The sequence below is a fragment of the Methylobacterium fujisawaense genome (genome assembly GCF_039619325.1).
GTDB classification, from domain to species: Bacteria; Pseudomonadota; Alphaproteobacteria; order Rhizobiales; family Beijerinckiaceae; genus Methylobacterium; species Methylobacterium fujisawaense.
In genome coordinates this window covers 5,594,970-5,706,839 of sequence record NZ_CP155000.1, presented here as the reverse complement: position 1 = coordinate 5,706,839, position 111,870 = coordinate 5,594,970, and the positions used below count along the sequence as shown (strand labels likewise).

Here is a 111,870-nt window from a genome sequence, read left to right as displayed (position 1 = left end):
GAGCCCGCCCCCGGGGCGATTTTCCAGCTGCAGGCGCCCGTTATGGGCCTCGACGATCGCCTGCACGATCGACAGGCCGAGTCCGAAGCCGCTCGCCTCGTTGAGGTTGCGGGCGCGGTCGCCGCGCACGAAGGGCTGGAGCATGGCCTCCCGCTCCGCCTCGGGAATCCCGGGGCCCGAATCCAGGATGCAGACCCGGACGCCGCGCTCGGACGCTTCCATCTGGACTTCGGCGCGGCCGCCGTACTTCACGGCGTTGTCCACGAGGTTGGTCACCGCCCGCTGGAGTTCCTCGGGCCTTCCCTGGACTAGGACGTGCCGGCTGCGGCTGACGCTGACCGGGGATCCGAAATCCGAGAAGTCGTCGCAGACCGTCTGGACCACCGATGCGAGGTCCACGAGGCTGTGGCTGTTCGCATCCCGGATCTGGCCGTCGCGCACGAAGGAGAGCGCCGCCTCGACGAGGCCGTTCATCTGGTCGAGGTCGCGCAGGGTGGAGGCGCGGGCGTGCTCGTCCTCGATGAACTCGGCGCGCAGGCGGAGCCGGGTGATCGGCGTGCGCAGGTCGTGGCTGATCGCCGCCAGCATCTGCGTCCGGTCGTCGATCAGGCGGCGCACCCGCGACCGCATCCGATCCAGCGCCCGGGATACGGCGAGCACCTCGCGCGGGCCCGCCTCCGGCAGCGCCACGTGGTCGTCGCGGGCGCCGAACGCCTCGGCGGCACCGGCGAGCCGCTTCAGCGGCGCCGTGAGGGCCCGGGTGGCCCAGACGCAGAGCAGCGCCAGGGTCAGCGCCAGGAAGACGACGGTGAAGATCAGCGCACCCTGGCGGGGCCCCCGGAGGGGATCGTTCGGCAGCGTCGCCTGGAGCCGCGCGCCCGCCGGCGTGACGATGCCGATATGCAGCCGCGCGTCCGACCGCTCCCCGTCCGGATCGGCCGCGGAGAGGTCGGTGATCGTCACCGGCCGGCCGGCGCCGTTGCGCAGCCGCCGGATCACCGGCAGGTCGGGCGGCGACGTCGCCCCCGGCAATACGGTGCCGTCCCAGGGCTCGACATGGATCAGCGGCAGGCTGCGACCGCTTGCGAGCAGGGCCGGCCGCGCCGCCGGGTCGGCGGCGTCCAGCAGTCTCACCAGCACTCCGAGGCGGCTCGCGGCCACACCCGGCAGCGTGTCGGGGTTCTGCGATTCGTGCAGAATCAGGAATGCCGCGGTGGCGACCACATGGGCGACCGCGATGCCGGCGACCACGAGCAGCGCGATCTGGCCCGCGATGGTCTTCGGACGCAACCGCGCGCGAAGACGGCGCAGACCGCTCATGACCGCGTGACCTCCGGCGTGAACAGATAGCCGCCCGACCGGATCGTGCGGATGAATTCCGGATTGCGGGTGTCGCGCTCGATCTTCTGACGGATCCGGGAGATCAGCACGTCGATGCTGCGTTCGAATGGGCCGGCGGAGCGGCCCTGCGTGAGGTCGAGGAGCTGGTCCCGCGACAGAACCCGGCCGGGCCGGAGGCAAAGGGCGTGCAGGAGATCGAACTCCGCCCCGGTGATCGAGATGCGGGCGCCCTCGGGGGACAGAACCTGGCGCAGGGACACGTCGAGCGTCCAGCCCGAGAAATGCAGCCGCCGCCGCTCGTCCGCGTCGGGGGCCTCGGCCGCGACCCGCCGCAGGATCGCGCGGATGCGGGCGAGCAGCTCCCGCGGGTTGAACGGCTTGGCGAGGTAATCGTCGGCGCCGAGCTCCAGGCCGAGGATCCGGTCCACCTCCTCGGATTTCGCCGTCAGGATCAGGATCGGGATCTGCGACGTGCCGCGCAGACGCTTGCACAGGCTCAGTCCGTCCTCGCCGGGAAGCATCAGGTCGAGGACGATCAGGTCGATCCGCGCTTCCGCAAGGACCCGGTCCATCTCGGCCCCGTCACCCGCCAGCGTGACCCGGCAATCGTTGCCGCGCAGGTAGCGCGCGATCAGGGCCGAGATCTCTCGATCGTCCTCGACCACGAGGATGTGGGGTGTTGCGGGTGCGTTCATCGCGAAGGAATCGGTCAGCGGTTCGGCCTGCATCATCAGGCTATTATGGCCCGATCCGCCGATTATTCGAAGGTGGGCGACGGAACCAATTTGTAAGCGCGTGTTTCCCGCACGGGCCTCAACTGAGTTGCCACATGGCGTCAAACCATACGGGGGTAACGATGACCGGATCCGAGGATCGGAAGGACCTGATCGCGCCGCAGCCGCCGGAACTCGCCTCGCCCTGGCGGACCGAGGCCCGGGCGGCGCTTCAGGCCGAGGCCCGCGCCTTTGCGCGCGACACGGTGCTGCCGATGGCCGACACGCTCGACCGGCAGAAGGCCGAGATGCCGCGGACGCTCATCAACGCCATGGCCGAGAAGGGCTGGTTCGGCATCACGATCTCCGCGGAGCACGGCGGCCTGGGCCTCGGCGTGTTCGAGTACTGCCTCGTCTCGGAGGAACTGGCGCGGGCGTGGCTCTCGGTGGGCAGCATCCTGGCGCGCGGCCAGGGCCTGGGCACCCAGACCCTCGACGCGGAGCGCCGGGGGGAGCTGCTTCGCCGCTCGGCCCGGGGACAATGGATCGGCTCGATCTCCCTGTCGGAGCCCAATGCCGGCTCCGACCTCGCCGGCGTGCAGACCCGGGCGGTGCGGGACGGCGATCTCTGGCGGCTCACCGGCACCAAGCGCTGGGCCGGCTTCGCCAAGGGCGCCGATTTCATCGAGGTCCTCGCGCGCACCCGCGACCCGGAGCCCGGGGAATCGCGCTCCGCCGGCCTGGAGCCGTTTCTGGTGCTCAAGGAACGCGACAGCTTCCCGCCCGGCGTGACCGGGAGGGTGATCGACAAGATCGGCTACCACGGCTTCCAGACCTTCGAACTGACCCTCGAGGACGTGTGCGTGCCCGAGAGCGACCGGCTCACCGGACTCTACGGCGACCAGGGAGCGGACGCGGATTCCGGCGGCTTCGCCGCGGTGCAGCGCGGCCTCAACATCGCCCGGGTCCACACGGCGGCCCGGGCCGTCGGCGTCGCGCGGGCGGCGGTCGAGGATTGCCAGAGCTATCTGCAGGAGCGGGTCCAGTTCGGCCACCCGATCGGCGATTTCCAGGCGCTGCGCTTCGCCCTTGCCGACATGGCGGCCGAGGTCGCGCAGGCGCGGGCCTTCTGGCATCAGGTCGCCCACCTCCTCGACCAGGGCGAGGCCGCCGAGAGCGAATCGGCGATGGTGAAGCTCCTGGCCACCGAGATGGCGGTGCGGGTCACCAACCAGGCGATGCAGCTGCATGGCGGCAACGGCTACACCACCGAGCGCCGGGTCGAGCGCTACTGGCGCGACGCGCGGCTGACCACGATCTTCGAGGGCACGAGCGAGATCCAGCGCCGGATCATCAGCGACCGGATGCTGCCCCGGCCGGCGGCCTGATCGCTCGTGCGGCGAATCGTCGAGCGGGACTCCCCGCCCGGCGCACTCCGGCTACCTCAGGACTCTGTACTGCCCGGCGGACCGGGTGCCGCCAGCCGGAAGCCCTGTGTCGAAGCCCATCAGCGATTACGCCCTCATCGGTGACACCCATTCCTGCGCGCTGATCGCCCGCGACGGATCGATCGACTGGCTGTGCTGGCCACGTCACGATTCGCCGGCCCTGTTCGTGAAGCTCCTCGACGACGACACGGGTGGCTCGTGCAGCGTCGCCTTCGACGGGCCGACCGAGGCCGCGCGCCGCTACCTGCCCGACACCAACATCCTGGAGACGACGTTCACGACGGCGACCGGCCGGGGGCGCCTCGTCGACCTGATGCCGGTCAACCCGCCGAGCCCGGAGCCCGACGAGGGCCCGGACGGCGAGAGCGAGAGCCGGCTGATCCGGCTGCTCACCTGCGAGCAGGGCCGGGTGACGGGCGCGTTCCGGGTGCGGCCGACCTTCGATTATGCGCGACGCCCCTGTACGCCCCTGATGGCGGGCGGGTCCGTCCTGTTCGAGGCCGGAGACTGGCGTCTGCGCGTCAACGCGCAGCCCTGTCCCACCCTCGACGGGGATGCCGCCGAAGTGCGGTTCAGCCTGTCGGCGGGAGAAACCGCCTATCTGGTCCTGACCCATGGCGAGGATCAGGACGAGGCCTGCATCGAGGATTACGCCGGCGCCCGACGCCGTCTGGAGACCACCGCCGATTACTGGAGTCGCTGGTGCGCCCGCAGCACCTATCGCGGCGCCTACCGGGAGGCGGTGATGCGGTCCGCCCTGTGCCTGAAGCTGCTCACCTACTCGCCCTCGGGCGGGATCGTGGCAGCGGCCACCGCCGGTCTGCCCGAGGCGGTGCCGGGCAACCGCAACTACGACTACCGGTTCACCTGGATGCGGGACGCCGCCTTCACGGTCACCGCCTTCGTGATGCTGGGCTACGTCCGCGAGGCGTCCGAATTCCTGCGCTTCCTGCGCGAGCGCGACGGCACCTACGGGCGGGAGACCCGGCTGATGTACGGCATCGCCGACGGCATGCCGCCGGAGGAGGAGCTGAGCCATCTCGCGGGCTGGAACGGCGTGCGGCCGGTGGTGATCGGCAACGTCGCCGAGGCTCAGGATCAGCACGACATCTACGGCGAGCTGCTCCGGGCGCTGTGCATCTTCCTTGAGGCGGTGGACTACGACCCGCCCGAGAAGGTCAACGACCGCCTGCCGGAGGTGCTGCACAACCTCACCGCCCGCGCCATCCGTCACCGCCACGATGCGGATCACGGCATCTGGGAGCTGCGGACCGGGCCGCGCCAGCAGGTCCACACCAAGGCGATGATCTGGGTGGCCCTGAGGGACGCCGCCCGGATCGCCCGCAACATCGCGGGCGTGGCCGCGGAGACGATTGCCGAATGGGAGCGAATCGCTGCCGAGATCCGGGCGGAGTATCTCGAACAGGGCTGGAACGCGGAGAAGCAGGCCTATGTCGGCGCCTACGGCTCGCATCATCTCGATGCCGCAGTGTTGCGCGCGGCCCTGTTCGGCGCCCTCGATCCGACGGAGCCGCGCATGCGGGCGACCCTCGCGGCGGTCGAGCGGGAACTCGGTGTCGGCGACCTGATCTATCGCTACCGCATGGAGGACGGCCTGGAGGGGGACGAGGGCACCTTCACGGCCTGCGCCTTCTGGCGGGTCGGCTGTCTCGCTCTCGGCGGACGGGCGGCCGAGGCCAAGGCCGCTTTCGAGCGGCTGATCGCCCGGGCCAACGATGTCGGGCTGCTCGCGGAGGAGATCGATCCGGCCACAGGTGCGCAGCGCGGGAACATGCCGCAGGGCTTCTCCCACATGGCCCTGATCAACGCGGCGCTGCGGCTCGAGAGCAGCATCGCGCGCTTCGACGCCGACGATGGTGCCGATGCCATGGCCTCGGCGGCGGAATAGGGATCCGGATCTGCGATTGCACCCACCCGTCGGGCGGGAGCTTCGTCTCGACTTCCGCGTACGCGCGCGGATCGCGCTGGCGCCCTTCAGCCTGACGCCGCCGCGGACACGCCTCGCAATACAGCCTCTCCCCGCCCTCCGGAGAGAGATGATGTCACGCGAAGGCATCCCGCGGTGGATCGCGGCGGTTCGTCACGCGATGGACACCGGCCGCATCGGCCGGCAGAGCAGTCCTAGCCAGAACCACAGCCGGATCAGCAGGTCTCCAATGGCGCCCCTGATCGGGCTGCCTCCGAGCCCAGCGCACGGTCCCCTCGAACTTCGGGACATCTGGGCCGTTCCTGTGCCGCAGCACGCAGCACGGACACTTGTATGACCCGCACCACCATGGCCTTCGCCGGCGTCCTGAGCATCGTTCTGGCCGGCCCTGCCGTTGCCCAGGTGGTCACAGGAGGCGCCGGGAACACCGGTGTCGCCCCACCCGCGACGGTCGGCGGCGTCCCCCCCGGCACCCGGGATCTGGGCCCCAGCCCGATCACACGGGGGAACGAAGCCAATCCCAGCAACTCCTCGGTGCCGGGCACGACGCCAGATGTGAACATCGGCGGCACGCCCACCAGCGGGCCGCCCGGCACCGGGGGGACATCCGGCGGCCCATCGCTCGGTCGATAGCGGTGGGTGCTATCCCCACTGCTGACCAGCAGATCTGTGAGGTGAAGGTGGGCGAGGCGTGGACGCCGGTTAGCCTCGCGGAGGCACGCGGATTGTACACGATGACCCCGAAGCGATGCCCGGCCTGCCATGGCCAAGTGATCGTCGCCGGGAGCTACACCGGTACCGGTCGTTTGAAGCTACAGCACCGCCGCGCGCATACCGGCTGCCCCCTGAGGCCTCAGGGCTATGTTGGGACGCCGTCACCGCACCCCCAGGCGCTGACCTGACGGCCAAGCCTCGGCCGTTCGCGCCTGTCACGGCCTAAACCGGCCTTCCGGGGCAAGGGGCGAACCGGGACCATCCGGGCTCGGCGCCGCAATTCAGCCGGTCCTCGGTGTGTCGAAAAGAGACGTCTCGCTTTCCGAGATGGCCGGGCCGATGTCCGCGCTCGTGAGCCCGTGGGCTGACGCATGGCCAATCGCGCCGGCTGGCTTGGCTCCGGGGTCATGGTACCGGGTCGGGGATGCCGTAAATGGGTACGGCCTCTCTCGGACCGGGACCACCACATGATCCGTCGTCTGTTCATCGCGCTCGCGGCGTCCAGCCTTCTCGCCGTGCCTGCCCTCGGACTCGATACCTCCAAGTCTCCGTCCGGTGTCTTCAAGAACCTGGAGATCGGCGCTCAGCGTCTGAACGGTACGCAATCTCTTGCCGTCGACCCGATCGATAATCCGGCCGGGATCAATCAATCTTCATCCTACGGGGAGGCATATTCAGCCTTCGAGAACAAAATGGAAATGATGCACCTTTGGAACTGTTACGCCACTAAAGGAGGCACGCATACACATCCGCCCGATAGCTACTTCGTGAGCAAGGTGTGCGGCACTTTCGCGATGAAGCAGCGCGTCGGCTCCGGTCCGGCCTATGCCTTCAATACCATCCTCGGTATTGACCCAGGCGTTGGCGCTCATGACAGCATTGGCCTGGAGGTCGACGTCAACAACAACAATATGGATTATGGAGTGCGCGGGCCAGGTGGCGAGAGCGGTGCAGTCGGTGCGGGGATCTACCTCTCGGGCAATGGTTCGAAAGCGCTCGGCTCGGGCCTGCTGATCAACATGGCGCAGGGTCAGTTCAAGCTTCGCCGCGGCATCAGCATATATAACGGCACCGTAGCGACGAACACCTACGAAGATCTGACGAACTCCGGTGGATCCGGCATTTATCTCGGTGGCACAAAAATTTTTGGCATCGATATGGGCGCGATGATCGCGCGATCCGCTGCGCTGCATTTTGCCAGCGCTCACTCCATAGCGTGGCGCAACAATGCCAACACAGCCGATCTTAACCTGGTCGGAAAAGACACCTCGGATCAGTTGATGCTCGGATATGGCAAGACGACCCGGATACAGGCTGCGGCCGATACCAACCTGCTGATGCGGGGGCCCGTGAGCCTTGCCGGTGGCTCTTCGATCACGTCGGCCAATGACGCGAACAGCGCTCTCAAGCAGCTGGAACTCGTGGCTTCAACTGTGCAAATTAGCTCGCCTTTGACGACCGCCGGGGCCGTCACCGCACCGGCATACAACACATCGACCGCGGCCGGTGTTTCATGCGCAGCCGGAACGGTCAGCCTCTCCACGCTCGTCGTGACGAACGGCATCATCACGCACTGCTAGATCGGGCCCCTCCCCGCCCTCCTCGCCAACCTGCCGCGGTCGACATGGCGGCGGCTTCCGAATGGCTGACCGCTCGTCGTCCTTCGCCGCCAGGAAGCCCGATTGTTCGGCCCGGCAAACTGCTCTCGGCGATCGCCGCGGTGCTGCACGTGATCCTGAAGAGGGTAGCCGATGGCGTCGTGCCAAAGGGCTAGGGGAACGGGTCGGGCTGATCGATGGCGGTCGCGATCCGGATCGCCGGGCCGATCCGCGTCACCAAGTCCGACCCGAAGGCCGTCATCCAGATCATGTCAAACCACACGTGCGACGCGCTTCACGTCGCTGCCCGGACGCAGAGCCTCGGGGCTGAAGATCCGGATCCATCCCGGCGGGCCCCTGGTGGGATGGGCATCGGCTTCTTGGTCGCCGGATGGGCCGTGGATGAGCAGCGACCGCCGCTTGGCCGACATTCGGTCGCCGATGCCCGCGCCCTGGCTTCAGCCGCAGGGCCGATCGTCGTTCCTGGAAGAGAATTAGCGGGCCCCGAGGCCGAAGCCTCGGGTTCTGTTGCTAGGCGTGCCCACGCCCCGGAAGATTACGCCGCGAGGCGCATCTCCATGCCGACGTTGTCGTTGGCATTTAGAGTTTTGGTCAGGTGCTCGGAACGAGGGTTGCCCGCGCCGAACCGGTCGAGTCCTTACCGAAAGCCGCATCTTACCCTGCCGAGGCAGGGCAGAACTCGCGATCCCTTTACCGTCCAGTCGAACCTGTTTCGCCCCCAGCAGAAGCACCCTGGCAGCGCGCTGTCCGCAACGCCGGACGCTCGCCCTCACCCCCGTGCGGTATCCGGGGCAGGATGCTTCTGGTGGAGGCGCCGGGTACCGCCCCCGGGTCCTGAAACGTTATTATGAACCGGTCATCAACCTCGCGGACACCTTACGCAGAAAGCGGCGCTCAGGTCTACTGGCCCACCGCCTGCACTGGCCGGACGGCTCTGCCCTGACGTCTCAGTCCCCAGGGACCGCAGTGATGGGGGCGCTCAAGACGCTCCAGCAGTGGCTCACGGCGCTGAAATCCGCGCGACCGATGCGTCGGGGCGGTCCGCCGCCGGTTTCGCCGATCGAAGCGGGCTCTGCCTCGGCAGCGAGTGGGTGATCGCGCTCAGCCACGTCCTGATCCTGGTCCTGACCCAGCCGGACCTGCGCTGGCTGGTCGAGAAGCTACGCCCCTGGCTCGGCCCAGCACCGCGGATCTGATCGAAATTTTTGTGTCGGCCCGCGCGTAGACTGGGCTTCACCATTTCCCCAGCGAGACCAATCCCAGACCAGCCGGCAATGCTGTGACGGGTTTTGCGCTTCCGCGTTAAGGCGTCTCGGCGACCGGGAACGTGCTCTGTATCGGCCACCTGAGTTTGACGCTCCCAACGGTTGCTTCGTCTCGCGAGATCAGCCTGTACTCTGGAACTGTCTGAGGCCACACCGCTGGGTCTGCTGAGCGTCGAAGCCCGTCAATTAAGAATGCGTGCAGCCTTCGTCCGGAAGCGTGATCGTTAAATTCGATATAAAAGTCGGTATTCAATCCTGCTCGACCAATCAGTTGCTTGAGGAGATCGACCGTCTTTACGATCTCTGTTGCGATATTGCTCATCCTAGCCTCCGCTAGGTTCTCCTACCGCAACCTCAGGTTAGTGTCCATGAGCCGGGGTGAGGGAAATGACATATCACCGGTCGCGTTGCCCTGTGGGCACATCATTTGATGCTATTGCCAAGGCTTCCGGGGCTGAATGTCAGGTATCGAACAGGTGGCCTGGCTTGGCTTGCCGCCCGCTTGATCTGATTGCCCTGAGCCCCGCCGGCGCCGCTGCGCGGGGCTTGTTCCTCACTCGCTATGCGGGTGCGATACCGGCGAACGAATTCGTATTGCGCCGTGTGCTGGGTAGCCGGAGAAAGGTCAGCCCCGCCGCGCTACCCGTTGATCGCCCATCGCCCAGCGCATCCCCGGAGGCATTCGTCGAAACAGCTTTCGCTATCAGACAGTTCAAACTGCCTGTCGCGGAAGGAGCACATCTGCGGAGAAAGTGGCTTCTTGAACATCAGCGCGGCCGTTTCTGTTATGACGGCCCCTCGACTGTGCAGGCCTGTGATTGTCACGCTGATGGCAAGCACCCGCACTCGTGAGATCGCGACCGCTGGGGCTGATCCGGCGAAGTTGGGGATGCATCGATGTCGGGCGGTCAGGGCGGCAATGGCGCAGATCTGATTAGCGGCACCGGCGGTCAGCCCGGGATAGACAACGTCACAAACGGCACCGGTGCAGCGGGCGGTAACGGCGGTTCATCGGTTGCAGGCTCAGGCGGTGGAGCTGGCGGCGCGTCAGGGCAAACCGGTGGTGCGGGCGGTAAAGGCGGCGCGGCCGCTGGTGGGACGATCGCCAATACCACCGGAACTGGCGGGGGGGCGGCCACCAACCCGGTGCCGGGCACGCTGATTGGGCAGCGTGGGGGAGATGGTCTTGCGGGCCCGACAGCTGGCGATGGCGGCGGCGGCGGCGGCGGCGGCGGCGTAGGAGTTTACGCCGGCTCCACCATTTTTAGCGCGGGTGGCAATTACAGAGGCGGCGACGGCGGAAGCGGTGGAGCTGGCAATACCACTGGTGGAGGCGGCGGCGGCGGCGCGGGTGGCTATGGTTTCGTCATCGCTGCCGGCGCAAATTTTTCAACTGGCGGCCCACGAACCGGCGGCTCTGGTGGGGCCGGCGGTGCCGCTGGCGGGCCCGGGGCTATCGGCGGAGCCGGAGGCAACGGTGGTGTCGGCCTCTTCACGACCGGGAGTACGGTCCGCAACAGCAGCACCATCACGGGTGGCACTGGCGGATTAGGCGGCGCAGCAAACGGCGGGACAGTCGGAACTGCCGGTCAAGGTGGCGCCGGCGTTTCTGGTGCAAACCTCACCATCACCAACACGGGCACGATCTCAGGCGGCTTCAACGGCGGTACGACCGCCCGCGCCAATGCCATCGACTTTACCGGAGGTGACAATCGCCTGACTCCGAGCAATGGCACGCTCAACGGAGGCATTGGCGTTACCGGAACGCTGCGCATTATTGGCACGAACACCATCTTCGCGAACGCCATCGGCAACTCGTCCGGCGGCTCCGGTTCGCTCATCAAGGATGGCGGCGGCAGCCTCACGCTTGGGGGCGCAAACACTTTCACAGGCTCGACCACGATCGCGATCAACAATACGCTCGCGTTAACGGGTAACGGTTCGATCGCGAATTCAAGCGGAGTCGCAAACGCGGGCACCTTCGACATCTCAGCCACGACTGCGGGTGCCTCGATAACCACCCTCTTAGGTGCTGGCAGCACGACGCTGGGTGCGCAGGCCCTGACCCTCACCAACGGTTCGACCAGCTATAGCGGAACGATCTCTGGTCCTGGCCGCATAGCGGTCACCGGCGGCACACAGACGCTGACCGGGACCAGTTCCTATTCCGGCGGCACGACGATCGGCTCGAATGGCAGCGCGGTGTCGAGCGCGCTGCAGCTCGGCGGCGCGGGGTCGGCCGGGACTGGGACGATCACCTTCGGTTCGATGTCAGGCCCCGCCACCGCCCGCCTCGGGCTTGATGTGACTGCTCAGCCGGCCAATGGTGGCACCTTCAGCAACACGATCGCCAATTTCGGCACGGGCAACGAAATTGTGCTCGCCGGCCTGACCAATTCGAGCGTCAGCTACAACAGCGCGAACAGCAACTTCACCATCACCGGCACGCGCTCCGGCGGCGGGCAGGTGAGCGAGAACTTCGTGCTGTCCGCTCCACGCACGACCAGCTTCACCACTGTGTCGGATGGCCAAGGCGGCACCATCGTACGTGCCGCTCCGGCTACAAATCCGACCAATCCCACCAACCCGACCAACCCAACTCAGCCTACAAACTCTTTAACCCCCTCGAACCCCGCCCCCCCTTCGCAGCCGGTCAATCCCGCGCCCTGCTACGTCACAGGCACGCGTATCCGCGTCCTCCGTGGGAGGCTGATCGTGGATGTGCCCGTGGAGCACCTGTGCGTCGGTGATCTCGCCATCACCGCGAGCGGCAGGCCCCGCCCAATCCGTTGGATCGGCGCACGCCGCTATCCCGATCTGACCGTCCCGCAAGCCGACCGTCCCGTGCGCATCCGGGCAGGCGCCTTGGCGGACGGCATGCCCGCTCGCGACCTGCTGGTCTCTCCGGATCACTGCCTGTGGCTGGACGGGCTGTTGGTGGCTGCGGGACATCTGGTCAACGGCTCAAGCATCACGCGAGGCGAGGTCGTGGCGGATCTCACCTACTGGCATGTCGAATTGGACTCGCACGACCTTCTGCTCGCGGAGAACACTCCGGCGGAGAGCTTTCTGGCTGCACCTGGCGTGCGCAGAGGCTTCGATGGCGTGCAGGTCTTCGACGTCGGCACGAGGCCCGTGCCCTATGCTCCGCGCATCGAACTCGGCTCCGAGTTGGCCGCGCTGCGCGGGCGCTTGGCCCTTCGCGCTGTCTTGTCGGACGGCGCCGCCGAGCTGGGACCGGTGCGAGCGTGGCTGGATCGATGCGTGATTGCGCGCGATGGCCTTCTGCACGTCGGCGGCTGGGTGCGCGACGAGGCGCATCCCGACACCCCGGTGTGCCTGGACGTGCTGATAGACGGCGCCGTCGTGGCATTCGCCGTGGCGGCCGAGTGTCGCTCGGACCTTGCCGCGGCGGGCGTCGGTCATGGGCGATACGGCTTCGATCTGGGTGTCGACCTGCGCCTTGCGCCCCATGTGGATCATGTCGTCGCAGTGCGCCGCTCGGCCGACGGTCTGCTGGTGTGCGCTAAGCGGGTGGATTCGGAAGGGGCGTGGACCGCACTGTTGGCAGCGTAGGGACGGCTCCTGAGCCGGCTCGGCTCACACGCTGGTAAGATCCGACGCTCCCCCGCCCGATGGGCAGATCAAGGCGGGACCGAGCGAACGATGAGCGGACCGGCAACCGTCCCGCTGTGCCGCGGCGACCATGTCAGGTCTTTCGCCTTCCGTCGTCTCCTGGCGTCATCAGATCGAGCACGCCTCACCGTACAACCACCCGACCGCATGCCGATCGACGGTGGAAGACCGATGCGAGAGCCGTTGTTTTAACGCGATCTCCTGCGCTGAACTGGCATTTACTCCCGCTTGGAACGCTCTCGAATCGCGTCGGACCTTGTTCAGGACTCCGATTTTCAGAATGCAATAAGCTCTTCTACATAGCCACGCCGCATCCAGTAAGGATACCTGCTATACGAAGATCCAGGGTCGGCCCTGTGAAGCTCTCGCAGCGGGATAGGGTTGAACTCATGATTGATCGAAAGAAGAAAACTCGCCCGCTCGCGTGCAAATTTCCAATATTTACTTACTGTAGGTTGATCCAATTCCGTAAAAGAATCAACATTAAGAATTAAATCATAATCTTCGGTTAGCGTTGTCAGGCTCTCCGGCGGTAGTATTTTGATTTGATCAGGAGATTTTTCCTCACCTACAAATGCAACGGCGTTCGCTCCGACGGTGCGTCCAACAAAATAACCTTGCGCCGCATTGGTGAGCGGGATGTCGATGATCGTATAATCTTTCAAGCCGAAGAAGCGATGTGCGTAGTAGGCCGTGCGACCGAGGCCGGCGCCGATCTCGAGGACGCGTGCGTTCGGGCGGCCCTTCACGATCTGGGCTACGCGCCAAGCTTGGTAGATCGCCTGAAGCGCGCGAAAGCCGACCACGCCTCGGCGCGTCTCAAATCCAATCTCTCCCGGATACGGGTTCGGGAAATCGATATCGGCATCGATGTTCGCGGCTATGCCGTCGAGGACCACATCAGGATCGGCCGGCTCGCCGTGCACGGCATAGTGCACGCCCGGAGCCGTTTCCGGATAGAGCACGCGCATTGCTCCAACCGCCTCGGCGAGGCTGATCAGCGCACCGTGCAGCCACAGGGCGTAAGAGAGCCGCCAGTCACCTTCAGCATTGAGGTTCCGGAAAACGAGCTCATGCGGCTCCACCTCGCCTTCAGGCGCCTTGCAGACCGCGTCGAAGCCCCAGAAATGAGCGTTCTGATCTGGCCGGCGTAGGATCTGGGCCCAAACAGCAGGATCAGAGCTGGACAATCCAATATGGATATCGCGCTTTACGCCGTCGTTGAACGCCGTCCAGAAAGAACCTGTGCCTGGATGAGCGGCCGCAGCGGACGTATAGGCTCGGGCAACGCGCGCGATCAGCTCGGTGTCATCCGCGGGTGCGCTCGAACCGCTCTCGACCAGGGGCAACGGGGACGAGATCGGGGGGCGTGGAAGGGCCCAAACGAGGTTGCCAAGCGAGGGTAAACCATTCTCGTTCGACAAGGCCGTCTCCGCATTTGAACGTTGACCCAGTGCAAGCCTCGGCCGCCCGTGGCGTTTCGACCACGATACACGTTTAGGCAAGCTCTTAAGGACCGTCGTTGGCGAATCTGGGGCCTGGCGATGCGAGCGTTCGCGGCGAAGGGAGCGCTTGACGCTGCCTGCGGCGCGCGGGGAGGTCTCTGACGACGCACGCACCCGCCGGTTCCCGCCGAGGATCGGCTACTCTCGTCCCCTGACCGGGTTAGGCATCCGCACGACCACTTTTGAAATTGAAATCTCGGAGTACCCCCGCTTGGGCCGCGTGCCGTCCTGGAGAGTATAGACCCGAGCCTCCGCAGCGCCGGCGTTGTTAGCGGGTGAGCCTCTTTTCGTTTGCCCTGCGGAAAACAGAGAACGCGCGCAAAGCCTCAAGAAACCTGCCGCGGGGCGGACCAATCGGTTCGGAGGCCATTGCAGAAAGAGATTGCAGCGGACAGAATCTTACTCGATCGCCCGGCTTGCCATGCGCGAAATCGTACTGTCTGGAAGCGGGTAGTCCGTTAGATCTTGGTGGGCGCACTAGGGTTCGAACCTAGGACCCGCTGATTAAGAGTCAGCTGCTCTACCAACTGAGCTATGCGCCCGATCGCGTCTGCGACCGCCCGGTGGCCACCAAGTCCGTCCGGGGTGACGGGCTGATACCAACGCGGCCGGGGGGTGTCCACCCCCCGCCGCAGCTTTTTCTCATTCCGCCGCCGCATGCTGTGCATGCACGCGCACCGAATGGGCCGAGAGCTTGTTCAGCGCCGAGAGATACGCCTTCGCGGAGGCGACCAGCGTGTCGGGATCGGCACCGCGGGCCGTGACGCTGCGCTCGCCGTCCCGCAGGCGCACCGAGACCTCCGCCTGGGCATCCGTGCCGCCGGTCACGGCATGGACCTGATAGAGTTCCAGCTGCGCCTGATGCGGGACCAGCGCCGAGATCGCGTTGAAGACCGCATCCACCGGCCCGTTGCCGTCCGCCTCCTCGATCCGCGTGCCGGCCTCGTCGGCGATGCGCAAGGTCGCGCGCTGCGGCCCGCGGGTGCCGGCGATCACCGACAGGGAGACCAGCCGGATGCGGTCGTGGGCCGTGGCGAGGTTCTCGTCGACCAGCGCCTCGATATCCTCGTCGTAGACGTTCTTCTTGCGGTCGGCCAAAGCCTTGAACCGGTCGAAGGCGTCCTGGAACTGGTTGTCCGACAGGTGCAGGCCGAGATCCTCCAGCTTGGAGCGGAACGCCGCCCGGCCCGAGTGCTTGCCCATCACCAGGGAGGTCTTGGTCAGCCCCACCGAGGCCGGCGTCATGATCTCGTAAGTCTCGGCGTTCTTGAGCATGCCGTCCTGGTGGATGCCGCTCTCGTGGGCGAAGGCGTTGCGGCCGACGATCGCCTTGTTGAACTGCACCGGGAAGTTCGTGGCGTGGCTCACGAGCTTCGAGGCGCGGGTCAGCATGGTCGATTCGACCCCCGTCTCGTAGGGCAGCACGTCCGCGCGGGTGCGCAGGGCCATCACGATCTCTTCCAGCGCCGCGTTGCCGGCCCGCTCCCCGATGCCGTTGATCGTGCATTCGACCTGCCGGGCGCCCCCCTCGATGCCCGCCAGGGAGTTGGCGATCGCGAGACCCAGGTCGTTGTGGCAATGGACCGAGAACACCGCCTTGTCGGCGTTCGGCACGCGCTCACGCACATTCGCGAACATGTCGCGGTACTCGGAGGGCGTGGCGTAGCCCACCGTGTCGGGGAGATTGATCGTCGTGGCGCCGGCCTTGATCGCCGCCTCGACGCAGCGGCACAGATAGTCGAGGGGCGTGCGCGTCGCGTCCATGGCCGACCATTCCACGTCCTCCACGAGGTCGCGGGCCTGGGCCACGGTCTTCAGGATGATCTCGACGACCTCGTCCTGGCTCTTGCGCATCTGGTGCGCGAGGTGGATCGGCGAGGTCGACACGAAGGTGTGGATCCGCGCCCGCTGGGCATGGCGCACCGCCTCGCCGGCTCGGGCGATGTCGGCGGGAATCGCGCGGGCCAGCCCCGCGATGGTGGCGCGCTTGGTCCGCCGGGCGATCTCCGACACGGCCTCGAAATCGCCGTTCGACGCGATGGGAAAGCCGGCCTCGATGATGTCGACGCCCATCGTATCGAGCAACTCGGCCACCGCGAGCTTCTCGTCGAAGGTCATGGTGGCGCCGGGGCATTGCTCGCCGTCGCGCAGCGTGGTGTCGAAGATCACGATGCGGTCGCGGGCGGAGGTGGTGTTCGTCGTGGTCATGGCATTACCCTGTCGCGGGCCGCCCGGCTCGAGATGGCGCGGCGCGGCGTGGTGCCCTCGCGGGCGGATTCGCGAATGGAAGAACTCCCCTGAAGGCCCAGGCGCGCGCCCGGACGGCCCTCAGGGGCGGGTAAGCAGAAGCGGAAGAGCAAGCCCGGCGCGGCGCGCGCGCGACCGCGGCGCCGTCATGGCGGCGCGGGCGATCTCGGGCGCTGAGCCGGCTCTGGCCAAGGCTCGTCTCTCCTGTCGGCGACCCACGCGGGATGGTCTCACGGCGCGGTGCAGCCCGTAGGTATCTCCGGAACGGCCGGAACACAAGCGAGCGCCGCGCACCCGGTGGATCAGGAGGCGCAGGCACAATCCGGAACCCGTACGGCCGGCGGATCCGCGAGAACCGCCGCCGCCAGATCGTCGTAGAACAGCATCTGTCCGGCGGCCCAGTCCTCGAATTCCGCCAGCACTGTCGGATCGAAAAAGCTCAGGCGGCTGTCGGCGATCCGGATCCATCCGGCCGCCTCCGCCTCGGCGAGCAGGTTGCCGACATGCGCCCGGGACACGTCCAGCCGCTCGGCGAGGCCGCGCAGGCTGAGTGGCGCGGCCGGCGGCGCCCCGGGAATCGTGGCGGCGTAGTGGGCGCCGACGAGGGCGGCGAGCAACGGGTAGCCGCAATCCCGGCCGGCGAAATGCAGCACCCGGGGGAACGGCGCGATGAGCGTCCCGTGCCGCAGCACATGGGCCGCCGACCGGCGGACGAGTTCCCCGAGCCGGCCGGGCCCGTCGAGTCCTGCCGCGCGGCCCGGATCGCGACCCGCGACGGCGTCCATGGCGACGACGAACAGGCGCCCGGACCGGCCGATCTCGGTCACCAGGGCCGGCGAGGCCTGCAGGCATTTCACGCGTGCATCATCCGGATCCGCCACCGCCGTGACGAACCGCCCGGCCTTCAGGGTCGACACGAAACCGGCCGTCTGCCGGTGGCTCAGTCCGACCATCGCCTGGAGCGCCGTCAGGGTCGGACGGGGGCCGCCATGGTGGCGCCACGCGTAGTCGTTGTGGATCAGCATGAACGAGACCACGTAGCGCCCGATCTGATTGAGCAGCTTGTGACTCGGCCAAACAATCTGCGACGGCTCGATCATCCCCTGGCAGTAACCGGCGACCGCCCGACTGAAATCGCGCTCAGACCGAAGCAGAGCGATCCGGTCCCGAAAATGATCGTCCAACATCCGCGCCTCGCAGCAGCCGGATCCATGCCTTCGGGATGCCCGGCGCAGCCGCTTCGGTCCAGTATTTCCTGCAAAGTTTGGACTCGGCGGGGAAGATCCGCAGGGGATACGATCCGGAGTGCTCGGCCCGCTGCTGCCGGGACGAGCGGCTCGCCGGGCTCGGCCGGCAAGGACGACGAAGGGGACCGCCAAGCGTGTGCGATCTGCATCGACCCTCCCTCTCACGGCGACTCTCACGGCGCGGCCTGTTGACGGCCGTCGCCGTCGGCACCCTGGCCGGCGCGTCCGCACCGCCATTTCGCGCCGAAGCGGCCTCCGACGGGGCTCGGTCGAAGGCCATCACGCCCGAGGAGGCTCTGGCTCGGCTGCTCGACGGCAACGGCCGCTACGCGGCCAACGCGCCCGCCAACAGGGATTTTTCGGCCGGTCGCGCGGCGCGGGCCGCGGCTCAGCATCCGATCGCCTGCATCGTCGGCTGCGCCGATGCCCGGGTCGCCCCGGACTTCATCTTCGACCAGGGACCGGGCGACCTGTTCGTCGTCCGCGTCGCCGGCAACTTCGTCAACACCGACGGCCTCGCCAGCCTCGAATACGGCGTGTCCGTCCTGGGCGCCCCGTTGATCCTGGTCCTCGGCCATTCCGAATGCGGGGCCGTGAAGGCGACGATCGACGTCTTGCGGACCAAGGCGGTGCTTCCCGGCCATCTCCCGGTGCTGGTCGACGCGATTCGGCCCGCGGTCGATCTGGCCGCGAAGGCGCGGGCGCAGGATCCCCTCGCCGAGGCCATCGCCCAGAACGTCCGGCACACCGTCGGACGGCTGGAGCAATCCGGGCCGATCATCGCGGAGGCCGTCGCCGCCCAGCGGGTGAAGGTCGTGGGCGGCTTCTACGACATCGCCACCGGCAAGGTCGCGCTCCTCTGAGAGGACGGACGCGCATCGACGATCGGGCCGGCGCCTTGCCAATGACGGGCCGGCCTCGATAAAGCCCGCCGGCACGTCGAGACCAACCCGCGAGACCGTCATGGCCAGCTACAAGCTCCTGCTCCTCCCCGGCGACGGGATCGGTCCGGAGGTGGCGGCCGGCATGCAGGTCGTGCTCGAGGCCCTCAAGGAGACCGGTCTCGCGACCTTCGAGACCGAGACCGACCTCGTCGGCGGCTGCGCGCTGGATGTCCATGGCAGCCCGCTCGCCGACGCGACCCTGCAGCGCGCCAAGGATGCGGACGCGATCCTGCTCGGCGCGGTCGGTGGGCCGAAATGGGCCGGCGTCGCCTACGAGAACCGCCCGGAGGCCGGCCTGCTGCGCCTGCGCAAGGAACTCGACCTCTTCGCCAACCTCCGTCCGGCGATCTGCTACCCGGCCCTGGCCGAAGCCTCGGCCCTGAAGAGGGAACTGGTCGAGGGCCTCGACATCATGATCGTCCGGGAGCTCACCGGCGGCGTCTATTTCGGCGAGCCGAAGGAGATCACCGTGCTGGAGGACGGCTCCAAGCGGGCTGTGGATACCCAGGTCTACACCACGGCCGAGATCGAGCGGATCGCCCATGTGGCCTTCGACCTCGCGGGCAAGCGCTCGGGACGGGTCGCCTCCGCCGAGAAGCACAACGTGATGAAGTCCGGCGTCCTTTGGAAGGAGGTCGTCACCAAGGTCCATGCGGAGCACTATGCCGACCTCCAGCTGGAGCACATCCTGGCCGACAACTGCGCCATGCAGCTGGTGCGCCGGCCGAAGCAGTTCGACGTGCTGGTGACCGACAACCTGTTCGGCGACGTGCTCTCCGACATCGCCGCCATGCTCACCGGCTCCCTCGGCATGCTGCCCTCCGCCTCGCTCGGTGCGGTCGATGCGGGCGGCCTGCGGCGCGCGCTGTACGAGCCGGTCCACGGCTCGGCCCCGGACATCGCCGGCCAGGACAAGGCGAACCCGATCGCCATGATCGGCTCGCTCGCCATGTGCCTGCGCTATTCCTTCGGCCTCGGCGACGCCGCCGACGCCCTCGACGGCGCCATCACCGACGCCCTGTCGGGCGGTGCGCGCACGGCCGACATCGCCGGCGAGGGCACGAACCCGATAGGCACCCGGGCCATGGCGGCGGCGGTGGCGGACGCGCTCCGCGCGCGCGTCGGCTGAGACAGGACTTCGGCGCGTCTCAGCATCGGGGTCGGTCCCCAGCCGCGTGTTTCGACGCATGGCGGCCGGGCCCGACCTTCGCTATGACGCGCCCATCGAGGAATGGGAGCGTCATGAAGGCCGGAAACGGGGCGTCTGAGCGCGCGAGCGCGGATTTCGGCTTCGAGCGCGTGGCGCTCGACGAGAAGCAGGGGCGCGTCGACAGCGTCTTCCACTCGGTCGCCCGCCGCTACGACATCATGAACGACCTGATGTCGGCGGGCCTGCACCGGGCCTGGAAGGCGCAGCTCGTCTCGATGCTGCGGCCCTCCCAGAACCGGGCCTTCGCGCATCTCGATGTCGCCGGCGGCACCGGCGACGTGGCCTTCCGGGTCCTGGCCGCGGGCGGCCCCCGCACCCGGGTCACGGTTCTCGACATCAACGAGTCGATGCTGCGCGTCGGCGCGGAGCGGGCCCGGGAGCGCAAGCTCGACGAGGCCGGCGACCGGATCGCGTTCGTGACCGGGAACGCCGAGGCTTTGCCCCTGCCGGACGCGACCTTCGACGCCTACACGATCGCCTTCGGCATCCGGAACGTGCCGCGGATCGAGACGGCGCTCGCCGAGGCGCGGCGGGTGCTGAAGCCCGGCGGGCGCTTCCTCTGCCTGGAATTCTCCGCCGTCGACATCCCGCTGCTCGACCGGATCTACGACGCCTATTCCTTCAACGTGATCCCGCGCATCGGCGCCCGGGTCGCCGGGGACGCGGAATCCTATCGCTACCTCGTGGAATCGATCCGGAAGTTTCCGACGCGCGGCGCCTTCGCGGGCATGATCGAGCGTGCCGGCTTCCGGCACGTCACCGACCGGCCGCTCACGGGCGGGATCGTGGCGATCCATTCGGGCTGGAAGGTCTCTTGACCGCCGCCGTGCGCGACGGGAGCCAGCACCGGTGATCAGCGCCGCCATCAACCTGTTCCGCGGCGCGCGGGTCGGCTTCGTGCTGGCCCGCGAGGGCGCCCTCGCCTTCGCCGATCCCGCGGAGCTGCCGCCGCATCTGCGGCTCGCCCTGCGGCTCGGCCGCACCCTCGAGCGGCCGGGTCTCGACGACGGCGCCGCGCGGCTCTCGGCGGCCATGACCCGCCTCGGCCCGTCCTACGTCAAGTTCGGGCAGTTCCTGGCGACGCGGCCCGACATCGTCGGCATGCGGGCGGCCTTCGACCTGGAGAAGCTGCAGGACCGGGTGCCGCCCTTCCCGCAGGAGATCGCGGTCCGCACCGTCGAGACGGCGCTCGGCAAGCCGGTCAGTCAGCTCTTCGTGTCGTTCAGCGAACCGATCGCCGCCGCCTCCATCGCGCAGGTCCACAAGGCGATCGTCCAGGATGCGGACGGCACGCAGCGCGCGCTGGCCGTGAAGGTGATGCGGCCGGGCGTCCGCGAGCGCTTCATGCGCGACCTCGAGGTCATGCGCTTCATGGCCCGGGTGGTGCACGCCCTGTCCCCGCAGGCGGAGCGGCTGCGTCCCCGCGAAGTCGTGGAGATCCTCGCCCGCTCGGTGCTGATGGAGATGGATTTCCGCCTGGAGGCGGCCGCCGCCTCCGAGCTCGCCGAGAACACCAAGGACGACCTCGACTTCCGCGTGCCGAAGCCCGAATGGGAGCTGACCGCCCGCGAGGTGCTGTCGGCCGAGTGGATCGAGGGCACCCGCCTGCACAGCGCGGCGGAGATCGCCGCCCAGGGGCACGACCCGCAGACCATCGGGCGGACCGTCATCCAGAGCTTCCTGCGGCACGCGATCCGCGACGGCTTCTTCCACGCCGACATGCACCAGGGGAACCTGCTGGTGGACGCCGAGGGCCGCTTGGTGGCGGTGGATTTCGGCATCATGGGCCGCCTGGGCCCGAACGAGCGCCGGTTCCTCGCCGAGATCCTGCTCGGCTTCATCCTGCGCGACTATCGCCGGGTGGCGAAGGTCCATTTCGAGGCGGGCTACGTGCCGGCCCACCATTCCGTGGAGGATTTCGCGCAGGCGATCCGGGCGATCGGCGAGCCGATCCACCAGCGCCGGGCCGACGAGATCTCGATGGCCAAGGTCCTGACCCTGCTGTTCGACGTCACGGCCCTGTTCGACATGAGCACCCGCACCGAGCTGGTGATGCTCCAGAAGACCATGGTGGTGGTGGAGGGCGTCGCCCGCTCCCTCGACCCGCGGCTCGACATGTGGACCACGGCCGAGCCGGTCGTGCGCGCCTGGATCGCCCGCAACATGGGCCCGGTCGGCCGGGCGCAGAGCGGCCTGGAGGCCCTGCGTGTGGTCTCCGACGTGGTCGGCGATATTCCGGATCTCGCCATGCGGTTGAAGCGCGTGCTGGTGCGCCTCGACGAGGCCGGAACGGGCGATGCCCGCCGCCTGGAGCGCTTCGCCCGCAACGAACGCTATCGGGCGATCTGGTCGACGCTGGCTCTCTGGGCGATCGCCGCCGGGGCGCTGATGCTGGCGTTCCGCGGGGGGTGAACCCGCATCGCGGGTCCGCGCGACGGGGGTGATCGCACGGTCTCGTCGCCCGCTGCCGGCTCGACTCGCCCGACTCGCGGGCCGGTTTCCCGGTCAGCCCGCGCCGTCCATCGTCGGGACCAGGGCCCGCAATTCCCGGGCAAGTTCGCCGAGACCGGTCGATCCCTTGGCGAGCACCCGGTCGGCCTGACCGGCCAGTCGGCGCCGGTCCTCGGCCGTGATGTCCTTGGCGGTGAGCACGACCACCGGCACGTCGCGGCTGTCCGGGCGCGCCCGGAGCGCCCGCAGGAAGGCGAAGCCGTCCATCTCGGGCATCATCAGATCCAGCAGGATCAGGCACGGCCGTTCCGACTCGAGGGTCGCGAGGGCGCGCAGGCCGTTCTCGGCCTCGCGCACCGGGAAGCCCTCGCGCTCGAGATAGGCGCAGACATGGCCCCGAACGTCCGCCTCGTCGTCGACGACGAGGATCGGCCCGCTACCGGCCGTAGGTCGGAAGCGGTCGACGATCTGGCGCAGACTTCCCCAGTCGATCGGCTTCTGCAGGTAGTCGGTGGCGCCGAGCGAGAAGGCGAGGTTCTGCTCGTCCAGGACCGTCACCATCACGATCGGTGTCGCGCCGATCTCGGGATCGGCGCGCATGGCCCGCAGCACTGCCCAGCCGTCCATCTGCGGCATGGTCACATCGAGGAGCACCGCCCGCGGGTGCAGGCTGCGGGCGAGATCGAGCCCCCGCCGCCCGTCCTCGGCGACCGTTACCGAGAAGCCCTCGCGCTCCAGGAAGCGGGCGAGCAGATCCCGGGTCGCGGCGTCGTCGTCGATCACCAAGATGGTTCCGCGTTCGCCGGGACCGGCGGCGCTGTCCGCATCCGCTTCCTCCGCCGCACCGGTCTCGAAGCGGACCGGCAGCGTCAGCGTGAAGGTGGTGCCCTCCCCTTGCCGGCTCTCCACGGCGATCGCGCCGCCCAGCATCTCGGCGAAGGCACGGGTGATCGCGAGGCCGAGCCCGGTCCCGCCGAAGCGGCGCGTCGTCGAGGCGTCGGCCTGGGTGAAGCGCTCGAACAGCCGCCCCACCTGCTCCGGTGTCATCCCGATCCCGGTATCGGTCACGGAGAAGCGCATCGTCGTGTCGACCCGGGCGACCGACAGGGTGATCCGGCCGTTCTCGGTGAACTTCGCGGCGTTGCTCAAGAGATTGATCAGGCACTGGCGCAGCTTGGTGACGTCGGTGTGCACGCTGCCCAGATCCGCCTCCAGCGCCAGCACCAGGGTGTTGCCCTTCTTGGCGATCAGACCCTCGACCGTGACGGCGACCTCCTGCACCACGGTGGCGACGTCGAAATCCTCGGCGTAGACCTCGACCCGGTCGGCCTCGATCTTGGAGATGTCGAGCACGTCGTTGATCAGGCCAGGAGGTGCCGGGCGTTGGTCTCGATCTTCTTCATGTCGGCGACCAAGTCGGCCTCGCCGATATCCTCCAGCTCCTCCTGCACCATCTCGGAATAGCCGATCACCGCCGAGAGCGGGGTGCGCAACTCGTGGCTCATATTGGCCAGGAACTGGCTCTTGGCGGCGTTGGCGGCCTCTGCGGCGGCGCGGGCCGCCTCGATGGCGGCCTCGGCCTCCTTGCGCTCGGTGATGTCCGTATGGGTCCCGACCCATTCGCGCAGGGTGCCGTCGGATTCGAGGATCGGAACGGCGCGCACGCTCATGTGCCGGTATGCCCCGGAGGCCGCGCGGATCCGGTGCTCCGTCGCGTAGGGCTCCAGGCTGCTCAAGGCGCGGGACCACGCGGCCCGGGTGTGCGGGCGATCATCGGGATGGACCGCATCCAGGAAGCCGAGCCCTGCATAGGCGGCCTCGTCCTGACCGGTGAAGCGGCTCCAGGCCACCTGGCGTCGGTGCAGGCTGCCCTCCGGGTTGGCGGTCCAGACGATGGCCGCGCTGGCCTCGATCAGCGAACGGAACCGCTCCTCGCTGCGGCGCAGACGGGCCTCGGCCAAATGGCGGATTGTCTCGTCGACCACGACGAGGCCGACGCCCTCCACGTTCTCATCGGTCGCGGCGCTCTCCACGCCCCGGAGCGGGTAGAAGCTCATCGAGAAGTGGCGGACACCGCCGGGAGCGGAGGGAGCCGGCACGGCCACCGGGACGTTCGGCGAGACCAGGCCGTCCTTCAGGGCCGCGGCGAGCTTCAGGGCGAGTTCTTCCCGGAGGGTCGGAAGCATGGCCCAGATCGGCGCGCCGAGATCGGCCCCGAAGCCGCGTTCGCTCATCGTGGCGAGCGCCCGGTTCATGTGCCGGATCTTCAGGTCGCGGTCGAGGAAGCCGAGGCCCACCGGCGCGTTGGCGAGCACGCCGTCGAGGAGGCGCGACATGCGCAAGGATTCCTGCCGGCGCACCAGAGCGAGGCGCGCGAGCAGCACGATCGCGCCCAGCGCCGCCGCCCCCGAGAGCAGGAACAGCAGGAGCCCGCGCCAGCCCTCGATCGCCTGGAGGGTGGCGAGACGCTCCAGGGTCGCGGCCTGACGGGCCGCCGCCTCGGCGCGGATCGCGTCCATCAGCTGCTTGCCTTCGCCGGTGCGGACCAGCTCGATGGCCGGCTCGAACCCCTGATTGCGCCGCGCCGCCACGACCCGGGCCGCGAAGTCCCGCTTCTGCGCGATCAGTCCGGCGAGCGAGGGGCCGCCGGCGCGGACCGGATCCTGCGCGGCCGAGCCGAGGCCGGCGAGTTCCGTCTCGATCTTGGTGAGGGCGCTCGTGTAGGGGGTGAGGTAATCCTCGCTGCCGACCAGGACGAAGCCCCGCTCGCTCGTCTCCAGGTCCTTCACCTCGGAGATCAGGCGCTCGATCCCGGCGACGGTGTCGTTCGCGTGGGCCGTCGCGGTCCGATCGGCCTCGCCGGTGAGGTAGTTCGCCGTGCCGCTGCCCAGGGCGACGACCAGCAGGACGAAGGCCGCCGGGGAGCCCAGGAGCCAGCCGAGCGGGCCGGCGCTGCGCCAGTTCCGCCGACGCAAGGAGAAGATCGATCCGACGCGAGACGGGGCGCTCACGTCTCCACCAGCCCGGTGCTGGCACCCGACGCCTCGGAATCGGGCCGGCCGTGCGGCTGGGCGAGGTATTCCCGTGACCGCATCTCGATGAGGCGCGAGACGGTCCGGTCGAATTCGAAGGCCTCGCGGCCGCTCTCGGCGGTGTAGAGCTCCTGCGCGTCGGCGTCCGCGGAGGCCACGAGCTTCACGTGCCGGTCGTAGAGCGTGTCGACCAGCGTGATGAAGCGCTTGGCCTCGTTCCGGTCCGCCTCAGCCATGACCGGGATCCCGTCCAGAATGACCGTGTGGTAGGCGCGGGCGAGCGCCATGTAGTCGGAGGCGCCGAGCGGCTTGCGGCAGAGATCGTCGAAACCGAACCGGGCCACGCCGGTCGCCTGCTCGGGGACCTCCACGGCCCGGCCGTGAACCGTGACCGTCGCCGGAAGGCCCCGGACCTTTCCGGTCAGTCCCTTGAAGGCGGCGTCGAGGGCGGCGCGCGCCTTGGCGTCGGCGGGAACGTGATAGACGGCCGCGCCGCCGAGCTTCTCCAGTCGGAAGTCGGTACGGGCGTCGAGCCGGACGACGTCCACGCGCTCCTTCAGGGTCGCGACGAACGGCAGGAACAGCGCCCGGTTCAGCCCGCCCTCGTAAAGCCTGTCCGGCTCGACGTTCGAGGTTGCGACGATCGTGACGCCCCGCCGGAACAGGTGGTTGAACAGGCGACCCAGGATCATCGCGTCGGCGATGTCGGTGACGGTGAACTCGTCGAAGCACAGCAATGTCGCCTCGTCGGCGAGCTGGTCGGCCACCGGCCCAATCGGGTCGTCGCCCTTGACGGTGCCGGCCTTGAGCGCCTGCCGGTAGGCGTGGATGCGTTCGTGTGCGTCAGCCAGGAAGCCGTGGAAATGGACCCGCCGCTTCGGCTCGGGGGCCGCCTCGTGGAACAGGTCCATCAGCATGGTCTTCCCGCGCCCGACCGAGCCCCAGACGTACAGGCCCCGGATCGGTTCGGCTTCGTCCTTGCGCCGGAACAGCCAGCCGAGGGCGCTCGTCTTGCTGGCGCGCTTGCGACGCTGCAGGTCCAGGACCAAGCGGTCGAGGGCGCGCACCAGATGTCCTTGCGCCGGATCGCGCTCGATCGCCCCGGTGGCGACCAGGGCCTCGTAGCGCTCGTGGACCGGCCCAGGCGAGACCGCGCTGGCCCGCGCCGCCGGCGACGGGGCGATGTGCTTGCCGGATCTGTCGTTCACGCCGCCGGTTCCTCGCTGCTGGTCGCGGCACCGGTTCGGCACCCCCCGCGCCCGCGTCGGCGGTCAACGACCCGGGACCTGTTCCAGTGCCGCGCAAGCTCGGCCTGAATCAACCCCGCGGCTGAACAGTCGCAGGAAAGCGTCCCATCGGCCCTGCGCATGGCAGATCCGCGGAGGGTCAGCCAAGCGTTTCGCTGCATTGCACAACGACTTTGAGGATGCGAGATCCGCTCCGTCTTTGGGAGGAGCGTCCGGATCTCCCTGCGCGGCACCGTGCACGAACCGGAGCTTCATCATGGCGGCACAAGCCCTCGAGGGTCTGGCCCACACCGTCCGCCGTCTGTGGCCGGCCGACCGCACGGCGGTCCTGAACTATTTCCTGCGGCTGGATCCGGAGACCCGGGCGAGCCGCTTCATGGGCAATGTCAGCGAGGCCGGGGTCCGGGCCTACGCCACGCAGGCCCTGACCGCCGAGGGCGTGATGTACGGCGCGTTCGTGGGCGGCGCGCTGCGCGGCCTCGGCGAATTGCGGCCCATGGGACCGGGTGCCTCGCGCTACGTCCTGGGGCCGCATGCCGAGGCGGCCTTCGCGGTGGAGCGGGCATTCCGTCGGCGCGGCATCGGCGCCGCCCTGTTCGCGCGGATCGCGCGCTCGGCGCGGCATCGCGGCGTCGTCGATCTGCACGTGCGCTGCCTGTCGGGGAACGGACCGATGCTGCGGCTCGCGGCCAAGCACGGGGCGGCCCTCCAGCACGAGGGGCGTGAGATCGAGGGCGCCCTCCACCTCGCGCGTCCGACGCCGTTCTCCCTCTGGTACGAAGGGATCGCGGAGGCTTTCGACTTCACCCTGGCGGCAAGCTTTCCGGAGCAGATGCGGCCCCCGGCCTGAATCCGCGAGCGCCGTCCACGCGGAGAGCCCGCGCGCTCACCCGGCGGCGTCGCCGACGAGCGCGAAGGTCAGGAGATCGACCGACCGGGCCCCGCCGCGCAGCAATGCCCGAGCGGCAGCGTTGCCGGTCGCCCCGGTGGTCATGACGTCGTCCACGAGGAGGATCCGGCGCCCGCGGATCCGGTGCTGTTCGGCGGTTGCCACGCGGAAGGCGCCGCTCAGGTTCTCGGCGCGGGCCGCACGGCTCAAACCCACCTGGGACCGCGTCGCGCGGACGCGCACGAGCGCCGTAGCGACGAAAGGGAGCCCGGCCGGTCCGGCAATCACCCGCGCCAGAAGGGCGGACTGGTTGAACCGCCGGCGCCACAGGCGTCCGCGGTGGAGCGGAACCGGGACCACGCATTCGGCGTCGGCGATCAGGGTTCGGCCGCTCGCGGCCATCATCCGGGCCATGACGCGCGCCAGATCGAGGCGGTCGTCGTATTTCAGGCGATGGACGAGGCGGCGCGCCACCGCGTCGTACAGGGCTACAGACCGGGCACGCTCGAAGACCGGCGGCTCGGCGATCGCCCGGGGTGAGAGCAACGGGCCGACCCCGAGATCGACCGCGAACGGCGTCCCGTAGCGCTGGCAGACCGGCTCCTCGATCAGCCGCAGGCTCGACCAGCAGGCCGGGCACAGGGCGCCGGGATCCGCGGTGGCGCCGCCGCAGCCCGCGCAGGTGGGCGGATAGATCAGCGAGACGACCCCGCGCGGCAGTCCGCGCAGGGTCCTTGCGACGGCCTCGAGAGCCGTCATGCGGCGGACGCGCCGCCCGAATCCGCGCTTCTACTGGGCCGAGACCGGACGCGCCTGCGGCGCCATCTGCTGCTGCTGCATCTGGCGGTCGCGGGCGTTGGCGCGGTGACGGCCGATGGCGCAGCCGGCCGCAGCGCCGACGAGGCCGTGATGGCCGGCATAGTGCCCCGCGATGCCGCCGACGATGGCGCCCTTGATGCAGCCCTTGGCTTCGGCGCCGCCGGCGGCCGCGAGGGTGGTGAGGGCCACGGCGGCCCCGACGAGCATACGCTTCATGATCAATGCTCCATGACGAATCTCGGCCGTTTAAGCCGGTTGCAGCAGGAACAGCGACGCTGCCGAGTCGTTCCGACATTCTAGCGCGGCTCACGGATCCGTGCGCGCGGCCGTGCGAGAGGTGGCGCGGGACGGCTTCAGATGCCATCTCCCCCGCGATGGATGCTCCCTCCGCCCTCTTCGACACGGCCCTCGCCCGCCGTCGCCTCGCCCGAGCCCAGGGCCGCGGCTACGCGGGCTTCCTCGTCGATCGGCTCGCCGAGGATCTCGATGACCGCCTGGGGGCGGTCCTGCGCCGCTTCACTTCGGTTCTCGACCTCGCGACGCCCGTCCCGGTGGCGGCCCGGATGCTCGCGGCCCGGTATCCGGAGGCGCGGCATCTCCGTCTCGCGGCCCGGCCCGAGACGGGCGGCGGCCTGATCGTCGGCGACCCGGAGGCGCTGCCGCTGGCGGCCGGAAGCCTCGACCTCGCCGTCTCGCTGCTGAGCCTTCACGCCGTGAACGACCTCCCGGGCACGCTGATCCAGCTGCGCCGCGCCCTGCGGCCGGACGGGTTGTTCCTCGGCTGCCTGCTCGGCGGCGCCACCCTGACCGAGCTGCGCCAGAGCTTCGCCCAGGCCGAGAGCGAGGTCGAGGGTGGGATCAGCCCGCGCGTGGCGCCCTTCGCGGCGGTGCGTGAGGCCGGCGGGTTGCTCCAGCGGGCCGGTTTCGCCCTGCCGGTGGCGGATACCGACACGCTGACGGTCCGATACGCCGATCCGTTCGGCCTGATGCGCGATCTGCGAGCCATGGGCATGACCAACGTGCTCACCGAGCGGCGGCGGACGCCGCTGCGGCGGGCGACGCTCCTGCGGACGGCCGAGATCTATGCCGAGCGGTTCGCGGATCCGGACGGGCGCGTGCGGGCCACCTTCGAGGTGCTGTGGCTTTCGGGCTGGGTCCCGCACGAGACCCAGCAGAAGCCGCTGCGGCCCGGGACCGCGAAGACGCGCCTCGCCGACGCGCTCGGAACCGTCGAGTTGAAGCCCGAGGGAGGGAGCACGCCATGAAGGTGCCTGGACCGGACCACCCGATCACCATCGAGCCCGAGCCCCGCCGCGTCCGCGTCGTCGTGGCGGGTGTCGCGGTCGCCGAGAGCCGGAACGCCCTCCGGCTGCAGGAGGCCCAGTATCCGCCGGTCTTCTACGTGCCGCGGAGCGACATCCGGGCCGATCGCTTCGTCGCCTCGGCGCGCACCACGCATTGCCCGTACAAGGGCGACGCCCACTATTTCGACCTCGTCGTCGACGGCACCCGGCGCCCCGACGCGGTCTGGAGCTACGGGGACCCGTACCCGGCCGTCGCGGCGATCCGGGACCACGTGGCGTTCTATCCGGACCGGGTCGACGCCATCACGCTGGAGGACTGAGCCGGTCACCCGCCCGGTTCACCCGATTCAGTCCCGGACGAGGTTCCAGAACCCGTGCTTGCGGCCGTGCGTCTGCCGCAGCGCCGCGCGGTAGGCCTTCGGATCCGGCTCAGCATCGCCGGCCGCGAGGCGCTCCGCCAGGGCGTCGAGTTCCGCGAGGTAGCGCGCCCCATGCGGGTAGGCGGCGCTGCGGCCGCCCTCGAGGATGGAGTCGACGAGCCGGCGATACAGGATCGTGGCCGCCCGGGGGTGTTCCTGGGCGAGCGCCTCGGCCGCCGGCGCCAGCACCGCGTACTGGTCGCCCTGCCAGATCCCGGGCCTCGCGACCACCAATCCGGCGGCGCGGCGAAGATCCGGCCAAGCCGTCAGGAAGGTCAGAGCCCGGTGCGGCTGCGGGAAGGCCTCGGCATGGTCGAGGGCGCGCTGGAGCGCCTCCTCGTCCTCGAAATCCGGAAGCTTGGCGAGGAAGGTCCGCAGCATCGGCGCGTCGAGTTCCCGCTCGAATCGGGTCCACCGGAGGAGCTGTGCCTCGTCGGACCGGCCGAGGGCATCGAGGATCTCGATCTCCAGCGCCTGCCGTTCGCGCTCCGGCCCGCGCGTATCGAATCCCGCGATCAGATCCGCCCGCGTCGCGATGCGCACTCCCGGATCCTGCATGCGCCGGATCCAGTCCAGCGCCTCTTCCGCCCGTCCGGCGGCGAGGAGGCGCCGGGCAATCTCGACGCGGTTCTCCCGCCCCGGCAGCACCGTGCGCTCCAGGGCGATGAAGGCGTCCGGATCGCCGCGCCGGTCGGCTATGGCCTGCCGGAGGCGCAGGATCTGGATCCGGGCCGCCTGCCGATGATGCGTCGCCTCGCGGCGGGGATCGCCGCCCGTCGGCATCGCGGTGTCGGCCGCGCCGAGCCTGTCGTCGATCTCGGCAAGGGCCGACTCGGGCAGCGTCGGGATCATGTCCCCGAGGACGAGTCCCAGTGGACCGAACGGATCCGCCGCGAAGGGCTCGACGAGGCGTGCCGCCAACCCGGCAGCCTCCGCCGGAGGCAGGTTGCCCGCGATCTCCACGAAGGCCGTCGAGGCGCGATCGAACACGCCCTGCACCGCGCCGGTGCTGTCGTCGACACGGTTCAGGACCGCGTCGGCACCGTTGAGGAAGCGCCTCAGGCGATCGAGGGCGGCGCCCGCATCGAGGGGGCGCAGCTCGTCGAGGATCACCGTCACGGTGGCGTTGAGATCGGCCGCGAAGGTCCGTCGTTTCTGCCAGTCGATATAGCCCTGGGCCCCCTCCAGGGCCGTCAGCCGCCGGTCGACGATGGCCGCCACGGCGTCCGGCCCCTGGAGGGAAGCCAAAGCGGCGCTCACCAGCTTCTTGAAGGCGGGATTGCGCGCGGTCTCGCCGAGGATCAGCCCGATCAACCGGTCCGGGCCGAGCGCCGCCAGCGTTTCCGGCGACGGTGTCGTGCGGCGCACGCCCTTCGGGAGGGCGGGCGCCTTCCGGCGTCCCTGCGGCGGCGGTTCCGGTGTCACCCGCCGCGCGCGCGCCACGATGGCCTCCATCGATGCGTCGGATCCCTCACGGCCGTCCCGTCCGCGCCGGCTACTCCACGACGCGGGCGCGGGGCCGATCGCTGCCCTGGGCGGTCTCGTCGTGCCAGCCGCCGGCCTGATCCTGGTAGCGGATGCCCTCGGTCGAGCCGGGGACCTGCTGCTCTGCCGCCGCGGCCTGGGCCGCCTGCAGCGCTTCCTCGCGACTCGGGAAGGTCTCGGAAAAGACGTCGCCGACCTTGTAGGCGAACCCGCCGTCGTGCTCGACGATGCGATAGGTAACCTCAGACATCACGCCTCCTGTTCACGCCCGGCATTGTTGAGCGCGAACCCGCCGGATGCGCTGGGGGTTCCAGCCGTGGTGCGTGGCGGCCTCCGATCCGCCGGAAAGTGCCGCTAATGGCAGCGGATCCCGATATCCAGACGATCCCGATGCAGCTTCGCCCGCTTCTCGCTCTCGCCCTTCTCCTGGTCGCCCGGCCCGCCAGCGCCGAGGAGGGGTTCCTCGACAAGCTCTTCGGCGGTTCCGGGCGCGGGACGCCGCCCAATCCGTTCGCCTCGAACTACCCGTCCGCGCCGCCCTCCGCGGAAGAAATCCGCGCCGTGCGGGCGCGGCGGGACGTGCGCGACGAACGCGGCGTCCGGCGCGGCCCGCTGCCTCCGGGCCGCATCCCGGAGGAGTGAGGCTCAGGCGTCGCCCACGACTCCGGCCGCATCCTGGGCCTGAAGCACGTCCGGGCGCGGCATCGAGATGATGTTGTAGCCGGCATCCACGAAATGGACCTCGCCGGTGACACCGCCCGAGAGCGGCGACAGGAGGTAGAGGGCTGAGCCGCCGACATCCTCCAGGCTCACCGTGCGCCGCAGCGGCGCATGGGCCCGCTGGTGATTGAACATCAGCCGCGCGTCGGCGATTCCGGCGCCCGCCAGCGTCCGCATCGGGCCGGCGGAGAGCGCGTTGACGCGGATCCCGTCCGGACCGAGATCGCTCGCGAGGTAGCGGACGGACGCCTCCAGCGCCGCCTTGGCCACGCCCATCACGTTGTAGTTCGGCATGACCCGGGTCGCCCCGCCGTAAGTCAGGGTCAGCAGGGACCCGCCCTGCGTCATCCGCTTGGCCGCGCGCTGCGCGATCTCGGTGAACGAGAAGCACGAGATCGTCATCGTCCGCACGAAATTCTCGCGGGTGGTCACGTCGACGTAGCGGCCCTTGAGCTGCGCCTTGTCGGAGAAGCCGATGGCGTGAACCACGAAGTCGAGGCCGCCGTCGAATCGCGCATCGAGGGCCTCGAAGGTCGCATCCACGGAGGCGAGGTCCTCGACGTCGCAGGGGAGGACGAGATCCGAATCGAGTTTGGCGGCGAGCGGTGCCACGCGGCGTCCCAAAGCCTCGCCCTGGTAGGTGAAAGCCAGGCGCGCGCCCTGGGCGTGCAGCGCCTTGGCGATACCCCAGGCGATCGAGTGATCGTTCGCGACGCCCATGATCAGGCCGCGCTTGCCTGCCATCAATCCCGTCATGCCGACTCACATCCTGACCAAGCACGCCGCCCCTACCAGGCGGGGACGGTCCGCGATCCGCGCAAGCGAACCGCCAAAGGGTGCCTTAGCGCGGCTCGCCGTGCGTTCCAAACGGGTCGGCGGTCGGACGGCAGGCAAAAAAAAGCCCCGCCTGTTGGCGGGGCGTTCCTGGCGGGGAGGCCGAACTCAGAAATGGCCGTCCGTATGCGACTGCGCCTCGTCGATGAGGGCCTGCTTCGCGTAGATCGCGGCGCAACCGGCGATGACCAGTCCGCTCAGCGTTCCGAAGATGAAAGTCCCCATTGCCACCACCAGATCTCAACATCCAGTAAACGCCGACCTCGAGCCGGCGGTTCCCTTCAGTAATCAGGCGTCGACGTGCTTCAGGACCAGGGTCGCATTGGTGCCGCCGAAGCCGAAGGAATTCGTCAGCACGTGCCCGAGCTGCGCGTCGTCCCGACGCGCCCGCAGGATCGGCATGTCGGCGAAGGCGGGATCGAGTTCGTCGATATGCGCGCTCTCGCAGATGAAGCCGTTGTTCATCATCAGCAGGCTGTAGATCGCCTCCTGCACGCCGGTGGCGCCGAGCGAGTGCCCGGTGAGCGACTTCGTGGCGGCGATCGGCGGGCATGCGTCGCCCCGGCCGAAGACCTCGCGGATCGCCTCGATCTCCTTGTCGTCGCCGACCGGCGTCGAGGTGGCGTGCGGGTTGATGTAGTCGATCCGCGCGCCCTTCAGGCCTTCCATGGCCTGCCGCATGCAGCGGACGGCCCCTTCGCCCGACGGCGCCACCATGTCGTGCCCGTCCGACGTGGCGCCGTAGCCGGCCACCTCGCCGTAGATCCGGGCGCCCCGCGCCTTGGCGTGCTCCAGCTCCTCGAGGACCAGAACGCCCGCGCCGCCGGCGATGACGAAGCCGTCGCGGTTGGCATCGTAGGCGCGGGAGGCCCGGGACGGCGTGTCGTTGTACTTGGACGACATGGCGCCCATGGCGTCGAACAGCACCGAGAGGGTCCAGTCGAGGTCTTCGCACCCACCCGCGAAGATGATGTCCTGCCGCCCGCCCTGGATGATCTCTGCGGCGTTGCCGATGCAGTGATTCGACGTCGCGCAGGCGGAGGAGATCGAATAATTCACGCCGCGGATCTTGAACCACGTCGCCAGGGTCGCCGAGGCGGTGGACGACATCGCCTTCGGCACCGCGAACGGGCCGATGCGCTTGGGGCCCTTCTCCCGGGCGATGGCGGCGGCCTCGACGATCACCCGGGTCGACGGACCGCCCGAACCCATGATGATGCCGGTGCGCTCGTTCGAGATGTCGCCCTGTTCCAGACCCGCGTCCCGGATCGCCTGATCCATGGCGACGTGGTTCCAGGCGGTGCCGCCGCCGTGGAAGCGCATGGCGCGCCGGTCCACCACGCCTTCGGGGTCGAGGGTCGGCGCCCCCGAGACTTGGCTTCGGAAGCCGTGCTCGGCGTAGCTGGCGTCGCGCGCGATGCCCGAGCGGGCTTCGCGCAGGGAGGCGAGCACCTCCTGCGTGTTGTTGCCGATGGACGAGACGATGCCCATCCCGGTGATGACGACACGGCGCATGATGGTGACACTACCTCCGTCGCGGCCTCGGTCGCCCGGGCCACGTACCGGTCAGCTAAGGTGACGCGGACACAATCTCAACCACCGAGATCGTCCGGCGTTGCGGCCGAGCCGCGAACCGGACGCCCGGCCGACGCGATTCAGCTCTGGAACAGGCCGACCCGCATGTCCTGAACCTGATAGACGCGCTCGCCGTCCGCTTCGAGCCAGCCGTCGCCGATGCCGAGGACGAGCTTGCCCTGACGGACGCGCTTCACGTCGACATTGTAGACCACCTTCTTCATCGTCGGCAGGACTTGGCCGGCGAGCTTCACCTCGCCGACGCCGAGGGCGCGGCCACGACCCGGCGAGCCGAGCCAGCCGAGATGGAAGCCCAGCATCTGCCAGAGCGCATCGAGCCCGAGGCAGCCCGGCATCACCGGATCGCCCTGAAAGTGGCAGGGGAAGAACCAGAGGTCCGGCCGAATGTCGAGTTCGGCGGTCACGTGGCCCTTCCCATGGGCGCCACCCTCGGCCGCGATGGACGTGATGCGGTCGAACATCAGCATCGGCGGAAGCGGCAATTGCGCGTTCCCGGATCCGAAGAGTTCGCCGCGCCCGCAGGCCAGAAGATCCTCGTAAGAATAGTGCGACCGGCGGTTCGCGTCCTGCGCTTGTGTCTCGGCGTCTGGCGGCATTGGGTTGGCTGTTTCCTCGGATGTGCGCGATCTTCACGTCGCGGGCGACTATACTCGGCCCGTCGGCTGGCGCGCGGGTTAGCACGGGGCGTCGCGCCTTCAAAGCCTGCGGCCGCAGGCATGCGGCAACGCTCGGGTTGCGACAGCCTGACCACTTCAATATACTCGGGCGACATCCGTTCCTTCAGGCCCCTCGTCGAGCGTTCAGTCCAGCGATGTCCGAACCGGTGCCATTCCAGGCCGTCTTCAACGGCCGGGTCCCCGCCCCCCAGTTGGAGGCCAACGGGACTCCGCGGCGCGGGTGCCCGCTGTCCGACCTCCGCGACCGCCTGCGTCGGGCCGGCCTGCGGCCGACGCGGCAGCGTCTCTCCCTCGGCTGGCTTCTGTTCGGCCGCGGCGACCGCCATCTCACGGCCGAGATGCTCTACGACGAAGCGATGCGCGCCAAGGTGCCGGTGTCGCTGGCGACGGTGTACAACACCCTCCATCAGTTCACCGAGGCGGGGCTGCTGCGCCAGCTCGCGCTCGACGGGTCGAAGGCCTACTTCGACACGAACCCGACCGAGCACCACCACTTCTACCTGGAAGACGAGAGCCAGGTCATCGACATGCCGGATTGCGGCATCACGGTTGATTCGCTGCCCGAAGCCCCCGAGGGGATGGAGATCGCCGGGGTCGAGGTGATCGTACGCCTGCGCCGCAGCCGGCCGGCGGGCCGCCGCCAGGGCTGACGCCGCGGTACGGCTCGAGGAATGATCAGGATCGTCGCAAAGGCCCGGATTCGTCCGGGCCTTTGCGTTTGCGCTCGGTCGCGCGACACCGGAGCGCCGGCCATTCCAGCCGGGTCGCGGCGCTCGATGCGGAAATCGGATACCGTCTGCTGCGCGGTCCCGGGATCGGAGTGTCCGTGCCGGCCGGCATCGCCCGACGGCGATGATCGCGCCGAACGCTACTCCACGACCTCGTTCGGATAGACGCCCCACAGGCGGTTCTGGCGGATATAGCCATCCACGTCCCGCTTGTTCGGCAGGGCGACGATCAGGCGGCACCACGTGCCGGTGCAGCTCTTGACGCTGCCGATCACCCCGGTCTGAAGCTTGGCCTCGTCCTCGGCGCCGTCGTCGGCCTTCGCGCGCAGCGATACGGCAGCCTTCTCGACGCCCTTGTCGGGGCCGGCATTCACGATGGCAGTCCGGCGGCCGGACAGCAGGGAGTGCAGCACCCAGCCTTCGGTCCCCTCCGAATCGCGGATCCGGCGCCAGGTCTCGAACTCGCCGATGATCTCGACCGGCAGGCCGGCCCGCTGGAAGACCCAAAGGGTGCGGTGATCCTTGGAGGGGCCCTCGCGGAGGTTGACGCGATCGGTCTTCAGGCTCGCGTAGCGCGGCAGCGGCAGCTTGGTCACCGGTCCGACCCCGGCCTCGGGGCCTGCGGGCGGCGCCGCCCGGGCACCGGTCGCGAGGCCGCCGGCCAGCATCGCCACGACGGCGAAGCTGAGGCGTGACACGCGCATGGTCGTCTCCCTATCCAGACGTGGCGTTGGTGGGCGCCGGACCTGTCGAAAGCAGGGCCGGTTCGACACGCGGACCGGGCCGCATCCGATTGTGTTCCGGCCCACCTCTGGTAGAGAGGCCGATGGGTCGGAACTGGCTCCGGAACCGGCGCCTCGTGACCGATCCTGTCTGGCCGAGTTCGGTTAACGGACGCTTGCGGGAAGCGGTCCGGGCGGAAGCCGCCGGGCGCGAGCCGCAATCAGGGCCGCGGGGCTGACGGGGAGAGAGACGTGTCGAAGCGCAAGCCGCTGGTGGTCGTGACGCGGCGCCTTCCGGATGCCGTCGAGACGCGGATGCGTGAGCTGTTCGACGTCCGGCTCAATGCCGACGACGCTCCGCTGGCGGCGGACGATCTGGCGGCCGCTTTGCGCGAGGCCGATGTCCTCGTCCCCACTGTCACGGACGAGATCGATTCCGGCCTGATTGCCCAGGCCGGACCGAACCTGCGGCTCATCGCCAATTTCGGCAACGGCGTCGATCACATCGACGTGGCGGCGGCGCTGGAGCGCGGCATCACGGTCACCAACACGCCCGGCGTGCTGACCGAGGACACCGCCGATATGACGATGGCGCTGATCCTCGCGGTAGCCCGCCGGGTGACCGAGGGCGCGCGGATCATCCCGGATGACGAGTGGACCACGGGCTGGTCGCCGACCTGGATGCTCGGCCGGCGGATCACCGGCAAGCGGCTGGGGATCGTCGGCATGGGCCGGATCGGCCAGGCCCTGGCCAAGCGCGCCCGCGCCTTCGGCTTGCAGGTCCATTACCACAACCGCCGCCGGGTGCCCGCCGCCATCGAGAGCGCCCTCGACGCCACCTACTGGGAATCCCTCGACCAGATGCTGGCGCGCGTCGACATCGTGTCGGTGAATTGCCCGCACACGCCGGCCACCTACCATCTGCTCTCGGCGCGGCGCCTGAAGCTGCTCAAGCCCGAGGCCATCGTGGTCAACACCGCCCGCGGCGAGGTGATCGACGAGAACGCCCTGGCGCGCCTGATCGAGGGCGGCGAGGTTTCGGCGGCCGGCCTCGACGTGTTCGAGCAGGAGCCCGCAGTCAGCCCCCGGCTCGTCAAGCTCGCGCGCCAGGGGAAGGTCGTGCTCCTGCCGCATATGGGTTCGGCAACCTATGAGAGCCGCACCGACATGGGCGAGAAGGTCATCATCAACATCAAGACCTTCATGGACGGCCACAGGCCGCCGGACCGCATCCTGCCCAGCATGCTCTGAGCAGCGCTGCGCCTTCGAAGGGCCTCAGGCCGCCAGCGGCTTTCTGGCGGCCTCGACGCTTTGGAACAGGCACTCCGAGGTCGGCGCGAGGAAAGCGAAGCCGCATTCCGGGCTCTGATCGGAGAGGTCCTTCAGATTGGAATGGCCGACGCACAGCACCTTGCCCGGCTCCGCGCAGACCGCGAGGCGGTGCGCGCGTGCACCGGCGACGGAAGGCCCAATTCGCCCACGACACTGCCCGCGCCCGCCGCGAGACCGACTTCCGGCATCCGGAAGCGCAGACGAGCCGCACGGATGGTCTGGCCGCGGTCAGAGCGCGTCGCCGGTCACCGCCTGGGGCTTGGCCATGCCCTGAACGCCCTGAAACAGGCGTTCGCTTGTCAGCTTCAGGAAGTAGAACCCGAATTCGGGGTTCTGGTAGTAGAGTTGCTTCACGTCCGAGTAGGACACGCACAGCGCGTGGCCCGCCTCGACGCAGACCAACGACGCGGTTCGGGCATTGCCGGGTGACAGCAGACCCAGCTCGCCGACGATCCCGCCCTTGCGCACCTCGAGGCCGACCTCCGGGATCCGGAACACGCCGCTCTCGATGTAGTACATCTCGTCGGCGAGATCCCCCTTGCGGAACACCACTTCGCCGACGCCGAACGGGCGCCGCGAGCCGAAGGGCCGCAGCCATTCGAGAGACAAGTCGCCGTCGGCGGCCGTCTCCACGTCGCGGACGAGGCGCATCATCTGCCAGAGCCGATAGGCGTTGAAGGGCATCTGGATCAGCTCGGTGAGCACCACCGGCATGCTGCCGATCAGGATGCCGTAGGTGATGACGGCACAGCTTGCGCAGAGCGAGATGATCCGCAACGGAATCATCGTGCTCATGGCCGTCGCCGAAATGGTCAGCGCCGTCCCGAGATAGCCGATGCCCTCGACCCAATCCATGGCCGCCCCCTGAAGCGTGTCAGCCGGGGGATGCCTGTCTTGCCCCGCTCCGGCAAGCTTTTCGGGGCTTTCCGCGCAGCGGGGATCTCAGCCTGTGCCTGCACGGATACGCGTCCCGGCCCCGTCCGTGACGACCGCGGCCACGGCCTCGGCGGCCCGAACGCCCTCCTCGTAGGCGCCGCCGACGGTGCCCCACTGTTCCCGGGACAGCGCCTCGCCGGCGAACCAGACCGTATCGGCCACCGCGCCGCGCAGGGCCTGTCGCGCCGGCGCATGGCCCGGCGGGACCACCGCCCACGATCCGCGCGACCATCGGTCGTGGCGCCACGCGCTCACCGCCGGGATCGTGAGGTCGCGCAGCCGTGCGCCGCCGAAATGCTCGGCCAGGACCGCGCGGACATGGCGGCGCACGCCGTCTGCGCCGGAGCCAGCGGCGTCGATTGCCGCTGCCTCGTGCAGGTCGAGTTCGTAATAGTGGAACGGCGTTCCGTCGATGCGGGTCAGAAGCCCCGGCGGCGCGTGACGCCCGCCATGGATCGCCGCGAGCCGGTCGCGGCCGCGGAACGGGCTCGACGGCCAGTGCAGCACCGCGTGCTCGTAGATACCGGTGGTGAACCCGTCGATGGCGACGCGGGCCGCATTCGGCAGCGGCGGCGAGAAGACCGGCCCCTCACGCAACACCATCATCGGTACGGTCACGATCACGGCGCGCGCGGCGTGCTCGGCTCCGGCCGCGGTGGTCGCGCGGACCCGGCCGCCCGACCAGTCGATCCGCGTCACCGCTGTCGCGAGCGCCACCGGCAACCCGTCCGCCAAGCGGGCGAGGTAGCTGCCGTAGCCGTCGGCGAGGAAGTAGTTGTCGCCGTATTCGAGGCTGGGGAAGTCCTGAAGCGAGACCTCGTTCAGCGGCCGGCCCGACACGAGGCCATGGACCTGCGCCACCCGCGCCCCCCAGGGCCCGAGCCCCGGCGGCAGCGCGCTGCCTGCCGGCCGGTCGGGACCGTGCTGCGCGGCGCCGCGGGTCATGGCCCGGTCGGCCCGGTCGAAGGCACGCCCGTTGGCCCGGATCTCGGCGGCGCGGCCGGGCCGACGCCCGACCCAGACGTGGCTCTCCTGCGGCGCACGGCGCAGCCGCTCGCCGCGCGTCCGACCGAGCGTCACCAGGGGATTGATCGGCCCGGCATGCAGCCAATGGGCTCCGAGATCGAGGGCATGTCCGCGCAGGGCGACCGTCAGGGCGCGGCCACCGACGCGGTCCCGTGCCTCCAGCACGGCCACCGAAACCCCCCGTGCGGCAAGAGTCCGGGCCGCGCCGATCCCCGCGGCACCCGCACCGATCACCAGCACGTCTGCCACTTCGGGAAGCGGCGCGAGGCGCGGCCTGTAGGCGGGGCGGAACGCCGGGTCGAACCATCGGGACTCCGCAGCCTGCGGCATCGCGACCTGTCCGGCGGTGCCCTGTCCGGTGGTGCCCTGTCCGGTCGTGTCCTGTCCGGTGGTATCCTGCACGCGTTCTCCCCGCACCCTCTCGCCCCTGCGACGGCTCCCGGCCTTGCACCGGTCGCCACACCGCTCCACAACGCGCCTGCGCCGCTTTCGGCGCGGGCCGGAACACTTAGCCCGATGCTCGTCGAGTCCGCCGCGGCGGCGTTGCGCCAGACCTTCTCGCCACCGCTGCGGGCGATCCTGTGGAAATCCCTCGGCCTGACGGTTGGGCTCCTGCTCCTGGTCTGGCTCGGCCTGACCCGGCTCATCCAGGCGTTCCAGGCGAGCCACCACATCTCCACCCAGTACCCGATCCTCGACAACCTCGCCTACTATCTGGCGGGGGTCGGTCTCGTCGTGGTCCTCGCCTACCTGATGCCGGCGGTCTCGATCCTGGTGGCGGGCTTCTTCCTCGACGATGCCGCCGAGATCGTCGAGCGCACCGATTTCCCGAATGACCCGCCCGGACGCCCCATGCCGTTCGGAACCGCCATGCTCTATGCGGTGCGCTTCGCCGGCCTGACGCTTCTGGTCAATCTCGCGGCGCTGGTGATCTTCTTCGTGCCGGTGATCGGAATCGCGGCCTTCTTCGCTGCCAATGCCTATCTGCTCTCCCGCGAGTATTTCGAGATGGCGGCGGCCCGGTTCCGGCCCCTTCCGGAGGCCGCCGAGATGCGCCGCGCTTTCTCCGTCCGGACACTCGGTGCCGGTTGCCTGCTGGCGGCCCTGATGGTCGTTCCGATCCTCAACCTGCTGACGCCGCTCTTCGGAATCGCGCTGATGGTCCACCTCCACAAGCGCCTCGGCCGACGCCCGCTGGTGACCGGACCCCTGCGTTAGGCCCACGCATCTGCGAGGATGCGGCCCGTGACCGCTCTGGCCGGCCCGGCCGTCGCCCGCTACCTTCACCGTGACCCGACCTGACGTTCGGGGCGGAGAGCCGATCGATGAAGGCGCACGACGCGGGTGCGGACGTTCCACCGCCGCCCGGCAAGGTCCCGTTCTTTCTCGTAGGGCTTGCCGCAATGGGTCTCCTGGCCTGGGGCGCCTACGGCCATTGGCAGCGCGACGCGGAGGCGACCGCGACGCTGGAGCGGATCAAGACCCTCGTGCCCCAGGTGCGGACCGTCACGGCCGTGCGGGCGGAGGGGCCCGTCGATCTCGTGCTTCCCGGCGAGATGCAGGCCTTCACCACGGCGGCGATCGCCGCCCGCGCCACCGGCTACATCGCCGAACGCCGGGTCGATATCGGATCGCGCGTGAAGGCGGGCGAGCTGCTCCTGCGCATCGCCGCACCGGATCTCGATCAGCAACGCGCGCAGGCCGAGGCGCAGGTCGGACAATTGAGGGCGCAGTTGCTCCAGGCGCAGGCGCAGGTCGAGCAGGCGCGCGCCAACGTCAACCTCGCCAACCTCACCAATAACCGCACCTCCACGCTCGCGGTGCAAGGTTGGGCGTCGCGGCAGAACGCCGACAACACCCAGGCCGGTGTGCTCAGTCAGGCCGCGGCGCTCGCCGCCGCAGAGGCCGGCGTGAAGGTCGCCACGGCCAACATCAAGGTGCAGGAGGCCGTCGTCGACCGCCTGAAGGCGCTCACTGCGTTCGAGCGCGTCGTAGCCCCGTTCGATGGCGTCGTAACGGTGCGCAATGTCGATGTCGGGGATCTTGTCCGGGCCGATAACGGCGGGACGCCGCTCCTGAGCATGGATCAGGACAGCACCCTGCGGATCACCGTCAACGTCCCGCAGAACGACGCCATCGGCGTGAAGCCCGGTGTCCAGGCAGCGATCACCGTCCCGCAGATGCCGGGCCGCCGCTTCGAGGGTATCGTGGAGCGCAGCTCCGTTGCGCTGAACGCGGCGTCGCGTACGTTGACCACCCAGGTGGACGTGCCCAATCCCGACCGGACCCTGCGCGCCGGGCTCTATGCCTACGTCACCCTCAAGATCCCCCGGACCGAGCCCGGCGTAACGATCCCCGCCGAGGCGACGGTGTTCAACAGCAACGGCCTGCAGGTCGCGACCCTGGGCGACGATGACCGGGTGACATGGCGGACGATCCGCGTGCGGCGCGATCTCGGGCGCACGCTGGAGCTGGATTCCGGTCTCTCCGCGGACAGCCGCATCATCTACAGCCCGGCTCCGGACTTGCGCGACGGCCAGTCGGTCGAACCCGTGAAACCGCCGCAGTCGATGGAGCCGCTCCGATCGGCGCAACGCTGATCGGCCGGGAACGGCCCCCTGCAATCCACGTCGGGTTCACCATCGGCCTCACCCTCGCGCCGAGCGACGGGACGAGCTGTGAGAAGCGCATCAAGAACGCCGAGGTCACCCGCGATCGCGGAAAAGGCCGAGGCGCGCGGCGCGTTGCAGTTCTTCGGGCCTGCGATGGATGGGCGCCCCCAGGTTCGCAGGATCCTGGAGCGCGATCCGCGCGCCGGGGAGTTCGTCAAGGCCTGTGATCGGCCGGTCTACAGCCTCGGGGTAGATCGAATCTGCGCGTTCACGTCGGCACGCCTCGTCACCGCTTTGCACGAGGCCCTGCGGCGGACCGGATTGCCAGGACGGCGGCTTGGAGCCGGACGCGCGCCGCCCCCGCGAGGAGGCCGCGCGCGCCATCGGTCTGCGGGCGGAGGGCCCGCCCTATTCGGCGGCGTCGAGGCGCGGGCGCTCCACGTGGCTGCGCTCGGCCTTGACCAGCTCGGCGGTCCGGAACGCCACCTCGAGGGCCTGCTCCGCGTTGAGGCGCGGGTCGCAGTAGGTGTGGTAGCGGTCCTGAAGGTCGTCAGCCGTCAGTGCCCGGGCGCCGCCCGTGCATTCGGTGACGTCCTTGCCGGTCATCTCCAGATGGATGCCGCCCGCGAAGGTGCCCTCGGCCCGGTGAACGCCGAAGAAGCCTTCGATCTCCTGCATCACCCGCTCGAAGGGCCGGGTCTTGTAGCGGCCCGCCGGGATCGTGTTCCCGTGCATCGGATCGCAGATCCACACCACCGAGCGCCCTTCCCGCTCGACCGCCCGGATCAGCGCCGGCAGGTGGTCGCCGACCTTGTCGGCGCCGAAGCGGCAGATCAGGCTGAGGCGCCCCGGCTCATTCTCCGGGTTGAGCAGGTCGATCAGCCGGATCAAGCCTTCGGCCTTCATGGACGGGCCGCACTTGAGGCCGATCGGGTTCTTGATGCCGCGGGCGTATTCCACGTGGGCGTGGTCGGGCTGCCGGGTCCGGTCGCCGATCCACAGCATGTGGCCGGAGGTCGCGTACCAGTCGCCCGTGGTCGAATCGACGCGGGTCAGCGCCTCCTCGTAGCCGAGCAGCAGCGCCTCGTGGCTGGTGTAGAAATCGGTGGTCCGCACCTCCGGATGCGTCTCCGGATTGATGCCGATCGCCCGCATGAAGTCGAGGGCGTCGGTCATGCGGCCGGCCACATCCTGGTAGCGCGAGGATTGCGGCGAATCCTTCACGAAGCCCAGCATCCAGCGATGCGCGTTCTCCAGGTTGGCGTAGCCGCCGGTGGCGAAGGCGCGCAGCAGGTTGAGGGTCGCGGCCGACTGACGGTAGGCCTCGAGCTGGCGGCGGGGATCCGGAACCCGCAACTCCTCGGTGAAGCCGATGCCGTTGATAATGTCGCCCCGGTAGCTCGGCAGGCTCACGCCCTCGAGGGTCTCGGTGGGCGAGGAGCGCGGCTTGGCGAACTGGCCGGCGATGCGCCCGACCTTCACCACGGGCGATCCGCCCGCGAAGGTCAGCACCATCGCCATCTGAAGGAACACCCGGAAGAAATCCCGGATGTTGTCGGCGGAATGCTCGTCGAAGCTCTCGGCGCAGTCGCCGCCCTGCAGCAGAAAGGCTTGGCCCGCGGCGACGCGCCCCAGCGCCGCCTTCAGCTTGCGGGCCTCACCTGCAAAGACCAGCGGCGGAAAGCTCGCGATCTGCGACTCGACGGCACCCAGGGCGGCAGCGTCCGGATAGGCGGGCACCTGCTCGATCGGCAGATGTCTCCAGCTTTTCGGTGTCCAACGCTCGCCCATGGTCTCTCTCCGCGCACCTCTTCGTGCGATCGCGCCGTCGCGCGAAGCGCGGCTTATAGAGAGGTTCCTTCACACTTGCGAGTGCCGCGAAACCGGGGGCAGGCGCGCCTCGGCGTCAGGCCTCGCCGTCTTCCACCTCGATCCCGTGCTCGGCCAGGATCCAGAAGATCGCCTCCAAGTCTTCCGCCGACACGTCCCGGGGTGGCAGCGCTTCCTCCAGATCGTCGTAGGTCAGGTTGCGGCTGCGCTGCGCCTCAGCCTTGGCGAGCAGGCGGTCGATGGCCTGACGGATATCGGGCGGCAGGGCATCGTGGCTCGGCGGCCGATGGAAGGCCGGCCTCAGGGCGTCCGCCAGCAGGCCATCGATGATCGCCTGCCGCCGCGCATGCGCGTCGTCCTCGCGTCGTCCCTTGCCTGTGCTCGGCTTGCCCATGCCACAGATATGGCTCGGTCACGCACCGCGTCGAGGCCCCGCCTGCACGGAGGTTTCAGCCGACGCCGACCGGATGCTTGGTGACCTCCGGAACCCGCATGGTCACGAGCTCCTCGGCGGCTGTCGGATGGACCGCGATGGTCCGGTCGAAATCGGCCTTCGTGGCACCCATGGTCACGGCGATACCGACCGCCTGGATCACCTCCCCGGCATCGTGGCCGAAGATGTGGACGCCCACCACCCGGTCGCTGGCGCAGTCGACCAGCACCTTCATGAGGATGCGTTCCTCCCGTCCGGACAGGGTCGCCTTCATCGGGCGGAAGCGCGCCTTGTAGACGTCGATCTTGCCGTAGATCTCCCGGGCGGCCGCCTCGCTGTGGCCGACGACGCCGATCTCGGGGGTCGAGAACACCGCGGTGGGGATCAGGCGGTGATCGACGCAGGAGGGCCTGCCGCCATAGACCGTGTCGGCGAAGGCGTGGCCCTCGCGGATCGCCACCGGCGTCAAGTTGGCGCGGTTGGTCACGTCGCCCACCGCATAGATCGACGGCACCTTGGTCTGCGAATAGGCGTCCACCGGGATCGCTCCGGCCCCGTCGGTCTCGATCCCGACGCGATCAAGGCCGAGCCCGTCCACGTTGGGCCGCCGGCCGGTGGCGATGAGCACCTGATCGACCCGGATCTCGCTGCCGTCGTCGAGCTCCGCGCAGAGGCCGCCATCCTGCCGTGCGATGCGCCGCAGCGTGCGCCCGAGCCGCAGGTCCATCCGTTGGCCGTAGGCCTCGGCGAGGGCGTCGCGGATCTCGTCGTCGAAGCCGCGCAGCAGCCTTTCGCCCCGGTGCAGCAGCGTGGTGCGGCTGCCGAGCGCCGCGAAGATGCCGGCGAATTCCACCGCGATGTAGCCGCCGCCGATCACCAGGATGCGCTCCGGCAGGCTCTCCAGCTCGAACACCTCGTTCGAGGTGATCGCCAGATCGATCCCGGGCACCGCCGGCTCCTTCACCGGATGCGCGCCCACCGCCACGAGGATGCGTTCCGCCCGGACCGTGCGGCCGGACTTCAGCAGGCGGACCGTGTGGGGATCCTCGATCACCGCCCGCTCGGGCACGATCTCGACGCCGGCGCGGATCAGGTTGGCGTCGTAGATGCCTTCGAGCCGGGTCACCTCCGCGTCGCGCCGGCTCTTGAGGGTGCCCCAGTCGAAGCGGGGCTGTCCCACCGTCCAGCCGAAGCCCGCGGCATCCGCGAATTCGTCGGCGAAGCGGCCGGCATAGACCATCAGCTTCTTCGGGACGCAGCCGCGGATCACGCAGGTGCCGCCGACGCGGTACTCCTCGGCCAGCATCACCCGCGCGCCGTATCCAGCCGCGATCCGCGCCGCGCGGACACCACCGGACCCGCCGCCGATGACGAAGAGGTCGACGTCGAACGCGCTCATGCCGGACCGTCCCGCTCGGATCTCTCGTTCGCGTCGGCTGGAGACGCCGCACGCATCCAGGTGATGGCAGCGCCGAGCCCCGCCGTCCACCATGCCGCCCAGCCGTTGTGCTCGACGAAGGCGATCGCCGCCGCGCAGGCGACGAGACCGAGGGCCGCGGCGCGGTCCGGCTGCGTCAGCCGCGCGATCCGGGCCAGCATCAGCATCAGCGTCAGGGCGGCGAGGAGGGCGCCGGGCAGGCCCAGCTCGGCCCAGATCTGCAGGAAGCTGTTGTGCGGATGTCCGACCCCGAGCAGGACCCGCATCTCGGGGGGCACCGTCTCCGCGACGGGCGTCTCGGCGAAGCGCGCGCTGGTGCCGAAGCCCGCGCCGCGCCAGGGATCGGCCGCCACGGCGGCGCCGAAGCTGCGCGCGATCGCGACCCGTGCCCGGGAGGAGGACTGGACGAGCCGCTCGTGCGCCGCCTCCGGCATGGCGCGGGCGAGAAGGTCGCCCTCGACCGGGGCGAGCGCCACGGCGAGGCCGAGACCGAGACCGGCGAGGCCGAGACCTACCCGCAGGGGCAGCATCCGGCCCAGGGCGGCCATCGCGGCGCCTGCCAGCAGTCCGAGCTGGGCGGCGCCGCTGATCGAGCGGAGGACGCCGAGCGCCGCGAAGCCCAGCACCGCCGCCGCCAGGCCCCGGGTGCTGCCTTTCCAGAGCACCAAGGCCAGCGGACCGGCCACGAGATCGAGGGTCAAGGCCGGCCGGTTATGAACGAAGGCGGCGACCCGGCGCCCGAGCGCACGCTCCAGGGCAAGATCGGAGGCGAGGTCGATCGCGATCAGGAGGCCTGCGAGCCCGACCGCGATTGCGCCGAGGCGCGGCGCGAACGCTGGTATGCGGCCGGGCGCCAGACAGGTGAGAAGGTAGGCGGCCAGCAGCGTCGGCAGGAACTCCCCGAGAACCCGGAGCGACGCGGCCGGGAACGGGCTCCAGGCGAGCGAGATCAGGGCCCAGGCCAGGAAGGCGAGTGCTGCGCCGGCGAGCGGCGTCCGGAGCGGTCCCAGCAGGTGGCGGCGCAGGGCGGCCGCGTCCTCCGCCCAGCGCCCGGCCAGGAAGGCGAGCGCCGCCAGCCCGCAGATGAGCGGGCTCGACCGGTTGGCGAGCACCATGGCGAGCGGCATGACGGCGAGGAGCACGCCGCCCGCCGCGTAGAGGCGGCCGGCCGCGCTCATGGGCGACCTCTCACGGCGATCGATCCGCGGGGGCGGCCACTCTCACTGCATCTGATGCCCGCGCTTGCCCATCTCGGCGCGGACGCGGACCATGACGTATTCCGAGACGTCCTGCGTCCAGTCCTGCATCTCCTGCACCATCTCGTCGAGAAGCTGCGGCTGCGCCTCGACATAGTGCTTCCCGGCGGGCGAGCGGAAGAAGGTAGCGATCTCCTTCAGCTCGGCTTCGGAGAATTTCGACGCGTAGGTCCGCGCCGCGATGTCGATCATGCGCTGCTTCTGCAGTTCCATCTCCGGCTGCAGCGAGGCCAGGACTTCCTCCAGATCCTTGGAAAGCTCGGGCCGGGTGACCGTCTGCTTGCGGATCTGATCGGCGAAGGCGGGCAGCACCGAGTCGAACGAACGGGCGATACCGGAGCTGAGCATCACCTCGCGGGCGAGTGCCAGATGGCTCGGCGAAAAGGTGGAGGCCGCCGGTGTATTGGCGGCCGGGGTGCCGCCCGCTGGGGCATTCGGCTGCGCCGTCGGCTTGGTTGGCGCGGGTTTTTGAGGCTGGGCTGCAGCTGGATGCGGAAGCGCCAGGAGCGCGAGGCCGAGCGCGAGGCCGGGCGCGGCGATGAGGCGTCGGGACATGCTGGACTTTCTTGCGAGGATGACCTGCGATCGAGGACGGCGCCTCAGGCGAGGCTGCCGAGAACGGTGACCTCGGCCTGCCCGTCCCGCGCCGCCGCCAGGATCGCGGCGTCGGCGATGCCGAGGAACAGGCCATGCTCGACCACGCCCGGCACGGCCCACAGCGCGGCGCCGAGAGCCTCGGGATCGGGAATCGCGCCGAGATGCGCGTCGAGGATGTAATGGCCGCCATCGGTGACCAGGGGCTTGCCATCGGGCTGGCCGCGCAGCCGGACCGCACCGGAGCAGCCGGCCGCCGCGACCGCCGCCTCGACGGCCCGGTGCGTGGCCTTGAGGCCGAAGGGATTGACCTCGATGGGAAGCGGGAAGGCGCCCAGCCGCGCCACGTGCTTGGCCACGTCGGCGATCACCACCATGCGGCGGCTCGCGCAGGCGACGATCTTCTCCCGCAGCAGGGCCGCGCCGCCGCCCTTGATCAGGCGCAGCTGGTCGTCGACCTCGTCGGCGCCGTCGATGGTCAGGTCGAGTTCGGGCTGCTCGTCGAGGGTCGCGAGGCGGATGCCGAGGCTCTCCGCCTGGGCCCGGGTCGCCTCGGATGTCGGGACCCCGAGGATGTCGAGTCCGGCGCCGACCCGCTCCCCGAGGAGTGCCACGAAGGCCGCCGCCGTGGATCCCGTCCCGAGGCCGAGCCGCATGCCCGGCTCGATGAGGTCGAGGGCGCGGGCGGCCGCAGCCCGGCGCAGATCCGGCCCGCTCACCGGGACACCGCCCGATCGGCGAGGTTGGGCGAGGAATCGCGCGTCATGGGCAGCCGGTCTCTCCGTGAGATTCGGTCGGCCCGTAGCACGGGACCGGGCCGACCGGAACGCCCGCGCCGGCAAGGCGGCGTCACGGCCGCCCACCCTGTGTCGGCGTGGCGCTGGCCCCGGCCCGGCCGGGCGCGGGTCCGGTCAGCGGCGCATCGGACGCGCTCTCGACCCCGGGCTTGCCCTGCTGGGTGCAGACGACCTGCTCCTTCTTCACCAGCACGAAGCAGATGCTCATCTCGCCGGTCCGGTAATTCACCCGGAAGACCCCGGCTTCGCGGGTGTGGCGGCTCGCCACCAGCCCGTATTCCGACGGGGTCTGGGGCCCGGCGCCCTCGCCCGGCCCGAAGCAGACCGTCTGACCGATTCCCCCCGCCGATTCCTGAAGCCCGTACTGGCAGGAGGTGACCTCTCCGGTCACCTTGTCGACCCGGTACATCCGGTTCAGGTCGGTTTGTGGCGCGGGCACGAACTCGAAGGAGGTCGCGGCCGCCGGCAGGGTTTGGAGCACGGCGCATGCGGCCAGAAGGGGCAGAGACGGTTTCATCGCGGATCCCGGGGCTGGTACGCACTGCGTTTCGCCGCGCTTTCAGGCGAGTCTGGGGCGCTGGGTGAGACGATCGGTGCATCTGCCGCGTTCCCTCCGCCGGCTTGCCCCGCATCGCCGGCCCCGATAGCGACGCCGTTTCGAGATCCCGGCCAGCACGGAGCCCCGCAGGCATGCCCACCGAACCGACGACCCTGCCCCCGATCGCCGTGTTCGACCTGGATGGGACCCTCGCGGAGACCGCGGGCGACCTGATCGGCACACTCAACGTGCTGATGGCGCGCGAGGGGTTGTCGGAGCTGCCCCTTTCCCAGGCGCGCGGGCTGATCGGTGCCGGCGCCCGGGCGCTGATCCGGCGCGGCTTCGAGGCCGAGGGTCGGCCGCTCTCGCCGGAAGACCACGACCGTCTGTTCGATGCCTTCATCGACCATTACGGGGACCACCTTGCCGACACGACCTACCTTTTCCCCGGCGTGGTCGAGGCCCTCGATTCTCTCGAGGCGGCGGGATTCACGCTGGCCGTCTGCACCAACAAGTTCGAGGGGCAATCGGTGGAGCTGCTGCGCCTCCTGGGCATCGGTCACCGCTTCGCGGCGATCTGCGGCCGCGACACCTTCCCGCAAGCCAAGCCCGATCCGCGCCACCTCACCGGCACGATCGCACGCGCCGGTGGCGATCCGGCGCGCGCCGTGATGGTCGGCGATTCCCGGACCGACATCGACACCGCCAAGGCCGCCGGCATCCCGGTGGTGGCGGTCACCTTCGGCTATACCGATCGCCCGGTTTCCGAACTCGGGCCCGATCGGGTGATCGAGCACTTCTCGCAGCTTGTCGAGGCGGTGGGCGCCCTCGTACCGGCCGCACTCGCCTGATCCTCAGCGCAGCCAGGTCTTCAGCCGCGACACCGCTTCGCGGCACTCGGCCTCCGAGCCCGCGAACGAGAACCGGACGTGGTGGTGGCCGAGATCCGGGTCGAAATCGAGACCCGGCGTCGCCGCGACATCGGCCTCGTCCAGCATCCGCCGGCAGAAATCCGAGGCGTCGTCGGTGAGGTTCGAGACGTCGGCGTAGAGGTAGAAGGCGCCGTCGGCGGGATGCACGCGGCCGAGGCCGAGGGCCGGGAGCGCGTCCAGCAGGATCGCGCGGTTGCGCGCGTAGCCGTCGCGCACGGCGTCCAGGTCCTCCGTGGCGTCGAAGGCCGCCAGCGCACCGACCTGCGAGAGGTAGGGCGCCGAGATGTAGAGGTTCTGCGCCAGCCGCTCGATCGGGCGGACCAGCGCCTCCGGCACGACCATCCAGCCGACGCGCCAGCCGGTCATGCAATGGTATTTCGAGAAGGAGTTGATGACGACCGCGTCGGGGTCGAAGCGCAGGGCCGTGACCGTGGGCAGGCCGTAGCTGAGGCCGTGATAGATCTCGTCGGAGATCAGCGGCAGGCCGAGGTTGCGCGTTGCCGCGCAGAGATCCTGCAGGGCGGCCTCCGTGATCACCGTGCCGGAGGGATTGGCCGGGCTCATCACCAGCGCCCCGGCGACCGGCGCGCGGGCATGGGTCTCGCGGAGCAGGACGGCGGTCGGGGCGAAGCGGTCCTCGGCGCGCAGCACCATCGGCGCCGGAACGAGGTCGAGGGCCGTCAGGATGCTGCGATAGGCCGGGTATCCGGGCTGCGGCACGGCGACCCGGTCGCCGGAATCGAACAGGCTCATGAAGGCGAGGACGAAGCCGGCCGAGGATCCGGTCGTGATCACCACCCGCTCCGGGCTCACCGCGACGCCGTGCCGCTCGGCATAGTCCCGGGCGATGCGGGCCCGAAGGGCAGGCAGGCCGAGGGCCTCCGTGTAGGGGATGCGGCCGGTGGCGAGCGCCGCCTGCGCGGCCGCGATCACCGGGCCGGGCGCGGGGGCGGAGGGCTGGCCCACCTCCATCCGCACCACGTCGACGCCAGCCCGCGCCTTGGCGGCGGCGGCGGCCATGACATCCATCGCGAGGAACGGCTGGACTGCGGCGGCCCGCCGGGAGATCGGGGTCATGGCATCCCTCGCTGCAAAGTCGTCTGCGCCGCGCTGCCGGCGCGCCGGGGGTAGACCCTCGCGGCCCGCGCCTCAACCGGATGCCGGACCGGCAGCCGCGACCGATTCGATCGGCACGGGCAGGATTTGACCGGACGCCGCGAAAACGCCTAACCCAGCCCCTACCGCTCGCGCCACGCGCGGGCCGGCCTGCCGCGCAAGCGAGGATCCATGCCTTTCATCCGCCCCCTGCCCGCGCTGGTCCTGGCGCTCGGCCTCGTCGCCGTCCCCGCCCTCGCGCAGACCGCGACGCCCCCCGCCGCGCCCTTCACGGACGCGCAGCGCGCCGGCATCGAGGCGATCGTCAAGGACTACCTGATCAAGCATCCCGAGGTGCTTCAGGAGGCCCTTGCCGAGGCTGAGAAGCAGCAGGCCGAGACGCAGCGTCTCGCCCAGGCCGCCGCCTTGAAGGAGTCGCGCGAGGCGCTGCTCAACGGGCCCCACGATGTCGTCGCCGGCAACCCGTCGGGCGACGTCACGCTGGTCGAGTTCTTCGATTACAATTGCGGCTACTGCCGCAAGGCGCTGGCGGACGTCCAGACGCTGATCAAGTCCGATCCGAAGCTGCGGGTGGTGATCAAGGACTTCCCGGTGCTCGGCCCGGAATCCCTCGAGGCGAGCCAGGTGGCCATCGCGGTGCGCCAGCAGCTCAAGGGCGACAAGCTGTGGGAGTTCCACCAGAAGCTCCTGGAGACCAAGGGCCGGGTGAACGGCGCCCGGGCGATCCAGGTCGCCAAGGACCTCGGCGCCGACACGACCAAGCTCCAGAAGGACATGGCCTCCCCCGAGGTGAAGGCCGCGCTCAGCGAGAACCGCGGTCTCGGCGACCGTCTGGGCCTCTCGGGCACGCCGGCCTTCATCATCGGCGACGAGGTGATCCCGGGCGCGGTCGGCGTCGAGCCGATCCGCAAGACCATCGCCGACGTGCGCCAGTGCGGCCACGCCTCCTGCTGAGCTGACGGATCGACCCGACGGACCCCGAAGGCGTTCCGCGCAGCCTTGTCGCGCCGGGGCGCCTTCGTCTAAGAGCCGCCAGCCGCAGGGCCGCGGTGGAGGTCCAGGGCCGAGCCCGGATGGACGCACCGACGTGCCGCGAGACGAAGTAGGCCGGATGCCAAAGAACGACGCCATCGATCCCGAACTCGTGCGCGAGCTCGCCAACCTCGTCACCGAGACCGGCCTGTCCGAGATCGAGGTCGAGAAGGGCGACCTGCGCATCCGTGTCGCGCGGCGGCTCGAACCCGTGAATGTTCAGGTGGCGGCGCCCGCGCCCCTCGCGGCCGTGGCCCCGTCCCCGGCGGCGGCCGCGGCGCCGTCCCCCCTCGCCCCGGCCGAGCCAGCCCGCGCGCAGCCCGGCACCGTGCCCTCGCCGATGGTCGGGACCGCCTATCTCCGGCCCTCGCCCGACGCCAAGGCCTTCGTGGATGTGGGCTCGAAGGTCGAGGTCGGCGACAAGCTTCTACTCATCGAGGCGATGAAGACCTTCAACGAGATCGTGGCGCCCCGCGCCGGCACGATCAGCGCGATCTTCGTCGAGGACGGTCAGCCGGTCGAGTTCGGCGAGGCCCTGCTCGTCATCACTTAGGACGTCCGCCGGGCGCTCGCCGCTCCGTCCCGGACGATGCCGCAACTCAAGAGGATAGAGCATCCTGCGCGGTCCGGGATCGCCAGGACGCCCTAACGGGTCCGATGTTCGACAAGATCCTGATCGCGAACCGCGGCGAGATCGCCCTGCGCATTCTGCGGGCGGCGAAGGAACTCGGGATCGCCACCGTGGCGGTCCACTCCACCGCCGACGCGGATGCCATGCATGTGCGGCTGGCCGACGAGAGCGTCTGCATCGGGCCGCCCGCCGCCCGCGACAGCTACCTCAACATCCCGTCGATCATCGCGGCCTGCGAGATCACCGGAGCGGATGCCGTGCATCCCGGCTACGGCTTCCTCTCGGAGAATGCCCGCTTCGCTGAGGTGCTGGCCCATCACCAGATCGGCTTCATCGGCCCCAAGGCGCAGCACATCCGCACCATGGGCGACAAGATCGAGGCGAAGCGCACGGCGCTGAAACTCGGAATCCCCTGCGTGCCGGGCTCGGAGGGCGGGGTCGAGGATCCCCATGAGGCCAAGCGCGTCGCAGCGGAGATCGGCTACCCGGTCCTCGTCAAGGCGGCGGCCGGCGGCGGCGGCCGCGGCATGAAGGTCGCGCGCACCGAGGCCGAGCTGGAGCAGGCGATCGGCATGGCCCGGTCCGAGGCCAAGGCCGCCTTCGGCGACGACGCGGTCTATCTCGAGAAATATCTGGAGAAGCCCCGGCACATCGAGGTGCAGGTGCTGGGTGACGGGCGCGGCGGCGCCGTCCACCTCGCTGAGCGCGACTGCTCGCTCCAGCGCCGTCACCAGAAGGTGTGGGAGGAAGGCGGCTCGCCGGCGCTCAACGAATCGATGCGCGCCGAGATCGGCGGCATCTGCGCCAACGCCATGAAGGAACTCAGCTATCTCGGCGCCGGGACCGTCGAGTTCCTGTACGAGGACGGCCGGTTCTACTTCATCGAGATGAACACCCGCATCCAGGTCGAGCATCCGGTGACCGAGATGATTACCGGAATCGACCTCGTCATCGAGCAGATCCAGGTCGCCTCGGGGGGGGCGCTCTCGGTCAGCCAGGCGGACATCAAGGTCGAGGGCCACGCCATCGAGTGTCGGATCAATGCCGAGCACCCGGAGACCTTCCGGCCTTCGCCGGGCGAGATCACCCATTATCACACGCCGGGCGGCCTCGGCGTCCGTGTCGATTCGGCGGCGTTCCAGGGCTACCGGATCCCGCCGAACTACGATTCGCTGATCGGCAAGCTGATCGTCCATGGCCGGACCCGCAACGAGTGCCTGATGCGCCTGCGCCGGGCGCTGGACGAGTTCGTGATCGACGGCATCGACACGACGCTGCCGCTGTTCCGGACGCTGGTCCGCAACCCGGACGTGCAGAACGGCCTTTACGACATCCATTGGCTGGAGCATTTCTTGGAAGACGGCGGCATGAAAGCCTGACCGGACCGGGGCGGGGCTGCGGCGACCGCTCCACGCGCGGGATCTGGTCTTCGCGCCGGCCGCGCGCGACACTCACGGCATGCACGATTCCGCCCGCGTGGACATCACCCCCGAGATCCTGCTGAAGGCCTACGCGGCGGGAATCTTCCCGATGGCGGAGGACGCCGACGACCCGACGCTCTACTGGGTCGAGCCCAAGGCGCGGGGCGTGTTGCCCCTCGACGCGTTCCGCGTCCCCCGGCGCCTCGCCCGGACGGTGCGGTCCGACCAGTTCGTCGTCCGCTGCGACACCGACTTCGAAGCTGTGATCGACGGCTGCGCGGCGCCGCGCCGGGACAGCGAGCGCACCTGGATCAACGCACGGATCCGCGAACTCTACGGCGCCCTGTTCGATCTCGGCCATGTCCACACGGTCGAGGTCTATGCGGGCGCGGACGGGCGGCTCGTCGGCGGCCTGTACGGCGTCTCGTTGGGGGCGGCCTTCTTCGGCGAGAGCATGTTCCACGAGGTGCGCGACGCCTCGAAGGTCGCCCTCGTCCACCTGATGGCCCGCCTCCGCGCCGGGCGCTACCGACTCGCCGATACCCAGTTCGTCACCGACCATCTCACCCAGTTCGGCGCCGAGGAGGTGCCGCGGCACGTCTACAAGCGGCGGCTCGCCGAAGCTCTCGATCAGGTCGCCGACTGGAACGTCTGGCCCGGCGACGGCTCGATGCAGGGCGCGCGGGTCCTCGAGGCTCTGGAATCTCCGGACCTGCCTTAGGGTCGAGATCTCAGAGGATCCCGGTCGAGATGCCAGGCGTCGGAGCGGACGATCCGGAGGCCGGCGTCAGCGCCGGCGCCGGTGCCGGTAGCCGGTCGAGAACGAGGCGTACTGCCGGCCGCGCGCGGACCGGTAGCGCCGGCGGCGGCTGGTGCTGGCCTCGGCCGTCTCCTCCACCTGCGGGATCGGCTCTGCCATGGCGGCCGCCGGGGTGGCAGCCGTGGCGACAGCGGTGTCGGCCGAGGCGTAGCCGCCGGCGACGTTCTTGGCCGCGGGGCCGAACATCGCGAGGCACTGATTGTAGGCGAGGTCGTTCTTCAGGCGCTCGCATTCACCGATGGAGCGCGGGGTCCCCTGAGCCAGGGCCGGCAAGGGCGCCAGCATCACGACGAGGGCAGCCAGAGGCGTAAGGCATAGGGACGGGCGGTGCACGGAGCGGGATCTCGAGCGGGAACGGGCAGGCTTGTGATCCCCGAGTGCGGCAAAATCGAGGGATCGGCGTCAGCGATCGGGCCGCTCCATCCACCGGATCAGCGGCATCAGCGGGAAGATCCAGGCGATGCCGAGAATCGAGTAGATCACCGCCTGCACCGGCGCGGGCGTCTCCGCGATGCGGCTGTCGGCCAGGGCCATCGCCAGCGGGCCGTAGAGGCAGACGAAGGCGAGGATCACGAGGGTGCCGATCAGGGTTCGGGTGCGGCGGCGCATTGCTGTGTCCGTGGCCTCGCGGCCGGCGCTCCCGGCGCCGACCGGGGACGGCTACCGTCCTGTGATCCGGTTGGCAACGCGCCCGCTGACGCGGGCTGCGGCGCCGGCGCCGTTGCTGGGCGGTCGGACATCCCCTAACCCGAAGGCGGCGGCCGGGGCATCCCGGCATCCGCGGAAGGGACGGGCATGGACATGAGTGGCGCGGGCGACCGGCGGTCGGGGGCGGTGCGAACCTGGCTCTACGTGGTCGCGGCCATGGTCGTCGCCATGGTGGCGGTCGGCGGCGCGACGCGTCTGACCGGGTCCGGCCTGTCGATCACCGAGTGGCGCCCCGTCACCGGGGCGATCCCCCCCCTCACCGAGGCCGACTGGGCCGCCGAATTCGCCAAGTACAAGGACACGCCGCAATACAACATCCTCAACCAGGGGATGGGATTGTCCGCCTTCAAGGTCCTGTATGGCTGGGAATGGGGCCATCGCCTCCTCGGCCGGCTCATCGGCCTCGTGTTCTTCCTGCCGCTGATCGTGTTCTGGTGGCAGGGCCGGATCAGCCGGCGTCTCGGATTCGGGCTGCTCGGCCTCGGCGTGCTCGGCGGCCTTCAGGGCGCCATCGGCTGGATCATGGTCGCTTCGGGCCTCCAGCCCGGCATGACCGCGGTGGCCCCGCTCAAGCTCGCCCTTCACCTCACCACCGCCAGCCTGATCCTGGCCGGCCTCGTCTGGCTGGCTGCGGGCGAGCGCCGCGGCGTCCTGGCACCGGTCCCGGCGCGCCTGCAGGCGACCGCGATGGTGCTCCCGATCCTGGTTCTGGTGCAGATCTTCCTCGGAGGGCTTGTCGCCGGCTCCCATGCCGGCCTCGTCTTCAATACCTGGCCCACCATGGACGGCGCTTTCGTGCCGCCGCTGGACAGCTTGTTCGCGATCCGGCCCTGGATCGAGAACTTCGTCGACAACCACGCCCTGGTTCAGTTCGACCATCGGGTGACGGCCTATCTGGTCCTGGTCGTGGCGATCCTTCACGCCATCGACGCCCGCCTCACCGGGCCGGCGAACGCGGCCGGCCGCGCCAACGGTGTCGTGATCCTCGTTCTCGCCCAGATGGCGCTGGGAATCGCGACGCTGCTCCTCGCCGTTCCGCTCTGGGCGGCGCTCGCGCATCAGGTGCTGGCCATGGCCGTGCTGACGATGGCGACAGTCCATGCCCGGGTCAGCCGGGGATCCGGCGTAGTGATGCCGGCGGCCGCGGAGCCGCCCCTGGGGTTCGAGGGGCTGGCGAGAGGCCGGATCTAGGCTATCGTGCGGTGCGGCCATCGTGCTGCGCTGCACGAGACTTTTACCGCTTTTAGTGGAACCTTGGGATAACTCCGCATCAGCAATCTGCACGGGGAACGACTTAGACTTCTCAAGCTTTATGCTGCAAGCGTTGCAGGAGGCTTCAAGATGTCTCTCGCGGAAGATGGCCGACCCCTCTCCCTGACCTGGCACTACACGCCGCGGGAGATCGTGGCGGATGGCGTGATCCACGGCCTCGGCGTTCTCCTCGGTTTCGCCGGCGCGGTAGCCCTGGTGGCCACGGCGGTCACCACACATCTCGGGCTCGGGGAGCGGGCAGCGGTCGTCGTCTACGCCGCGGCACTGGTCCTGATGCTCGGCGTTTCTGCCCTCTACAACCTGTACCCCGTGAGTCCGCGCAAATGGCTGCTCCGCCGCGCCGACCACGCCCTGATCTATCTGATGATCGCCGGCACCTACACGCCGCTGGTCGCCCTCGTGGGTTCGGGGATCCGAGCCTACGCGCTGCTGGCGATCATCTGGGTGGTGGCGCTGATCGGGATCGCGGTGAAGCTGCTGCTGCCGGGCCGGTTCGATCGGCTGTCGATCGGCCTCTACCTGCTGCTGGGCTGGAGCGGCCTGCTCGCGTACGAATCCGTCATCGCAGCGCTCCAGCCCACGGCTCTGTGGCTGCTGGGCATCGGCGGGGCGCTCTACTCCATCGGTGTGATCTTCCACATCTGGCGGACCCTGCCCTTCCAGAACGCGATCTGGCACGGCTTCGTCCTGGCCGCGGCGGCCTGCCATTACGGGACGATCTGGGCCAGCCTGAACGGCGCACCGCTGACCTAGGGCGGATCGGTTGCGGCCTCGCACGTAAAACTCCGCTTACCGTCCCGACCGAAAGGTCGAGCCCCCCGATCCTGCTTTAAGTGTCCCGCGACCACCGGTGGATCATAACCTGGGAACTTATATTCCCGGGAGCTGAACCGTGGTCCCGAAGTCGAACGCCCCTGGCAGTGCTGAGCGTTACCGGATCCTTCACGTGTTCCGGGCGCCCGTAGGCGGCCTGTTCCGGCACGTGATGGATCTCGCCCGCCTGCAGGCCGCCGCGGGCCATCAGGTCGGGATCGTCTGCGACGCCACCACCGGCGGCGAGCGCGCCGCGGGAGCCCTGGCGGATCTGCTGCCGATCCTGGATCTCGGCCTCCTCCGCATCCCCATGCGCCGCAATCCGCATCTGTCGGACTGGTCCTGCCTCCGGAACGTCGCGCAACGGGCTGCCGCGGTCGGCGCGGAGGTGCTTCACGGTCACGGCGCCAAAGGCGGTGTCTATGCACGCCTTGCCGGGGCGGGCCCGGCGATCCGCGCGTACACCCCGCATGGCGGCAGCTACAATTACCGTCCGGGCACTGGGCTCCACCGTCTCTACATGGGGGCCGAGGCGATGCTGGCCCGCCGCACCGACGCGTTCCTGTTCGAGAGCGAGTACGTCGCCGGCCGGCACCGGCGCTTCGTCGGCGGTCCCGAGCGTGTGACGCGGATCGTGCACAACGGTATCGCCGAGGCCGAGTTCGCGCCCCTGGACCGTGTCGCGGAGCCCTTCGACCTGCTCTATGTCGGCGAGCTGCGGGAGGCCAAGGGTCTGCCCTATCTGCTCGAAGCCCTGGTCCGGCTCCGCGCCGAGGGCCGGGCGCTGCGCCTGCTGATGGTCGGCTCGGGCCCGGATGCCCAGAGCCTCCGGGAGACCGTGGCACGCCTCGGTCTCGCCGACGCGGTAGCGTTCGAGCCGCCCCAGGCGATTCGCTCCGTCCTCGCCCGCGGACGGATCCTGGTCGTCCCGTCGCTGGCGGAATCGCTGCCCTACGTCGTGCTGGAAGCCGCGGCGGCGGCGCAGCCCCTGGTCGCCACCCGCGTCGGCGGCATACCGGAGATCTTCGGTCCGGCCGCATCCGATCTGGTCTCGTCCGGGGATGCGGGCGCGCTCGCAGATGGCATCCGGCGCGTCCTCGACGGTCCACCCGATGTGCTCACCGCCCGGACGCAGAGCCTCAGCGCATCGATCCGGCAGCGCTTCTCGCTCGAGCGGATGGGCAGCGAGGTGATCTCCGGCTACGCTGCAGCCTTTGAGGCCCGCGCGCAAAGCCGCAAGCCTGCCCCGGGTGAGATCGCCGGAGCCCGGACCGCCTGAGCTCGGTCGCAGGGACGTGATGCGCCGGGGCTTGTGCGTCGCAGTGGAAAAAGCCGCGACAGCCTCGCCCTTAAGTCTTCAATCAATGCCCCGTGCCAAGCTCCGATCGAAGTGGCGGCTGCAGGGCTCGGGGGGAGCCGATCGATGAGCGCGTTCGATATTCGCGATCTTCTCGACGCCGCCGTGCCGATGGAGGCCTCTTCGGCGCCGGCTCGTGACAGCGTCCCCCTCGCCGAGGCTGCGGTTCCCGGGCCCACGGCGATCTCTCCCGTCGTCGTGGCCGGGCTGGTGCGCGCGCTGGAATGCGCCTTGATCTTCGGCCTCGGCACGCTCCTGCACATGCTGATGCTGCGCGGTCGCGTGCCGTTCGGTCTGACCTATGCGGGCGCCATCGGGATGATCGCCGTGACCACCGTGACGCTGATTCAGGTGTCCGGAGGCTATCGGATCGCCGCTTTCCGGAGCTTCTTCAGGACGGCGATCCGGCTGATCGTGGCGTGGTCGCTGACCTTTCTGATGGTCGCCACCGGCCTCGTGCTGGCCAAGGTGGCCGACCATTACTCGCGCCTCTGGCTGGGGACCTTCTTCGGCGCCGGCCTCGCGATGCTGCTGGTCGGGCGCTTCGTCCTCTTCCGGATCATCGACGCCCAGACCCGGGCCGGACGGTTCGACCGGCGCACCGCCATCGTGGGCGGCGGCCAGCCCGCGGAGGCCCTGATCGCCGCCCTGGAGACACAGAGCGAGAGCGGCATCCGCATCGTCGGCGTGTTCGACGACCGGAACGCCGATCGATCATCGGACGTGGTGGCGGGGCATCCGAAGCTCGGCAATGTCGACGACCTCGTGGCCTATGCGCGGCACGCCCGGCTCGACCTGATCGTCTTTACGATCCCGATCACCGCGGAGGCGCGGATCCTCCAGATGCTCGCCAAGCTCTGGGTTCTGCCGATCGATATCCGGCTCTCGGCCCACGCCGCCAAGCTGCGCCTGCGTCCACGCAGCTACTCGTATCTGGGCTCGGTTCCGGTGCTCGACGTCTTCGACAGGCCGATCGCCGATTGGGACGTGGTGGTGAAGGCGGTGTTCGATCGCTGCGTCGGTCTGATGATGCTTCTGGCGCTGTCGCCGCTCATGCTGGTGATCGCCCTCGCCGTGCGCCTGACCTCCCGCGGGCCGGTCCTGTTCCGGCAGAAGCGCCACGGCTTCAACAATGAGCTGATCGAGGTCTACAAGTTCCGCTCGATGTACGTGGATCAGTGCGATGCCGGCGCCGCCAGGATGGTCACGCGGGGCGATCCGCGCGTGACGCCGGTCGGCCGCTTCATCCGCAAGACCTCGCTCGACGAGTTGCCGCAGCTGTTCAACGTGCTGAAGGGCGACCTGTCGCTCGTCGGCCCACGCCCGCATGCCCTTCAGGCCAAGGCCGCCAACACCCTGTACGATCAGGTGGTCGACGGGTACTTCGCCCGCCACAAGGTCAAGCCCGGCATCACCGGCTGGGCCCAGGTCAACGGTTGGCGCGGCGAGACCGATACGTCCGAGAAGCTGCAGCGGCGCGTCGAGCACGACCTCTACTACATTGAGAACTGGTCGGTTCTGCTCGACCTGCAGATCCTGCTCACCACGCCCTTCGCGCTGTTCAAGACCGAGAACGCCTACTGAGCGGAGGGGCCGGCACCCGAGCGGTGCCGGCCATGGGTGCTGCTACGGCAGGGCGCCCGCCTTCTCCTTGGCCTTCATGATCGTGTCGCGGCAGCCCTGAGCGTCCCCGGCCTTGTCCTGCTGGCTCGCCTGCGCGACGAGCTTCTTGGCCTCCTCGACTCCCGCGGCCGTGGGCTTCACCGCGGCATCCGACTCGGTGAGCTTCGGCGGCGCGTCGAGCGCCTTGGGCGAGTTGGACGAGGTTGGGCCGCCGGGCGGCGTCTTGCCCGTCACTGCGACGGCGCCGGCGCTGTCGAGCCGCCTCTGCAGCGTAGAGACCTCGTCGGCGCACGGGGTCGCCAGGGCCGGCGTGGCGGCCGCCAGGGCCAGGGCTGCAACGGCGAAACGCATGATCATCAGGATGAAACTCCACGGTGTCGGATTGCGGCCGGCGCTGACATCCCGTTACTGAGCGGATTGTGACGCGCCGGCGCGGCTACCGGGGAGACGCCGGGCAGACGGGCCCGTTCCCGAGACAGGAGGCCGCATGCAGGGCCGCGAAACGCGACGGGCGCCCCGCGCGGCCCGTAGGCCGCGGGAGGCGCCCGCCTCTGGACACCTGGGACGGATCAGTACTTCCGGATGATCGGCTCCGGCGCCATCGGCACCGGGTCGGCGCCGAAGGCGTAGCGGATGCCGGCGTAGACCGAGAAGGGCTGCGCCAGGGTGGTGGTCCGCGGATCGCTGATCCGCAGGTTGCCGGCCACCGCGCCCGGCTCGGCGTAGGTGCCGAACGTGGTGTAGCGGTTGTTGGTCAGATTGGTGATGAGGCCGAAGATCTCGAGGTTCTTCGTCACCTGGTACTTCGTCTGGAAGTTCATCACGTAATAGGGCGGCAACTTGCGGTTCAGGTTCGACTCGTCGCCGCGGAAGTAGGACGACGAGAAGGCCTGGAGGTAGAGGCCGACCTGCCAGTTGGGCGTGAGGAAGTAGTCGAACCCGGCCTTGATCTGGTGGGTCGGCACCAGCGGCACGACGTTGCCCTTGCGGACCTGGATCGCGCCGTCATCCGCGAGCGGGTTGTTGGGCGACGACAGGGTGCCGTTGAACTGGAAGGTCGCGTCGACCAGCGCGTAGTTGGCGTAGACCCGCAGGTAATCGGCCGTGTACTCGCCGCCGACCTCGATGCCCTGCCGCTGCGTCGACGGCACGTTGACGAAGTAGGCGCGGGCGGTGTTACCGGGGGTGGCCAGCGACAGGATGTCGTTGGCGAGGTCGGTGCGGAAGGCGCCGATCTTGTAGGTGATGATGCCGCCGTCATAGGTGTTCGGCAGCTGGCCGCGGAAGCCGACCTCGTAGGTCCGCCCGGTGACCTGCTTGAGCGGCGGGTCGGCCACCAGTGAGTTCGGCAGCAGGCACGGCCGGTCCGGGTTGGCGCAGGCCAGTTCCAGCGGGGTCGGGGCGCGGTTCGACTCCGAGTAGCTGCCGTAGAGGTTCAGCGCGTCGAAGAACCGGTAGGTCAGGCCGGCGACCGGGTTGATCTTGTTGAAGTAGTGCGTGCCGGTCACGTCCGGCGAGAAGCCGGTCAGATCCTCGCTCTGGATGCGCGCGAAGTTGAGCCGGGCACCGGCGGTCAGCGACAGCCGGTCGGTCACGTCGAGCGTGTCGAGGGTGTAGAGGCCCATATAGAGGTTGGAGCCGTTGACCGAGCTCGGCGCGATGCCCAGCGCGCCCGCGGTCCGCAGCTGCGGCGTGCCGAGGCCCGGGATGTTGCCGTAGAACGGGTTGCTCGGATCGGTGGTGATCGACAGGTTCGGGTTGATCACGCCCAGGGTGCTGGACGACTTGAACGAGTAGTTGGCCGCGTCGATGCTGCCGCCGACCACGAACGTGTTCGACAGGCCGAAGATCCGGTCGCGGTTGGCCGCCTGCAGCGAGCCGCCGAAGCCGGTGGCTTCCGTCCGGGTCGTGTCCAGCGTGCCGTACGGGATGCCCGCCCGGAACGGGATCCGCTGGTTCTGCTGGCCCAGGATCAGGAACTGGTTGCGGAAGGCGTTCTGCGACTGGCCAGCAGCCGGGCTGAAGCCGTCATCCTCGAAGCAGAGATTCCCGCGGAAGCTCGACCGTGTACTGCAGTTCTCGAAGTTGCCGTCGTTGCCGTCGACGTAGGTCTGGCTGAAGCGGCGGAAATAGGCGTTGCCGGCGAGATCCCAGGTCGGGGAAATGTCCACCCGGCCGGTGAGCTGGAGGGTGCCGACCTCGGTGGTGGTGGTCTGCGGGTAGGTGAAGATCGCCCGCGGATCGCGGTGGGTGAAGTCCACCGGGGTGGCGGCGGCTGCGCCGAAGAAGCTGCGGGCGGCGAGCCCGATCAGGTGGAACTCCGAATCCTGGGAGCGGTAGCCGATGTCGCCGTAGATCCGGCCGATCGTGCTCGGGCTCTCGTAGCGCCAGCCGCGGTCGTTCAGGCCGTCGCCGGTGAAGTAGACGCTCCAGGGGCCGGAGACCTTGCCGTACTCGAGGTAGCCGGCGGTGCGCGCGTCAGAGCCGCCCCAGGCCGAAATCTCGGTCCCCTGCCAAGTGAAGCCGTTCTTCATCTGGATGTTGACCGCGCCGCCGAGCGCGTTGAGGCCGAAGACCGGGTTGCCGGTGACGACGTCGATCCGCTGGATCGCCTGCGGGGGGATCAGGTCGAAATTGACGATGTCGCCGAAGGCTTCGTTGATGCGCACGCCGTTCTGATAGACGGCGAGCCCCTGCGGCACGCCCTGTACGGGCGAGGCCGTGAAGCCGCGATAGGTGATGTCGACGCGGTTGTTGTTGCCCTGCGAGTCGGAGACGTTGATGCCGGGGGTGCGCCGGGCCAGCGTCGTGGTCAGGTTGTTGCTGGCGCGATCGATCGTGAGATCGCTGGCGGTGACCGACTCGACGGTGCTGGGGATCTTGTAGAGCGGCTGCTCGGAGCCGCGCAGCCGCGTTCCGGTGCTCGGTCCCACCGAACCCGCCGGCGGCACCGGGCCGGGCCCGTTGAAGATCTGCGCCTGGCTCGAATTGCCGCCGCCGGACCCGACCGGCGACGTCGAGACGACGCTGATCTCGCCGAGCGTCACCGATTGCTGAGCCTGCACGGCGGTGGGGAGAATCGTCCCCGCCAAGACCGATGCTGACGCGACCAGGCTGCTCCGAAGCGCCCGAAGTGACATCCCCAACCCCCTCAAGACCGAACACATGCTCGTGACTTCCGAGCTTGGGTCTCTCTTGGCGGGTGCCGGGGACGCGCACAATTGGTTCAAGAACACGCGAGCCGCGTTTCGGCTCTATTTCCGGTCGAAGCCCCGCGAAGCCGTCACGACGTTGTGAAACGGCAACAGTTTCGTCAAGGATCTCAGGGACTTAGGGACGTTTCGGCAATATGCTCGGGATGAATCGGCAAGAGGGCTCCGAGGGCTGTCAGAGTCGCGCCTGGATCAGGCGGGCGAGCTCGCCGAGCCGCTGCTCCAGCAGCTGCGGAACCTCGCAGACATAGGTCAGTGACTGGCTTCGCTCCTGGAAAATCCGGCGATCCCAGGCGAACTTCGTCTCCAGCTCGGACTGGTCCTTGGGAAGCTCGGTGGCGTCCGAGGCGCTCGGCGCGTCCTTCACCTGGCTGATCTTGTCGGCCTCGTCGCGGATCCGCTCGGCCATCCGGCGCTGCCCCTGCGCGTAGCGCGCGATGCCGCTGACCACCTTGTCCCGCTCGCCGTTCAGCACCTCGAACACGCCCGCGAAGACGCGCGTCAGGGCCTTGTCCTTCGCGTCCTTGTCGGACCCGAATTTCTCCACGAACGTGTCGAGGAGCGGCCCGACCTGCGACAGGTCCGTGCGCCGGGAGGCGATTTTCTGCGCCAGGACCGCCGCATCGTTGTCGCTGCCCCAATCGCCGGCCGCCGCGATGTCCGGTCCGGTCCAGAACTGGCCGGCGCTCAGGGTGGCGACCTTGCGCTGGACGCAGGGCCAATTCGGGTCCGGCTTCGGCTGAGCCAGGGCGGGGCCGGAGAGAAAGGCCAGCCCCAGCACCGGGCCGAGGATGCGGGTGAGGAGGACGTTCATCGGGCAGGCTCCATCAGGTGTTGTCGCCGGCTGGGCCGCCGCGCCGGGCCATGATGCCGCGACCGGGATCGTAGGCGACCACCGCCATGCCGAAAAAGGCGAGCCCCACGCCCACCACGACGGCGCAGGCGACCGGCTCGAACTGGACGTAGAGGGCGTAGCGGACGAGCTGGACCGCGTGGCTGAACGGGTTCAGCTCACAGATCCAGTACAGGGTCTCCGAGGATTCCCGAATCCGCCACAGGGGATAGAGGGCCGAGGAAGCGAAGAACATCGGGAAGATCACGAAGTTCATCACGCTGGCGAAGTTCTCGAGCTGGCGGACCAGCGAGGACAGGAACAGCCCGATCGCCCCGAGCATGAGCCCGGTGGCCAGGAAGGCCGGGAGCGCCGTGAGGTAGCCGAGCACCGGGATGTCGCTTTCCCAGAAATAGGCCACGGCGAGGAACGCGTAGGCCTGCACGATCGAGACGGCGACGCCGGCGATCAGCTTGGCGAGCAGCAGCAGCCAGCGCGGATAGGGCGAGGTCAGCAGCACCTTCATCGAGCCGACTTCGCGGTCGTAGACCATCGACAGGGACGACTGCATGCCGTTGAACAGCTGGATCATCACGGCGAGGCCCGGCACCACGTAGACCTCGTAGAGCACGTAGGTCTGGTAGGGCGGCTCGATGGACACGCCGAGCGTGTTGCGGAAACCCGCCGCGAAAATGAACAGCCAGACCAGCGGCCGGACCAGCGCCGAGAAGAACCGCTCCTTCTGATTGAAGAAGCGCAGCAATTCGCGGCGGACGATGCCGCCGAGGCAGATCAGGTAGCCCACCGCGTCGAGGCGACCGATCCGTTCCGTCTGGCTGCGCGGCGGGGCGGCGCCGATCCGTGTGGCGAGGGGTGTCGGATGGGTCATGCCGCCGCCCTCCCCGGTTCGGCCACGAGGCGGCGGAACGCGTCGGCGAGCGCCTCGCCGGGCATGCCGATCTCGCCGGCCCGTCCCCGGGCGACGATCCGGCCCCGGTGCAGGACCACCGCATCGTCGTCGTCCGCGATCTCCTCGAAGATGTGGGTTGCCCAGAGCACCGACAATCCCTCCTCCCGCACCAGGGCGCGGACGATCGCCACGATGTCGGCCCGCGACTCGAGGTCGAGTCCGACGGTGGGCTCGTCGAGGAGCAGCAGGTCCGGGCGATGGATCAGCGAGCGGGCGATCTCGATGCGGCGCGACTGCCCGCCCGAGAGCGTGCGTACCTTGTCGTGGCGCCGGTCCGCCAGACCGACGCGGTCGAGGAGTTCGCCGACCCGGACCTTGGCGGCGGCGCGGGTGATGCCGTGCAGGCTCGCATGGTAGAGAAGGTTCTGCTCGACGGTGAGATCGGTGTCGAGGGTGCGGGCCTGGAACACGACGCCGAGCCGCGCCAGCGCCCGGGACGGCTCGCGATCGAGGGCGTGGCCGAAGATCGAGACCCTCCCGGTCTGGTTGTTGTAGAGCCGGGTGATGACCGAGAACAGCGTCGTCTTGCCGGCGCCGTTCGGCCCCAGCAGCGCGGCGAAGTGCCCGCGCTCCACCGTGATCGAGACGTCGTCCAGCGCGGCGCGGGCGCCGAACCGGTGGCCGACATGCTCGATCAGGAGGGCCGCCGCCTCGGATGCGCTCATCGGCCCAGGACCTTCCGGGCGTCGGCCACGGCGTCGAGGCACTCGTCGAACTCGCCCTCCTTCTGCTCCCGCTCGGCCACCCGCAGGGCCTTCTTGAGCTTCGGAACGGCCGCTTCCGGCGGGTTCAGCGCCAGCGCGTCGCGGATCATCGTGATGCCTTCGGCACAGGCGGAGGCATCGTCGGCCGCGAAAGCCGGACCAGCGGCGAGGAGGCAGGCGGAGAGCAGGAGGATGCGCATCACTTCACCGTCAGCGTGCCGGTCATGCCCTTGGATTCCAGGCCGCGCGCCGCCCAGGTGTAGGTGCCGGGCTTGATCGCCACGAACTCGATGGCGATCTCGCCGGGATCGTCGAACTCCAGGTGATCGGGCGGTCCGCCGCCGTGGATCTCCTTGTGCTCGATCACGATCTGGTTGAACCAGATGTAGCGGAAGAACTCCGGCGCGTAGAACTTGTATTCCTGGCGCCCCTTAGCGACGATCCGCAGCCGGTAGGCCTTGCCGGATTCGAGGGTGATGTCCTTGTTCTCGACCACGAAGTCGTTGCCCTGATCGTCGCCCAGGACGAGGTCGGGCAGGTTCTCCCGCTTCTTGGTCAGGTCGAGGGCACTCGCCGGGGCTGCGGCGAGCAGCCCTGCCAGGCCGAGGGCCGCCGTTCGAAACATGCGCGTCATGTCGTGTTCCACCCTAGGGCCGCTTCGCGCGCGGCCGTCCTCGCTTGGCGCCCGGAGGTCGCGCGGATCAGTTCGGCGAGATCGCCACGCCCCAGGGCAGGAGCCCGACCGGGATGCTCTTCACCACCTTCTCGGCGGCCACGTCGATCACCGAGACGTCGTTCGAGGTGCCGTTCGTGGTGAACAGCATCTTCTGGTCCGGCGTGAAGGCCAGTTGCCAGACGCGCTGGCCGACCGGCAGATACTTCTCGACCTCGTAGGTCTTGGCATCGATCACCGCGACGCGGTTGGCCGGACCCAGGGCGACGAAGGCCTTGCTGCCGTCCTTGGTGATCCGGATGCCCACCGGCTGGATCGCCTCGTCGTTCACGCTCGGGATCTTGAAGGTGATCTTCTTGATCACCCGGCGCTGCGCCACGTCGATGACGCTCACCGTGCCGCCGACCTCAGCCGAGACCCACAGGTACTTTCCGTCGGCGGTGAACTCGGCGAAGCGCGGCCGGGCATCGACCAGCACGTTGTCGATGACCTGGAAGGTCTTCGTGTCGATGAAGTGGGCCATGTTGGTGGTTTCGGAGGTGTTGACCAGGACCTTGCCGTCCGGCGACAGGCCCATCCCCTCCGGCTCGACCCCCACCGGCACCTCGGCGAGCACCTTGTTCTTCTCGATGTCGATGATCGTGACCTGGCTGTCGTCTTCGTTGGCGACGTAGAGCGGGTTGCCGGAGGCATCGAGGATGAACTGCTCCGGATCCGGCCCGGAGCGCAGCGAGCGCACCACCTTGCCGGAACTCGTATCGAGCACATCGATCCGGTCGTCGTCGCTGGCGCAGACGTACACCTCCTTGCCGTCCTTGGAGACGGTCACGCCGCGCGGGCGCCGCCCCACCTTCCAGGTCGCCGTCACCGCCATCGTGTTGGTGTCGATGACGCTGACCGAGTTGCCCTTCTCGTTCGTGACGTAGGCGGTGAAGGCGGCGGCCGGACCGCACAGGGCGAACCACGCCCCAAGGGCGATCCCACTCAGACATGCCTCGACGGGGCGGCTCATCCCAATTCCTTCCCTTGCGGCTTCCCGGCGTCCTCGGCGGACGTTCTCTCCGGTGGTTTGTAGTGCGATTCCCGCGCGTTGCGAGGGCCTTGGCCGCTCTCCATCGCCGCAGGCCGCGGGCCTACTTGAATTTGCAGGTGGTCTCCGGGAGGTCGACGCCCAGCGTATCGAGGGGCGTGCGCTGGTGCAGGAAGCCCTGCTCGGGCGCGACGGAGACCAGCGCCTTGGGCTGCACGACGATGATCGCTTGGCGCAACTGATGGTCCCAGGGCCGGAAACTCAGCGGCACGCCCTTGTAGGCCGGAAGGGTGAAGGCGGGATCGACGAGGTACGGGGCGATCACGGCCGGATCGTTGGTCTTCTTCGCCGTGACGGCTTCGCCGACCGTCCGCACCGCCGCCCAGGCTTGGTAATCCAGCGGGCGCATCAGCCGCGATGCGAGCCGGCGGAAGCGGTTCTGGGCCTGCGCGGCGCCCCAGGTCTCCAGGACCGGCGACCACGTCGTGGGCGTCAGCGCCTGCGTTCCGCCAACGGGCCGCGGATCGACGGTGCGGTAGGGAACGTAGTCGCCCCAGTCGCCCTCCTCATCCGCCACGACGGCCATGTCGTAGTCGAGGCCCCGGGTGAAGACCATCGCCTCGGCGCGGGTCGGCGTGTCGCCGCGCGCCTTGGCGAGCGGGCCGAAGGTCCAGGGCTTCTCGGCGGTGATCTTCAGCGCGAATTTCCGCGCCGAATTGCGCATCGCGTCGGCGTAGGCCTTGTCGGCCTCGGTCGGGCCGACGATCAGGAAGAGCTTCCGCCAGCGCATCACGGTCAGGTACTGCGCCAGGGCATCGGTCAGCATCGCCCGGGACGGCAGGATATGGAACACGTTGGCGCGGCAATCGGCGCCGCGCAGACGGTCGTCGGCCGCCCCCGCGTTGAGGATGACGGCCCCCGTGTTCTTGACCGCGTCCGCGACCGCCAGGACGGAATCTGCGGGGAGCGCCAGGACGAGGTAGCGGACGCCGTTGCCGATCAGCGTCTTGGCGGCCGCCACGGCGTCCGGCTTGTCGTCCGTCAGCGCCACCTCGTCGAGGACGTAGGACTGCTTGGTGAAACGGCCGGTGGTGTTGTTGTCGGCGATGCCCATCTTGGCGCCGGCCAGGCCCTCGTCCTCGGGCGCCGCCTCGGCATCGTAGGAGGACGGCGCAGGCTGCGGCCGGTAGATCAGGCCGATATGGGTCTCGATCCCCTGCGGGGCCGCGTGCTGGGCCGGTTGCGCCGCCGCAGCCGGGGCTTGGTCCTCGGCCCATGCCGATGGCGGAGCCAGGGCCAGCGCGACGAGGGCCGCGCGCAGCCAAGCCGGGCGCGTCGGAGGCCGGAAGACGGTGTCGGGTGCAGGATGATGCATGTGGGCGGCCTCTATCAGCTTCCGCTCTGGCCGCTCAACCGCGGCGTGTCGTCCCGACGTTCACGTTGCCGTCGTGGGATAGGTGGACGCGGAAGTACATTGCCAAATTGTCCCTTCGCCCGACCTATGGCGGGAACGACGCCGCCGATACGGGCGGCCGAACGCCTCGAGAGGAAGCTCCCGCCGATGCGCCTGACGTCTCTCCGCGCCGCGATTGCCTGCAGCTTCGTGGCGCTCTCGGCCGCCCTGCCCGGCGCGGCCAGCGCCGCCGAGAAGGCGGCCGTGTTTCCGGTTGAACTCTTCGATCCCGGCGCCTCCTATGGAACCCGGACGCGGCCGGTCGATGCGCGGAAACTCACCCTCGTCACGGACGAATTGCGCAACGCCCTCCGTGACAGGGCCGGGCTGGAGATCGTCGATACCGCATCCAAGGCCGACGTCGTCGCCAAGGAGGGGCCGCTCTACAAATGCAACGGCTGCGCGGCGGACATCGCCAAGAGCCTGGGTGCGGACCTCGTCGTGACCGGTTATGTGGAGAAGGGGTCCGGTCAGATCTTCAACCTGAGCGTCACGATCGCCGAGGCCGATACCGGCAAGGCGGTGCGCGGCGGCCAGGTGACGATCCGCGCCGACACCGACGATACCTGGGCGCACGCGATGCGCTGGGTGGTGAAGAACCGCCTGCTCGCCGAGCCGCTGCCCGGGAAGTCCTGAGACGGTCCGTTCAAGTCCGAGTGTTTCGTGCCCACGTCTTCAACCCAGCAAGATCCTCTACCCCGGCTCCTCGTCAGCGTCCGCGATCCGGCTGAGGCCGAGGCCGCTCGCCTTGCGGGTGCCGACCTGATCGATGCCAAGGATCCGGAGCGCGGGGCGCTCGGCGCCCTGGACGACGGGATCGTGCGGGAGATCGTCGCCCGCGTGTCCGGCGGTGCCGCGACGAGTGCGGTGGCCGATCCCGCGGTCCGATCCGTGGCCGCCCTGGCGCGGACCGGCGTCGACTGGGTGAAGGTGGGCCTCACGCCAGCCCTGCTCCGGGATCCGTCGGCCCTGGTCGACTTTGTCGCGGCGGCACCGCGGCGGCTGATCGCCGTGCTGTTCGCCGAGGACGGCACGACGGCCCCGCATGTGCCCGCACTCGCAGCCGCCGGATTCGCGGGCGCCATGGTCGATACTGCGGGGAAGACCGGCGCCCGTCTGCCCGATCTCGCCGCTCCCGCGGATCTCTCGGCCTTCACCGCCGCCTGCCGGACGCACGGCCTGATGAGTGGCCTCGCCGGGTCGCTCCGGGTGATCGACATCCCGGTTCTGTGCGCATACCGGCCGGATTATCTCGGCTTCCGCGGCGGCCTGTGCCGGGACTTCGACCGCCGCAACGGCATCGATCCCCTGCGCGTGGCCGAGGCGCTGCGCGCCCTCCGGCCGAGCCGGCAGGACGCGGCGTGACCACCGTCATCAAGATCGGCGGCAGCCTCGAAGCGGATCCGCATCGCCGCCGCGCCCTGCTGGCGGCGATCGGCGACGGGGCGCACGGGCGCTGCATCGTGGTCCCGGGCGGCGGTGCCTTCGCCGATGCCGTCCGGGCCGCGCAGGCACGGGAGCGGTTCGGCGATGCCGAGGCCCATCGTCGGGCCCTCGATGCCATGAGCGACGCGGCCGGAATCTTCCGCGGGATCGAGCCGCGTCTGGCGCAGAGCCTGGAGCCCTGGGCGGAGTCCGCGCCCGCCCGGATTCGGGTTTGGAATCCGCGCGGCCTGCGCGGCGGCCATCCGGACATTCCGGAAACCTGGGACGTGACCTCGGACAGCCTCGCCCTCTGGCTCGCGACGCGGATCCGGGCCGAGCGCTGCGTCCTGGTGAAATCCATCGATGTACCGCAGGGCCGGGATCCCGTCGCGCTGGCGCAGGAGGGGATCGTGGATGGCGCCTTCCCGGGCTTCGCAGCCAAGTTCGAGGGGGCGATCGAGATCTGGGGCCCGCAGTGCCGCGTTGCGGTCGAGACGAGGACCGCCGCGTGAGCACCCCCGAGCACATCGTCTTCGTCACCGGCCGTCTGGCCCGGGCGCGGCTCGAGAAGGTCGCGGCGGGGCTGCCGGAGAATCTGCACTGGAGCATCGCGGATGCCGGCGTGAAGGTCGCGGCGCTGATGACCGAGGAGATCATCCGCCGACGGATCGTCCTGCCCGAGGGCGCCACCCGGATCATCCTTCCGGGCCGGTGCCGGGCCAACCCGGAGCATCTCGCCGCCCATTTCGGTGTGCCCGTGGAGCGGGGACCCGACGAGGTGGTCGACCTGCCGGCCTGGCTCGGCCTGACCGCGCGCAAGGTCGATCTGTCCCGGCACGACCTCCGGATTTTCTCGGAGATCGTGGATGCGTCGAAGATGAGTGTCGCGCAGATCGTCGCCAAGGGCCTCGATCTCGCCCAGCGCGGCTCGGACGTCATCGATCTCGGCGGCTTGCCCGACACCCCGTTTCCGCATCTCGTGGAGTCCGTCCAGGCCCTCAAGGGCGCAGGCCTGAAGGTCAGCGTCGATTCCTTCTCCCGCGAGGAACTGGTCCGGGGCGCCGGGGCCGGCGCCGACTTCCTGCTGAGCCTGAACGAGGAGACCCTCGATCTCGCCTTCGAGACCGACGCGGTGCCGATCCTCGTGCCCCTGCGGCCGGACGACCTGCCCTCCCTGGATCGCGCGATCGAGCGCATGCTGAAGGCGGGACGCCCCTTCCTCGCCGATCCGATCCTGGAGCCGATCCATCACGGCTTCGTCGATTCGATCGCGCGCTACCGCGACACCCGCGCCCGCTGGCCCGAGATCGACATGATGATGGGCACCGGCAATCTCACCGAGCTGACCGAGGCCGATTCCCTCGGCGTCACCGCGCTGCTCGTCGGCATGTGCTCGGAATTGTCGATCGGCAACGTGCTGATCGTGCAGGTCTCCAACCACACCCGGCGCACCGTCGAGGAGCACGACGCCGCCCGACGGGTCATGTACGCGGCCAAGGCCGATTCCGCGCTGCCCAAGGGCTATGGTCGGGCGCTGCTTGCCCTCCACGACAAGCGCCCGTTCGTGCAGACGGCCGACGAGATCGCCCAGGCCGCCGCGGAGGTGCGCGACCCGAATTACCGGATCGTGACCGCCGAAAACGGGATCCACCTCTACAATCGCGACATCCACAGGGTCGGCACCGACGCGATGGCCTTCTTCCCCGAACTCGATGTCGCGAGCGACGGCGCCCACGCCTTCTATCTCGGCGCCGAACTGGCCAAGGCGGAGACGGCGTGGCGGCTCGGCAAGCGCTACGTCCAGGACGAGGCGCTCGACTGGGGCTGCGCCGCCGACGCCGACATCGAGGATGCCACCGCCTTCAAGAAGGCCGGCCATACCCGGCATTCGGGACCCGATGCGCCGCCACCGGGGACCCGCGATGCCCGGCTGGCCGAGCCCGAGGCCGGCGCAACGCCGCCCGAGACCATTTCCGAAGCCCAGGTGCGGGCCGAGGCCGCGCCCGAGCGTCCGCAGGACCCGCCGACGAAGCTGGTCTGCGGGCGCCTCGTCCCCGCCGACAAGGCGTGAGGCCATGCCGCTGATCCTCGAGACCATCGTCACGACCCTGTCCCCGGCGGGCGAACTGCACCTCGTTCCGTTCGGACTGATCGGCGAGGATGACGGCTACGTCCTCGCGCCGTTCCGGCCGTCTCCGACCATCGCCAATCTGGAGGCCAACCCCTGCTTCGCAGCCTCGAGCCCCCGCGACATCCGGGTGATCGCCGGCGCGGTGACCGGCAGACGCGAATGGCCGACGCTGCCCTGCACGGCGATCGAGGGCCGCCGCCTCGCCGACAGTTTCGGCCACGCGGAGTTCGCCGTCGCCGCCGTCGAGGCCCACGAGACGCGGCCGCGCTTCCGCGGCCGCATGGTCCACAGCGCCGCGCATCAGCCGTTCATCGGCTATAACCGCGCCCAGGCCGCCGTCCTCGAAGGCGCCATTCTTTCGACCCGGCTCCACATGCTGGAGCCCGATAAGGTGTTGACGGAGATGGCCTACCTCGCCATCGCCATCGGCAAGACCGCTGGGCCGCGCGAGCGCGAGGCCTGGGGTTGGATCGAGGACAAGGTCGCGGCGGCGCTCGGCCCCGAGGCGCGCGTTCTCGATCGCGACGACCGCTGAGGGCGGGAGGAGAAGGACAAGATGAAGAAAATCACCCTGGCCCTGGCGGCCACGGCAGCCCTAGTGGCGGCTACCGCGCAGGCCCACGGCCCAACCCGGCGCAAGATCACCGAGTCGATCGAGATCAACGCCCCCGCCGACAAGGTCTGGGCCGTGCTCGGCGATATGAAGAATTCCGACTGGATGCAGAACGTCACCAAGACGGAGCTCAACGGCGATCCGGCCGGCAAGTTCAAGCGTGTCCTGACCCTGAAGAACGGCGATCAGATCCAGGAGACCAGCAACAAGTACAAGCCCGATGACAAGCTGTTCTCCTATTACATCGACAAGGTCGACGTGAAGGATCTTCCGGCGAACGACTACTCGGCGACGATCACGGTCGAGCCCGAGGGCAACGCCAAGTCGAAGGTCGAGTGGAAGGCGGCCTTCTATCGCGGCTACATGAACAACGATCCGCCGCCGGATCTGAACGACGAGGCTTCCGAGAAGGGCGTCGGCGACTGGATCAAGGCGAGCCTCGCCAACCTGAAGGCCAAGGTCGAGAAGGGTTCGTGAGCCTGTCTCGGGGCCGCGCGGCCCTCGCCGCCGGCCTCGTTCTCATCGCAACCGCCTCCCGAGCCGAACCGGCCCGGGAGGCCATCGTCACCGCGCAGCTCGGCGGCGCGGTCGAGATCGTCGATCTGGTCACCCGGACGGTGGTGCGCCGCATCCCCGTCGACGGGGCCCCGGCCGGGATCGCCCTGTCGCCCGATCGCAGGCGCGCCTACGTCACGCGTCCGGAGGGGCATGGTCTCGCGATCCTCGATCTCGATGCCGGCCGCGTCCTCGCCGAGGTGCCGCTGCCCGGCGGGCCGCTCGGCGTCGCGGCCGATCCGCGGGGCGGCACCGTCTACGTGGCCGACTGGTACGGGCACCGTCTGTTCGTGCTGACCGAGCGCGACGGTGCGCTGGTCCCGGACGGCGAGATCGCGGTCGGCGCCTCGCCCTCGGGGATCGCCGTCAGCCCCGATGGCGGGACGCTCTATGTCGCCAACCGCGAGGCCGACACGGTCTCCGTCGTGGATACAGCGACCCGGCGGGAGAGCTCCGTCATTCCCGTGGGGCAGCATCCGTTCGGCATCACCCTCGATGCCGCGGCCGGGCGCGCCTACACGGCCAATGTCACCGGGGACGACGTCTCGGTTCTGGACCTGAAGACCGGGCGCGAGATCGGCCGCGTGCCGACCGGCCGCCGGCCTTACGTGATCGCCCTCGCCGGCGGGCGCGGCTTCGTCACCGACCAATATGCCGGCAGCGTCACGGCGTTCGACCTCGCCACGCTGAAGCCGATCGCCGACGTCGATGTCGGCGATCATCCGGAAGGGATCGCCGCGGATTCGGACGGCCGCCTCTACGTGGCCAATTGGGGTGACAACACCCTGAGCGTCCTCGATTCCAAGACGCTCAAGGTGCTGGCGACCATCCCCACCGGCAACGGCCCGCGCTCGTTCGGCGCCTTCCTGCGCTGAGGCTCAGCCCGTGCGGCGGTGCGGCGCCCGGCGGTAGGCCGCCCGGGCCATCACCAGCGCGCCGCCGATTTGCAGGAGGCCGGTCTCGCCGAGATCCGAGGGCGCGAAATGCGCCTGGATCAGCAGCCGCGTCAGCGCGTTCAGCGCGAGCAATGTCAGGCAGAAGGCTGCAGCGGCCAGCAGGCTGGCGACGAACTCGGGCATGATCGCGCTCCCGTGTCGAACGGGAGGAGATTAGCAAGCCCCGCGCCAGGGCCAAGCTGTCGGAACCGCCGATCTCAGCGCTTGCGGCCTGCGGGCGCGGATGCCGGCGTCCCCGCCTGCGCGGCCGGCGTGGGCCGGGGCGTCTCGACGGCGAGCCGCTTCACCGGCCAGCCGTCGCTCCAGCGCTCCATGTCGGCCAAGCGCGGATTGTTCTTCAGCACCGTCGCATCCGACCCGGCGAAGGCCGCGGCGGCGGCGAGGTCGAAGGTCTTCCAGAAACCGAGATAGTCCAGGGCATCGACCCGGGCGAGATTGATCTGCGAGACCAGCGTCTGCTGCTCGCCGGTCAAGGCCATGTCGGCGGACCAGCGGAACGGCGGCGGCTTGGTCGACTCCTTCGGCGCATCCTTGGGCTCCGGCGCGGGCTTGATGTTGCCCCCGTCATAGGCGCTGTCGACGCCCGCAGGGGCGGCCAGCGTCGCCGTAAGGGCCGGGAAGCCATGATCGTCCGAAAGGACCCGCACGAACAACTTGCGGTCCAGCGGCACGCCGCTGGCCTCGCGCAGTAGACGCTTCGCCGCCAGATCGGCAGCCCGCGTGTCCTTGTCGCCGACCATGGCCACGAGGAGCGTGGATGGGTCGATCGCCGCCAGGTCGGTCAGCGCGATGCCTCTGGATTTCGGCCCGCTGGCGATACCGCCGGGCGTCGCCGCAAAGATCAGCTTCGGAACCGGCAGGCCCTGCGCCTTCGCGGCCGCTGCGAGATCCATGGCGAGCGGCGCGCCGGCGAGATGGCCGATCATCGCGACGCGGCCAAGATCGGGCTTGGCCTCGCTCTCCGTCGCGAGTTCCGCGAGCGCGGCCTTGACCAAGCCTTCCGCGATGGCCGGGGCATCGGCCGGTCGCGTCCGGTTGACCTCCTGAAACCGGGGGAACAGGACGAGCCAGCCCTGGCGGGCGAGATGGTCGATCCAGCCGCCATAGCTTTGCGGATTGACCGCCCCCCACCCGTGCAGGACGATGGCGACGGGCCGTCCCGCCTCCGGCGCAGCGCCCGCGGCGTAGAACGCATAGGTGGAGGCCGTGCCGCGCCCGAGCAGCCGCTTGGTGATCGTGGCCTTGCGGTCACCCGCACCCCCCGCCCCTTCGGCAGGCTGGGCGGGCGGCGTCGCCGCCTGGACGGATACGAGGCCGGCCAGGGTCATGATCGCGGCGGCAGTCAGCGATCCGCGAAGAACTGTGAGACGCATCAGGGACTCGACTGAGAGACGCTTGGCGTCGGCAGGTCAGAATGCGCTGAATAGCAGATTCTCTCGCCTTGGCGACTCATCGCCTCAGTCTTCCGCCAAGCTTCGGCGGTTGAGCCTCAGGACAGCATGCACCGCGTCATATCCGGACGGTCGAGCCGCCTCACGATCGCTGCCATCTCCGCCGGAATGTCGTGCTCCGCTGCGCCGTAGACGCTGAGCAGCCCCTCGCGGACCGTATCGAGAAGGACGGACTCGACCGTATCCCGGGCGCCGGGCCGGCGCAGGGAATCGGCGTGGTTGATTGCAACGATCTTCATGGCGGTGCCGCGGGTCAAGTGTACTGCGCACGTCCGGGGGCTGCTGCTCCGGAGTGGCGTACAACTGTGTGGCCGCCTCAGGTTTCCAGGCCGGTGGGGATTATTTTGCCGCCCGGTCCGATAACGGACGGTCCGGGCTCGGTGGACGGCCGGCCCGCGGCCTGTTCCACCCAGGCGAGGATGTCTTCGGCGCGCCAGGGCTTCGGGATGAACGTCGCCGAGACGCGCAGGTCGCTCGGCTGGTCGCCGGCATCGCCGGAGGTGAGGAGGACCCGCACGCGCGGCCAAGTCACGCCGATGATCCGCGCCAGTTCGAAACCGCCGATCGGCCCGGGGGTCCGGACGTCCGAGAAGACCACGCTGACCTCGTCCGCGCGATCATTGAGAATGGCCAGGGCGCGATCGGCGGTCTCGGCTTCGATGACCGTGAAGCCCGTATCCTCCAGCAGCGTGGCCGCGAGGAAGCGCTCGTCGGGCTGGTCTTCCACGACGAGGATCACGGGCTTCTGGCCAGGCTGTACCGATTCGCTCATGGGCCAGGACACTCTACAGGGGCTGAACGGCGGTCGCTTCGATCGGTTCAACGCCCGAACGCCGCGAAGGGCCACACCCGCGCGGGCACAGATCCTCCTTTGATCCTTGCACAATTGAGAAATTGAGGCCGTGTCTTGGGCAACACAGCCAACGCAGAACGCGTTCGCCCGACCGTCGATGACGTCTTTTCAGCCGACACCGTGTGACTTCAGGAAAGCCAGAGCGCGTGTCCAGCCATCCTCGGCAGCCTCCCGCCGGTAGCTCGGACGGTAATCCGCATGGAAGCCGTGCGGCGCATCCGGATAGATCACGATCTCGACGCTCTTGCCCGCCGCTAGAGCACGATCGCGCGCCTCTTCCACGGCCTTTACCGGGATACCGGTATCGGCTCCCCCATACAGGCCGAGCAGCGGAGCATGGATCTCGGCGGCCACGTCGCCGGCGGTGCGCGGCTGAATGTCGGTGTGTTCGCCGCCGACCGGCCCGTACCAAGCGACCGCCGCCTTCAGGTCGCGACGATGCGCCGCGTACAGCCACACGTCGCGTCCACCCCGGCACCAGCCCATGACGCCGAGCCGATTCGGATCACCCTTCGCCGCCGAAGCCGCCCAGGCGGCCGCCGCATCGAGGTCTCCGATCCACTGCGCGTCCGGCGTCTTCGCGATGACGTCCCGGATGATCTGCTTGGGATCCGACATGGTCGAGAGATCGCCCTGGCGGGCGTAGAGTTCGGGCGCCACCGCGCAGTAGCCGGCCTTCGCGAGCCGGCGGCAGATGTCCTTGATATAATCGTGGACGCCGAAAATCTCCTCGATCACCAGAACGATCGGGAAGGGGCCGGTGCCCTCCGGAACCGCCCGATAGGCCGGCATCGGCCCGTCTGCGGCCGGGATCTTGACCTCGCCGGCCTCGATGCCGGTCGGGTCCGTGTGGATCACCTGAGCCTCCACGCGGGTGGTCGCGAGGGTCAAGCCACTCATCAGGCTCGTCATCACGAAGCCTCGCCGGGAGAAGGGCGGCGTGATCAGCCCGTCGAGTCCAGCCCGGTCGTGATCCGCCATGATGCTCTCTCCCTTGCTTCAAGGATGAGGGCTATCCGCGTGCGGCGGCCCGGGTCAAATCATCCGCCCGCCGCCGAACCGTCACGCCCCTGCGGCAGCCAGGGCCCGCGCCGGCCGGCGCACGGTCACCCGGACCGGTTCGGGCGTCTCGCGCGGCGTCAGCATCTCACCCAGGCTGACGAAGGTCTCGGCGGCCGGGGAGACCACCGCGCGGATTCCATAGCCCAGCGCGAAGGACCGGATCAGCTCGGCGTCGCGCGCAATACCGAAGCGGTCGAGGGCCGCCAGGAAGGCTTCCCGGAACAGGCTCGGCCGGCACCAGCGCTTCTCGGCCATCTGCAGCGGCCAGTCCCACAAGCCCTCGGCCCGGCGCATGGCCAGGGCGCCGCGCGCGATGAAATAGCCGGTCTCCCGGTGCTCGATCCCGTCCGTCTGGACCGACCAGTCGTCATTGCCGAACAGTTCGGCCGCGGCTGCGTTGCCCATCGGGTCCTCCGCCCTGAACCTGCCTTCCGGCGCACCGGAACATTGCCGGAACACTGGCGCGGAATTCGGCGGCGGTCAAGGCACTTGTTCCCGGTGCGTTCGCGGGCCGGGATGGACGTCAGCGGGCCTTGAACATGGCGTGCTCGATCCGGTCGCCCGGCGCGATCCCGAGCTTCGCCGCGGTTCCCGCATTCAGTTCCAGAACCGCGAGGACGGGGCCGCCCGAAGCGATGATCGCGGTGGAGAGCGGCTCGGTATCGGCCGCGATCCGGCTGATCGTCCCGTCGGCGCGGATGAAGACCATGTCGAGGGGCAGATAGGTGTTCTTCATCCACATGGTGACGGGCTGGTCCTGCTCGAAATCGAACAGCATGCCGTGGTCCCCCGCCATGTGCCGACGGAACATCAGGCCCCGGGCGCGGGCGGCGTCGTCGCGCATCACCTCGACGTCGAAGCGCTTGGGCCCAGATTTCGTGATGATCGTCAGCGGCTCCGACTTGACCGCAGCGGCGCGCGCCGCAGCCTGCGCCCGGGCCGCCGGGGCCGGGCCGACCGCGCTCACAGCGAGACAGGCTAGTGCGGCCGCCGAGGCGGCGCGGAATATGGATCTCACAGGCTCAAGCCTCTCGAGGAATGGCGCGCGGGCCCGCGCGCCCGGCGCCGGTGTTAGACCAGGATGTGCGACAGGGGAATCCGGCGCCGGATTTCCGCCGATTCGCCAAGCCTATGGCGCAGGTTGCGCGCTGCCGGGCGGCCGCAATCTCAATGCGAGGCGGGCATCGCCCCGTCGATCAGCCGGACCTCGGCCGCCATGACGCCCTTCGAGCCGTCGCCATAGCGGACGAGAACGGACTCCCCGGGCTTCAGCTCGGCGATCCCGTAGCGCCGCAACGTCTCCATGTGCACGAAGATGTCAGGCGTTCCGTCGCCCCGCGTGAGGAAGCCGAACCCGCGCAGGCGGTTGAACCACTTCACGACGGCCGTTTCCAATCCGCTGGTCGGCGTCACGGTGACGTGGGTGCGCGGCATGGGCATCTCGGACGGATGCACCGCCGTGGCCTGATCGAGGGAGATCACCCGGAACGCCTGCCAGCCCCGTGGGCGCTCGACGGCTTCCACGACGATGCGTGCGCCCTCGCTCGCGGCCTGATACCCGTCGCGACGCAGACAGGTCACGTGCAGCAGGATGTCCGGCGCGCCGTCGTCGGGCACGATGAAGCCGAAGCCCTTCGAGACGTCGAACCACTTGATGCGCCCCGCCACCTCGACGAGATCGAGAGCCTCGTCCTCGTACTGACCCTGTTCGCCGGTTCGGGCGACCGGCAACCGTTCGGGGTTCTCCGGCCCGGATCCGCGTTCGTCAGACATGGCCGAGCAACCTACACCGAATCACGCCGCGCGCTCTCCCGGCAAGATTAACGAAGTCCTGATGGCCGGGAAGCCCATTTGGCCGTCTGATGAGCCCCGCGAAGTTGCAATCTTGGCGCACGGAGGCGGGGCCGCAACAGTCGATCGGTCGCAGCTCCCGGGGAAAACGGGGTTTAAGCGCCGGGGCCGCCGAAGGGTTTTTCCGATCCCCCGCTGCGGACCGCCGCCGCGCATTCGTGTGCCCACCGCCTTCACGTTTCCGAGAGCCTTCGCGCCAGCGTCACGATGGGCCGAGGCGCCCCGAGCCGGTTCCGGTGGAAAGGGCGGCGCCGACATGGTTTGGGAGCACCATCATGTCCGTTGACGTCACCCTCGACCGCTTCGTCTCCGCGTCACCGGCTGCGCAGCGCCGATGGCCGGTCATCGACGCCGCCCGGGCCGCAGCCCTGGCGGCGATGGCGAGCTACCACACGGTCTGGGATCTCGGCCATCTGCGGCTGACGGCGGAGAATTACGCGCTGACCCCGTTGGGCCGGCACGCCGCCGAGGCGATCGCCGGAAGCTTCCTGCTTCTGGTCGGCGTCGGGCTCGTGCTGATGAACGGCCGGGGCGTCCGGGTCCGGCCGACCCTGCTGCGGTTCGCGCGGATCGGCGGGGCGGCGCTGCTCGTGACCCTCGGCACCTGGGTCATGTTCCCGGACGCCTTCGTGTTCTTCGGCGTGCTCCACTGCATCGCCGTCTCGAGCCTGCTCGGGCTTCCGTTCCTGTTCCTGCCGGTGCCCGTCACGGCCGTCGCGGCCGCCGTTTTCCTCGCCGCACCGCATGTCGTGCACGCGCCCATCTTCGACGCCGCGGCCCTGTCCTTTCTCGGCCTGGGCTCGGTCGTGCCGCGGACGAACGATTACGTGCCGCTCTTCCCCTGGTTCGGGCTGGTTCTGGCCGGGATCGTCCTGGGTCGTCTGGCGCTGCCGAAGCTTGCCCGTTCGCGCCTCGGGGCCTGGGCTCCACGCACGCGCCTGGGGCGCGCCGCCACCTTCGCGGGCCGCCACAGCCTTGCGATCTACCTCATCCACCAGCCCGTCCTGCTGGCCCTGCTGACCGGTGTCGTCACGGTGATCGGCGCCAATCCGCGCGCCGGGCTGCGGGCGTTCCGCGCCGATTACGTGACGATCTGCACCCGCACGGGCGGCGAGCCGGCGCTTTGCCGCATCGCCGCGCGCTGCACGTCGGAGGCGCTGCTTCGCGAGGATCTGTTCCGGGAGGATGGGCGCCCCTTCAGCGGGACGGAGCGCCTGCGCGCGCAGGGGCTCTCGCAGGGATGCTACGCCACCCTGGACGCGGCCGCGCGGGCCGCGCCTTGAGCCCGGCGCCGAACCGCCCGGGCCCGGCCACCGGCGAGCACCGGATCAGTCCTTGGCGCGCTCGACGTAGGAACCGTCGGCCGTCATGACGACGACGCGGGTGCCGGCCGCGATATGGGGCGGCACGGTCGTGCGGACGCCGTTCGACAGGGTCGCGGGCTTGTAGGACGAGGAGGCGGTCTGGCCCTTGAGGACCGGCTCGGTCTCGGCGACTTCCAGGGTCACGCGCTGCGGCAGCTCGATCGTCAGCGGGACGCCGTTATGGACCGAGAGCATCACCGCCATGCCCTCCTGGAGGTACGGGGCGGCATCGCCCACCACGTCCTCCGGCACGGCGATCTGCTCGTAATTCTCGGGGTTCATGAAGTGGAACCCCTCTCCATCGCTGTACAGGAAGGTGTGCTCGCGATCCTCCACGAAGGCGCGCTCGACCTGCTCGGTCGTCCGGTAGCGCTCGGACACCTTCACGCCGTCCGTGATCCGGCGCATGTCGAGCTGGGTCACCGGCGTGCCCTTGCCGGGGTGGATGTTCTCGGCGAACAGGATCACGTAGAGCTTGCCATCCTTCTCGACGACATTGCCCTTACGGAGCGTTGAGGCGATCACCTTCACGGAATTGCGTCCTGCATTGACATGGGGGCCGGCACGCGCCAAGCGCGGGCGCTGCATCTCGGACCCCGCCACTATCGCATCTGCGCCGCGGTTGCCAGCGGGCGGGCGTGAACCGTCGATGGCACACAGCCTCGGCCGCGGCGCGTCTCCGCGGTCCGGAGCCAGTCAGGGCCGAGGATTGAGAGTGCTCCAGAACGCGACGCCGTACGGTCGGAGCCGGCCGGACTCGCTCCGTAGCGGACGCGGAGGCCGGTCGTGACGGGCGCGGCCTCCCCCTGGTGGTCAGCCGGCCGCCACGCCGACCGGCGCCCGGCACTGCTCCTGCGCAACCGCATCCTCGCGGCGTTCCGCGCATGGTTCTCCGACCGCGACTTCATCGAGGCCGAGGCCGCCTGCCTCCAGGTTTCGCCCGGCAACGAAGCGCATCTGTCGGCCTTCGCCACGGAGGCGATCGGCGCCAGCGGTGCCCGCACGCCCCTCTACCTTCACACCTCACCGGAATTTGCCTGCAAGAAGCTTCTGGCTGCGGGCGAGACGCGGCTGTTCAGCGTCGCCCGCGTGTTCCGCAACCGCGAGCGCGGGCCGCTGCACCATCCCGAGTTCACCATGCTCGAATGGTATCGGGCCGGCGCCGCCTACACGGCGCTGATGGCGGATTGCGCCGCGCTGCTCGCCTGCGCGGCCGAGACCGCGGGCGCCCGTCGTCTCGTCTTCCGTGGCCGGGAGACGGATCCCTTCGCGGAACCGGAGCGCCTGACCCTGGCGGAGGCCTTCGACCGCTTCGCCGGGATCGACCTCCTGGCCAGCGTCAGGCCGAGCGGTGCGACCGATCGGGATGCCCTGGCCGCCGCCGTCGCCGGGGCCGGGCTCCGGGTCGTCCCGGACGACACCTGGGCCGACCTGTTCTCCCGCGTCCTCGTCGCGCGGATCGAGCCGCATCTCGGCCTCGGCCGCCCGACCATCCTGTGCGAATACCCCATCAGCGAGGCCGCCCTCGCCCGTCCGTCGCCGCACGATCCGCGCGTGGCCGAGCGCTTCGAGCTGTACGCCTGCGGCGTCGAACTCGCCAACGCCTTCGGCGAGCTGACCGACCCGGAGGAGCAGCGCCGCCGGTTCGAGGCGGAGATGGCCGAGAAGCAGCGCGTCTACGGCGAGCGCTACCCGATCGACGACGACTTCCTCGCGGCGCTCGCCGTCATGCCGGAGGCGTCCGGGATCGCCCTGGGCTTCGACCGCTTGGCGATGCTGGCCTGCGGGGCAACCCGGATCGAGGACGTGATCTGGACACCCGTGGCGGAGACGCGGCCATGAACCGGGCCCTGCGCAGCGCGGACGACCTTCTCTCCGCCGGCCTGATCTCCGGGGCGGAAGCCGAGGCCCTCGGCGCCGTCCTCGCGCGCTACGCCGTCTCGGTGACGCCCGACATGGCCGAACTGATCGACCCGCAGGATCCCGACGATCCGATCGGCCGCCAGTTCGTCCCCCGGGCCGAGGAGGCCGTGGCGACGCCGGAGGAGCGCGCCGACCCGATCGGCGACGCCGCCCACGCCCCCGTGACCGGGATCGTGCATCGCTATCCCGACCGCGTGCTGCTGAAGCCGCTCCATGTCTGCCCGGTCTATTGCCGCTTCTGCTTCCGCCGCGAGATGGTCGGACCCGACGGGCTCGGGACGCTCACCGACGCCGAGCTCGACACCGCCCTCGCCTACATCGCGCAGGATCCGCGGATCTGGGAGGTGGTGCTCACCGGCGGCGACCCGTTCGCGCTCTCGCCGCGCCGCCTCGGCGTCATCGCGGAGCGCCTCGCCGCCATCCCGCATGTCCGGGTGATGCGGGTCCATACCCGCGTGCCCGTGGTGAAGCCCGATCTCGTCTCCGACGCCCTCGTCCAGGCGCTCAAGCGCTTCGGGCGGGCGGTCTTCGTCGCCATCCACGCCAACCATCCGCGGGAATTCAGCGCCGCCGCCAGCGCCGCCTGCGCCCGGTTGGTCGATGCGGGCATCCCGCTGGTGAGCCAGTCGGTGCTCCTGCGCGGCGTCAACGACGAGGCCGCGACCCTCGAGGCGCTGATGCGAGTTCTCGTCGAGAACCGGATCAAGCCCTACTACCTCCATCATGGCGATCTGGCCCCCGGAACGGGCCATCTCCGCACGGGTGTACCCGAGGGGCAGGACCTGATGCGCGCCCTGCGCGGCCGCCTCTCGGGCCTCGCCCAGCCGACCTATGTGCTCGACATTCCCGGCGGGCACGGCAAGGTGCCGATCGGCCCCCGCTACCTCCGCGAGACCGGGGACGGGATGCGCGTGACCGATCCGAGCGGGCAGGACCATGCCTACCCGCCCAAGGTGTGACGGAGACTCTTCGACCATGCGCAGGCTTTGGGGCCGCCTCACCTCGGTGAACGTGCAGAAGGCCGTATGGGGGCTCGACGAGGCCGGCCTGCCCTACGAGCGGGTCGCGGCCGGCGGTGCCCACGGGGTCGTCAACGATCCCGGCTACCGCACCTTGAACCCGAACGGTCTCGTCCCGACGCTGGAGGAGGACGGCTTTGTCCTGTGGGAATCCAACGCGATCCTGCGCTACCTCGCGGCGACCAGTCCGGCCCTGGCCTTGCCGGCGGATCCCCGGGCGCGCGCCCACGTGGAGCAATGGGTCGATTGGCAGGCCACGAGCTTCACGCCCGCCATGCGCGACGCGTTCTGGCAACTCTACCGGGCGGCCGAGCCCGACCGTGCCCTGATCGCCGCCTCGCTGGAGAAGAGCGAGGCCATGGCCGCGATCCTCGACCGCCATCTCGCGGAGCGGACCTACATGGTCGGCGAGGGCTTCAGCATCGCCGACATCGCCCTCGGCTGCGCGGCCCATCGCTGGCTGAACCTGCCGGCCGAGCGGATCGAGCGCCCGGCGCTGCACCGCTGGTACGAGCGCGTGGCCGCCCGGCCCGGCGCCGCCCGCGCCCTGGGCGAGCCCATCGCCTGACGGCCCCTTCGGACTTGCCGGCGCGCCGGCGCGATCCACCTTTCCCGACCGCGCCGCCCGGACCGGGGCCGGCCTTTCACGGAGCCCCCGATGGCCATCGATCCGACCCTGCGCGATGCGCTCTCCGCCGTTACCCCGGCGAGCCTCGCCCGCGCCTTGACGCGGGCCGGCATGAAGGCCTTCACCCCGCACGGCCTCTCGGCGCGCGGGAGCGGCGCTGTCGTCGGTCCCGCCTACACGATGCGGATGATTCCGGCCCGTGACGATGCCGCCGGCGACCTCGCTGCCGCTATCGACGCCGTGCCGGACGGCGCGGTCGTGGTGATCGATGCCGCCGCGTCCGGCCTCGCCCTGCCGTTCGGGGCGATTCTGGCCGCGCGGCTCGCCCAGCGGGGCGCCGTCGGCCTCGTGACTGACGCGGCCCTGCCGGACGAGATCGGCATCCCGGCCTGGAGCCGGCCGGCAGCCGCCGGGGGCACCCTCGCCCTGGTCGGCACGCAGGAGCGGGTGGCCTGCGGAGGGGCGGCGATCCATCCGGGCGACATCCTCGTGTGTGAATCCACCGGAATCGTCGCCGTGCCGGCCGCGATCGCCGAGCGCGTCGCCCTCGAAGCCGTGGAGCAGCAGCGTCTCGACCTCTGGATCCAGCGCGAGGTGGAGCGGGGCGCCACGCTCGCGAGCCTGCTTCCGCCGGATGCCGCCGCCCTGGCCCGGTTCGAATCCGAGACGAAGCCGGCTTGAGATCCGTGTTTTTCCCCGCCTCGAAGCTGATCTTCTTCCTGATCACGCCCTCCAATTTCTGCATCTTCGCCATCCTGGTCGGCCTCGGCCTGACGGCGATGACGCGGTGGCGCAGAACCGGGTTCGGATGCGCGCTCTTCGGCGCGCTGCTGCTCGCCGCAGGCGGCCTGTCGCCGGTGTCGGAAATGGTCCTGCTGCCCCTCGAGCAGCGGTTCCCGCCCTATCCGGCCGACGGTCCGGCGCCGGCGGGGATCATCGTGCTGGGGGGCGGGATCGAGGCCGGCCTCTCGGAAGCGCGGGATCAGATCGTCGTCAACGATGCCGGCGAGCGACCGATCTACCTCGCCGACCTCGCCCGCCGCTTTCCCGGGGCGCGGCTGGTCTTCTCCGGCGGCAGCGGCTTCATCGCCGGCGGCATCGCGGAGGCCGACATCGTCAGTCGGCAGGCGGATGTGATCGGCGTGCCGCGGACGCGCCTCATCCTGGAGAACCGCTCACGCAACACGCAGGAGAACGCCGCCTTCTCGGCCGCTCTGGTGCAGCCGAAGCCCGGCGAGCGCTGGCTGCTCGTCACCTCGGCCTGGCACATGCCGCGGGCGATCGGCTGCTTCCGCCAAGCGGGCTTCACGGTGGACGCCTTCCCGGTGGATTACCGGACCCGCGGCTGGGGTGACGTGACCCGTGTCCACGGCTTCGCCTCGGACGGGCTCCTCCAGTTCGACCTCGCGATCAAGGAGTGGATCGGCCTCGCCGTCTACCGCTGGTCCGGCTACACGCCCGACTGGCTTCCCGCGCCCGAGCCCGGCAACGACAGCCGGTAGACGCCCCGGAAATCGTCCGGATCGACGGCCTTTCCCTTTCGCAGGATCGCGATGCGCCCGGCATGGGCGAGCCGCACCGCGATCCGTCGCACGGGCTGCATCAGTGGCCCCCAGCCATCCGGATGCGGACCGCCGAGGGCGCGGGCGACTTCCGAGGGGCAGACGGTCTTGTCGGCGCCGCGCTCGGTCACGAGGCGCAGCATCGTCGTCTCGATGGCGTCGTCGTCGGGTCGTGCGTCGGTCATGTGCGTGCCTCCTCGGCGGGCGACAGGAGCGGAGCGTCGAGCGGCCCCTCGTGCGGTCCCTCCCCGGCTTCCAGAAGCGCCTTGCGGATCTCCGAGGCGAATTGGCGGCGCCACATGATGATCACCACGGCGGTCGTCGAGACGAACAGGATGTAGGGGCTGATGAACCAGCCCAGATAGGCGAGCGCGAAGAAGAACGCCCGCTGTCCGCGGGCGAAGTGACGCCCGGCGCTGACGTTCATGGCCGCGAGCCGCCGCACGGCCCGCAGCATCTCGGTGTCGCTCGCGCCGGATCCCTTCGGCGGCACGGCGCCGAGCAGGATGGCCGTGTAGTTGAACAGCCTGTAGGCCCAGGCGAACTTGAAGAAGGCGTAGACGAAGATCAGTGCGAGGCCGGCGACCTTCAACTCCCAGGTCAGGCGGTTGGCCACCGTCCCGAAGGGCAGCGTCGCGAACAGGTTCAGGACATCGTCCCCGGACCGCGACAGGGTGAGGACGGAGCCCAAGGCGATCAGTGACGTCGAGGCGAAGAAGGCCGTGCCGTTCTGCAGGGAGGCGTTGATCTGCGTATCGACCACCCGGTTGTCGCGGCCGATGACCTGGCGCGCCCAGTTGGCCCGGTGGCCGTTCATGATCTGGCTGAGGGAGACCATCCGTCCGCGCAGCCGGCCCACGGAGAGGCCGTAGGCGACCCAGGCGACGATGAAGTAGAGGAGCGCCCCGAGGTCGAGGTGCGAGAAGGCGGCGCTGCCGGCGGAGAAGTCGTTCATGGTCTCCGGATGGCGGATTCGCGAGGGGGCGATCCCGCATATCAGCCCGCGGGCGCGTACTGAACCCGCGCCGCCGAGGTCAGTCGCGCAGGATCCGGAAACCGCCGCCGGGCGGCACGTCGCCGCCGGCACGCACGGCCACGTCGGTCACACGCGCACCGGCGGGACCCGACCGGCACAGGGCCTCCATCGCCGCCACGGCCTCCGGTGAGCCGCTGAACACCGCCTCGACCGTGCCGTCGTCGCGGTTGCGCACGGAACCCGAGAGGCCCCGGGCGCGGGCTTCCGCCTGCGTCCAGGCCCGGTAGGAGACGCCCTGGACGCGGCCCGTGACGATGACTGAACTCGTCCGGGTCTCGCTCATGCAGGCGCCGCTTCGTCTGACTGGGCCCGCGCCTGGCGACGCGGGCCGGGATGGCCTTACTCGGCCGCGATCGGGCGACGGACGCCGGCACCCAGGGCCGGGCTCCGCGTCGCACCGGTGCGGACATGGGTGGAGTAGAGCATCAGGCCCGTGAAGGCGATGCCGCCCACGATGTTTCCGATCAGCGTCGGGATCTCGTTCCAGAGCAGGTAGTCCATCACCGTCAGGTGGCCGCCCATGAGGATCGCCGACGGGAACAGGAACATGTTCACCACCGAGTGCTCGAAGGTCATGAAGAAGAATACCGTGATGGGCATCCACATCGCGATGACCTTGCCGGGCACCGAGGTCGACAGCATGGCGCCGATGACGCCGGTGGAGACCATCCAGTTGCACAGCATGGCGCGGACGAAGAGGGTCAGCATCCCGGCGGCGCCGTACTTCTCGTAGCCGAGGGTGCGCGCCTCGCCGATGCCGGCGATGAGCTTGCCCACGGCGTTCGGCTCGGTGGCGAAGCCGAAGGTGAAGACGATCGACATCAACACCGCGGTGGTGAGCGCGCCCGCGAAGTTGCCGAAGAAGACCAGCACCCAGTTGCGGGCGACGCCGGCGACGGTGACGCCCGGCCGCTTGTCGATCAGGGCGAGCGGGGTCAGCACGCAGACGCCGGTGAACAGGTCGTAGCCGAGCAGGTACAGCATCGAGAAGCCGACCGGGAACAGCAGCGCCGCGACCAGAGGCTGACCGGTCGCCTGGTTGACGGTCACCGCAAAGGCGGCGGCGAGCGCCAGGATCGCGCCGGCCATGTAGGCCCGGATGAAGGTATCCTTGGTCGCCATGAAGACCTTTGCCTCACCGGCATCGACGGCCTTCTTCACGAAATCGGCGGGCGCCAAATACGACATGTACAACTCTCCCTCGCAGGCGCACGCCAATCATCGTTGGCCGACGGGCGCGCTGCGCAATCATGGATGGCTGGCCAGGCGTGGTGCTGCCGTTCGCCCTCCAGCTCGATCGTGGGCAAGCATGTCGCGTACCAAGTGCGCGGCGCTCAGGCGGGAAGGCCGCGGGCCCAACTGCTGAGTTCCCGGAGATAGGCCGACGGCAGCTGCGCCGCGCGCGCCGCCGCGACGACGGCGTCCAGATATCCGGGCCGCGGGCGGCCAGGCGCGGTCGAGCATCCGCGATAGATCAGAGCGCGCTTGACGCCCTCCCCCGCGCGGACCGGGAGCGCCGCCTTCGTGTAGAGCCCCCCGGCGACGCCCTCGTAGCGGTCGAGCGCCGGGATGTCGTCGACAGCCAATTCCCACAGGACGCCCCAGACGGTGCGTCGGGCATCGGGCACGACGGAGGCGTAGCCCTCACGCATGATGATGAAGCGGTAATTCGGCAGGTGCCCGCCGCCGATCAGCCGCGAAACCGGGCAGCGGAGCGCCATCGCGGCGGCATCCATGTTGGCGCCGTAGGCGAAATAGAGGGGCATGTGGCCGCGCTTGGTCGGCCGAGCGCCCGAATTACCGTCCGGGCTCGCGCTCGTCGCGCTGGACCGACCACTCGTTCGCCCGCATGGCCGCATAGGCGAGTGCCAGCGTGAGGGCGGGGATAACGAATGTCACGAAGATCTCCCCCGAACTCATGGTCTGATGCGCCGCAGCACGCGCCTCCCGATCCAATGTAAGCCCATCGCCGCGCAAGGCCAGATCGCCGCGAAGAAAGCGATCGCCGGCCGCTGGACGGGCGCATTGGCGATCCCGAAGCTCATGGCGGTGATCGGCGTGACGCAGCCGATCACCGCGAAGCACCGGCGCTGTTGTTCAGCGCCGTCGCCAGGAGCTTGGTCTGCGCGTCGTGAACCGCCGTCACGACGGCGTATGCGACGCGCCTGCCGCGATCAGGCGAATTCCAGGATCACCGCGTCGACGGCGAGGCTGTCGCCCTCCTTGGCGTGGATCTTCGCCACCGTGGCGTCGCGCTCGGCGCGGAGCATGTTCTCCATCTTCATCGCCTCGACGACCGCGATCGGCTCACCGTTCTTTACCTCCTGGCCCTCGGTGACCAGGATCTGCTTCACGAGTCCGGGCATCGGGCATAGCACCTGCTTGCCCGAGCCCGCCTGCTCCTTCACCGGCATCAGGGCGGCGAGCTCCGCCTCGCGGCGGGTATAGACCCGGCCCTCGGCGGCCGCGCCCGCATGCTGCAGGAACACGCCGTTGAGCAGGCTGCGCACCTGGATCGCCACGCGCTCGGAGCCGATCGTGCCGATCCAGACCGGCTCGCCCGGGCGCCACGCGCTCGCCACCGTGAGCGCCGTGCCGTCGTCCCGGGTCACGAGGATGTCCTCGCCCTCCGGCTCGACGGTCACGGGATAGGATTGGCCGGCCAGGATCACCACGCGCTCGCGCTCGAAGGCGAAGAGGCCCGGGGCGCGCATCTGTCCGGAGATGCCGCGCTTGCGCTGGTTGAGCTTGTGGTCGATCGCCGCCGCGGCGGCCATCATGCGGATGGCCACCGGCCCGGCCGGCTCCGGCGCCGTGAAGCCTTCGGGAAATTCCTCGGCGATGAAGCCTGTGGACAGCCGCCCCTCCTGCCAGCGCGGATGGGCCATCAGCGCCGAGAGGAACGGGATGTTGTGGCGGATGCCGTCGATGGCGAAGGCGTCGAGGGCCTCACCCTGCGCGGCGATCGCCTCGGCGCGCGTCGGCGCCCAGGTGACCAGCTTCGCGATCATCGGATCGTAGTGGATGGCGATCTCGCCGCCCTCCTCCACGCCGGTATCGTTGCGCACGATCGCCGTGCCCTGCCGGCCCTCCTCCGGCGGACGGTAGGTTGTCAGCCGGCCGATCGAGGGGAGGAAGTTGCGGGTCGGGTCCTCGGCATAGACGCGGCTCTCCACCGCCCAGCCGTTCAGCTTCACGTCGTCCTGGGTGATCGGCAGCTTCTCGCCGGCCGCGACCCGGATCATCAGCTCGACGAGGTCGAGGCCGGTGATCATCTCGGTGACCGGATGCTCGACCTGCAGACGGGTGTTCATCTCCAGGAAGTAGAAGGACTTGTCCTGCCCGGCGACGAACTCGACCGTTCCGGCCGAATCGTAGTTCACCGCCTTGGCCAGCGCGACCGCCTGCTCGCCCATCTTGCGGCGGGTCTTCTTGTCGAGGAGCGGCGACGGCGCTTCCTCGATCACCTTCTGGTTACGGCGCTGGATCGAGCACTCGCGCTCGCCGAGATAGACGACGTTGCCGTGCTTGTCGCCGATCAGCTGGATCTCGATGTGGCGCGGGTCGGTGATGAACTTCTCGATGAAGACGCGGTCGTCGCCGAAGGAGGAGGCCGCCTCCGACTTGGCGCGGGCGAAGCCCTCCGCCACCTCGTCGCCCGAATAGGCGATGCGCATGCCCTTGCCGCCGCCGCCCGCGGAGGCCTTGATCATCACCGGGTAGCCGATCTCGTCGGCGATCGTCTTGGCGTGCTCGGGTGATTCGATCACGCCGAGGAAGCCCGGAACGGTCGAGACCTCGGCGGCGGCCGCCGCCTTCTTCGACTCGATCTTGTCGCCCATGGCGGCGATGGCCCCCGGGTTGGGGCCGATGAACACGATGCCGGCGGCTTCGAGCGCCTTCGGGAAGGCCTCGCGCTCGGACAGGAAGCCGTAGCCGGGATGGACCGCCTGGGCGCCGGTCTTCTTGCAGGCCTCGACGATCTTCTCGATCACGAGATAGGATTCGGATGCGGCAGCGGGACCGATATGGACCGCCTCGTCCGCCATGGCGACGTGCACGGCGTCGCGATCGGCATCCGAGTAGACCGCTACGGTCTTGATGCCCATCCTCCGGGCGGTCTTGATCACGCGACAGGCGATCTCGCCCCGGTTGGCAATCAGGATCTTTTCGAACATCGCTGGCGCACTGCTTTCGAGATCGCCGGATTGCGCACCGGCTTGACTGTCCCGATAGATCAGTTGCGCCGCGGACGGAAGCTGTGCGTTGCTCCGAGGCTCACGCCGCCAGGGCAAAGGTCATCCGCGGGGCCGAAACCGTGTCCCGGGCGCGGCGGTTGGCTTCGAGGGCGAAGGCCACCAGCGATTCTGCGCTGCTCTGCGCCTCACGGACGATTTCCATGGCGATCCGGGCGCCCACCGCGCTCGGGCCGTCGCGGCCGCTGAGCGAAGCGGCCAGCCAAGCGGCGACGTCGCGGTCGATGTAGCCCGTCGGGCGCGAGCCCCACACGGCGAAGTCGACGACCGAGGCCACCAGGAAGTCGGCGAAGGCGTCGGAGCCGATCACGGCCCGCTCGAGGGCGATCAGCAGGTCGGCGTCCTCGCGGTTCATGAGGCCTTCCGGAAGAACCTCGCGCTTCAGGACCAGCAGGTCCTCGTCGCTGATCGTGCCGGTCGAAACAGCATGGTTGCAGAACTGTTGAACGGAGATGGTGGTCATGATCGCCTGCTCCTCCGACCTTTGCTGCGGCCGGTGCTAGTCCCTGTGTGTCTTCAACTTACGGGACCGCTTCCCTTCCAGAGGTTAATGGCGAGATCTGAACGGAAGTTCAGGTAAACACCCCCCGAGCAAGCAGGCTTATTGGGACGTTGACCGGTTGCGTTACCGGACGATGACCGAGACCCCGACGGGGACCCGGTTGTAGAGGTCGACCACGTCGATGTTGCGCATCCGGATGCACCCGGAGGAGACCGCCTGCCCGATCTTCTCGGGCTCGTTGGTGCCGTGGATCCGGTAGAGCGTGTCCCGGCCGTGATCCGACAGGTACAGGGCGCGGGCGCCGAGGGGATTCATCGGGCCGCCCTGCATGGCGTGGACATGCGGCCAGCGCTTGATCATCTCGGCCGGGGGATTCCAGGCCGGCCATTCCGCCTTGCGGTCGATTCGGGCGGTGCCGGTCCAGCCATAGGCCTCGTCGCCCACCGACACGCCGTAGCGGATCGCCTTGCCGCCCGGCAGCACGAGGTAGAGCTGCCGCTCCTTCGTCTCGACCACGATCGTGCCGGGCGATTCCCGGGTCGGATCGGCGACCTCATAGCGGGCGAAGTGCGGATCGAACTCGGCATCCGGGACGAGGGCCATGAATTCGGCATCGCGGGCCGAAAGGGCCGGATCGGGCACGCCCTTGAAGGTGCAGCCCGCCAGCAACAGCGCGCAGCCGATGACCGATGTGATGCGCATGGTCCTGCCCCGAAGATCCTCGGGGCCGTGGACGGAGCCTCGATGGATTGATGATCCGGGTCCGTCCCACGGAAGAATCGCGCAACCATAAGGGGGCAACGGCACCCCGCCGTAGTCCGCGCGTTGGGCCCGTGGCACATTGCCGGCTCCTGTTGCAGGTGCGCGACAGGAGAGCATCCGGGAGCGACCCTCGTGACCACCCTCTACGTGAGCCATCCCGCCAGCTTCGATCACGAGGTCCCGGAGGGACATCCGGAACGGCCGGCCCGGATGCGCGCCGTGGAGCGGGCCCTGGAGGATGAGCGCTTCGCCGGCCTCGTGCGGGCCTCTGCACCCAAGGCTGAGATCGAGGCGGTGACGCTTGCCCATCCGCGCGCCTACGTGGACGCGCTGGTGGCGGCGGTGCCCGAGCACGGCATGGTCGGCATCGATTCCGACACGATCCTGTCGGCGGGGAGCCTGGAGGCGACGCTGCGGGCGGTGGGCGGCGGAATGCACGCCGTCGATGCCGTCGTCGGCGGCGGGTGCCGCAACGCCTTCGTGGCCATGCGCCCGCCGGGCCACCATGCCGAGCGGACCCGGTCGATGGGCTTCTGCCTGTTCAACCATGCCGCCATCGCGGCCCGCCACGCCCGCCAGAAACACGGGGCCGAGCGGGTGGCCCTGGTGGATTGGGACGTCCATCACGGCAACGGCAGCCAGGACATCTTCTGGGACGACGCCGCGGTGCTCTACTGCTCCACCCACCAGATGCCGCTCTATCCGGGGACGGGGGCGTCGTCCGAGCGCGGCGAGAAGGACACGATCGTCAACGTGCCGCTGCGGCCCAACGACGACGGCGAGGTGTTTCGCGAAGCCTTCGAAACCGGCATCCTCCCCCGCCTGGAAACCTTCCGGCCGGACGTGATCGTGATCTCCGCCGGCTTCGACGCCCATCGGCTCGATCCGTTGGCCAATCTGCGCCTCGAAGCGGAGGATTTCGGCTGGGCGACCCGCCGGCTCATGGATGTCGCGGACCGCTGCGCCGGCGGGCGGATCGTCTCGATCCTGGAGGGCGGCTACAGTCTCGAGGGGCTCGGCAAATCGGTGGCCGCCCATGTCGACGCGTTGATGGGGCGCTGACGGGGGCGCTGCATCCCGATTGCACCCGTTCCCGCGCGCGCCGTAATCTGCGCTTCGGGGAGACCGCCGCCATGCTGACGCTGAGCCGGATGCCGTCGCTTGCGCGCCAGCGCGTCGACCGCACCGGCGCAGCCCGTCCGGGTTTCGGCCGATGACGCTCTCGGGCTTCCTGACCTATGCGCTGGCCCTGGGCGTTGCCGCCGCTGTGCCGGGACCCGGCGTCGTCGCGCTTGTCGCGCGGGCCCTCAGCTCGGGCTTCGGCGCCGCGATGGCCTTCTCGGCCGGTCTGATCCTGGGCGACCTGACCTATCTCGCCGCCGCGATCTTCGGCCTGTCACTGATCGCGGAGGCGTTCGGCACGGTCTTCGCCGTCATCCGCTACGGCGCGGCGCTCTATCTCGCCTACCTGGCGTTCCGGCTCTGGCGCGCCGCCGGAACGGCTGTCCGGATCGCGGGCGAAGCTCGCGACCGGCCGCTGACCAGCTTCGTCGCCGGGCTGACCATCACCCTGGGCAATCCGAAGACGATCGTCTTCTACCTCGCGATCCTGCCCACGCTCGTCGATCTGCGGCGCGTGACGGCGGCCGATGTCGTCGCCCTCATCCTGATCACGGCCGCGATCCTGCTGGCCGTGATGACGCCCTACGCGGCGCTGGCGGCGCGGGCGCGCGAGACCCTGCGACGGCCCGCCATCCGCGTGCGGCTGAACCGGAGCGCCGCCGCCATCATGGCCAGCGCGGCGGTCTGGACCGTCCTGCGCCGCGCCTGAAGAGCGTCAGCCCTCCAGTGGCTCGTCGCCCAAGAGCTCGATGCCGAAGCCCGAAAGGCCGACATAGGAGCGCGACGAGGTCGCGAGGTTGCGGATCGAGACCACGCCGAGATCGCGCAAAATCTGTGCGCCGAGCCCGATCTCGCGCCATTGCCGCGCCCGCAGGGCCTCCGTGCCCTCGTCGGTGACGGTCTTCACCGGCACGCCCGCAGTCCCGTCCCGGAGATAGACCAGCACGCCCCGCCCGGCGGCCGCGAAGCGCTTCAGCACGGCGTCGATCTGCTTTCCCCCGCCGATCACGTCGGCGGCGACGTTGGAGCGGTGCAGGCGCACCAGCACGTCGCGGCCGTCGCCGATGTCGCCCATCACGAAGGCGAATTGCTGGATCGATTCGAAGGGCGTCGAGAACACGTAGGCGTTCACGTCGCCGTGGTTCGAGCGGACCGTGAAGTGGCCGACGCGCTCCACCAGCCGGTCGCGCGCCTGCCGGTAGGCGATGAGATCGGCCACCGAGACCTGCTTGAGGCCGTGCGTCTCGGCGAAGGCCTCGATCTGCGGCCCCTTCATCACGGTGCCGTCGTCGTTGGCGAGCTCGCAGATCACGCCCACGGGCGGCAGCTCGGCGAGGCGGCACAGGTCGACCGCGGCCTCGGTATGGCCCGAGCGCATGAGCACGCCGCCGTCGCGGGCGATGAGCGGGAAGACGTGGCCGGGCCGCACGAAGTCGCCCGCGCCCATGTTGCCGTTGGCCAGCGCACGCACCGTGTTGCAGCGCTGCTCCGCCGAGATCCCCGTGGTCAGGCCGTGCTTGACGTCGACCGTGACGGTGAAGGCCGTACCCAGCGGCGCGTCGTTCGACGCCACCATGGGAGCGAGGTGCAGCCGCCGCGCCTCGCTCTGCGTGATCGGCGCGCAGACGATGCCGCAGGTGTTGCGGATGATGAACGCCATCTTCTCCGGCGTGCAGAGCGAGGCGGCGACGACGAGGTCGCCTTCGTTCTCGCGATCGTCATCGTCGGTGACGACCACGATCTCGCCGCGGGCGAAGGCCGCGATGGCCTCTGTGACGGAGCAGTGGGGCACGGGCATTCTCGAATCGTTGGGACGGACCCGGATCAGGGCTGCGATCCGACCTGTCCGCGATGGCGCAGATAGTGATCCGCCAGCACGCAGGCCATCATGGCCTCCGCAACCGGCACGGCGCGGATGCCGACACAGGGGTCGTGCCGGCCCTTGGTGACGAGATCGACCTCGCTGCCGTCGCGGGCGACCGAGCGGCGGGGCGTCAGGATCGAGGAGGTTGGCTTCACGGCGAAGCGCACCACGACCGGCTCGCCGTTGGAGATGCCGCCGAGGATGCCGCCGGCATGGTTCGCGAGGAAACGCGGCCGATCGCCGTTGCCGGCGCGCATCTCGTCGGCATTGTCTTCGCCCCGCAGGGCCGCCGACGCGAACCCGTCGCCGATCTCGACGCCCTTCACGGCGTTGATCGACATCATCGCCGCGGCGAGATCGGCGTCGAGCTTGCCGTAGACCGGCGCGCCGAGGCCAGGCGGCACGCCCTCGGCCACGACCTCGATGACGGCGCCGACCGACGAGCCGTCCTTCCGGATCTCGTCGAGGTAGGTCTCGTAGAAAGCGGCCGTCTCGGCATCGGGGCAGAAGAACGGGTTGTCGCCGACCGCGGCCCAGTCCCAACGGGACCGGTCGATGGCGTGCGGTCCCATCTGCACCAGGGCTGCCCGGATGGTCACGCCCGGGATGACCTTGCGCGCCACGGCGCCGGCCGCGACCCGCGCGGCGGTCTCGCGCGCCGAGGATCGGCCGCCGCCGCGATAGTCGCGAATGCCGTACTTCACGTCGTAGGTGTAGTCGGCGTGGCCGGGGCGGTAGCTGTCGCGGATCTCCGAATAGTCCTTGGAGCGCTGGTCCGTGTTCTCGATCATCAACGCGATCGGCGTGCCGGTGGTGAGCTGGCGGCCGCCGGTGCGGTCGTCCGCGAACACGCCGGACAGGATCTTCACCTGATCGGGCTCGCGGCGCTGCGTCGTGAACCGCGACTGGCCGGGCTTCCGGCGATCCAGCTCGGCCTGGATCTCCTCGGCCTCCAGGGGCAGGCCCGGCGGACAGCCGTCGACGACGCAGCCGAGTGCGATCCCGTGGCTCTCGCCGAAGGTCGTGACGCGGAACAGGTGGCCGAAGGTGTTGTGCGACATGGCGCCGTTGCCTTAGCGCGGGAGCGCCGGGGGCACAAACGCGGTGCCTGCAAGGGGCCGGGCGGAGGGCTGGGCGGAGGGCTTGGCGGATGCGTTCGCTCGCTCGGTATCCCCGTCCCTGCGGGCGCAGCGCAGCGATCCCGGGCAGCGGAACAGCGGCGCTCCCGGATTGCGTCGCTGCGTCAGGACGGCCCTCGCGGCGGCCTGCGATCTCATGCCGTCCCGCCCGAACGGGGCAGGTCGAGCCCGCCCCGCGCCTTCAGCGCCCGATATGCCGCGACCGCCACGGCGAGATCCCGGTGCAGGCGGCGCTCGTCGCCGAGATCGGGAAGGTCGTAGGTGAGGCCGAGGATGTGGGCGGCCTCGTAGCCCTCCGGCAATTCGCCCGCGCTGCCGAGGGCGATCGTCGCGTTTGGCAGCGCGTCGGCGAAGTCCGAGAGCCGCGCCTTGAGCGCAGCGCCGCTGGCACGGAGATGGGCGCCGGCCGCCGCCGGACCGTGGCTCCGGATCGCCGCCACCGTTCCCTGCGCCAGCGACAGGTGCACCGCCTCACGATGGGCCGGGAACAGGTAGACGAGGTAGTAGCCCCGCGTGGCGCTGGTGGTGATGGCGGGGTCGAACACGGCGAGCCAGGGGATCGCGGCCCAATGGCTTCCGCGCCCGGGACTGCCCTTGACTAGGAACGGCCCGTCGATCGGCGCCAGTGCGGCGCGCAGCTCCTCCGGCGCGCCCTTGCGGATGACGAAGGCCAGCGGATGGCCGGCCGGCGGGTCGAGCCGGGCGAGCGGGTATTCCTCGATGATCCGCCGGAGCGCGTGGCCGAGACTCACGGCCGCGTCAGGACCCCACCGGTGATCGCCTCGCGCACCCCGGTGGTCGACGGCAAGGTGATCGGCAGGCCCTTGAGCGAACGCACCGCCAGATACGCGAAGGCTTGCGCCTCCAGGTAGGCCGAGGACCAGCCGATGGCGTCCGCGGTCGTGATCTCCGCGCGCAGATGATAGTTGAGGAGCCGCACCAGCTCGCCGTTGCGCGCGCCGCCGCCGGCCACGATCCAGCGGGTCGGGATCTCGGGGGCGTGGTCGAGGGCGCGGGCCACCGCGCGCGCCGTGAAGGCCGTCAGGGTGGCGGCGCCGTCCTCGGTGGAGAGCTGGCCGGCGAGCTTGTGGGAGAACCAGTTCCGGTCGAGCGACTTCGGCGGCTTGCGGAAGAAGAACGGGTGCGTCAGCAGCCAAGCGAGCAGCTGCTCGTCGGGACGGCCCCGGGCCGCGGTGCGACCGCCATCGTCGAGGTTCTTGCCCTCGCGCTCCTGCATCCATTCGTCGATCAGCGCATTGCCGGGACCGGTGTCGAAGGCGATGACGCCGCCCTTCGAGTCGATCAGCGTCGCGTTGGCGACGCCGCCGATGTTGAGGATGCCGAACGGCCCGTCGAAGCCCGAGGCCTCGGCGAGCGCCTTGTGGAAGACCGGCACCAGGGGCGCCCCCTGCCCGCCCGCCTCGATATCGGCCCGGCGCAGGTCCGAGACCACCGGGATGCCGAGCCGGGTCGCCAGCGCCTGCCCGTCGCCGATCTGGATCGAGATGCGCTGGTCCGGCCGGTGGATCACAGTCTGGCCGTGGAAGCCGATCACGTCGATCTCGGACGCTGACAGGCCGTGCTCCTCCAGGAAGCGCTCCACGGCCTCGGCATGGGCCAGGGTGACGAACGCTTCCGCCTCCGGCAGCCGCCCGGGCCGGTCGCCGGGATGGAGCACGGATTCGGCATCCTTGGTGGCCGCGCGCAGGAGCGCCTTCTCGTCGTCGGCGTAGCCGCGGTAGCCGGTGGGACCCAGCGGCTCCAGGAAGTTGTTGTGGCCCTTGACCACGTGGACCCGCTCGCCGTCGGTCTCGATCAGCGCGATGTCGACGCCGTCCAGCGAGGTGCCGCTCATCAGTCCGATCGCGCGCATCATCGCCATGCCGCCCTGCCCCGTGCCTTTCGGCCAACGCCCTGCTAAGAGCGCGCCGTATCCTGAACCCAGCGCGAGCTAGCATGCGGGGCCTCGGCCTGTCGCGCCAGCGCGCGACCCGAGATGGCAGCCATGACCGCCGAGAGCTTCGCGCCGAAATCCGACTTCCTGCGGATCCTGACCGAGCGCGGCTATATCCACCAGACCTCGGACCTGGCCGGCATCGACGCCGCGGCCCTGGAAGGGCGGCTGACCACATATGTCGGCTACGATTGCACGGCGCCCTCGCTGCATGTCGGGCACCTGCTGTCGATCATGATGCTGCACTGGCTGCAGGCCACGGGGGGGCGGCCGATCGCCCTGATGGGCGGCGGCACCACCCGGGTCGGCGACCCGTCGGGCCGCGACGAGACCCGCAAGATCCTCACCGTCGAGCAGATCGACGCCAACAAGGCCGAGATCCGCAAGACCTTCGACCGGTTCCTCCGATTCGGCGAAGGCGCCGGCGACGCCGTGATGGTCGACAACGCCGAGTGGCTGACCAAGCTCAACTACATCGAGATGCTGCGCGACATCGGCCGGCATTTCTCGGTGAACCGGATGCTGTCGATGGACAGCGTCCGCCTGCGCCTGGAGCGCGACCAGGAGCTGTCGTTCCTGGAATTCAACTACATGATCCTCCAGTCCTACGACTTCGTCGAGCTGAGCCGTCGCTACGGCTGCGTCATGCAGATGGGCGGGTCGGATCAATGGGGCAACATCGTCAACGGCATCGATCTCGGCCGCCGCATGGGCACGCCGCAGCTCTACGCCCTGACCTGCCCGCTGCTGACGACATCCTCGGGCGCCAAGATGGGCAAGACCGCGGCCGGCGCCGTCTGGCTCAACCCGGAGATGCTGAAGCCGTACGATTACTGGCAGTTCTGGCGGAACACCGAGGACGCGGACGTGGCCCGCTTCCTCAAGCTGTTCACCCTGCTGCCGATGGAGGAGATCGCGCGTCTCGCCGCGCTCGCCGGCTCCGAGATCAACGCGGCCAAGACGGTGCTGGCCACCGAGGCCACCGCGCTGATGCACGGCCGCGAGGTCGCGGAGGCCGCCGCCGAGACCGCGCGCAAGACCTTCGTGGAAGGGACGCTGGCCGCCGACCTGCCGAGCGTGACCGTGCCGTCGGCCACCCTGGAGGCCGGGCTCGGGGTCCTCACCGCCTTCGGCCCGGACGTCGCCAAGCTCGTGCCCTCCACCAGCGAGGCGCGCCGGCAGATCAAGGGCGGCGGCCTGCGGGTCAACGATGTACCGGTCACGGATGAGAAGGCGATGCTCGGCCAGGGCGACCTGACCCCGGACGGCGTGATCAAGCTGTCCTTCGGCAAGAAGCGGCACGTGCTGCTCCGGCCGGAATGAGCCGCCCGGCCGCCTGGATCCGCGACGGGAAACAGCCCGCGTGAGCCTTGCCCGGATCCTGGTGATCGACGACGAGCCGCCGATCCGCCGGCTGCTCCGCACCGGCCTCGGGACGCAGGATTACGCGGTCGCCGAGGCCGCCGACGGGGCCGCGGCGCTCGCCGCCCTGGAGGCCGGGGGCGTGGATCTCGCGATCCTCGATCTCGGCCTGCCGGACATGCCCGGCCATGCCCTCCTTGCGGCGATCCGCGAGCGCTGGCCCGACCTGCCGGTCGTGATCCTGTCGAGTCGCGACGACGAGCGCGGCAAGGTCGAGGCCCTCGATCTCGGGGCCGACGATTACGTCACCAAACCCTTCGGCATGAACGAGCTGCTGGCGCGCATCCGCACGGCCCTGCGCCATCGCCTGGCCATGCAGGGGGAGCGGCCGGTCTTCCGGGTCGACGACCTCTCGGTCGATCTCGTCCGCCGCGTCGTCCGGGTCGGCGAGCGCGCGGTGAAGCTGTCGCCCCGGGAATACGAGTTCCTGCGCGTGCTGGTGCAGCATGCCGGCAAGGTGCTGACCCACGCGCAGCTCATGCGCCACGCGCCGGCCTCGTCGGATCCGCAATACCTGCGCGTCTATATCCGGCAGCTGCGCCAGAAGCTGGAGCCCGATCCGGAGCGCCCGCGCTACCTGCTCACTGAGACCGGCGTGGGCTACCGCCTGCGTGCGCCGGACTGAGCCCGGCGCGCCGCCTCACGGCTCCAGGCCTTCCGCCGCGCGCCGCGCCGCCCGCAGCTTCTCGACCCGCGCCACCGAGAACACCGAGGCCTCGTACAGCAGCAGCATCGGGATCGCGAGGGAGAGCTGGGAGATCACGTCCGGCGGCGTCAGGATCGCGGCGGCGACGAAGACCAGCACGATGGCGTAGCGCCGCTTCTCCCGCAGGAAGGCCGCGTCGATGATCCCGATCTGACCGAGCAGCGTCAGGATCACCGGCAGCTGGAACGCGATCCCGAACGCGAAGATCAGCGTCATGATCAGCGACAGGTATTCGTCGACCTTCGGAAGCAGCTTGATCGTCGGCTCCCCGGCCACGCCCACCTGCTGGAGCGACACCGAGAATTTGATCAGCAGCGGCATCGCCAGGAAGAACACCACCAGCGCGCCGAGCACGAAGAAGATCGGCGTGGCCACGAGGTAGGGCAGGAACGCCTTCCGCTCGTTGCGGTAGAGGCCCGGGGCCACGAAGGCGTAGATCTGCGTGGCGATCACCGGGAAGGCCAGGAAGGCCGCCCCGAAGACGCTGAGCTTGATGTTGGTGAACACCTGCTCGAGGAAGTGCGTGGCGATCAGCTCGGCGTTCTGCGCACCCACGATCGAGACATAGGGGTAGACCAGAACGTTGTAGATATCGCGCGAAAAGAAGAAGCAGGCGAAGAACATCAGCACGAATGCGATCAGCGACTTGATCAGCCGCGCCCGCAATTCGATCAGGTGTTCGAGCAGGGGCGCCCGCGACGCCTCGATCTCGGCCTCGTCCGCATCGCTGATCATCGGGCGGCCGTGCCGTTCTGGGACTCTTCGGTGGTGAGATGCGGGGCGGGCGGAGGCCCGAACGGATCGTCAACCGACCCGGGCACGGGCAGGGGTGCCTCCGCCATCTGCGGTGCAAGATCATGGGACGATTCGGCGGGCGGCGTCCCCGAGACCGGGGCCGGTGCTGCGGCGTCCTGCTCGGCCTTGAGCTGCGCCGTGGCATCGGCGAGGGATCGGGTCTCGACCGGCGGCTTCTCCGGGCCGAGCTTCTCCGGGCCGACCTTGGCCCGGCCCTCGACGGCGCCCTTCAACTCGTCGCGAATGGTCTGCACGGGATTGAAGGTCGAACTCGCATTCCGGACCGTGTTGCGGATCCCGTCCACTTCGCGCCGGACGTCGTCGAGTTCCGCCTCGCGGATCGCCTCGTTGAACTGCATCTGAAATTCGCCGGCCATGCGGCGCAGCTTCGAGGTGATCTGCCCGACGGTGCGCAGCGCCTTCGGCAGATCCTTCGGCCCGATGACGATGAGGGCGACGCCGCCGATCAGCATCACCTCGCCCCAGCTCATGTCCAGCATGTCGTCGACGGTCCTGCTGCCCTGAGATCCGGCGCGGTGGCCGGACCCCGTCAGGCTCTACACGAGCGCGTGCGCTCTGCCAGTCCTACAGTCGCGCCCGCCCTTAGACCGGCTTGCGCTCGCCGCCGGGAAGATGGCTCGCCGGGATCGCCGTGCCGGGGCTCGTCTCGGTGGCGTGCGGGATGGTGCGGACCGGCTCGGCCGGCGGCGGCGCGGCCTGGCTGACCGGAGGGGTCTCATCCTCGGCCATGCCCTTCTTGAAGGCTTTGATGCCCTTCGCGACGTCGCCCATCAGATCGGACACCTTGCCGCGTCCGAAGAGCAGCATCACGATGACCGCGACGATGACCCAGTGCCAGATACTCATGCTGCCCATGGCAACCTCCTGCGGGCGCCCCGAAGAAGCGGGAGCGCGACGCCACGTCCGGTTGAGGATTTCGGGGCGAACCTAGGGATCGCGCCGCCCGAACACAAGCAGAGGCGATGCCACGGCCGGTGGAAGGCCGCGGTGGAAGGCCGCAAGGGGCTCAGGTCAGGCGGCGGCGAGGGCCGCGGCGAAGCGCTCCCGGGCTTCCGGAACGTCGAGTCCGTCGCCTGCGGGGTCAAGCTGCGCCAGCGCGGAGGCGGCGCGGCGCGCGGCCTCTCCGGTGAGCGCGGGCGCCGCCTCGGCCACGGCGCGCATTTCGTCCATGGCGCCGTTGCAGTGGAGCCCGATATCGATCCCCGCCGCGAAGGCGCGCTCCGTCCGGTCGCGGAACGAGCCGGTCAGCGCGTGCATGGAGAGATCGTCGGTCATCAGAAGCCCGTCGAAGCCGATCGCGCCGCGGATGATGTCGCGGATGACGATGGCGGACTGAGTGGCCGGCCGGTCGGGGTCGATGGCGGTGAAGACCACGTGGGCGCTCATCGCCATCGGCAGGTCGGCGAGCGCCCGGAAGGTCCGGAAATCCTGCTCCGCCAGATCCGCGCGCGTCGCCTCCACCACCGGAAGGCCGTGGTGGCTGTCACAGGTGGCGCGCCCATGCCCCGGGATGTGCTTCATCACCGGCAGGACGCCCCCGGCCATCAGGCCCTCGGCGACCGCGCGGCCGATCTCGGCCACCCTGTCCGGGCTCGTCCCGTAGGCCCGGTCGCCGATGATGTCGTGCGAGCCCGGCGCCGGCACGTCGAGGACGGGGGCGCAGTCGACGTTGATGCCGACCTCCGCGAGGTCGTGCGCCATCAGGCGCGCGCCGAGGCGGGCGACGGCCGCGGCGCTGCCGTTCAGGCGTCCATAGCGGCCGCCGGCCGGGTAGGCCGGCCAGTGGGGCGGACCCATGCGCTGGACCCGGCCCCCCTCCTGATCGATCAGGATCGGCGCGCGATCGGATCCGACGCAGTCCCGCAGCGCGCCGGTGAGGGCGCGGACCTCGTCCGGGCTTCCGATGTTGCGCTTGAACAGGATGAAGCCCCAGGGCTTCACGTCCCGGAAGAAGGACCGCTCCTCCGCCGAGAGCGACGAGCCGGTGCAACCGAGGATCAGGGCGCGGGAGGTCATCTGGAACGGCTCGGAAACTGCTCGGTGGCGGCGCGAAGACGGCGGCGGGATCGCCGGGCGGTTCGGCTCGATGGCGACAGAGTCGGGCGGGAACGGGGAGCCGGCAAGACCAAACCGCGGCTCCGGGCGGAGGCCGGAGCGATGCCGCCGCCGGTGTGGCCTGCAAGACTCGGTCGGCAAGACTCGGTCGGCGAGCCTCGGTCGGCGGGGCGCCCGAGCGGATCACCGCGGGCGGGAGCGCTGCCCCGACCGCGGCTTTCCGTCAGAACCTCAGTTCTTGGCCACGAAGCACTGGCCGCCCTCGCCCTGCAGGGCGCTGCACAGGCTCGCGGCCTGAGCCTTCTCCAGGGGTCCGACGCGGACGCGATAGATCGTCTTGCCGTTCACCTCGGCCTGCCGGATCAGCTCGGGCTTGCCGGCGAGCTGTGTGTACTTGGCCTGCATCTGCCGGAACGCGGCCTTCGCCTCGGCGGCGGAGCTGCGCACCCCGAGCTGCACCGAGAAGCCGCTGACCGGGCCGGACTTCACGGCCTCGTCGTCGGTGGTGGTGCTGGCGGTGGTGTCGGGCGCGGCCGCCCCGGCCGGGGCGACGGCGGCGATCCGCTGGGCGGCCTTCGGCGGCGGCTTCACGGCCACCGGCTTGGGAGCCGGCGGCTCGACCGCGGCGTCCGGCTGCGCGTCGACGGGCGTGGCCGTGGTCGCCGGCATGGCGGCGGCGGCCTGGCGCATCGGCTTCGACTTCGCGGGCGCTGCCGGCGGCGGCTCGTCGCCGGGCAGAACCATGGTGGGGATCGGGGCCGGCCCGGCGTCGACGGCCTGCTGCTCCCGCGGCGGCGGTGCGGGCGGCGCCTCGGGCTTGACCGCGACGGTGCGGACGCGGCGGGGCTCCCCGAACGCTTCGAACGGGCCGTTGCCCGGCGTCGTGCCGCCCTGGGCGCCGGTCGGCTGCGACGGGCCCTGGGCCGCGCGCGCGGCCTCGGCCACGTCGAGGGGCTGCTCCTCGCGGTTGACGATCTTGATCTGGCCGTCCTTCTTGCCCTTCGGATCGTAGATCTGCCGGTTCTGATCCGGGATCTCGACACCGTCGGCCACCTTCGGGGCGACCTTGAGCGGGGTGGAATCGGCCTGCACCACCGGCACGCCGCCATGGCCCGAATTGCTCATGCCCTTGTAGGTGAGCGCACCGGTGACCGCGAGCGCCACCACGGCGACGCCGGCGCCGACCGAGACGAGGCGCCGGCGCGGATTGGCGCGACGCAGGGCGTGGCTGTCCGCGTAGGCGTCGTCGCCGCTCGATACCGCGACGCCATCTGGCGCGTAGGCGCCGCCTTCGCGATGCGTGTCCTGCTCGACGGAGGCGAGGTACTGATCGAATGCGTCGGCCGGCGTCGCCTTGGCGGGCTCCGGCGCGAAGCTCGGCTCCACCCGAGCGTTCCAGCCGGCCTGCGGCTGGGTGTCGGGCGCGACGGCGCGCATCTCGTCGCGCGCGGCGAGCAGGGCCCGGAACGGATCGTCCTGGCCGACGATGCGGGCGAGTTCCGCCAGCGGATCCGCCTTGGCCGCCTGCGGCGCCTGACCCGTCTCCTGACGCAGATCGCGCGCAAAAGCGTCCAGATCGACCTGAGCGCGCGAAGCGTTCGTCATGGCAGCATCCTCACATCAACGCCGGTGACCGGCCCGATGCGCTCGGGCCTATCGCATCTCGTCCGGCGCGGTCACACCGAGAATCGCAAGGCCGGCCGCCAGCGTGCTCCGCAGAGCTTCGATGAGCGCCAGCCGGGCCCACGTCGACTTTCGGTCGGTTGCATTAACAAACCGTAATTGCGGCAAGTCTTTGCCCTTGTTCCAGAAACTATGTAGCGCCGAGGCCAGTTCATAGAGGTGGAATGCGATTCTGTGCGGTTCGTGCGCCAGGGCTGCGGATTCGAGAACCCGCGGGTACTGGGCGATGAGGCGCATCATCTCGATCTCGCCCGGATCGCTCAGCACCGCGAGGTCCGCCTCGCGTGCCAGCGCCGCGGCGGAGAGGTCGGCCTCTGGAAACGCCTCGCGCGCCTGCCGCTGCACCGAGCGGACGCGGGCATGGGCGTACTGAACGTAGAAGACCGGGTTGTCCTTCGACTGCTCCACCACCTTGGCGAGGTCGAAATCCAGGGTCGCGTCGTTCTTCCGGTAGAGCATCATGAACCGGATGGCGTCGCGGCCGACCTCGTCGATCACGTCCCGCAGGGTCACGAATTCCCCGGCCCGCTTCGACATCTTGACCGGCTCGCCTGCGCGCAACAGCCGCACGAGCTGGCAGAGCTTGACGTCGAGCGTCGCCGCGCCGTCGCTCACCGCCTTCACGGCAGCCTGCATGCGCTTCACGTAGCCGCCGTGATCCGCGCCGAGGACGTCGATCAGCTCGGTCGCGCCCGCGAGATACTTCGCCCGGTGGTAGGCGATGTCGGAGGCGAAATACGTGTACGAGCCGTCCGACTTCAGCAGCGGCCGGTCGCTGTCGTCGCCGAATTCCTTGGTGCGGAACAGCGTCTGCTCGCGGTCCTCCCAATCCTCCGGCAGCTGGCCCTTGGGCGGCGGCAGGCGGCCCTCGTAGACGAGGCCCTTGGCGCGCAGCTCCGCGAGCAGCGTCTTCACGGCACCGCTCTCCTGGAGCGTCCGCTCGGAGAAGAACACGTCGTGGCGGATGCCGATCGCCTCCAGATCGGCCCGGATCATGGTCATCATCATGTCCAGCGCGGTCTCGCGCACCGTGGGAAGCCACGCGGCCTCGGGCTGGTCGAGGAGCGCGCGGCCATGGGTCTCCGCCAGCTTGGCGCCCACGGGCTTGAGGTAGTCGCCCGGATACAAGCCGTCCGCGATGGCGAAGGGCTCGCCCAGAGCCTCGCGGTAGCGTTGGAAGGCGGAGCGGGCCAGCACATCGACCTGGGCGCCGGCATCGTTGATGTAATACTCCCGCGTCACCTGCCTGCCGGCCGCGACGAGCAGATTGGAGAGGGCGTCACCGAACACCGCGCCGCGGCCATGGCCGACATGCATCGGCCCGGTGGGATTGGCCGACACGTATTCCACGTTGATCGGCCCGCCGGGCAGCTCCGCCCGGCCGAACGCCTCCGGCGCGGAGAGCGCGTCGCGCACGACTGCGTGAAAGATCGCGGGATCGAGCCGCAGGTTGATGAAGCCGGGCCCGGCGACGCTCGCCTCCACGATCCGCGGATCGGCGCGGAGTTCCGCCGCCAGGGCTTCGCCCAGCGCCTTCGGGTTGGCCCGCGCCTCCTTGGCCAGGACCAGCGCCGCGTTCGTGGCGAGGTCGCCGTGCGCCGCGTCCCGGGGCGGCTCGACGACTACGCGGCCCAGGTCGAGGCCCTCGGGCAGATGGCCGGCGCGGGTCAGCGCCTCCACGGCCTCGCGCACGCGCGCCTCGAACAGGGCGAAGATGTTCATGGGTCTCGATCTCGCTTGCGCGGGGGTCTCGTCGCCCGGCCCGTCCGGCCTGTGCCCGCCCGGGCGGTCTAGCAAGGGGCCGGGAGGGTGTCACGGCGCCGAGCGGTTCGCCGGCCTGGAGAAGCCCACATTCCCGGCATCGGTCCGGTAACCAAGCGCGCGGCGCTCTCACGTTATCCCACGCGACGAATACGGATCGCGCAGTGTTCGGCTTGTCTTGGCCGGGACGGAACTGTGTCATCGCCGACGGTCGCGCGTGTGCCGATCGCGGAGTTACTGATGAAGACCTTGACGATTGCGGGTACGGCGCTGTGCGCCCTGATCCTGGCCGCGCCGGGTGCGGAGGCGGGCGGCTTCCACGGCGGCGGCTTCCACGGCGGTGTCCACGGTGGTTTCCGGGGCGGCTACGGCTACCGGGGCGGCTACGCGGCCCGCGGCTTCTACGGGCGCGGCTACGGCTACGGCTATCGCCGCGGCTACGGACGGGCCCTCGGCTACGGGCTGGCCGGCGCGGGGATCGGTCTCGGTCTCGGGCTCGCCGCCGGGAGCGTCTACGGCGGCTACGGCTATGGTGGTTACGGGTATGGCGGCTACGGCTACGGCTACCCGGCCGCCTATAGCGGCTACGGATACGGCTATCCGGCGGCCTACGGCGGCTACGGCTACGGCGGTGGCTACGGCGGGTGTTACGGCAGCTTCACCTGCGGCTGCGGCTGCTGATCCCAACCCATCCCGCGCCGGGCCCTCAGGGTTCGGCGAGGGGCAGGCCCCGGCTGGGCAATTCCCAGTGCAGGTCCGGCGTCGTCGCGTAGAGCTTGCGATGCGCCAGGACCGCATAGGTGTCGGTCATGCCGGCGATGTAGTCGGCGACCCGGCGGCCGACCCGCGCCTCGCTGGCCTCCTCGAGACCGGCGCTCCACTCCTCTGGCATCCGGGACGGCGCCGCGGTGAACGCGGCGAACAGGTCGTTGACGATGGCGTCGGCCTTCTTCCGCACCGCCACCACGCCGGGATGCCGGTACATGCGGTCCCACAGGAAGCGCATGATATCGGCATCGGCCGCCGCAATCTCCGGCGAGAAGACGATGACCGCCTGATCCGCATTCCGGATGTCCTCGACGCGGCGCGGATCCAGTTCGGCGATGCGGCGTCCGCCCTCGCGGATCACGTCCTCGACGAAGCGGGTGATCACCCGCCGGGCGAGTTCGTGGATCATGCGCGAGGGCTCCAGGTCTGGATGCAGCCGGTCGATCTCGTCGAGCAGCCCGTCCAGGAACGGGACCGCGCGCAGCTCCGGGATCTCGAACAGGCCGGCGCGCAGCCCGTCGTCGAGGTCGTGGGCGGCGTAGGCGATGTCGTCGGCGAGGGAGGCCGCCTGGGCCTCGGGGCCGGCTTGGCTCCACAGGTCGAGGGGGTTCAGCGCATCGTATTCCAGGATCGCCGCCGGGATGCCGCGCGCGGCGTAGCGGGGCGTCGGCTGGCCGTCGGCCGTCAGCAGCGGGCCGTTGTGCTTGACGAGGCCCTCCAGGGTCTCCCAGGCGAGGTTCAGCCCGTCGAAGCCGGCGTAGCGCCGCTCCAGCCGCGTGACGATCCGCAGGGCCTGGGCGTTGTGGTCGAACCCGCCGTAGCGGGCCATGCAGGCGTCGAGGGCGTCCTCGCCGGTATGGCCGAAACAGGTGTGGCCGAGGTCGTGGCTGAGGGCCAGCGCCTCCGCAAGATCCTCGTCGAGCCCGAGGGCGCGGGCGAGCGCCCGGCCGATCTGGCTGACCTCGAGGGTGTGGGTGAGGCGGGTGCGGTAATGGTCGCCCTCGTGATGCACGAAGACCTGCGTCTTGTGCTTCAGCCGCCGGAACGCCGTGGAGTGGATGATCCGGTCCCGGTCCCGCTGGAAGTCGCTGCGGGTCGGCGAACCGGCCTCGGGGATCAGGCGTCCCCGGGTGCGGGCCGGATCGGTGGCGTAGGCCGCGCGCCAGCGCTCACCGTTGGATCGCACGGCATCCGCTCGCAAACTCACGCACCCTGCTCATGACGGCTCCTCGCCCGGCGCGTTGCGGCGCGGGCTTGCGCCTCATATCTTGTGGGCCGGGACGCCCTCGGCAACAGGCGGGGTGCGCCGTCCACCGAACGATTGCGTGGCCAGAGACTGATGGCTGATATCACCCTGACCGCCCGCGCGGCCAAGCGCATCAACGAGATCATGGGGGCGGAGCCAGCCGGCTCGTCGCTGCGGATCAGCGTCAATGGCGGCGGCTGCTCGGGCTTCTCGTATGCCTTCGACATCGCCCGCACCCGTGAGGCGCAGGACGTCGCGATCGAGCGCGACGGCGCCACCGTCATCGTCGACCCCATCTCGATGGAGTACATGAACGGCTCCACGATCGACTTCGTGAACGATCTGATCGGCCAGTCTTTCAAGATCGAGAACCCGCTTGCCACCGCCTCCTGCGGCTGCGGCACCTCCTTCTCGTTGTAGCGACCCGCCCGGCGCATCCGCGCCGTTGCGTCCATACGACACCGGTGCCGGCACGGTCGCCCGGGCCGGCATGCCTGATTGCCTCGCCTCAAAAAACGCGGCACGGCTAGGGAATTCCCGCGCGAGCCCTGGTCCGGATGCAGCCATGAACCACCCGAAGGCCCGCCTCCGCCTCCGGTCGGCCTGGGCGACAACCGGTATCCTCGTCCTCCTCGGCCTCGCTCCCGCGCCACTCGCCGCGCAGGAGGGCGCCGCCGCCGTCCAGGACGTGACGGTCACCGACGTGGTCATCCCGCTCGGCGGCACGCTGCTGAAGGCCCCGAAGCTCACGGCGAGCGGCACGCGCCTCTCCAAGGAGGATCTCGCGGCGATCCTGCGGCCCGATTCCAACGTGCCCTGGGAGCAGCGGCTCGCCCGGCTCGATGCGGGCAGCCTCACCGTCCCGGTCCTGACCTCCGAGAATGCGGGTCCCGGCGACAACCGGCAGACCGTCACCTACCGCGATGTGGTCGCCCGCGACATCCGCGCCGGCCGTGTCGGGGAACTGACGGCGGCCGGCGCCACGGTCAGCTCCGTCGCCGGGCCGAACCGCGGTTCCGGAACCTACGGGCAGGTGCGCGCCACAGATCTGGATCTGGCGGCCCTCAGCCGGCTGTACACGGTTCCGGGCGACGGCAAGGGACCGGTCCAGCGGGTCTACGGTACCATCCAGGTCTCCGACGTGACCTATTCCGACGCGCGCGGCACGACCGTGAAGATCGCACGCCTCGACGGGCGTGATCTCGGCGGCCGGCAGATCCCCGACGGCTGGAGC

General features: G+C 69.6%; 112 protein-coding genes, 1 tRNA gene, 1 other RNA gene and 1 pseudogene (2 of these 115 running past the window's edge). 46 read left to right on the top strand and 69 right to left on the bottom strand.

Annotated elements, in window-relative coordinates:
• Positions 1–1,320 carry the 5' portion of an ATP-binding protein gene (locus ABC766_RS27015; protein WP_043380636.1) on the bottom strand. Its footprint begins 90 nt before the window's first position, so the window shows 1,320 of its 1,410 coding nt (coding positions 1–1,320); it begins with the start codon at positions 1,318–1,320; its stop codon lies off the left edge, out of view.
• A complete protein-coding gene (locus ABC766_RS27010; RefSeq protein WP_170861821.1) occupies positions 1,317–2,072 on the bottom strand; it encodes a response regulator in 756 nt (251 codons plus the stop codon). The genes ABC766_RS27015 and ABC766_RS27010 overlap by 4 nt, the downstream gene beginning before the upstream one ends.
• A 125-nt stretch (positions 2,073–2,197) precedes the next feature.
• On the opposite strand from ABC766_RS27010, the gene ABC766_RS27005 reads away from it, so the two are divergent.
• From ABC766_RS27005 to ABC766_RS26995, 3 genes are all read left to right on the top strand, one after another.
• Positions 2,198–3,442, top strand: a complete 1,245-nt coding sequence (locus ABC766_RS27005) for an acyl-CoA dehydrogenase family protein (protein ID WP_345819887.1) — start codon at positions 2,198–2,200, stop codon at positions 3,440–3,442.
• Between the two features lie 106 nt (positions 3,443–3,548).
• Positions 3,549–5,411 carry a glycoside hydrolase family 15 protein gene (locus ABC766_RS27000; protein ID WP_345819886.1) on the top strand — a complete coding sequence of 621 codons (1,863 nt, stop codon included), beginning with the start codon at positions 3,549–3,551 and terminating at the stop codon, positions 5,409–5,411.
• 1,220 nt (positions 5,412–6,631) lie between these two features.
• Positions 6,632–7,744, top strand: a complete 1,113-nt coding sequence (locus ABC766_RS26995) for a hypothetical protein (protein WP_345819885.1) — start codon at positions 6,632–6,634, stop codon at positions 7,742–7,744.
• Between the two features lie 721 nt (positions 7,745–8,465).
• Here the strand turns inward: ABC766_RS26995 and ssrA are convergent.
• Positions 8,466–8,638, bottom strand: a transfer-messenger RNA (tmRNA) gene (ssrA, locus tag ABC766_RS34050).
• 140 nt (positions 8,639–8,778) lie between these two features.
• Between ssrA and ABC766_RS26985 the strand changes: the two genes are divergently transcribed.
• Positions 8,779–8,979, top strand: a complete 201-nt coding sequence (locus tag ABC766_RS26985) for a hypothetical protein (RefSeq protein ID WP_345819884.1) — start codon at positions 8,779–8,781, stop codon at positions 8,977–8,979.
• Between the two features lie 966 nt (positions 8,980–9,945).
• Positions 9,946–12,624 (top strand): Hint domain-containing protein, encoded by a 2,679-nt coding sequence (locus ABC766_RS26980; RefSeq protein ID WP_345819883.1) that lies wholly within the window; start codon positions 9,946–9,948, stop codon positions 12,622–12,624.
• A 335-nt stretch (positions 12,625–12,959) separates the two neighbouring features.
• On the opposite strand, the gene ABC766_RS26975 is transcribed toward ABC766_RS26980, so the two are convergent.
• The 4 genes from ABC766_RS26975 to ABC766_RS26960 all read right to left on the bottom strand — a co-directional run bounded on the left by ABC766_RS26975 (position 12,960) and on the right by ABC766_RS26960 (position 17,536).
• Positions 12,960–14,033 (bottom strand): putative sugar O-methyltransferase, encoded by a 1,074-nt coding sequence (locus tag ABC766_RS26975; RefSeq protein WP_345819882.1) that lies wholly within the window; start codon positions 14,031–14,033, stop codon positions 12,960–12,962.
• Positions 14,034–14,655: 622 nt separating this feature from the next.
• Positions 14,656–14,731, bottom strand: a tRNA-Lys gene (locus ABC766_RS26970).
• A gap of 100 nt (positions 14,732–14,831) precedes the next feature.
• Positions 14,832–16,397, bottom strand: a complete 1,566-nt coding sequence (locus tag ABC766_RS26965) for a 2-isopropylmalate synthase (RefSeq protein ID WP_043380649.1) — start codon at positions 16,395–16,397, stop codon at positions 14,832–14,834.
• A gap of 341 nt (positions 16,398–16,738) precedes the next feature.
• On the bottom strand, positions 16,739–17,536 hold the full coding sequence (locus ABC766_RS26960) for a hypothetical protein (RefSeq protein WP_287089007.1): 798 nt from the start codon (positions 17,534–17,536) through the stop codon (positions 16,739–16,741).
• Between the two features lie 281 nt (positions 17,537–17,817).
• Here ABC766_RS26960 and ABC766_RS26955 point away from each other — a divergent pair, with 281 nt between their 5' ends.
• From ABC766_RS26955 to ubiB, 4 genes are all read left to right on the top strand, one after another.
• The gene (locus tag ABC766_RS26955; protein WP_345819881.1) at positions 17,818–18,546 is read left to right on the top strand and encodes a carbonic anhydrase; all 729 of its coding nucleotides are present in this window, start codon (positions 17,818–17,820) and stop codon (positions 18,544–18,546) included.
• A gap of 100 nt (positions 18,547–18,646) precedes the next feature.
• Complete coding sequence (gene leuB, locus ABC766_RS26950; protein ID WP_345819880.1) at positions 18,647–19,756, top strand: 3-isopropylmalate dehydrogenase; 1,110 nt, start codon at positions 18,647–18,649, stop codon at positions 19,754–19,756.
• A gap of 113 nt (positions 19,757–19,869) precedes the next feature.
• The gene (ubiE, locus tag ABC766_RS26945) at positions 19,870–20,655 is read left to right on the top strand and encodes a bifunctional demethylmenaquinone methyltransferase/2-methoxy-6-polyprenyl-1,4-benzoquinol methylase UbiE (protein ID WP_043345890.1); all 786 of its coding nucleotides are present in this window, start codon (positions 19,870–19,872) and stop codon (positions 20,653–20,655) included.
• A gap of 31 nt (positions 20,656–20,686) precedes the next feature.
• Positions 20,687–22,249: a 2-polyprenylphenol 6-hydroxylase gene (ubiB, locus tag ABC766_RS26940; RefSeq protein WP_345819879.1), complete on the top strand. Its 1,563-nt coding sequence runs from the start codon at positions 20,687–20,689 to the stop codon at positions 22,247–22,249.
• A 93-nt stretch (positions 22,250–22,342) separates the two neighbouring features.
• Here the strand turns inward: ubiB and ABC766_RS26935 are convergent.
• Together ABC766_RS26935 and zapE are read right to left on the bottom strand one after the other, a co-directional pair.
• Positions 22,343–25,299 (bottom strand): annotated as a pseudogene (locus ABC766_RS26935) (response regulator).
• Positions 25,296–26,528, bottom strand: a complete 1,233-nt coding sequence (zapE, locus tag ABC766_RS26930) for a cell division protein ZapE (RefSeq protein ID WP_075380345.1) — start codon at positions 26,526–26,528, stop codon at positions 25,296–25,298. The pseudogene ABC766_RS26935 and the gene zapE overlap by 4 nt, the downstream one beginning before the upstream one ends.
• A gap of 295 nt (positions 26,529–26,823) precedes the next feature.
• Here zapE and ABC766_RS26925 point away from each other — a divergent pair, with 295 nt between their 5' ends.
• Entirely contained in the window at positions 26,824–27,417 is a 594-nt protein-coding gene (locus ABC766_RS26925; RefSeq protein WP_043757817.1) for a GNAT family N-acetyltransferase, read from the top strand.
• A 36-nt stretch (positions 27,418–27,453) separates the two neighbouring features.
• Here ABC766_RS26925 and ABC766_RS26920 read toward each other — a convergent pair whose 3' ends face one another.
• Both ABC766_RS26920 and ABC766_RS26915 read right to left on the bottom strand, forming a co-directional pair.
• Positions 27,454–28,215, bottom strand: coding sequence for a ComF family protein (locus ABC766_RS26920; protein ID WP_345819878.1), 762 nt, complete (start codon positions 28,213–28,215; stop codon positions 27,454–27,456).
• Between the two features lie 30 nt (positions 28,216–28,245).
• The gene (locus ABC766_RS26915) at positions 28,246–28,491 is read right to left on the bottom strand and encodes a hypothetical protein (protein ID WP_043355746.1); all 246 of its coding nucleotides are present in this window, start codon (positions 28,489–28,491) and stop codon (positions 28,246–28,248) included.
• A 158-nt stretch (positions 28,492–28,649) separates the two neighbouring features.
• Between ABC766_RS26915 and ABC766_RS26910 the strand changes: the two genes are divergently transcribed.
• Together ABC766_RS26910 and ABC766_RS26905 are read left to right on the top strand one after the other, a co-directional pair.
• Positions 28,650–29,540, top strand: a complete 891-nt coding sequence (locus tag ABC766_RS26910; protein ID WP_043380670.1) for a methyltransferase domain-containing protein — start codon at positions 28,650–28,652, stop codon at positions 29,538–29,540.
• Positions 29,537–29,899, top strand: coding sequence for a DUF427 domain-containing protein (locus ABC766_RS26905; RefSeq protein ID WP_043757821.1), 363 nt, complete (start codon positions 29,537–29,539; stop codon positions 29,897–29,899). The genes ABC766_RS26910 and ABC766_RS26905 overlap by 4 nt, the downstream gene beginning before the upstream one ends.
• A 27-nt stretch (positions 29,900–29,926) precedes the next feature.
• Here ABC766_RS26905 and ABC766_RS26900 read toward each other — a convergent pair whose 3' ends face one another.
• Complete coding sequence (locus ABC766_RS26900; RefSeq protein ID WP_427902331.1) at positions 29,927–31,441, bottom strand: DUF6880 family protein; 1,515 nt, start codon at positions 31,439–31,441, stop codon at positions 29,927–29,929.
• 52 nt (positions 31,442–31,493) lie between these two features.
• On the bottom strand, positions 31,494–31,733 hold the full coding sequence (locus ABC766_RS26895) for a hypothetical protein (RefSeq protein ID WP_020092122.1): 240 nt from the start codon (positions 31,731–31,733) through the stop codon (positions 31,494–31,496).
• A gap of 107 nt (positions 31,734–31,840) precedes the next feature.
• Between ABC766_RS26895 and ABC766_RS26890 the strand changes: the two genes are divergently transcribed.
• Positions 31,841–32,125 (top strand): hypothetical protein, encoded by a 285-nt coding sequence (locus tag ABC766_RS26890; RefSeq protein WP_279898349.1) that lies wholly within the window; start codon positions 31,841–31,843, stop codon positions 32,123–32,125.
• Between the two features lie 3 nt (positions 32,126–32,128).
• Here the strand turns inward: ABC766_RS26890 and fabI are convergent, their stop codons facing one another.
• The 4 genes from fabI to fabA all read right to left on the bottom strand — a co-directional run bounded on the left by fabI (position 32,129) and on the right by fabA (position 35,229).
• Positions 32,129–32,959 carry an enoyl-ACP reductase FabI gene (fabI, locus tag ABC766_RS26885; protein ID WP_043355017.1) on the bottom strand — a complete coding sequence of 277 codons (831 nt, stop codon included), beginning with the start codon at positions 32,957–32,959 and terminating at the stop codon, positions 32,129–32,131.
• 186 nt (positions 32,960–33,145) lie between these two features.
• Positions 33,146–33,268, bottom strand: coding sequence for a hypothetical protein (locus ABC766_RS26880; protein WP_257787406.1), 123 nt, complete (start codon positions 33,266–33,268; stop codon positions 33,146–33,148).
• Between the two features lie 57 nt (positions 33,269–33,325).
• Complete coding sequence (fabB, locus tag ABC766_RS26875) at positions 33,326–34,552, bottom strand: beta-ketoacyl-ACP synthase I (protein WP_043380680.1); 1,227 nt, start codon at positions 34,550–34,552, stop codon at positions 33,326–33,328.
• Positions 34,553–34,692: 140 nt separating this feature from the next.
• On the bottom strand, positions 34,693–35,229 hold the full coding sequence (gene fabA / locus ABC766_RS26870) for a 3-hydroxyacyl-[acyl-carrier-protein] dehydratase FabA (protein ID WP_043355013.1): 537 nt from the start codon (positions 35,227–35,229) through the stop codon (positions 34,693–34,695).
• 215 nt (positions 35,230–35,444) lie between these two features.
• Between fabA and irr the strand changes: the two genes are divergently transcribed.
• Positions 35,445–35,960, top strand: a complete 516-nt coding sequence (gene irr, locus ABC766_RS26865; protein WP_012319639.1) for a Fur family transcriptional regulator Irr — start codon at positions 35,445–35,447, stop codon at positions 35,958–35,960.
• A 218-nt stretch (positions 35,961–36,178) separates the two neighbouring features.
• Here the strand turns inward: irr and ABC766_RS26860 are convergent, their stop codons facing one another.
• Positions 36,179–36,742 (bottom strand): SH3 domain-containing protein, encoded by a 564-nt coding sequence (locus ABC766_RS26860; protein ID WP_043355011.1) that lies wholly within the window; start codon positions 36,740–36,742, stop codon positions 36,179–36,181.
• Between the two features lie 270 nt (positions 36,743–37,012).
• On the opposite strand from ABC766_RS26860, the gene ABC766_RS26855 reads away from it, so the two are divergent.
• Positions 37,013–38,011: a 2-hydroxyacid dehydrogenase gene (locus ABC766_RS26855; RefSeq protein ID WP_043380685.1), complete on the top strand. Its 999-nt coding sequence runs from the start codon at positions 37,013–37,015 to the stop codon at positions 38,009–38,011.
• Positions 38,012–38,035: 24 nt separating this feature from the next.
• Here the strand turns inward: ABC766_RS26855 and ABC766_RS26850 are convergent, their stop codons facing one another.
• The 3 genes from ABC766_RS26850 to ABC766_RS26840 all read right to left on the bottom strand — a co-directional run bounded on the left by ABC766_RS26850 (position 38,036) and on the right by ABC766_RS26840 (position 40,384).
• The gene (locus tag ABC766_RS26850) at positions 38,036–38,170 is read right to left on the bottom strand and encodes a hypothetical protein (RefSeq protein WP_345819876.1); all 135 of its coding nucleotides are present in this window, start codon (positions 38,168–38,170) and stop codon (positions 38,036–38,038) included.
• 150 nt (positions 38,171–38,320) lie between these two features.
• Positions 38,321–38,947 carry a Crp/Fnr family transcriptional regulator gene (locus ABC766_RS26845; protein ID WP_043380688.1) on the bottom strand — a complete coding sequence of 209 codons (627 nt, stop codon included), beginning with the start codon at positions 38,945–38,947 and terminating at the stop codon, positions 38,321–38,323.
• 87 nt (positions 38,948–39,034) lie between these two features.
• Positions 39,035–40,384 carry a flavin monoamine oxidase family protein gene (locus ABC766_RS26840; RefSeq protein ID WP_053610758.1) on the bottom strand — a complete coding sequence of 450 codons (1,350 nt, stop codon included), beginning with the start codon at positions 40,382–40,384 and terminating at the stop codon, positions 39,035–39,037.
• Between the two features lie 186 nt (positions 40,385–40,570).
• Here ABC766_RS26840 and ABC766_RS26835 point away from each other — a divergent pair, with 186 nt between their 5' ends.
• Together ABC766_RS26835 and ABC766_RS26830 are read left to right on the top strand one after the other, a co-directional pair.
• On the top strand, positions 40,571–41,272 hold the full coding sequence (locus ABC766_RS26835; protein WP_043757826.1) for a sulfate transporter family protein: 702 nt from the start codon (positions 40,571–40,573) through the stop codon (positions 41,270–41,272).
• Between the two features lie 107 nt (positions 41,273–41,379).
• Positions 41,380–42,654 (top strand): efflux RND transporter periplasmic adaptor subunit, encoded by a 1,275-nt coding sequence (locus ABC766_RS26830; protein ID WP_345819875.1) that lies wholly within the window; start codon positions 41,380–41,382, stop codon positions 42,652–42,654.
• A 420-nt stretch (positions 42,655–43,074) separates the two neighbouring features.
• Here ABC766_RS26830 and ABC766_RS26825 read toward each other — a convergent pair whose 3' ends face one another.
• The 7 genes from ABC766_RS26825 to ABC766_RS26795 form a co-directional block, all read right to left on the bottom strand.
• Complete coding sequence (locus tag ABC766_RS26825; protein ID WP_043380697.1) at positions 43,075–44,457, bottom strand: class II 3-deoxy-7-phosphoheptulonate synthase; 1,383 nt, start codon at positions 44,455–44,457, stop codon at positions 43,075–43,077.
• Between the two features lie 115 nt (positions 44,458–44,572).
• Positions 44,573–44,890, bottom strand: a complete 318-nt coding sequence (locus tag ABC766_RS26820; protein ID WP_043380700.1) for an RNA polymerase sigma factor region1.1 domain-containing protein — start codon at positions 44,888–44,890, stop codon at positions 44,573–44,575.
• Positions 44,891–44,945: 55 nt separating this feature from the next.
• On the bottom strand, positions 44,946–46,328 hold the full coding sequence (gene gor / locus ABC766_RS26815) for a glutathione-disulfide reductase (RefSeq protein WP_345819874.1): 1,383 nt from the start codon (positions 46,326–46,328) through the stop codon (positions 44,946–44,948).
• Positions 46,325–47,545 (bottom strand): O-antigen ligase family protein, encoded by a 1,221-nt coding sequence (locus ABC766_RS26810; protein WP_345819873.1) that lies wholly within the window; start codon positions 47,543–47,545, stop codon positions 46,325–46,327. The genes gor and ABC766_RS26810 overlap by 4 nt, the downstream gene beginning before the upstream one ends.
• A gap of 42 nt (positions 47,546–47,587) precedes the next feature.
• Positions 47,588–48,178, bottom strand: coding sequence for a DUF2059 domain-containing protein (locus ABC766_RS26805; protein WP_043380704.1), 591 nt, complete (start codon positions 48,176–48,178; stop codon positions 47,588–47,590).
• Between the two features lie 44 nt (positions 48,179–48,222).
• Positions 48,223–48,936 (bottom strand): ribose-5-phosphate isomerase RpiA, encoded by a 714-nt coding sequence (gene rpiA, locus ABC766_RS26800; RefSeq protein ID WP_345819872.1) that lies wholly within the window; start codon positions 48,934–48,936, stop codon positions 48,223–48,225.
• Positions 48,937–49,066: 130 nt separating this feature from the next.
• Positions 49,067–49,531, bottom strand: a complete 465-nt coding sequence (locus tag ABC766_RS26795; protein ID WP_043380709.1) for a hypothetical protein — start codon at positions 49,529–49,531, stop codon at positions 49,067–49,069.
• Between the two features lie 173 nt (positions 49,532–49,704).
• Between ABC766_RS26795 and ABC766_RS26790 the strand changes: the two genes are divergently transcribed.
• Positions 49,705–50,403 carry a phosphoglycolate phosphatase gene (locus tag ABC766_RS26790; RefSeq protein WP_345819871.1) on the top strand — a complete coding sequence of 233 codons (699 nt, stop codon included), beginning with the start codon at positions 49,705–49,707 and terminating at the stop codon, positions 50,401–50,403.
• 3 nt (positions 50,404–50,406) lie between these two features.
• On the opposite strand, the gene ABC766_RS26785 is transcribed toward ABC766_RS26790, so the two are convergent.
• Entirely contained in the window at positions 50,407–51,561 is a 1,155-nt protein-coding gene (locus ABC766_RS26785; RefSeq protein WP_345819870.1) for a pyridoxal phosphate-dependent aminotransferase, read from the bottom strand.
• A 210-nt stretch (positions 51,562–51,771) separates the two neighbouring features.
• On the opposite strand from ABC766_RS26785, the gene ABC766_RS26780 reads away from it, so the two are divergent.
• From ABC766_RS26780 to aat, 4 genes are all read left to right on the top strand, one after another.
• Positions 51,772–52,554 (top strand): DsbA family protein, encoded by a 783-nt coding sequence (locus ABC766_RS26780; protein WP_043345940.1) that lies wholly within the window; start codon positions 51,772–51,774, stop codon positions 52,552–52,554.
• Between the two features lie 157 nt (positions 52,555–52,711).
• The gene (gene accB / locus ABC766_RS26775) at positions 52,712–53,185 is read left to right on the top strand and encodes an acetyl-CoA carboxylase biotin carboxyl carrier protein (RefSeq protein ID WP_342140705.1); all 474 of its coding nucleotides are present in this window, start codon (positions 52,712–52,714) and stop codon (positions 53,183–53,185) included.
• Positions 53,186–53,289: 104 nt separating this feature from the next.
• Complete coding sequence (gene accC / locus ABC766_RS26770) at positions 53,290–54,642, top strand: acetyl-CoA carboxylase biotin carboxylase subunit (protein ID WP_342140704.1); 1,353 nt, start codon at positions 53,290–53,292, stop codon at positions 54,640–54,642.
• A gap of 79 nt (positions 54,643–54,721) precedes the next feature.
• On the top strand, positions 54,722–55,405 hold the full coding sequence (gene aat / locus ABC766_RS26765) for a leucyl/phenylalanyl-tRNA--protein transferase (RefSeq protein WP_342140703.1): 684 nt from the start codon (positions 54,722–54,724) through the stop codon (positions 55,403–55,405).
• A 66-nt stretch (positions 55,406–55,471) separates the two neighbouring features.
• Here aat and ABC766_RS26760 read toward each other — a convergent pair whose 3' ends face one another.
• Positions 55,472–55,837, bottom strand: a complete 366-nt coding sequence (locus ABC766_RS26760) for a hypothetical protein (protein WP_043345929.1) — start codon at positions 55,835–55,837, stop codon at positions 55,472–55,474.
• Positions 55,838–55,906: 69 nt separating this feature from the next.
• Positions 55,907–56,113 (bottom strand): DUF2842 domain-containing protein, encoded by a 207-nt coding sequence (locus ABC766_RS26755; protein WP_043345928.1) that lies wholly within the window; start codon positions 56,111–56,113, stop codon positions 55,907–55,909.
• A 186-nt stretch (positions 56,114–56,299) separates the two neighbouring features.
• Between ABC766_RS26755 and ABC766_RS26750 the strand changes: the two genes are divergently transcribed.
• From ABC766_RS26750 to ABC766_RS26735, 4 genes are all read left to right on the top strand, one after another.
• Entirely contained in the window at positions 56,300–57,403 is a 1,104-nt protein-coding gene (locus ABC766_RS26750) for a COX15/CtaA family protein (RefSeq protein WP_043345926.1), read from the top strand.
• Between the two features lie 150 nt (positions 57,404–57,553).
• A complete protein-coding gene (trhA, locus tag ABC766_RS26745) occupies positions 57,554–58,237 on the top strand; it encodes a PAQR family membrane homeostasis protein TrhA (RefSeq protein WP_043345925.1) in 684 nt (227 codons plus the stop codon).
• Positions 58,238–58,376: 139 nt separating this feature from the next.
• Positions 58,377–59,576 carry a glycosyltransferase family 4 protein gene (locus tag ABC766_RS26740; RefSeq protein ID WP_345819869.1) on the top strand — a complete coding sequence of 400 codons (1,200 nt, stop codon included), beginning with the start codon at positions 58,377–58,379 and terminating at the stop codon, positions 59,574–59,576.
• A gap of 144 nt (positions 59,577–59,720) precedes the next feature.
• Positions 59,721–61,238, top strand: coding sequence for an undecaprenyl-phosphate glucose phosphotransferase (locus tag ABC766_RS26735; RefSeq protein WP_345819868.1), 1,518 nt, complete (start codon positions 59,721–59,723; stop codon positions 61,236–61,238).
• Between the two features lie 42 nt (positions 61,239–61,280).
• Here ABC766_RS26735 and ABC766_RS26730 read toward each other — a convergent pair whose 3' ends face one another.
• The 9 genes from ABC766_RS26730 to ABC766_RS26690 all read right to left on the bottom strand — a co-directional run bounded on the left by ABC766_RS26730 (position 61,281) and on the right by ABC766_RS26690 (position 70,073).
• Entirely contained in the window at positions 61,281–61,634 is a 354-nt protein-coding gene (locus tag ABC766_RS26730; RefSeq protein ID WP_342140701.1) for a hypothetical protein, read from the bottom strand.
• Between the two features lie 212 nt (positions 61,635–61,846).
• Positions 61,847–64,417, bottom strand: coding sequence for a TonB-dependent receptor (locus ABC766_RS26725; RefSeq protein ID WP_345819867.1), 2,571 nt, complete (start codon positions 64,415–64,417; stop codon positions 61,847–61,849).
• 247 nt (positions 64,418–64,664) lie between these two features.
• Positions 64,665–65,303 carry a hypothetical protein gene (locus ABC766_RS26720; RefSeq protein ID WP_345819866.1) on the bottom strand — a complete coding sequence of 213 codons (639 nt, stop codon included), beginning with the start codon at positions 65,301–65,303 and terminating at the stop codon, positions 64,665–64,667.
• Between the two features lie 13 nt (positions 65,304–65,316).
• A complete protein-coding gene (locus tag ABC766_RS26715; RefSeq protein WP_043348198.1) occupies positions 65,317–66,210 on the bottom strand; it encodes an ABC transporter permease in 894 nt (297 codons plus the stop codon).
• Positions 66,207–66,956 (bottom strand): ABC transporter ATP-binding protein, encoded by a 750-nt coding sequence (locus ABC766_RS26710; protein WP_279898319.1) that lies wholly within the window; start codon positions 66,954–66,956, stop codon positions 66,207–66,209. The genes ABC766_RS26715 and ABC766_RS26710 overlap by 4 nt, the downstream gene beginning before the upstream one ends.
• Entirely contained in the window at positions 66,953–67,195 is a 243-nt protein-coding gene (locus ABC766_RS26705; RefSeq protein ID WP_043757860.1) for a hypothetical protein, read from the bottom strand. Before ABC766_RS26705 ends, ABC766_RS26710 begins: the two co-directional genes overlap by 4 nt.
• Positions 67,195–67,629 carry a hypothetical protein gene (locus tag ABC766_RS26700; RefSeq protein ID WP_078947281.1) on the bottom strand — a complete coding sequence of 145 codons (435 nt, stop codon included), beginning with the start codon at positions 67,627–67,629 and terminating at the stop codon, positions 67,195–67,197. The genes ABC766_RS26705 and ABC766_RS26700 overlap by 1 nt, the downstream gene beginning before the upstream one ends.
• A 67-nt stretch (positions 67,630–67,696) precedes the next feature.
• Complete coding sequence (locus tag ABC766_RS26695; protein WP_043348205.1) at positions 67,697–68,680, bottom strand: YVTN family beta-propeller repeat protein; 984 nt, start codon at positions 68,678–68,680, stop codon at positions 67,697–67,699.
• Positions 68,681–68,801: 121 nt separating this feature from the next.
• Positions 68,802–70,073, bottom strand: a complete 1,272-nt coding sequence (locus tag ABC766_RS26690; protein WP_345819865.1) for an ABC transporter substrate-binding protein — start codon at positions 70,071–70,073, stop codon at positions 68,802–68,804.
• Between the two features lie 186 nt (positions 70,074–70,259).
• Here ABC766_RS26690 and ABC766_RS26685 point away from each other — a divergent pair, with 186 nt between their 5' ends.
• The 7 genes from ABC766_RS26685 to ABC766_RS26655 are packed head-to-tail and all read left to right on the top strand — an operon-like array spanning position 70,260 to position 75,750.
• The gene (locus ABC766_RS26685) at positions 70,260–70,787 is read left to right on the top strand and encodes a DUF3280 domain-containing protein (RefSeq protein WP_043380837.1); all 528 of its coding nucleotides are present in this window, start codon (positions 70,260–70,262) and stop codon (positions 70,785–70,787) included.
• Between the two features lie 27 nt (positions 70,788–70,814).
• The gene (locus ABC766_RS26680; RefSeq protein WP_345819864.1) at positions 70,815–71,516 is read left to right on the top strand and encodes a (5-formylfuran-3-yl)methyl phosphate synthase; all 702 of its coding nucleotides are present in this window, start codon (positions 70,815–70,817) and stop codon (positions 71,514–71,516) included.
• Positions 71,513–72,088 (top strand): uridylate kinase, encoded by a 576-nt coding sequence (locus ABC766_RS26675; RefSeq protein WP_345819863.1) that lies wholly within the window; start codon positions 71,513–71,515, stop codon positions 72,086–72,088. Before ABC766_RS26680 ends, ABC766_RS26675 begins: the two co-directional genes overlap by 4 nt.
• On the top strand, positions 72,085–73,647 hold the full coding sequence (locus ABC766_RS26670; protein ID WP_345819862.1) for a DUF6513 domain-containing protein: 1,563 nt from the start codon (positions 72,085–72,087) through the stop codon (positions 73,645–73,647). Before ABC766_RS26675 ends, ABC766_RS26670 begins: the two co-directional genes overlap by 4 nt.
• 4 nt (positions 73,648–73,651) lie before the next feature.
• Positions 73,652–74,242, top strand: a complete 591-nt coding sequence (locus ABC766_RS26665) for a DUF447 domain-containing protein (protein ID WP_043757877.1) — start codon at positions 73,652–73,654, stop codon at positions 74,240–74,242.
• Between the two features lie 21 nt (positions 74,243–74,263).
• A complete protein-coding gene (locus tag ABC766_RS26660; RefSeq protein WP_043380734.1) occupies positions 74,264–74,797 on the top strand; it encodes an SRPBCC family protein in 534 nt (177 codons plus the stop codon).
• A complete protein-coding gene (locus ABC766_RS26655) occupies positions 74,794–75,750 on the top strand; it encodes a YncE family protein (RefSeq protein ID WP_345819861.1) in 957 nt (318 codons plus the stop codon). Before ABC766_RS26660 ends, ABC766_RS26655 begins: the two co-directional genes overlap by 4 nt.
• Before the next feature lie 3 nt (positions 75,751–75,753).
• Here the strand turns inward: ABC766_RS26655 and ABC766_RS26650 are convergent, their stop codons facing one another.
• From ABC766_RS26650 to ABC766_RS26615, 8 genes are all read right to left on the bottom strand, one after another.
• Positions 75,754–75,954: a hypothetical protein gene (locus tag ABC766_RS26650; RefSeq protein WP_043347054.1), complete on the bottom strand. Its 201-nt coding sequence runs from the start codon at positions 75,952–75,954 to the stop codon at positions 75,754–75,756.
• Between the two features lie 74 nt (positions 75,955–76,028).
• Positions 76,029–77,204 carry a chlorophyllase/cutinase-like alpha/beta fold protein gene (locus tag ABC766_RS26645; protein WP_345819860.1) on the bottom strand — a complete coding sequence of 392 codons (1,176 nt, stop codon included), beginning with the start codon at positions 77,202–77,204 and terminating at the stop codon, positions 76,029–76,031.
• Between the two features lie 116 nt (positions 77,205–77,320).
• A complete protein-coding gene (locus ABC766_RS26640; protein ID WP_251982213.1) occupies positions 77,321–77,539 on the bottom strand; it encodes a hypothetical protein in 219 nt (72 codons plus the stop codon).
• Between the two features lie 59 nt (positions 77,540–77,598).
• Positions 77,599–78,054 carry a response regulator gene (locus tag ABC766_RS26635; protein ID WP_043347066.1) on the bottom strand — a complete coding sequence of 152 codons (456 nt, stop codon included), beginning with the start codon at positions 78,052–78,054 and terminating at the stop codon, positions 77,599–77,601.
• A gap of 189 nt (positions 78,055–78,243) precedes the next feature.
• Entirely contained in the window at positions 78,244–79,116 is an 873-nt protein-coding gene (locus ABC766_RS26630; protein ID WP_345819859.1) for a dienelactone hydrolase family protein, read from the bottom strand.
• An 81-nt stretch (positions 79,117–79,197) separates the two neighbouring features.
• Entirely contained in the window at positions 79,198–79,602 is a 405-nt protein-coding gene (locus tag ABC766_RS26625; RefSeq protein ID WP_287090832.1) for a hypothetical protein, read from the bottom strand.
• Positions 79,603–79,720: 118 nt separating this feature from the next.
• Positions 79,721–80,215, bottom strand: coding sequence for a DUF192 domain-containing protein (locus ABC766_RS26620; protein WP_075380365.1), 495 nt, complete (start codon positions 80,213–80,215; stop codon positions 79,721–79,723).
• 149 nt (positions 80,216–80,364) lie between these two features.
• Complete coding sequence (locus tag ABC766_RS26615) at positions 80,365–80,970, bottom strand: cold-shock protein (protein ID WP_043757891.1); 606 nt, start codon at positions 80,968–80,970, stop codon at positions 80,365–80,367.
• Between the two features lie 353 nt (positions 80,971–81,323).
• On the opposite strand from ABC766_RS26615, the gene ABC766_RS26610 reads away from it, so the two are divergent.
• Complete coding sequence (locus ABC766_RS26610) at positions 81,324–82,331, top strand: heparan-alpha-glucosaminide N-acetyltransferase (protein WP_345819858.1); 1,008 nt, start codon at positions 81,324–81,326, stop codon at positions 82,329–82,331.
• A 45-nt stretch (positions 82,332–82,376) separates the two neighbouring features.
• Here the strand turns inward: ABC766_RS26610 and efp are convergent, their stop codons facing one another.
• Positions 82,377–83,000, bottom strand: coding sequence for an elongation factor P (gene efp, locus ABC766_RS26605; protein WP_197739341.1), 624 nt, complete (start codon positions 82,998–83,000; stop codon positions 82,377–82,379).
• 198 nt (positions 83,001–83,198) lie between these two features.
• Here efp and epmA point away from each other — a divergent pair, with 198 nt between their 5' ends.
• The 5 genes from epmA (at position 83,199) to ABC766_RS26580 (ending at position 87,484) form a co-directional block, all read left to right on the top strand.
• A complete protein-coding gene (epmA, locus tag ABC766_RS26600; RefSeq protein ID WP_345819857.1) occupies positions 83,199–84,254 on the top strand; it encodes an EF-P lysine aminoacylase EpmA in 1,056 nt (351 codons plus the stop codon).
• Entirely contained in the window at positions 84,251–85,294 is a 1,044-nt protein-coding gene (locus tag ABC766_RS26595) for a lysine-2,3-aminomutase-like protein (protein ID WP_345819856.1), read from the top strand. The genes epmA and ABC766_RS26595 overlap by 4 nt, the downstream gene beginning before the upstream one ends.
• A gap of 16 nt (positions 85,295–85,310) precedes the next feature.
• The gene (locus tag ABC766_RS26590) at positions 85,311–85,922 is read left to right on the top strand and encodes a glutathione S-transferase family protein (RefSeq protein ID WP_043380758.1); all 612 of its coding nucleotides are present in this window, start codon (positions 85,311–85,313) and stop codon (positions 85,920–85,922) included.
• A gap of 90 nt (positions 85,923–86,012) precedes the next feature.
• Positions 86,013–86,663 (top strand): dimethylmenaquinone methyltransferase, encoded by a 651-nt coding sequence (locus tag ABC766_RS26585; protein WP_345819855.1) that lies wholly within the window; start codon positions 86,013–86,015, stop codon positions 86,661–86,663.
• Between the two features lie 5 nt (positions 86,664–86,668).
• Positions 86,669–87,484, top strand: coding sequence for a YdcF family protein (locus ABC766_RS26580; RefSeq protein WP_043356991.1), 816 nt, complete (start codon positions 86,669–86,671; stop codon positions 87,482–87,484).
• Here ABC766_RS26580 and ABC766_RS26575 read toward each other — a convergent pair.
• The 9 genes from ABC766_RS26575 to ABC766_RS26535 form a co-directional block, all read right to left on the bottom strand.
• Positions 87,433–87,729 (bottom strand): DUF3253 domain-containing protein, encoded by a 297-nt coding sequence (locus tag ABC766_RS26575; RefSeq protein ID WP_043356993.1) that lies wholly within the window; start codon positions 87,727–87,729, stop codon positions 87,433–87,435. The two genes, ABC766_RS26580 and ABC766_RS26575, sit on opposite strands and share 52 nt — an antisense overlap.
• A complete protein-coding gene (locus ABC766_RS26570; protein ID WP_043380763.1) occupies positions 87,726–88,499 on the bottom strand; it encodes a DUF599 domain-containing protein in 774 nt (257 codons plus the stop codon). The genes ABC766_RS26575 and ABC766_RS26570 overlap by 4 nt, the downstream gene beginning before the upstream one ends.
• Before the next feature lie 79 nt (positions 88,500–88,578).
• Positions 88,579–88,863 (bottom strand): acylphosphatase, encoded by a 285-nt coding sequence (locus ABC766_RS26565; RefSeq protein WP_345819854.1) that lies wholly within the window; start codon positions 88,861–88,863, stop codon positions 88,579–88,581.
• Between the two features lie 56 nt (positions 88,864–88,919).
• The gene (locus ABC766_RS26560; RefSeq protein WP_043357000.1) at positions 88,920–89,768 is read right to left on the bottom strand and encodes a formate/nitrite transporter family protein; all 849 of its coding nucleotides are present in this window, start codon (positions 89,766–89,768) and stop codon (positions 88,920–88,922) included.
• Positions 89,769–89,914: 146 nt separating this feature from the next.
• A complete protein-coding gene (locus tag ABC766_RS26555) occupies positions 89,915–90,346 on the bottom strand; it encodes a gamma-glutamylcyclotransferase family protein (protein ID WP_345819853.1) in 432 nt (143 codons plus the stop codon).
• 150 nt (positions 90,347–90,496) lie between these two features.
• Complete coding sequence (locus ABC766_RS26550) at positions 90,497–90,655, bottom strand: hypothetical protein (protein ID WP_345819852.1); 159 nt, start codon at positions 90,653–90,655, stop codon at positions 90,497–90,499.
• Positions 90,656–90,754: 99 nt separating this feature from the next.
• On the bottom strand, positions 90,755–92,758 hold the full coding sequence (locus tag ABC766_RS26545; protein WP_043380765.1) for an acetyl-CoA carboxylase biotin carboxylase subunit: 2,004 nt from the start codon (positions 92,756–92,758) through the stop codon (positions 90,755–90,757).
• Positions 92,759–92,858: 100 nt separating this feature from the next.
• Positions 92,859–93,299: a hypothetical protein gene (locus ABC766_RS26540; protein ID WP_345819851.1), complete on the bottom strand. Its 441-nt coding sequence runs from the start codon at positions 93,297–93,299 to the stop codon at positions 92,859–92,861.
• Between the two features lie 162 nt (positions 93,300–93,461).
• Complete coding sequence (locus tag ABC766_RS26535; RefSeq protein WP_342140684.1) at positions 93,462–94,040, bottom strand: L,D-transpeptidase; 579 nt, start codon at positions 94,038–94,040, stop codon at positions 93,462–93,464.
• A 192-nt stretch (positions 94,041–94,232) separates the two neighbouring features.
• On the opposite strand from ABC766_RS26535, the gene ABC766_RS26530 reads away from it, so the two are divergent.
• Together ABC766_RS26530 and ABC766_RS26525 are read left to right on the top strand one after the other, a co-directional pair.
• Positions 94,233–95,162: a histone deacetylase family protein gene (locus tag ABC766_RS26530; protein ID WP_043355631.1), complete on the top strand. Its 930-nt coding sequence runs from the start codon at positions 94,233–94,235 to the stop codon at positions 95,160–95,162.
• Between the two features lie 151 nt (positions 95,163–95,313).
• On the top strand, positions 95,314–95,931 hold the full coding sequence (locus ABC766_RS26525) for a LysE family translocator (protein ID WP_345819850.1): 618 nt from the start codon (positions 95,314–95,316) through the stop codon (positions 95,929–95,931).
• A 6-nt stretch (positions 95,932–95,937) separates the two neighbouring features.
• Here ABC766_RS26525 and ribB read toward each other — a convergent pair whose 3' ends face one another.
• From ribB to ABC766_RS26505, 4 genes are all read right to left on the bottom strand, one after another.
• Positions 95,938–97,014 carry a 3,4-dihydroxy-2-butanone-4-phosphate synthase gene (ribB, locus tag ABC766_RS26520; RefSeq protein ID WP_043380842.1) on the bottom strand — a complete coding sequence of 359 codons (1,077 nt, stop codon included), beginning with the start codon at positions 97,012–97,014 and terminating at the stop codon, positions 95,938–95,940.
• 32 nt (positions 97,015–97,046) lie between these two features.
• Entirely contained in the window at positions 97,047–98,147 is a 1,101-nt protein-coding gene (gene aroC, locus ABC766_RS26515) for a chorismate synthase (RefSeq protein ID WP_053610690.1), read from the bottom strand.
• A 212-nt stretch (positions 98,148–98,359) separates the two neighbouring features.
• On the bottom strand, positions 98,360–98,977 hold the full coding sequence (locus ABC766_RS26510; RefSeq protein WP_345819849.1) for a DUF3578 domain-containing protein: 618 nt from the start codon (positions 98,975–98,977) through the stop codon (positions 98,360–98,362).
• Positions 98,974–100,107, bottom strand: coding sequence for an anhydro-N-acetylmuramic acid kinase (locus tag ABC766_RS26505; protein WP_100793966.1), 1,134 nt, complete (start codon positions 100,105–100,107; stop codon positions 98,974–98,976). The genes ABC766_RS26510 and ABC766_RS26505 overlap by 4 nt, the downstream gene beginning before the upstream one ends.
• A gap of 123 nt (positions 100,108–100,230) precedes the next feature.
• Between ABC766_RS26505 and tyrS the strand changes: the two genes are divergently transcribed.
• Both tyrS and ABC766_RS26495 read left to right on the top strand, forming a co-directional pair.
• Positions 100,231–101,502, top strand: a complete 1,272-nt coding sequence (gene tyrS / locus ABC766_RS26500) for a tyrosine--tRNA ligase (RefSeq protein ID WP_345822846.1) — start codon at positions 100,231–100,233, stop codon at positions 101,500–101,502.
• A 40-nt stretch (positions 101,503–101,542) separates the two neighbouring features.
• Positions 101,543–102,226, top strand: coding sequence for a response regulator (locus ABC766_RS26495; protein WP_043355638.1), 684 nt, complete (start codon positions 101,543–101,545; stop codon positions 102,224–102,226).
• 15 nt (positions 102,227–102,241) lie between these two features.
• Here the strand turns inward: ABC766_RS26495 and tatC are convergent, their stop codons facing one another.
• From tatC to argS, 6 genes are all read right to left on the bottom strand, one after another.
• Positions 102,242–103,042 carry a twin-arginine translocase subunit TatC gene (gene tatC, locus ABC766_RS26490; RefSeq protein WP_043355639.1) on the bottom strand — a complete coding sequence of 267 codons (801 nt, stop codon included), beginning with the start codon at positions 103,040–103,042 and terminating at the stop codon, positions 102,242–102,244.
• Entirely contained in the window at positions 103,039–103,602 is a 564-nt protein-coding gene (gene tatB, locus ABC766_RS26485; RefSeq protein WP_345819848.1) for a Sec-independent protein translocase protein TatB, read from the bottom strand. Before tatB ends, tatC begins: the two co-directional genes overlap by 4 nt.
• A 103-nt stretch (positions 103,603–103,705) precedes the next feature.
• Positions 103,706–103,978 carry a twin-arginine translocase TatA/TatE family subunit gene (locus tag ABC766_RS26480; protein ID WP_043355642.1) on the bottom strand — a complete coding sequence of 91 codons (273 nt, stop codon included), beginning with the start codon at positions 103,976–103,978 and terminating at the stop codon, positions 103,706–103,708.
• A 156-nt stretch (positions 103,979–104,134) separates the two neighbouring features.
• Positions 104,135–105,139 (bottom strand): beta-N-acetylhexosaminidase, encoded by a 1,005-nt coding sequence (nagZ, locus tag ABC766_RS26475; RefSeq protein WP_345819847.1) that lies wholly within the window; start codon positions 105,137–105,139, stop codon positions 104,135–104,137.
• Between the two features lie 270 nt (positions 105,140–105,409).
• On the bottom strand, positions 105,410–106,783 hold the full coding sequence (locus ABC766_RS26470) for an SPOR domain-containing protein (RefSeq protein WP_043757923.1): 1,374 nt from the start codon (positions 106,781–106,783) through the stop codon (positions 105,410–105,412).
• 48 nt (positions 106,784–106,831) lie between these two features.
• Positions 106,832–108,583, bottom strand: a complete 1,752-nt coding sequence (gene argS / locus ABC766_RS26465) for an arginine--tRNA ligase (RefSeq protein WP_043349127.1) — start codon at positions 108,581–108,583, stop codon at positions 106,832–106,834.
• Between the two features lie 279 nt (positions 108,584–108,862).
• Here argS and ABC766_RS26460 point away from each other — a divergent pair, with 279 nt between their 5' ends.
• Complete coding sequence (locus tag ABC766_RS26460; protein WP_342140677.1) at positions 108,863–109,303, top strand: hypothetical protein; 441 nt, start codon at positions 108,863–108,865, stop codon at positions 109,301–109,303.
• Positions 109,304–109,328: 25 nt separating this feature from the next.
• On the opposite strand, the gene ABC766_RS26455 is transcribed toward ABC766_RS26460, so the two are convergent.
• Positions 109,329–110,576 carry a deoxyguanosinetriphosphate triphosphohydrolase gene (locus ABC766_RS26455; protein WP_345819846.1) on the bottom strand — a complete coding sequence of 416 codons (1,248 nt, stop codon included), beginning with the start codon at positions 110,574–110,576 and terminating at the stop codon, positions 109,329–109,331.
• 153 nt (positions 110,577–110,729) lie between these two features.
• On the opposite strand from ABC766_RS26455, the gene ABC766_RS26450 reads away from it, so the two are divergent.
• Together ABC766_RS26450 and ABC766_RS26445 are read left to right on the top strand one after the other, a co-directional pair.
• Positions 110,730–111,056 carry a HesB/IscA family protein gene (locus tag ABC766_RS26450; protein WP_043349135.1) on the top strand — a complete coding sequence of 109 codons (327 nt, stop codon included), beginning with the start codon at positions 110,730–110,732 and terminating at the stop codon, positions 111,054–111,056.
• 145 nt (positions 111,057–111,201) lie between these two features.
• Positions 111,202–111,870: the 5' end (the start) of a hypothetical protein gene (locus ABC766_RS26445; RefSeq protein ID WP_345819845.1), read on the top strand. Its footprint extends 1,254 nt past the window's final position; only the first 669 of its 1,923 coding nucleotides appear in the window; it begins with the start codon at positions 111,202–111,204; its stop codon lies beyond the right edge, outside the window.

Coding starts and splice junctions, on each gene's coding strand:
- ABC766_RS27010 (WP_170861821.1), bottom strand. CDS start 2,072: ATGATGCAGGCCGAACCGCTGACCGATTCCTTCGCGATGAACGCACCC.
- ABC766_RS27005 (WP_345819887.1), top strand. CDS start 2,198: ATGACCGGATCCGAGGATCGGAAGGACCTGATCGCGCCGCAGCCGCCG.
- ABC766_RS26995 (WP_345819885.1), top strand. CDS start 6,632: ATGATCCGTCGTCTGTTCATCGCGCTCGCGGCGTCCAGCCTTCTCGCC.
- ABC766_RS26980 (WP_345819883.1), top strand. CDS start 9,946: ATGTCGGGCGGTCAGGGCGGCAATGGCGCAGATCTGATTAGCGGCACC.
- ABC766_RS26965 (WP_043380649.1), bottom strand. CDS start 16,397: ATGACCACGACGAACACCACCTCCGCCCGCGACCGCATCGTGATCTTC.
- ABC766_RS26960 (WP_287089007.1), bottom strand. CDS start 17,536: ATGATCGAGCCGTCGCAGATTGTTTGGCCGAGTCACAAGCTGCTCAAT.
- leuB (WP_345819880.1), top strand. CDS start 18,647: ATGGCCAGCTACAAGCTCCTGCTCCTCCCCGGCGACGGGATCGGTCCG.
- ubiE (WP_043345890.1), top strand. CDS start 19,870: ATGAAGGCCGGAAACGGGGCGTCTGAGCGCGCGAGCGCGGATTTCGGC.
- ABC766_RS26925 (WP_043757817.1), top strand. CDS start 26,824: ATGGCGGCACAAGCCCTCGAGGGTCTGGCCCACACCGTCCGCCGTCTG.
- ABC766_RS26920 (WP_345819878.1), bottom strand. CDS start 28,215: ATGACGGCTCTCGAGGCCGTCGCAAGGACCCTGCGCGGACTGCCGCGC.
- ABC766_RS26915 (WP_043355746.1), bottom strand. CDS start 28,491: ATGAAGCGTATGCTCGTCGGGGCCGCCGTGGCCCTCACCACCCTCGCG.
- ABC766_RS26910 (WP_043380670.1), top strand. CDS start 28,650: ATGGATGCTCCCTCCGCCCTCTTCGACACGGCCCTCGCCCGCCGTCGC.
- ABC766_RS26905 (WP_043757821.1), top strand. CDS start 29,537: ATGAAGGTGCCTGGACCGGACCACCCGATCACCATCGAGCCCGAGCCC.
- ABC766_RS26895 (WP_020092122.1), bottom strand. CDS start 31,733: ATGTCTGAGGTTACCTATCGCATCGTCGAGCACGACGGCGGGTTCGCC.
- ABC766_RS26890 (WP_279898349.1), top strand. CDS start 31,841: ATGGCAGCGGATCCCGATATCCAGACGATCCCGATGCAGCTTCGCCCG.
- fabI (WP_043355017.1), bottom strand. CDS start 32,959: ATGACGGGATTGATGGCAGGCAAGCGCGGCCTGATCATGGGCGTCGCG.
- fabB (WP_043380680.1), bottom strand. CDS start 34,552: ATGCGCCGTGTCGTCATCACCGGGATGGGCATCGTCTCGTCCATCGGC.
- fabA (WP_043355013.1), bottom strand. CDS start 35,229: ATGCCGCCAGACGCCGAGACACAAGCGCAGGACGCGAACCGCCGGTCG.
- irr (WP_012319639.1), top strand. CDS start 35,445: ATGTCCGAACCGGTGCCATTCCAGGCCGTCTTCAACGGCCGGGTCCCC.
- ABC766_RS26860 (WP_043355011.1), bottom strand. CDS start 36,742: ATGCGCGTGTCACGCCTCAGCTTCGCCGTCGTGGCGATGCTGGCCGGC.
- ABC766_RS26845 (WP_043380688.1), bottom strand. CDS start 38,947: ATGGATTGGGTCGAGGGCATCGGCTATCTCGGGACGGCGCTGACCATT.
- ABC766_RS26840 (WP_053610758.1), bottom strand. CDS start 40,384: ATGCCGCAGGCTGCGGAGTCCCGATGGTTCGACCCGGCGTTCCGCCCC.
- ABC766_RS26835 (WP_043757826.1), top strand. CDS start 40,571: ATGCTCGTCGAGTCCGCCGCGGCGGCGTTGCGCCAGACCTTCTCGCCA.
- ABC766_RS26830 (WP_345819875.1), top strand. CDS start 41,380: ATGAAGGCGCACGACGCGGGTGCGGACGTTCCACCGCCGCCCGGCAAG.
- ABC766_RS26825 (WP_043380697.1), bottom strand. CDS start 44,457: ATGGGCGAGCGTTGGACACCGAAAAGCTGGAGACATCTGCCGATCGAG.
- ABC766_RS26820 (WP_043380700.1), bottom strand. CDS start 44,890: ATGGGCAAGCCGAGCACAGGCAAGGGACGACGCGAGGACGACGCGCAT.
- gor (WP_345819874.1), bottom strand. CDS start 46,328: ATGAGCGCGTTCGACGTCGACCTCTTCGTCATCGGCGGCGGGTCCGGT.
- ABC766_RS26810 (WP_345819873.1), bottom strand. CDS start 47,545: ATGAGCGCGGCCGGCCGCCTCTACGCGGCGGGCGGCGTGCTCCTCGCC.
- ABC766_RS26805 (WP_043380704.1), bottom strand. CDS start 48,178: ATGTCCCGACGCCTCATCGCCGCGCCCGGCCTCGCGCTCGGCCTCGCG.
- ABC766_RS26795 (WP_043380709.1), bottom strand. CDS start 49,531: ATGAAACCGTCTCTGCCCCTTCTGGCCGCATGCGCCGTGCTCCAAACC.
- ABC766_RS26790 (WP_345819871.1), top strand. CDS start 49,705: ATGCCCACCGAACCGACGACCCTGCCCCCGATCGCCGTGTTCGACCTG.
- ABC766_RS26785 (WP_345819870.1), bottom strand. CDS start 51,561: ATGACCCCGATCTCCCGGCGGGCCGCCGCAGTCCAGCCGTTCCTCGCG.
- ABC766_RS26780 (WP_043345940.1), top strand. CDS start 51,772: ATGCCTTTCATCCGCCCCCTGCCCGCGCTGGTCCTGGCGCTCGGCCTC.
- accB (WP_342140705.1), top strand. CDS start 52,712: ATGCCAAAGAACGACGCCATCGATCCCGAACTCGTGCGCGAGCTCGCC.
- accC (WP_342140704.1), top strand. CDS start 53,290: ATGTTCGACAAGATCCTGATCGCGAACCGCGGCGAGATCGCCCTGCGC.
- aat (WP_342140703.1), top strand. CDS start 54,722: ATGCACGATTCCGCCCGCGTGGACATCACCCCCGAGATCCTGCTGAAG.
- ABC766_RS26755 (WP_043345928.1), bottom strand. CDS start 56,113: ATGCGCCGCCGCACCCGAACCCTGATCGGCACCCTCGTGATCCTCGCC.
- ABC766_RS26750 (WP_043345926.1), top strand. CDS start 56,300: ATGGACATGAGTGGCGCGGGCGACCGGCGGTCGGGGGCGGTGCGAACC.
- trhA (WP_043345925.1), top strand. CDS start 57,554: ATGTCTCTCGCGGAAGATGGCCGACCCCTCTCCCTGACCTGGCACTAC.
- ABC766_RS26735 (WP_345819868.1), top strand. CDS start 59,721: ATGAGCGCGTTCGATATTCGCGATCTTCTCGACGCCGCCGTGCCGATG.
- ABC766_RS26730 (WP_342140701.1), bottom strand. CDS start 61,634: ATGATCATGCGTTTCGCCGTTGCAGCCCTGGCCCTGGCGGCCGCCACG.
- ABC766_RS26725 (WP_345819867.1), bottom strand. CDS start 64,417: ATGTCACTTCGGGCGCTTCGGAGCAGCCTGGTCGCGTCAGCATCGGTC.
- ABC766_RS26720 (WP_345819866.1), bottom strand. CDS start 65,303: ATGAACGTCCTCCTCACCCGCATCCTCGGCCCGGTGCTGGGGCTGGCC.
- ABC766_RS26715 (WP_043348198.1), bottom strand. CDS start 66,210: ATGACCCATCCGACACCCCTCGCCACACGGATCGGCGCCGCCCCGCCG.
- ABC766_RS26710 (WP_279898319.1), bottom strand. CDS start 66,956: ATGAGCGCATCCGAGGCGGCGGCCCTCCTGATCGAGCATGTCGGCCAC.
- ABC766_RS26705 (WP_043757860.1), bottom strand. CDS start 67,195: ATGCGCATCCTCCTGCTCTCCGCCTGCCTCCTCGCCGCTGGTCCGGCT.
- ABC766_RS26700 (WP_078947281.1), bottom strand. CDS start 67,629: ATGACGCGCATGTTTCGAACGGCGGCCCTCGGCCTGGCAGGGCTGCTC.
- ABC766_RS26695 (WP_043348205.1), bottom strand. CDS start 68,680: ATGAGCCGCCCCGTCGAGGCATGTCTGAGTGGGATCGCCCTTGGGGCG.
- ABC766_RS26690 (WP_345819865.1), bottom strand. CDS start 70,073: ATGCATCATCCTGCACCCGACACCGTCTTCCGGCCTCCGACGCGCCCG.
- ABC766_RS26685 (WP_043380837.1), top strand. CDS start 70,260: ATGCGCCTGACGTCTCTCCGCGCCGCGATTGCCTGCAGCTTCGTGGCG.
- ABC766_RS26665 (WP_043757877.1), top strand. CDS start 73,652: ATGCCGCTGATCCTCGAGACCATCGTCACGACCCTGTCCCCGGCGGGC.
- ABC766_RS26660 (WP_043380734.1), top strand. CDS start 74,264: ATGAAGAAAATCACCCTGGCCCTGGCGGCCACGGCAGCCCTAGTGGCG.
- ABC766_RS26650 (WP_043347054.1), bottom strand. CDS start 75,954: ATGCCCGAGTTCGTCGCCAGCCTGCTGGCCGCTGCAGCCTTCTGCCTG.
- ABC766_RS26645 (WP_345819860.1), bottom strand. CDS start 77,204: ATGCGTCTCACAGTTCTTCGCGGATCGCTGACTGCCGCCGCGATCATG.
- ABC766_RS26635 (WP_043347066.1), bottom strand. CDS start 78,054: ATGAGCGAATCGGTACAGCCTGGCCAGAAGCCCGTGATCCTCGTCGTG.
- ABC766_RS26630 (WP_345819859.1), bottom strand. CDS start 79,116: ATGGCGGATCACGACCGGGCTGGACTCGACGGGCTGATCACGCCGCCC.
- ABC766_RS26625 (WP_287090832.1), bottom strand. CDS start 79,602: ATGGGCAACGCAGCCGCGGCCGAACTGTTCGGCAATGACGACTGGTCG.
- ABC766_RS26615 (WP_043757891.1), bottom strand. CDS start 80,970: ATGTCTGACGAACGCGGATCCGGGCCGGAGAACCCCGAACGGTTGCCG.
- ABC766_RS26610 (WP_345819858.1), top strand. CDS start 81,324: ATGTCCGTTGACGTCACCCTCGACCGCTTCGTCTCCGCGTCACCGGCT.
- efp (WP_197739341.1), bottom strand. CDS start 83,000: ATGCAGCGCCCGCGCTTGGCGCGTGCCGGCCCCCATGTCAATGCAGGA.
- ABC766_RS26595 (WP_345819856.1), top strand. CDS start 84,251: ATGAACCGGGCCCTGCGCAGCGCGGACGACCTTCTCTCCGCCGGCCTG.
- ABC766_RS26590 (WP_043380758.1), top strand. CDS start 85,311: ATGCGCAGGCTTTGGGGCCGCCTCACCTCGGTGAACGTGCAGAAGGCC.
- ABC766_RS26585 (WP_345819855.1), top strand. CDS start 86,013: ATGGCCATCGATCCGACCCTGCGCGATGCGCTCTCCGCCGTTACCCCG.
- ABC766_RS26575 (WP_043356993.1), bottom strand. CDS start 87,729: ATGACCGACGCACGACCCGACGACGACGCCATCGAGACGACGATGCTG.
- ABC766_RS26570 (WP_043380763.1), bottom strand. CDS start 88,499: ATGAACGACTTCTCCGCCGGCAGCGCCGCCTTCTCGCACCTCGACCTC.
- ABC766_RS26565 (WP_345819854.1), bottom strand. CDS start 88,863: ATGAGCGAGACCCGGACGAGTTCAGTCATCGTCACGGGCCGCGTCCAG.
- ABC766_RS26560 (WP_043357000.1), bottom strand. CDS start 89,768: ATGTCGTATTTGGCGCCCGCCGATTTCGTGAAGAAGGCCGTCGATGCC.
- ABC766_RS26555 (WP_345819853.1), bottom strand. CDS start 90,346: ATGCCCCTCTATTTCGCCTACGGCGCCAACATGGATGCCGCCGCGATG.
- ABC766_RS26545 (WP_043380765.1), bottom strand. CDS start 92,758: ATGTTCGAAAAGATCCTGATTGCCAACCGGGGCGAGATCGCCTGTCGC.
- ABC766_RS26540 (WP_345819851.1), bottom strand. CDS start 93,299: ATGACCACCATCTCCGTTCAACAGTTCTGCAACCATGCTGTTTCGACC.
- ABC766_RS26535 (WP_342140684.1), bottom strand. CDS start 94,040: ATGCGCATCACATCGGTCATCGGCTGCGCGCTGTTGCTGGCGGGCTGC.
- ABC766_RS26525 (WP_345819850.1), top strand. CDS start 95,314: ATGACGCTCTCGGGCTTCCTGACCTATGCGCTGGCCCTGGGCGTTGCC.
- aroC (WP_053610690.1), bottom strand. CDS start 98,147: ATGTCGCACAACACCTTCGGCCACCTGTTCCGCGTCACGACCTTCGGC.
- ABC766_RS26505 (WP_100793966.1), bottom strand. CDS start 100,107: ATGGCGATGATGCGCGCGATCGGACTGATGAGCGGCACCTCGCTGGAC.
- tyrS (WP_345822846.1), top strand. CDS start 100,231: ATGACCGCCGAGAGCTTCGCGCCGAAATCCGACTTCCTGCGGATCCTG.
- tatC (WP_043355639.1), bottom strand. CDS start 103,042: ATGATCAGCGATGCGGACGAGGCCGAGATCGAGGCGTCGCGGGCGCCC.
- tatB (WP_345819848.1), bottom strand. CDS start 103,602: ATGCTGGACATGAGCTGGGGCGAGGTGATGCTGATCGGCGGCGTCGCC.
- ABC766_RS26480 (WP_043355642.1), bottom strand. CDS start 103,978: ATGGGCAGCATGAGTATCTGGCACTGGGTCATCGTCGCGGTCATCGTG.
- nagZ (WP_345819847.1), bottom strand. CDS start 105,139: ATGACCTCCCGCGCCCTGATCCTCGGTTGCACCGGCTCGTCGCTCTCG.
- ABC766_RS26470 (WP_043757923.1), bottom strand. CDS start 106,783: ATGACGAACGCTTCGCGCGCTCAGGTCGATCTGGACGCTTTTGCGCGC.
- argS (WP_043349127.1), bottom strand. CDS start 108,583: ATGAACATCTTCGCCCTGTTCGAGGCGCGCGTGCGCGAGGCCGTGGAG.
- ABC766_RS26460 (WP_342140677.1), top strand. CDS start 108,863: ATGAAGACCTTGACGATTGCGGGTACGGCGCTGTGCGCCCTGATCCTG.
- ABC766_RS26450 (WP_043349135.1), top strand. CDS start 110,730: ATGGCTGATATCACCCTGACCGCCCGCGCGGCCAAGCGCATCAACGAG.